This window comes from Sphingopyxis sp. CR5 (assembly GCF_059693785.1).
This window is the reverse complement of sequence record NZ_JCATIE010000005.1, coordinates 53,491-166,109: the sequence shown is the minus strand read 5'-3', so window position 1 is coordinate 166,109 and position 112,619 is coordinate 53,491. Positions and strand designations below refer to the sequence as shown.

The 112,619-nt window shown below is 65.7% G+C and carries 107 protein-coding genes and 2 tRNA genes (1 of these 109 running past the window's edge); 38 read left to right on the top strand and 71 right to left on the bottom strand.

Annotated elements, in window-relative coordinates; genetic code table 11:
• On the top strand, positions 1-346 hold the 3' portion of the coding sequence (locus AC58D2_RS09535) for a helix-hairpin-helix domain-containing protein (protein WP_497389661.1). Its footprint begins 230 nt before the window's first position; 346 of the gene's 576 nt are visible here — the last part of the coding sequence; its start codon lies off the left edge, out of view; the stop codon is at positions 344-346.
• Between the two features lie 190 nt (positions 347-536).
• On the opposite strand, the gene AC58D2_RS09530 is transcribed toward AC58D2_RS09535, so the two are convergent.
• Positions 537-1,862 (bottom strand): hemolysin family protein, encoded by a 1,326-nt coding sequence (locus tag AC58D2_RS09530; protein WP_497389659.1) that lies wholly within the window; start codon positions 1,860-1,862, stop codon positions 537-539.
• Between the two features lie 201 nt (positions 1,863-2,063).
• On the opposite strand from AC58D2_RS09530, the gene AC58D2_RS09525 reads away from it, so the two are divergent.
• Entirely contained in the window at positions 2,064-2,753 is a 690-nt protein-coding gene (locus AC58D2_RS09525; protein ID WP_497389657.1) for a YiaD family glycine zipper/OmpA-like lipoprotein, read from the top strand.
• Between the two features lie 728 nt (positions 2,754-3,481).
• On the opposite strand, the gene trhO is transcribed toward AC58D2_RS09525, so the two are convergent.
• From trhO to AC58D2_RS09510, 3 genes are all read right to left on the bottom strand, one after another.
• Positions 3,482-4,246: an oxygen-dependent tRNA uridine(34) hydroxylase TrhO gene (trhO, locus tag AC58D2_RS09520; RefSeq protein ID WP_497389655.1), complete on the bottom strand. Its 765-nt coding sequence runs from the start codon at positions 4,244-4,246 to the stop codon at positions 3,482-3,484.
• Positions 4,247-4,297: 51 nt separating this feature from the next.
• Positions 4,298-6,295 (bottom strand): GMC family oxidoreductase N-terminal domain-containing protein, encoded by a 1,998-nt coding sequence (locus tag AC58D2_RS09515; RefSeq protein ID WP_497389653.1) that lies wholly within the window; start codon positions 6,293-6,295, stop codon positions 4,298-4,300.
• 70 nt (positions 6,296-6,365) lie between these two features.
• Positions 6,366-6,782, bottom strand: a complete 417-nt coding sequence (locus tag AC58D2_RS09510) for a MerR family transcriptional regulator (protein WP_497389651.1) — start codon at positions 6,780-6,782, stop codon at positions 6,366-6,368.
• Positions 6,783-6,849: 67 nt separating this feature from the next.
• Here AC58D2_RS09510 and AC58D2_RS09505 point away from each other — a divergent pair, with 67 nt between their 5' ends.
• Positions 6,850-7,515 carry a cation efflux transmembrane domain-containing protein gene (locus AC58D2_RS09505; RefSeq protein WP_497389649.1) on the top strand — a complete coding sequence of 222 codons (666 nt, stop codon included), beginning with the start codon at positions 6,850-6,852 and terminating at the stop codon, positions 7,513-7,515.
• Positions 7,516-7,532: 17 nt separating this feature from the next.
• On the opposite strand, the gene AC58D2_RS09500 is transcribed toward AC58D2_RS09505, so the two are convergent.
• Positions 7,533-9,626, bottom strand: coding sequence for a malate synthase G (locus tag AC58D2_RS09500; protein ID WP_497389647.1), 2,094 nt, complete (start codon positions 9,624-9,626; stop codon positions 7,533-7,535).
• Positions 9,627-9,797: 171 nt separating this feature from the next.
• A complete protein-coding gene (locus AC58D2_RS09495) occupies positions 9,798-10,991 on the bottom strand; it encodes a GGDEF domain-containing protein (RefSeq protein WP_497389645.1) in 1,194 nt (397 codons plus the stop codon).
• 194 nt (positions 10,992-11,185) lie between these two features.
• Between AC58D2_RS09495 and AC58D2_RS09490 the strand changes: the two genes are divergently transcribed.
• The 5 genes from AC58D2_RS09490 (at position 11,186) to AC58D2_RS09470 (ending at position 15,881) form a co-directional block, all read left to right on the top strand.
• Positions 11,186-12,394: a hydrolase gene (locus AC58D2_RS09490; RefSeq protein WP_497389643.1), complete on the top strand. Its 1,209-nt coding sequence runs from the start codon at positions 11,186-11,188 to the stop codon at positions 12,392-12,394.
• Entirely contained in the window at positions 12,391-13,392 is a 1,002-nt protein-coding gene (locus tag AC58D2_RS09485) for an arginine N-succinyltransferase (RefSeq protein ID WP_497389641.1), read from the top strand. The genes AC58D2_RS09490 and AC58D2_RS09485 overlap by 4 nt, the downstream gene beginning before the upstream one ends.
• A gap of 1 nt (position 13,393) precedes the next feature.
• The gene (locus tag AC58D2_RS09480; RefSeq protein WP_497389639.1) at positions 13,394-14,644 is read left to right on the top strand and encodes an N-succinylarginine dihydrolase; all 1,251 of its coding nucleotides are present in this window, start codon (positions 13,394-13,396) and stop codon (positions 14,642-14,644) included.
• A 186-nt stretch (positions 14,645-14,830) separates the two neighbouring features.
• Complete coding sequence (locus AC58D2_RS09475; protein ID WP_497389637.1) at positions 14,831-15,079, top strand: hypothetical protein; 249 nt, start codon at positions 14,831-14,833, stop codon at positions 15,077-15,079.
• Positions 15,080-15,128: 49 nt separating this feature from the next.
• Positions 15,129-15,881, top strand: coding sequence for an alpha/beta fold hydrolase (locus tag AC58D2_RS09470; RefSeq protein WP_497389635.1), 753 nt, complete (start codon positions 15,129-15,131; stop codon positions 15,879-15,881).
• On the opposite strand, the gene AC58D2_RS09465 is transcribed toward AC58D2_RS09470, so the two are convergent.
• Positions 15,835-16,869: an alpha/beta fold hydrolase gene (locus tag AC58D2_RS09465; protein ID WP_497389633.1), complete on the bottom strand. Its 1,035-nt coding sequence runs from the start codon at positions 16,867-16,869 to the stop codon at positions 15,835-15,837. The genes AC58D2_RS09470 and AC58D2_RS09465 overlap by 47 nt on opposite strands.
• 50 nt (positions 16,870-16,919) lie before the next feature.
• Positions 16,920-18,308, bottom strand: a complete 1,389-nt coding sequence (locus tag AC58D2_RS09460; RefSeq protein WP_497389631.1) for a DEAD/DEAH box helicase — start codon at positions 18,306-18,308, stop codon at positions 16,920-16,922.
• A gap of 292 nt (positions 18,309-18,600) precedes the next feature.
• On the opposite strand from AC58D2_RS09460, the gene AC58D2_RS09455 reads away from it, so the two are divergent.
• Positions 18,601-20,070 (top strand): glycerol kinase, encoded by a 1,470-nt coding sequence (locus AC58D2_RS09455; RefSeq protein ID WP_497389629.1) that lies wholly within the window; start codon positions 18,601-18,603, stop codon positions 20,068-20,070.
• A gap of 22 nt (positions 20,071-20,092) precedes the next feature.
• Here the strand turns inward: AC58D2_RS09455 and rpmE are convergent, their stop codons facing one another.
• The 12 genes from rpmE to rpsB form a co-directional block, all read right to left on the bottom strand.
• Positions 20,093-20,320 carry a 50S ribosomal protein L31 gene (gene rpmE, locus AC58D2_RS09450; RefSeq protein WP_497389627.1) on the bottom strand — a complete coding sequence of 76 codons (228 nt, stop codon included), beginning with the start codon at positions 20,318-20,320 and terminating at the stop codon, positions 20,093-20,095.
• A 166-nt stretch (positions 20,321-20,486) separates the two neighbouring features.
• On the bottom strand, positions 20,487-20,966 hold the full coding sequence (gene fabZ / locus AC58D2_RS09445; protein WP_497389625.1) for a 3-hydroxyacyl-ACP dehydratase FabZ: 480 nt from the start codon (positions 20,964-20,966) through the stop codon (positions 20,487-20,489).
• Positions 20,967-20,970: 4 nt separating this feature from the next.
• Complete coding sequence (locus AC58D2_RS09440) at positions 20,971-21,657, bottom strand: OmpH family outer membrane protein (protein ID WP_497389623.1); 687 nt, start codon at positions 21,655-21,657, stop codon at positions 20,971-20,973.
• A complete protein-coding gene (bamA, locus tag AC58D2_RS09435) occupies positions 21,657-24,335 on the bottom strand; it encodes an outer membrane protein assembly factor BamA (RefSeq protein WP_497389959.1) in 2,679 nt (892 codons plus the stop codon). The genes AC58D2_RS09440 and bamA overlap by 1 nt, the downstream gene beginning before the upstream one ends.
• Positions 24,336-24,404: 69 nt before the next feature.
• On the bottom strand, positions 24,405-25,538 hold the full coding sequence (gene rseP / locus AC58D2_RS09430; protein ID WP_497389621.1) for an RIP metalloprotease RseP: 1,134 nt from the start codon (positions 25,536-25,538) through the stop codon (positions 24,405-24,407).
• On the bottom strand, positions 25,531-26,694 hold the full coding sequence (locus tag AC58D2_RS09425; RefSeq protein WP_497389619.1) for a 1-deoxy-D-xylulose-5-phosphate reductoisomerase: 1,164 nt from the start codon (positions 26,692-26,694) through the stop codon (positions 25,531-25,533). Before AC58D2_RS09425 ends, rseP begins: the two co-directional genes overlap by 8 nt.
• Position 26,695: 1 nt before the next feature.
• Positions 26,696-27,373 (bottom strand): phosphatidate cytidylyltransferase, encoded by a 678-nt coding sequence (locus tag AC58D2_RS09420; protein WP_497389617.1) that lies wholly within the window; start codon positions 27,371-27,373, stop codon positions 26,696-26,698.
• A 181-nt stretch (positions 27,374-27,554) separates the two neighbouring features.
• Complete coding sequence (gene uppS / locus AC58D2_RS09415; protein WP_497389615.1) at positions 27,555-28,244, bottom strand: polyprenyl diphosphate synthase; 690 nt, start codon at positions 28,242-28,244, stop codon at positions 27,555-27,557.
• A gap of 162 nt (positions 28,245-28,406) precedes the next feature.
• Positions 28,407-28,961 (bottom strand): ribosome recycling factor, encoded by a 555-nt coding sequence (gene frr, locus AC58D2_RS09410; protein WP_497389613.1) that lies wholly within the window; start codon positions 28,959-28,961, stop codon positions 28,407-28,409.
• A 14-nt stretch (positions 28,962-28,975) separates the two neighbouring features.
• A complete protein-coding gene (pyrH, locus tag AC58D2_RS09405) occupies positions 28,976-29,707 on the bottom strand; it encodes a UMP kinase (protein WP_497389612.1) in 732 nt (243 codons plus the stop codon).
• 113 nt (positions 29,708-29,820) lie between these two features.
• On the bottom strand, positions 29,821-30,747 hold the full coding sequence (tsf, locus tag AC58D2_RS09400; protein ID WP_497389610.1) for a translation elongation factor Ts: 927 nt from the start codon (positions 30,745-30,747) through the stop codon (positions 29,821-29,823).
• A 143-nt stretch (positions 30,748-30,890) separates the two neighbouring features.
• Positions 30,891-31,703, bottom strand: coding sequence for a 30S ribosomal protein S2 (gene rpsB, locus AC58D2_RS09395; protein ID WP_497389608.1), 813 nt, complete (start codon positions 31,701-31,703; stop codon positions 30,891-30,893).
• 318 nt (positions 31,704-32,021) lie between these two features.
• On the opposite strand from rpsB, the gene AC58D2_RS09390 reads away from it, so the two are divergent.
• Positions 32,022-32,282 carry a hypothetical protein gene (locus tag AC58D2_RS09390; RefSeq protein ID WP_497389606.1) on the top strand — a complete coding sequence of 87 codons (261 nt, stop codon included), beginning with the start codon at positions 32,022-32,024 and terminating at the stop codon, positions 32,280-32,282.
• Here AC58D2_RS09390 and AC58D2_RS09385 read toward each other — a convergent pair.
• Positions 32,245-33,039, bottom strand: coding sequence for a CDP-alcohol phosphatidyltransferase family protein (locus tag AC58D2_RS09385; protein WP_497389604.1), 795 nt, complete (start codon positions 33,037-33,039; stop codon positions 32,245-32,247). The two genes, AC58D2_RS09390 and AC58D2_RS09385, sit on opposite strands and share 38 nt — an antisense overlap.
• A gap of 1 nt (position 33,040) precedes the next feature.
• Positions 33,041-33,775: a phosphatidylserine decarboxylase gene (locus AC58D2_RS09380; RefSeq protein ID WP_497389602.1), complete on the bottom strand. Its 735-nt coding sequence runs from the start codon at positions 33,773-33,775 to the stop codon at positions 33,041-33,043.
• 159 nt (positions 33,776-33,934) lie between these two features.
• On the opposite strand from AC58D2_RS09380, the gene AC58D2_RS09375 reads away from it, so the two are divergent.
• Complete coding sequence (locus AC58D2_RS09375; protein WP_497389600.1) at positions 33,935-35,149, top strand: NADP-dependent isocitrate dehydrogenase; 1,215 nt, start codon at positions 33,935-33,937, stop codon at positions 35,147-35,149.
• A 104-nt stretch (positions 35,150-35,253) separates the two neighbouring features.
• On the top strand, positions 35,254-37,038 hold the full coding sequence (locus AC58D2_RS09370) for a cation:proton antiporter domain-containing protein (protein ID WP_497389598.1): 1,785 nt from the start codon (positions 35,254-35,256) through the stop codon (positions 37,036-37,038).
• Here the strand turns inward: AC58D2_RS09370 and AC58D2_RS09365 are convergent.
• Positions 37,035-39,983 carry a M16 family metallopeptidase gene (locus AC58D2_RS09365; protein WP_497389596.1) on the bottom strand — a complete coding sequence of 983 codons (2,949 nt, stop codon included), beginning with the start codon at positions 39,981-39,983 and terminating at the stop codon, positions 37,035-37,037. The genes AC58D2_RS09370 and AC58D2_RS09365 overlap by 4 nt on opposite strands.
• Before the next feature lie 87 nt (positions 39,984-40,070).
• Here AC58D2_RS09365 and AC58D2_RS09360 point away from each other — a divergent pair, with 87 nt between their 5' ends.
• Positions 40,071-40,919: a carbon-nitrogen hydrolase family protein gene (locus AC58D2_RS09360; RefSeq protein ID WP_497389594.1), complete on the top strand. Its 849-nt coding sequence runs from the start codon at positions 40,071-40,073 to the stop codon at positions 40,917-40,919.
• Positions 40,920-41,049: 130 nt separating this feature from the next.
• Here the strand turns inward: AC58D2_RS09360 and AC58D2_RS09355 are convergent, their stop codons facing one another.
• Entirely contained in the window at positions 41,050-41,289 is a 240-nt protein-coding gene (locus tag AC58D2_RS09355; RefSeq protein ID WP_497389592.1) for a hypothetical protein, read from the bottom strand.
• Positions 41,290-41,466: 177 nt separating this feature from the next.
• Entirely contained in the window at positions 41,467-42,264 is a 798-nt protein-coding gene (locus AC58D2_RS09350; RefSeq protein WP_497389590.1) for an NUDIX domain-containing protein, read from the bottom strand.
• A 106-nt stretch (positions 42,265-42,370) separates the two neighbouring features.
• Here AC58D2_RS09350 and AC58D2_RS09345 point away from each other — a divergent pair, with 106 nt between their 5' ends.
• Positions 42,371-42,991, top strand: a complete 621-nt coding sequence (locus tag AC58D2_RS09345) for a DUF4126 domain-containing protein (RefSeq protein WP_497389588.1) — start codon at positions 42,371-42,373, stop codon at positions 42,989-42,991.
• Here the strand turns inward: AC58D2_RS09345 and AC58D2_RS09340 are convergent.
• From AC58D2_RS09340 to AC58D2_RS09330, 3 genes are all read right to left on the bottom strand, one after another.
• On the bottom strand, positions 42,988-44,211 hold the full coding sequence (locus AC58D2_RS09340) for an NAD(P)/FAD-dependent oxidoreductase (protein WP_497389586.1): 1,224 nt from the start codon (positions 44,209-44,211) through the stop codon (positions 42,988-42,990). The genes AC58D2_RS09345 and AC58D2_RS09340 overlap by 4 nt on opposite strands.
• A 97-nt stretch (positions 44,212-44,308) precedes the next feature.
• Positions 44,309-45,031 (bottom strand): histidine utilization transcriptional repressor HutC, encoded by a 723-nt coding sequence (gene hutC / locus AC58D2_RS09335; protein WP_497389584.1) that lies wholly within the window; start codon positions 45,029-45,031, stop codon positions 44,309-44,311.
• Positions 45,028-46,404: a formimidoylglutamate deiminase gene (locus AC58D2_RS09330; RefSeq protein ID WP_497389582.1), complete on the bottom strand. Its 1,377-nt coding sequence runs from the start codon at positions 46,402-46,404 to the stop codon at positions 45,028-45,030. The genes hutC and AC58D2_RS09330 overlap by 4 nt, the downstream gene beginning before the upstream one ends.
• An 85-nt stretch (positions 46,405-46,489) precedes the next feature.
• Between AC58D2_RS09330 and hutI the strand changes: the two genes are divergently transcribed.
• From hutI to AC58D2_RS09300, 6 genes are all read left to right on the top strand, one after another.
• Complete coding sequence (gene hutI, locus AC58D2_RS09325) at positions 46,490-47,689, top strand: imidazolonepropionase (RefSeq protein ID WP_497389957.1); 1,200 nt, start codon at positions 46,490-46,492, stop codon at positions 47,687-47,689.
• The gene (gene hutH, locus AC58D2_RS09320; protein WP_497389580.1) at positions 47,686-49,215 is read left to right on the top strand and encodes a histidine ammonia-lyase; all 1,530 of its coding nucleotides are present in this window, start codon (positions 47,686-47,688) and stop codon (positions 49,213-49,215) included. Before hutI ends, hutH begins: the two co-directional genes overlap by 4 nt.
• Positions 49,215-50,018 carry an N-formylglutamate deformylase gene (gene hutG, locus AC58D2_RS09315; protein WP_497389578.1) on the top strand — a complete coding sequence of 268 codons (804 nt, stop codon included), beginning with the start codon at positions 49,215-49,217 and terminating at the stop codon, positions 50,016-50,018. The genes hutH and hutG overlap by 1 nt, the downstream gene beginning before the upstream one ends.
• On the top strand, positions 50,015-51,682 hold the full coding sequence (gene hutU / locus AC58D2_RS09310) for a urocanate hydratase (protein ID WP_497389576.1): 1,668 nt from the start codon (positions 50,015-50,017) through the stop codon (positions 51,680-51,682). The genes hutG and hutU overlap by 4 nt, the downstream gene beginning before the upstream one ends.
• 268 nt (positions 51,683-51,950) lie before the next feature.
• A complete protein-coding gene (locus AC58D2_RS09305; protein WP_497389574.1) occupies positions 51,951-54,347 on the top strand; it encodes a membrane-bound PQQ-dependent dehydrogenase, glucose/quinate/shikimate family in 2,397 nt (798 codons plus the stop codon).
• A gap of 18 nt (positions 54,348-54,365) precedes the next feature.
• Positions 54,366-55,331 carry a cation diffusion facilitator family transporter gene (locus tag AC58D2_RS09300; RefSeq protein WP_497389572.1) on the top strand — a complete coding sequence of 322 codons (966 nt, stop codon included), beginning with the start codon at positions 54,366-54,368 and terminating at the stop codon, positions 55,329-55,331.
• 71 nt (positions 55,332-55,402) lie between these two features.
• Here the strand turns inward: AC58D2_RS09300 and katG are convergent, their stop codons facing one another.
• On the bottom strand, positions 55,403-57,604 hold the full coding sequence (gene katG, locus AC58D2_RS09295; protein WP_497389570.1) for a catalase/peroxidase HPI: 2,202 nt from the start codon (positions 57,602-57,604) through the stop codon (positions 55,403-55,405).
• Positions 57,605-57,960: 356 nt separating this feature from the next.
• Here katG and AC58D2_RS09290 point away from each other — a divergent pair, with 356 nt between their 5' ends.
• The 4 genes from AC58D2_RS09290 (at position 57,961) to ptsP (ending at position 62,411) form a co-directional block, all read left to right on the top strand.
• Positions 57,961-58,113, top strand: a complete 153-nt coding sequence (locus AC58D2_RS09290; protein ID WP_497389568.1) for a hypothetical protein — start codon at positions 57,961-57,963, stop codon at positions 58,111-58,113.
• A 164-nt stretch (positions 58,114-58,277) separates the two neighbouring features.
• On the top strand, positions 58,278-59,282 hold the full coding sequence (locus AC58D2_RS09285; RefSeq protein ID WP_497389566.1) for an NAD(P)H-dependent flavin oxidoreductase: 1,005 nt from the start codon (positions 58,278-58,280) through the stop codon (positions 59,280-59,282).
• A gap of 33 nt (positions 59,283-59,315) precedes the next feature.
• A complete protein-coding gene (locus AC58D2_RS09280; protein ID WP_497389564.1) occupies positions 59,316-60,056 on the top strand; it encodes a hypothetical protein in 741 nt (246 codons plus the stop codon).
• A gap of 57 nt (positions 60,057-60,113) precedes the next feature.
• Positions 60,114-62,411: a phosphoenolpyruvate--protein phosphotransferase gene (ptsP, locus tag AC58D2_RS09275; RefSeq protein WP_497389562.1), complete on the top strand. Its 2,298-nt coding sequence runs from the start codon at positions 60,114-60,116 to the stop codon at positions 62,409-62,411.
• A 37-nt stretch (positions 62,412-62,448) separates the two neighbouring features.
• Here the strand turns inward: ptsP and AC58D2_RS09270 are convergent, their stop codons facing one another.
• The gene (locus AC58D2_RS09270) at positions 62,449-64,173 is read right to left on the bottom strand and encodes a hypothetical protein (RefSeq protein WP_497389560.1); all 1,725 of its coding nucleotides are present in this window, start codon (positions 64,171-64,173) and stop codon (positions 62,449-62,451) included.
• 130 nt (positions 64,174-64,303) lie between these two features.
• On the opposite strand from AC58D2_RS09270, the gene AC58D2_RS09265 reads away from it, so the two are divergent.
• Positions 64,304-64,714 carry a GFA family protein gene (locus tag AC58D2_RS09265; protein ID WP_497389558.1) on the top strand — a complete coding sequence of 137 codons (411 nt, stop codon included), beginning with the start codon at positions 64,304-64,306 and terminating at the stop codon, positions 64,712-64,714.
• A gap of 7 nt (positions 64,715-64,721) precedes the next feature.
• On the opposite strand, the gene AC58D2_RS09260 is transcribed toward AC58D2_RS09265, so the two are convergent.
• From AC58D2_RS09260 to AC58D2_RS09170, 19 genes are all read right to left on the bottom strand, one after another.
• A complete protein-coding gene (locus tag AC58D2_RS09260; protein ID WP_497389556.1) occupies positions 64,722-65,075 on the bottom strand; it encodes an MmcQ/YjbR family DNA-binding protein in 354 nt (117 codons plus the stop codon).
• The gene (locus AC58D2_RS09255) at positions 65,072-66,397 is read right to left on the bottom strand and encodes a replication-associated recombination protein A (RefSeq protein WP_497389554.1); all 1,326 of its coding nucleotides are present in this window, start codon (positions 66,395-66,397) and stop codon (positions 65,072-65,074) included. Before AC58D2_RS09255 ends, AC58D2_RS09260 begins: the two co-directional genes overlap by 4 nt.
• 4 nt (positions 66,398-66,401) lie before the next feature.
• A complete protein-coding gene (locus AC58D2_RS09250) occupies positions 66,402-67,556 on the bottom strand; it encodes a glycosyltransferase family 4 protein (RefSeq protein ID WP_497389552.1) in 1,155 nt (384 codons plus the stop codon).
• Positions 67,557-67,628: 72 nt separating this feature from the next.
• On the bottom strand, positions 67,629-68,570 hold the full coding sequence (locus AC58D2_RS09245) for a hemolysin family protein (RefSeq protein WP_497389550.1): 942 nt from the start codon (positions 68,568-68,570) through the stop codon (positions 67,629-67,631).
• Positions 68,571-68,591: 21 nt separating this feature from the next.
• Positions 68,592-69,098 carry an rRNA maturation RNase YbeY gene (gene ybeY, locus AC58D2_RS09240; RefSeq protein WP_497389548.1) on the bottom strand — a complete coding sequence of 169 codons (507 nt, stop codon included), beginning with the start codon at positions 69,096-69,098 and terminating at the stop codon, positions 68,592-68,594.
• A 150-nt stretch (positions 69,099-69,248) separates the two neighbouring features.
• Positions 69,249-71,303: a transglycosylase domain-containing protein gene (locus AC58D2_RS09235; protein WP_497389546.1), complete on the bottom strand. Its 2,055-nt coding sequence runs from the start codon at positions 71,301-71,303 to the stop codon at positions 69,249-69,251.
• A gap of 375 nt (positions 71,304-71,678) precedes the next feature.
• On the bottom strand, positions 71,679-72,446 hold the full coding sequence (gene map, locus AC58D2_RS09230) for a type I methionyl aminopeptidase (RefSeq protein ID WP_497389544.1): 768 nt from the start codon (positions 72,444-72,446) through the stop codon (positions 71,679-71,681).
• Position 72,447: 1 nt separating this feature from the next.
• Positions 72,448-72,651, bottom strand: coding sequence for a ParD-like family protein (locus AC58D2_RS09225; RefSeq protein WP_497389542.1), 204 nt, complete (start codon positions 72,649-72,651; stop codon positions 72,448-72,450).
• A gap of 81 nt (positions 72,652-72,732) precedes the next feature.
• Positions 72,733-73,599 carry a sigma-70 family RNA polymerase sigma factor gene (locus AC58D2_RS09220; protein WP_497389540.1) on the bottom strand — a complete coding sequence of 289 codons (867 nt, stop codon included), beginning with the start codon at positions 73,597-73,599 and terminating at the stop codon, positions 72,733-72,735.
• On the bottom strand, positions 73,599-74,057 hold the full coding sequence (locus tag AC58D2_RS09215; protein ID WP_497389538.1) for a carboxymuconolactone decarboxylase family protein: 459 nt from the start codon (positions 74,055-74,057) through the stop codon (positions 73,599-73,601). Before AC58D2_RS09215 ends, AC58D2_RS09220 begins: the two co-directional genes overlap by 1 nt.
• 146 nt (positions 74,058-74,203) lie before the next feature.
• Positions 74,204-75,211 carry a PhoH family protein gene (locus tag AC58D2_RS09210; RefSeq protein ID WP_497389536.1) on the bottom strand — a complete coding sequence of 336 codons (1,008 nt, stop codon included), beginning with the start codon at positions 75,209-75,211 and terminating at the stop codon, positions 74,204-74,206.
• A gap of 135 nt (positions 75,212-75,346) precedes the next feature.
• Positions 75,347-76,684: a tRNA (N6-isopentenyl adenosine(37)-C2)-methylthiotransferase MiaB gene (gene miaB / locus AC58D2_RS09205; RefSeq protein WP_497389534.1), complete on the bottom strand. Its 1,338-nt coding sequence runs from the start codon at positions 76,682-76,684 to the stop codon at positions 75,347-75,349.
• Between the two features lie 7 nt (positions 76,685-76,691).
• Complete coding sequence (locus tag AC58D2_RS09200) at positions 76,692-77,489, bottom strand: lysophospholipid acyltransferase family protein (RefSeq protein WP_497389532.1); 798 nt, start codon at positions 77,487-77,489, stop codon at positions 76,692-76,694.
• A complete protein-coding gene (locus AC58D2_RS09195) occupies positions 77,458-77,883 on the bottom strand; it encodes a Fur family transcriptional regulator (protein WP_089217320.1) in 426 nt (141 codons plus the stop codon). The genes AC58D2_RS09200 and AC58D2_RS09195 overlap by 32 nt, the downstream gene beginning before the upstream one ends.
• A 130-nt stretch (positions 77,884-78,013) precedes the next feature.
• The gene (locus AC58D2_RS09190) at positions 78,014-78,445 is read right to left on the bottom strand and encodes a Ros/MucR family transcriptional regulator (RefSeq protein ID WP_497389530.1); all 432 of its coding nucleotides are present in this window, start codon (positions 78,443-78,445) and stop codon (positions 78,014-78,016) included.
• Positions 78,446-78,551: 106 nt separating this feature from the next.
• Positions 78,552-79,034, bottom strand: a complete 483-nt coding sequence (locus AC58D2_RS09185) for a GNAT family N-acetyltransferase (protein WP_497389528.1) — start codon at positions 79,032-79,034, stop codon at positions 78,552-78,554.
• Positions 79,031-79,648: a tRNA (adenosine(37)-N6)-threonylcarbamoyltransferase complex dimerization subunit type 1 TsaB gene (gene tsaB / locus AC58D2_RS09180; RefSeq protein ID WP_497389526.1), complete on the bottom strand. Its 618-nt coding sequence runs from the start codon at positions 79,646-79,648 to the stop codon at positions 79,031-79,033. Before tsaB ends, AC58D2_RS09185 begins: the two co-directional genes overlap by 4 nt.
• Positions 79,649-79,667: 19 nt before the next feature.
• Positions 79,668-80,261 carry a malonic semialdehyde reductase gene (locus AC58D2_RS09175; protein WP_497389524.1) on the bottom strand — a complete coding sequence of 198 codons (594 nt, stop codon included), beginning with the start codon at positions 80,259-80,261 and terminating at the stop codon, positions 79,668-79,670.
• Between the two features lie 29 nt (positions 80,262-80,290).
• On the bottom strand, positions 80,291-80,866 hold the full coding sequence (locus AC58D2_RS09170; RefSeq protein WP_497389522.1) for a NifU family protein: 576 nt from the start codon (positions 80,864-80,866) through the stop codon (positions 80,291-80,293).
• A 328-nt stretch (positions 80,867-81,194) separates the two neighbouring features.
• On the opposite strand from AC58D2_RS09170, the gene AC58D2_RS09165 reads away from it, so the two are divergent.
• A complete protein-coding gene (locus AC58D2_RS09165; RefSeq protein WP_497389520.1) occupies positions 81,195-82,067 on the top strand; it encodes a hypothetical protein in 873 nt (290 codons plus the stop codon).
• Between the two features lie 21 nt (positions 82,068-82,088).
• Positions 82,089-82,164, top strand: a tRNA-Thr gene (locus tag AC58D2_RS09160).
• Between the two features lie 32 nt (positions 82,165-82,196).
• On the opposite strand, the gene AC58D2_RS09155 is transcribed toward AC58D2_RS09160, so the two are convergent.
• Positions 82,197-82,745 (bottom strand): type 1 glutamine amidotransferase domain-containing protein, encoded by a 549-nt coding sequence (locus tag AC58D2_RS09155; RefSeq protein ID WP_497389518.1) that lies wholly within the window; start codon positions 82,743-82,745, stop codon positions 82,197-82,199.
• 354 nt (positions 82,746-83,099) lie between these two features.
• Between AC58D2_RS09155 and AC58D2_RS09150 the strand changes: the two genes are divergently transcribed.
• Positions 83,100-83,175, top strand: a tRNA-Thr gene (locus AC58D2_RS09150).
• 431 nt (positions 83,176-83,606) lie between these two features.
• Positions 83,607-84,367 (top strand): IS5 family transposase gene (locus tag AC58D2_RS09145; protein ID WP_497389516.1). Its coding sequence is split into 2 segments (ribosomal slippage): positions 83,607-83,931 and positions 83,931-84,367, totalling 762 coding nucleotides; the frame shifts between segments, so codons are not numbered across the junction.
• Positions 84,368-84,428: 61 nt separating this feature from the next.
• Here the strand turns inward: AC58D2_RS09145 and AC58D2_RS09140 are convergent.
• Entirely contained in the window at positions 84,429-85,136 is a 708-nt protein-coding gene (locus AC58D2_RS09140; RefSeq protein ID WP_497389514.1) for a Crp/Fnr family transcriptional regulator, read from the bottom strand.
• Positions 85,137-85,478: 342 nt separating this feature from the next.
• Here AC58D2_RS09140 and AC58D2_RS09135 point away from each other — a divergent pair, with 342 nt between their 5' ends.
• From AC58D2_RS09135 to AC58D2_RS09125, 3 genes are read left to right on the top strand one after another with little or no spacing between them, the layout of a single operon-like run.
• Entirely contained in the window at positions 85,479-85,793 is a 315-nt protein-coding gene (locus AC58D2_RS09135) for a cupin domain-containing protein (protein WP_497389512.1), read from the top strand.
• A 28-nt stretch (positions 85,794-85,821) separates the two neighbouring features.
• The gene (locus tag AC58D2_RS09130; protein WP_497389510.1) at positions 85,822-88,077 is read left to right on the top strand and encodes a nitric-oxide reductase large subunit; all 2,256 of its coding nucleotides are present in this window, start codon (positions 85,822-85,824) and stop codon (positions 88,075-88,077) included.
• Entirely contained in the window at positions 88,074-89,267 is a 1,194-nt protein-coding gene (locus tag AC58D2_RS09125; RefSeq protein ID WP_497389508.1) for an NnrS family protein, read from the top strand. Before AC58D2_RS09130 ends, AC58D2_RS09125 begins: the two co-directional genes overlap by 4 nt.
• Positions 89,268-89,581: 314 nt before the next feature.
• Here the strand turns inward: AC58D2_RS09125 and AC58D2_RS09120 are convergent, their stop codons facing one another.
• From AC58D2_RS09120 to AC58D2_RS09110, 3 genes are all read right to left on the bottom strand, one after another.
• Entirely contained in the window at positions 89,582-89,761 is a 180-nt protein-coding gene (locus AC58D2_RS09120) for a hypothetical protein (RefSeq protein WP_497389506.1), read from the bottom strand.
• Between the two features lie 26 nt (positions 89,762-89,787).
• Entirely contained in the window at positions 89,788-90,234 is a 447-nt protein-coding gene (locus AC58D2_RS09115) for a Ros/MucR family transcriptional regulator (RefSeq protein ID WP_497389504.1), read from the bottom strand.
• A gap of 264 nt (positions 90,235-90,498) precedes the next feature.
• Entirely contained in the window at positions 90,499-90,873 is a 375-nt protein-coding gene (locus AC58D2_RS09110; protein ID WP_497389502.1) for a hypothetical protein, read from the bottom strand.
• A 117-nt stretch (positions 90,874-90,990) separates the two neighbouring features.
• Between AC58D2_RS09110 and AC58D2_RS09105 the strand changes: the two genes are divergently transcribed.
• Genes AC58D2_RS09105 through AC58D2_RS09095 form a run of 3 tightly spaced genes read left to right on the top strand, consistent with a single transcriptional unit; the run spans position 90,991 to position 94,389 of the window.
• Positions 90,991-92,559, top strand: coding sequence for a recombinase family protein (locus tag AC58D2_RS09105; RefSeq protein WP_497389500.1), 1,569 nt, complete (start codon positions 90,991-90,993; stop codon positions 92,557-92,559).
• A complete protein-coding gene (locus AC58D2_RS09100) occupies positions 92,559-93,458 on the top strand; it encodes a plasmid partitioning protein RepB C-terminal domain-containing protein (protein WP_497389498.1) in 900 nt (299 codons plus the stop codon). The genes AC58D2_RS09105 and AC58D2_RS09100 overlap by 1 nt, the downstream gene beginning before the upstream one ends.
• The gene (locus tag AC58D2_RS09095) at positions 93,445-94,389 is read left to right on the top strand and encodes a plasmid partitioning protein RepB C-terminal domain-containing protein (RefSeq protein ID WP_497389496.1); all 945 of its coding nucleotides are present in this window, start codon (positions 93,445-93,447) and stop codon (positions 94,387-94,389) included. The genes AC58D2_RS09100 and AC58D2_RS09095 overlap by 14 nt, the downstream gene beginning before the upstream one ends.
• A gap of 61 nt (positions 94,390-94,450) precedes the next feature.
• Here AC58D2_RS09095 and AC58D2_RS09090 read toward each other — a convergent pair whose 3' ends face one another.
• From AC58D2_RS09090 to AC58D2_RS09025, 14 genes are all read right to left on the bottom strand, one after another.
• A complete protein-coding gene (locus tag AC58D2_RS09090) occupies positions 94,451-94,708 on the bottom strand; it encodes a hypothetical protein (RefSeq protein WP_497389494.1) in 258 nt (85 codons plus the stop codon).
• The gene (locus AC58D2_RS09085; protein WP_497389492.1) at positions 94,705-94,932 is read right to left on the bottom strand and encodes a helix-turn-helix domain-containing protein; all 228 of its coding nucleotides are present in this window, start codon (positions 94,930-94,932) and stop codon (positions 94,705-94,707) included. The genes AC58D2_RS09090 and AC58D2_RS09085 overlap by 4 nt, the downstream gene beginning before the upstream one ends.
• A gap of 280 nt (positions 94,933-95,212) precedes the next feature.
• Positions 95,213-95,443: a DUF2274 domain-containing protein gene (locus AC58D2_RS09080; protein WP_497389490.1), complete on the bottom strand. Its 231-nt coding sequence runs from the start codon at positions 95,441-95,443 to the stop codon at positions 95,213-95,215.
• Positions 95,444-95,445: 2 nt separating this feature from the next.
• On the bottom strand, positions 95,446-96,666 hold the full coding sequence (locus tag AC58D2_RS09075) for a TraB/TrbI/VirB10 family type IV secretion system protein (RefSeq protein WP_497389488.1): 1,221 nt from the start codon (positions 96,664-96,666) through the stop codon (positions 95,446-95,448).
• Positions 96,663-97,481: a P-type conjugative transfer protein TrbG gene (gene trbG / locus AC58D2_RS09070; RefSeq protein ID WP_497389485.1), complete on the bottom strand. Its 819-nt coding sequence runs from the start codon at positions 97,479-97,481 to the stop codon at positions 96,663-96,665. Before trbG ends, AC58D2_RS09075 begins: the two co-directional genes overlap by 4 nt.
• The gene (gene trbF / locus AC58D2_RS09065) at positions 97,478-98,290 is read right to left on the bottom strand and encodes a conjugal transfer protein TrbF (protein WP_497389483.1); all 813 of its coding nucleotides are present in this window, start codon (positions 98,288-98,290) and stop codon (positions 97,478-97,480) included. Before trbF ends, trbG begins: the two co-directional genes overlap by 4 nt.
• A 3-nt stretch (positions 98,291-98,293) precedes the next feature.
• Positions 98,294-99,610, bottom strand: coding sequence for a P-type conjugative transfer protein TrbL (gene trbL / locus AC58D2_RS09060; protein WP_497389481.1), 1,317 nt, complete (start codon positions 99,608-99,610; stop codon positions 98,294-98,296).
• Between the two features lie 127 nt (positions 99,611-99,737).
• The gene (trbJ, locus tag AC58D2_RS09055; protein WP_497389479.1) at positions 99,738-100,487 is read right to left on the bottom strand and encodes a P-type conjugative transfer protein TrbJ; all 750 of its coding nucleotides are present in this window, start codon (positions 100,485-100,487) and stop codon (positions 99,738-99,740) included.
• On the bottom strand, positions 100,487-102,982 hold the full coding sequence (gene trbE / locus AC58D2_RS09050; protein ID WP_497389477.1) for a conjugal transfer protein TrbE: 2,496 nt from the start codon (positions 102,980-102,982) through the stop codon (positions 100,487-100,489). Before trbE ends, trbJ begins: the two co-directional genes overlap by 1 nt.
• A gap of 9 nt (positions 102,983-102,991) precedes the next feature.
• Positions 102,992-103,279 (bottom strand): VirB3 family type IV secretion system protein, encoded by a 288-nt coding sequence (locus AC58D2_RS09045; protein ID WP_497389475.1) that lies wholly within the window; start codon positions 103,277-103,279, stop codon positions 102,992-102,994.
• Entirely contained in the window at positions 103,276-103,644 is a 369-nt protein-coding gene (locus tag AC58D2_RS09040) for a TrbC/VirB2 family type IV secretion system protein (protein WP_497389473.1), read from the bottom strand. Before AC58D2_RS09040 ends, AC58D2_RS09045 begins: the two co-directional genes overlap by 4 nt.
• Position 103,645: 1 nt before the next feature.
• On the bottom strand, positions 103,646-104,611 hold the full coding sequence (gene trbB, locus AC58D2_RS09035) for a P-type conjugative transfer ATPase TrbB (RefSeq protein WP_497389471.1): 966 nt from the start codon (positions 104,609-104,611) through the stop codon (positions 103,646-103,648).
• A gap of 47 nt (positions 104,612-104,658) precedes the next feature.
• The gene (locus AC58D2_RS09030) at positions 104,659-105,063 is read right to left on the bottom strand and encodes a CopG family transcriptional regulator (RefSeq protein WP_497389469.1); all 405 of its coding nucleotides are present in this window, start codon (positions 105,061-105,063) and stop codon (positions 104,659-104,661) included.
• Positions 105,064-105,066: 3 nt separating this feature from the next.
• Positions 105,067-107,082, bottom strand: a complete 2,016-nt coding sequence (locus tag AC58D2_RS09025; RefSeq protein ID WP_497389467.1) for a conjugal transfer protein TraG — start codon at positions 107,080-107,082, stop codon at positions 105,067-105,069.
• 870 nt (positions 107,083-107,952) lie between these two features.
• On the opposite strand from AC58D2_RS09025, the gene AC58D2_RS09020 reads away from it, so the two are divergent.
• Positions 107,953-108,774 (top strand): Ivy family c-type lysozyme inhibitor, encoded by an 822-nt coding sequence (locus tag AC58D2_RS09020; RefSeq protein WP_497389465.1) that lies wholly within the window; start codon positions 107,953-107,955, stop codon positions 108,772-108,774.
• Positions 108,775-109,409: 635 nt separating this feature from the next.
• On the opposite strand, the gene groL is transcribed toward AC58D2_RS09020, so the two are convergent.
• The gene (gene groL / locus AC58D2_RS09015; protein WP_497389463.1) at positions 109,410-111,029 is read right to left on the bottom strand and encodes a chaperonin GroEL; all 1,620 of its coding nucleotides are present in this window, start codon (positions 111,027-111,029) and stop codon (positions 109,410-109,412) included.
• Between the two features lie 51 nt (positions 111,030-111,080).
• Positions 111,081-111,395, bottom strand: coding sequence for a co-chaperone GroES (gene groES / locus AC58D2_RS09010; protein WP_497389461.1), 315 nt, complete (start codon positions 111,393-111,395; stop codon positions 111,081-111,083).
• Positions 111,396-111,655: 260 nt separating this feature from the next.
• Between groES and AC58D2_RS09005 the strand changes: the two genes are divergently transcribed.
• Both AC58D2_RS09005 and AC58D2_RS09000 read left to right on the top strand, forming a co-directional pair.
• Positions 111,656-111,892, top strand: a complete 237-nt coding sequence (locus AC58D2_RS09005) for an RNA-binding protein (RefSeq protein WP_497389955.1) — start codon at positions 111,656-111,658, stop codon at positions 111,890-111,892.
• Positions 111,889-112,158: an usg protein gene (locus AC58D2_RS09000; protein WP_497389459.1), complete on the top strand. Its 270-nt coding sequence runs from the start codon at positions 111,889-111,891 to the stop codon at positions 112,156-112,158. The genes AC58D2_RS09005 and AC58D2_RS09000 overlap by 4 nt, the downstream gene beginning before the upstream one ends.
• Before the next feature lie 16 nt (positions 112,159-112,174).
• On the opposite strand, the gene AC58D2_RS08995 is transcribed toward AC58D2_RS09000, so the two are convergent.
• Entirely contained in the window at positions 112,175-112,585 is a 411-nt protein-coding gene (locus AC58D2_RS08995) for an NADH dehydrogenase ubiquinone Fe-S protein 4 (protein ID WP_497389457.1), read from the bottom strand.
• Positions 112,586-112,619: the final 34 nt, after the last annotated feature.

The window sequence follows — 112,619 nt, the reverse complement described above, 5'->3', positions numbered from 1 at the left end:
CGCGAACACGCCGCCGCCACCCACCCCGGCCGAGGCAGCGCCTCCGGCCCCCAGGCCCGCGCCCGAACCCGCCCCGCCCGCCTCCCCCGCGGCACCGGCCGACAATCTTCAGCTGCTCAAGGGCGTGGGGCCGAAACTTGCCAAGCTGCTGAACGATCTCGGCGTCAGCCGCTTCGAACAGATCGCCGGCTGGACCGATGCCGACATTGCGGCGATCGATCCCCAACTCGGCAATTTCGCCGGCCGGATCGTTCGCGACAATTGGGTCGATCAGGCGAGCTATCTCGCCCGCCGCGACAAGGCGGGGTTCGAGGCCAAATATGGGGCGCTCGGCGGCGAGCTCTGATCGCCTGGATAGTCCCGGTGCGGCATCGCGTCGTCATTGTGCGAAGCGCAGCGACGAAGCCATCTCCAGCGATCGTCGCACCGGACCCGCTCGCCGAGGGCTGCTTCGCTCCGGCCGGGATAACGGCCGGCCGGCTTTGCTCCGGGTGTGACGAAAGGCGGCCAATGCACCTTCGCCTAGGGTCAGGACCCTAGTCGCTTTCGGTCTCGCTCTCTGGCCGCCGGACTTCGCTGACCAGCAGCTTGTCGATCTTGCGGCCGTCCATGTCGACGATCTCAAAGCGCCAGCCGCGATCGGTGAAGCTCTCGCCTTCCTTGGGCAGATGCTTCAGGATTGCGAGCGCGTGGCCCGCCGCGGTCGCATAGTCGCGGTCGTCGCCCAGCTCGATCCCCAGCCGGTCGGCCATCTGGTCGGCGGGCATCGACCCGGCGATCAACAGGCTGCCGTCCTCGCGCTCCGTGACAAAGGGTTCGCTGCCGATATCCTGGTCGGAGGCGAATTCGCCCGCGATCGCGGACAACAGGTCGGCGGGGGTCACCAGCCCTTCGAAATGCCCATATTCGTCGTGGACGAACAGCATCGGCACCTCGGCGCCGCGCAGGGTTTCGAGCGCATCCATCGCGTCGATCTGGTCGTGCATCACCGCCGCGCGGCGCATCAACCGTTCCAGGTCGAGCGGCTCGCCGCGGAACAGCGCGGCGGCGATGTCGCGCGCCTGGACGACGCCGACGATGTCGTCGACCGAACCGCGCGCGACGGGAAGCCGCGTGTGGGGCGTTTCGAGCAGTTTCGCGCGCACCGCGTCGGCATCGGAGGCGATGTCGATCCAGTCGACGTCGGTTCGCGGCGTCATCACCTCGCGCACCGGGCGGTCGGCAAGCCGCACGACGCCCGAGATGATCGCGCGCTCGCTTTCCTCGATAACGCCGGATTTCGAGGCTTCGGCGACGATCAGGTGCAATTCTTCGGCGGTGACCCGGTCTTCCGATTCGCGGCTGAGGCCGAAGAGGCGAAAGACGAGCGCCGAACTCGCGTCGAGCAGCCAGACGAGCGGCGCGGCGATGCGCGACAGCCAGAGCATGGGCAGCGCCATCGTCGTCGCGATACGCTCCGGCGCGCGGAGTGCGAATTGCTTGGGAACCAGTTCGCCGGCGATCAGCGAGGCATAGGTGGTCAGTCCGATCACGACCGCAAAGCCCGCGGTGCGCGCGGTACCGGGGTCGAGGTCCAGCCAGGCCTGGAGCCGGTCGGCGACCGGCTGCCCCAGGCTGGCCCCCGAATAGGCGCCGGCAAGGATACCGATCAGCGTGATTCCGACCTGCACCGTCGACAGGAACCGTCCGGGATCGGCGGCCAGCTGGCGCGCGAGCGCGGCGCCGCGGCTGCCGCGCTTTTCGGCCGCCTGCAACCGCGGGCCACGCGCCGAAACGATCGCAAGTTCGGACATGGCGAACACGCCATTCAGCAGGATAAGGACCGCGATGATCGCGACGTCCGACCAGGGAAAGGGGGTCATGGGCGGCTCAGCGGGCGCGCGTGCGCCGGGCCCCTGCTAGGATCGGTCATCGCGCTCCTATAGGGCAAAGCCGCGGCGATGCACAATGGCCGGCGCTCAGCGGGCGTTCAGGAAGATTTTGGAACCAGATGCGCGGCCAGATGTTATCGCCATGGATGATGGCGCGCTGGACCAGCGCCATCGCAATAGGGAGCGACACGAATGAACAGCAGGACGATCAAGCTCACCACCATCGCCGCCATGGGCGCGCTCGCGCTCGGCGGCTGCGTCACCGACCCGGTGACCGGAGAGAAGAGGATTTCAAAGGCCGCGATCGGCGGCGTCGGCGGCGCCCTTGGCGGCTATCTGCTCGGCGACCTGATCGGCGGCAAGAACAGCCGGACCGAGGAAATCGTCGGCGCGGGCATCGGCGCGGTCGCCGGCGCGGGCGTCGGCTATTACATGGACCAGCAGGAAAAGAAGCTGCGCGAACGCACCGCAGGCACCGGCATCGACGTCGAGCGCCAGGGCGACCAGCTCGTGCTCAACATGCCCGGCGACGTCACCTTCGACACCAACAGCGCGGTGGTGAAAAGCCAGTTCCGCAGCGCGCTCGACAGCGTGGCGTCGACCCTCGGTGAATATCCGAGCACCTATATCGACATTTACGGCCACACCGATTCGACCGGCAGCGACAGTTATAACCAGGGCCTGTCCGAACGCCGCGCGGCGTCGGTCGCCGACTACCTCTCCAGTCGCGGCGTCCAGCGCGCCCGCATGGCGACGCTCGGCTACGGTGAATCGCAGCTCAAATGCGTCCCCGAAACGACCGAAACCGACCGCCAGTGCAACCGCCGCGTCGAAATCCGCATCGCGCCGGTGACTCAGTCGGACGTCGCCAACGCGCAATAACGTCCCCTCCCGTGGACAATGTCAGGGCGTCGCCGCAAGGCGGCGCCCTTTCCTTGTGGGCAACCAACCCGTTTACCAACGCGGCAGCTTTGGGGGTGGGACGCGGACTATCCGCTATCCGTCATCCCGGCAGGCCGAGATATCACCCTAACGGTTTTACGCACCGGCGAGATCCCGGCCTGCGCCGGGATGACGTTGGAGTAAGGGACCGCAACCGCTCGACCTCTGCCATCGTCGCGGGCCAGGTCCGCGTCGTCGTTTCAAAGTTCAGTAAAGTTCAGCCTTGTGCAGCCGCCGGCCGGGCGCGTTCGGCGACCACGCCGCGCCGGCTCCCGCCCGCATCGGTAAACCGGGCCGTGACCGCCTTTATCCACCGAATGAAAGAGCCGAAACGAAGGCTGACACAGGCGGACAATGTAGGACAGCATTTTTTTTGCGTCGGATGTCCGGATTGGGGTGGAGAGTGGATGGTCAAAATCCTCCCCACTTGTGGGGAGGTGGCAGCGCGGAGCGCTGACGGAGGGGGCTGGTGTCCTTCCGCGGCGCGTCAGGCCGACGGCCCCCTCCACCACCGCCTTCGGCGGCGGTCCCCCTCCCCGCAAGCGGGGAGGATTCGACGGCCGCAATCGGCCGTTTTGGGTCGTTCCGGGCAAATCGGCAGAGATCGTTCTGTTTGGGATGGCGAACGGTCATAAAGCCGCCTGCTCTTCAAGGGAGGAGGGAGGCTTTCAAGTCTCTCTCGACTCCGGCTCGCCGGGACCGCTGTCGTTCACCTCGCCGACCTCGACAAGGGCGTGCCCGACGCTGACCCGCTCGTCGAAAACGAAGCAGCTGCCGTGCCACCGGCTCTGTGCTTCGGGCACCTGTTCCAGATAGGCCAGGATGCCGCCCTTCAGGTGGACGACGTCGGCGACGCCTTCGCTCTTCAGAAAGGCGGTCGACTTTTCGCAGCGGATGCCGCCGGTACAGAACATCGCGATGCGCTTGCCCGCGAATTCGGCGGCATGGTCGCGCCACCAGCCCGGAAAATCGCCGAAGCTTCTGGTCTGCGGATTCACCGCGCCATCGAAGCTGCCATAGCCGACCTCGAAATCGTTGCGCGTTTCGATCACGACCGTATCGGGGTCGTCGATCACCGCGTTCCAGTCGGCGGGCGCAACATAGGCGCCGACCTCGCGCGCGGGGTCGATCCCCGGCACCTTCATCGTCACGATTTCCTTTTTCAGCCGGACCTTCATCCGCTGGAACGGCATTGCGGCGGCGGTCGAATATTTGACGTCCAGCTCGGCACAGCCCGGCAGCGCGCGAATATGGTCGATCGCCGCGGCCACGCCCGCCCTGCTGCCCGCGATCGTGCCGTTGATCCCCTCGCGCGCGAGCAACAGCGTGCCCTTCACCTCCTGCGCCCGGCAAAGCGCGAGCAGCGGCTCGCGGAGCGCGGCCGGCGTGTCGAACGGCGCAAAGCGATAGAGGGCGGCGACGGTGAAGGTCATCGCGGCGGCCTTTAGCCGCTTGCCCCGCCCAAAGTCGAGATGCCGGGCGCCCTACCGGAACGGATCGCCCCGACCCGTCGCATAGTGCGCCATAGCCATCGTCGTCCATTGGGCGTTGACGCGGATGCAGCTGGGAAAGACGCTCGCGTCGGTGACGAGGACGTTGGTCGTCCCGTGGACCCGGCAATCGGGATCGACGATGCCGTGCGCGGGGTTTTCGTTGATCGCATTGCCGCCGTGCGGATGGCTGCTCGACAAGGTGACGTCGTCGGCCTCGCCGATCGCATCCTCGAAAAAGGCGTCGATGTCCATGTCGGGGGTCACCACCTGCCCCCTCGCCAGCGCCGGATAGCATTCGAGCGCGCCGGCGGCGAAATGCACCTTGGTCAGCGTCGCCATCGCGCGGCGCAGCACCGGCAGGTCCTGGGCATCGTCCAGCCGGAATTTCAGCTTGCCGCCGTCGACATGCCCGCGCCGGTCGGCGGGGAACAGGATGCCGGCCGAATGGACGCGCCCGTATCGCTTCATCCGGTCCTGATGCGCGGCAAACCAGCCGGGCATCAGCGAGGCCATCGACATCGGCGGCTGGAAATGGCTTTCGAGCAGGAAATCGCCGCAGTCGACATAGCTCGACATCTGGTCCTCGTCCCACGCATCGCCGCCCACCCCGTCGGGCATCAGCGCGACCACCGGCGACGCGACGTTCAGCGACACCCGCTTGCCGGTCCCGTCGATGTCGCTGCGGTCGAGCAGCTTCGACGAAGCGATCGTCCCCGCCGCGACGATCACCCCGACGCGCGCGCGCACCAGCGTCTTCGATCCGTCGGGCAGTATCAGCCGGACCGCCTCGGCCTCGCGCCGGCCGTCGATCGCGGTCTGCCAGACGATCTTGTCGGCCTTCGTCCCCGCGATGATCCGCGCGCCGTGGTCGCGGCACGCGTCGGGCAAATAGGTCTGCGCCATTCCCAGCCGCCGGCCATAGGCGCAGCCCGAGTTGCAATAGCCGCAATAGGCACAGGCGGTCGGCGTGTTCGGCGGCCCGAAATTCTTGGCGAACCAGTGCGACACCGCGCGCTGGTCCTTCGGGTCGGGCGATCCCGCGGCATAGGCGACCCACCCGGTCATCAGGTGCGGGCCGTTGTGCCGCCCGCTGCGCGGCTCGATCTCGGCGATGCCGAGCCGCGCCTTCACCGCGTCATAGCTCGCGTGAAAGGCCGCGGCGTCGATCGGCGCCCCCATCGCGGCCCACCGCGCCAATATGTCGGGCGCGTCGGGATGGGTGCGCCCCGCCTCGTTGACGCGCAGGCAGATGCCGTTGTTGATCGTCGAAGACCCGCCGACGCAGCGCCCCTGGAACACGACGAAATCGCGATTGGTCGAGGTTTGCAGCGCGCCATGCTTGTAAAGCTGTGCGATCATGTCGAGTTCGTGATGGGTGATGCGCGGCGAGGGATAGAAGGGGCCCGCCTCGACGATCAGTACCTTATAGCCCTGCGCCGCGACATTATGCGCCGCAATCGCGCCGCCCGCCCCCGACCCGACGACGATCACGTCATATTCCTGTTCGAGCTCGGCGGCGCCGATCACGTGCGACGGATCGATCTCGCGCCCGTCGACCCGCGTAATCGGTATTTCGCCGGGGCCGCGCTGGCGGAATTTGGGCAGGGTAAAGCCGATCTGGGCATGGACCGGGTTCGCGGCATTGTCGTCCTGATCGCCGGGCTGCCAATGGCCGTAGTAGCAGGCATAGATGATCCCGCGCAGCCGCCCCATGTCCTGGAACAGGTCGAAGCTCGTATTCTGCAACCGGTCGCGGATGCGCTCGACACGCGTTTCGACACTGACCAGCGCGAACAGCGGGCCGAGCGCGACCTCGGTCAGGGTCAGCGACAGGCGGATCTCGTCGAGTTTGGTGCCGCCGACCTTCGCGAACAGGTCGCACACGTTGGCGACGACCTGATCCGCCGAAATCGCCATGTCGGCGCCGTGGAACAGCGCCTCGGTCAGCGCCTTCAGAAATTTGAGTTGCCCGAAATTGAACGGTGCCATCGCCCTGCCCCCTTTGCCAAGCGACCGATTTTTTCGCGACTGTCCGGATTTGCGGCGCCGAAGGCAAGCCCTAACTCGCGGACGCGCGCCCGTCCCCGGGGCTCAATGCTTCGATAATGCCGCAATCGGCAACCACGCCGCCACGGCACGAGCGGACGAGCGCGCCGAGTTCGCGGCGCAGGGCCTCCAGGTCGGCGATCTTGTCCTCGACCTCGCGCAGATGTTCCTGCGCCAGCGCATCGACCTTGGCGCAGTCGCGCTCACCGTCGCCGGCAAGCGCCAGCAGCGCGCGCACCTGATCGAGCGAAAAGCCCAGCGCGCGGGCGCGGCGGATGAACGACAGGCGATCGACCGAATCGCGGCCATAGACCCGGTAATTGCCTTCGGTGCGATCCGGCTTCGCGAGCAGCCCGATCCGCTCGTAATAGCGGATCGTTTCGACCTTCGTCCCCGTCGCCCTGCCCAGATTTCCGATCGTCCATGCCATGCTCTTGACCCTGTAGTCGCTACAGGGTCCATATAGGGCATCGCATCGCAGGAATCGAGGTGACGATATGGCAGGTGGATGTTGCGGCGCGCCAGAGGCGCCCGCCCCGAACGACAAGGCATGGCGGCGCGTGCTGTGGATCGCGCTGGCGATCAATGCGGGCATGTTCGCGGTAGAGATTGCCGCGGGCGTCTCTGCCAGGTCCGCCGCGCTTCAGGCCGACGCCCTCGATTTCCTGGGCGACAGCGCCAATTATGCGATCAGCCTGGGCGTCGCCGGCATGGCGCTGCACTGGCGGGCCCGCGCCGCGCTGTTCAAGGGGATTTCGCTGCTGCTGCTCGGCGCCTGGGTGCTGGTCAGTACCGTCTGGATGGCGGTAAGCCGCACGCTGCCCCATGCCGAAACGATGGGCGTCATCGGTACCCTGGCACTCGTTGCCAACGTCGTCTGCGCGGTGATGCTGTGGCGGCACCGCGAGGGCGACGCCAACCGCCGCTCGGTGTGGATCTGTTCGCGCAACGACGCCATCGGCAATATCGCGGTCGTCGCCGCCGCGCTCGGCGTGTTCGGCACCGGAACCGGCTGGCCCGACATCGTCGTCGCGGCGACGCTCGCGGCGCTGGGGATCAGCGGCGGGTGGCAGATCGTCCGCCACGCCCGCGCGGAACTGGCCGAAGAACGGCGGAATGACGACACGTGCGAAACCCCGGCCTGGGATTCGGGGCAAGCCTGACCGCGATCCGCCGCCGGTCAGGCCGCCTTTTTCGCCTGCCGATATTTGTGCAGCAGCGGTTCTGTATACCCCGACGGCTGCTCCACCCCTTCGAAGATCAGCGCGCGCGCCGCCTGCCAGGCGATGCCGTCGGGCGTCAGCGGTTCGTAAAGCGGATCGCCGGCATTTTGGGCATCGACCTTTTTCGCCATCCGCGCCAGCGCGGCGTCGACCTGATCGCCGGTGCACACGCCGTGGAGCAGCCAGTTGGCAAGCGCCTGGCTGGAAATCCGCAACGTCGCTCGGTCCTCCATCAATCCGACATCGTCGATGTCGGGCACCTTTGAGCAACCGACCCCCTGATCGATCCAGCGCACGACATAGCCCAATATGCCCTGGCAATTATTGTCGAGTTCACGCGTCACCTCGGCCTCGCTCCAGTTGCGCCCTTCGGCGACCGGGATGGTCAGCAGGCGCGACAGCGCGGGCACCGCCTCGCCCGCAATCTCCCGCTGCCGCGCGAACACATCGACCTGGTGATAGTGCAGCGCGTGCAGCGTCGCAGCGGTCGGCGACGGGACCCAGGCGGTGTTGGCGCCCGATTTCGGATGGCCGATCTTCGCCTCGAGCATCGCGCGCATCAGGTCGGGCATCGCCCACATCCCCTTGCCGATCTGCGCCTTGCCGGACAGGCCGCACGCCAGGCCGATGCGGACATTGCGATCCTCATAGGCGGCGATCCAGTCCGACGCCTTCATCTCGCCCTTGGGGATCATGGGGCCGGCGCGCATCGAGGTGTGGATCTCGTCGCCCGTGCGGTCGAGGAAGCCGGTGTTGATGAACACGATCCGGTCCTTCACCGCCTCGATGCACGCGGCCAGGTTCGCGCTGGTGCGCCGTTCCTCGTCCATCACCCCGACCTTGATCGTGTGACGCGCCAGGCCCAGCATATCCTCCACCGCATCGAACAACCGGTTCGTGAAGCCGCACTCCTCCGGCCCGTGCTGCTTGGGCTTGACGATATAGATGCTGCCCGCGCGGCTGTTCGTCAGGCTGCCGAGCCGCTTCAGGTCGTGGAGCGAACACAGGCTGGTGATCACCGCATCGCACAGTCCCTCGGGCGCCTCGCCGCCATCGCGCAGCCGGATCATCGGTGTCGTCATCAAATGGCCGACGTTGCGCACGAACATCACGCTGCGCCCGTGCAGCGTGAACGGCTCGCCGCCGGGCGAGGTCCATTCGCGGTCGACATCCATCCGGCGCGTGACCGTCCGGCCGCCCTTGTCGAAGCTCTCGACCAGATCGCCGCGCATCAGGCCGAGCCAGTTGGCATAGCCCAGCGTCTTGTCCTCGCCGTCGACCGCCGCGACGCTATCCTCCAGATCGATGATCGTCGTCAGCGCCGCTTCCAGGACGACGTCGGCAATGCCCGCGGGGTCGCTCGCGCCGATCGGGCTGTCCCTGTCGATCGCCAGTTCGATATGCAGGCCGTTATGGCGCAGCAGGATACCGCCCGGCTTGCTGCCCACCCATTGCGACGGGTCGGCGAGCACGGGCTCGCCGCCCTGCCAGTCGGCCCAGCTGCCCGATGCCAGCGGCACCGCCTCGTCGAGGAAGGCCTTGGCGCGGGCGATCACCGCCGCCCCGCGCTCAGGGTCATAGCCTCCGGCCTTCGCCGGCGGCGCGTCGAGCGCATCGGTGCCGTACAGGGCGTCGTAGAGGCTGCCCCAGCGCGCGTTGGCGGCGTTGAGGGCGAAGCGCGCGTTGAGCGCGGGCACGACGAGCTGCGGTCCGGCCATCGTCGCGATCTCGGGATCGACAGTCTCGGTACCGATCGCAAAGGGCGCGGGTTCGGGCACCAGATAGCCGATTTCGCGCAGAAAGGCTTCATAGGCATCGGCATCGTGCGGCCGCCCCGCCTGTGCCTCGTGCCAGGCATCGATCCGGGCCTGCAAATCCTGTCGCTTCGTCAGCAGCGCCGCATTTTCGGGTGCGAATTTGGCGAGCAGGCCGGCAAAATCCGACCAGAAACGATCGCTCTCGACTCCCGTCCCCGGAAGCGCCTTTTCCTCGATGAAGGCGACGAGACGCGAATCGACGGACAGGCCGTGGCGGTCGAGGAAATCAGTCATGCTATACCCTTTGGTCGGCGCGGATTGCGCGATGGGACCCGGGGAGGAAAGGGCCGCCGCCCTATGCCGCGAATGACCGGCGAAGGCAATGCCCTCCCTCGCCGGCCGTGGCGGTGCCGTTCGGGTTAGCCGTCCGCGCGAACGCCGACGCCGGGTTCGCGTCCCGAGGGTTCAGGCGGTGCCGCGCCTGGGTTGCGGCGACGGGCTCGGCGCCTCGCCAAGCGCGGTGCCGACCCGGTTGCGCCCGCCCGCCTTGGCCCGGTAAAGCGCGGCGTCGGCGCGGCGCGACAGGTCGAACATCGTGTCGCCGGCAATCTGCTGCGCGACCCCGAACGAGGCGGTGACCGTACGGTCGATGCCCAGCGACGCCAGCGGTGCGGCCGTGAGTGCCCGACGCACGGCTTCGGCGAAAAGGCGCCCCTCGGCCAGGTCGGCACCGGGCATCAGCACCGCGAATTCCTCGCCGCCCAGGCGGCTGACGATCGCGCCTTCGCGCGCCGAATTGCGCAGCAGCGCGGCGAAATGCGCGATGACATTGTCGCCCGCGGCGTGGCCGAAATCGTCGTTGATCGCCTTGAAATGATCGAGGTCGGCGGTGACGAGGACCAGCGGCGTATCGAACCGGTGCGCCTGCGCCAGCAGGGGTTCGGCATGGGCGTCGAAGCCGCGACGGTTTAGCGCGCCCGACAGCGCATCGGTTTCCGACCGCGCCATCATCTCGCTTGCCGTATCGCGCATCATCACCAGCAGCAGCACCAGCGCCAGCGCGACCAAGGTCACCGATCCGATGCTTTGCGAAATCGCGGCATAGGTCGTCGCCATATAGCCTTGCGGAGCCGAGGCGGTGCCGACGATCCAGATCACCAGCGGCCGGACAAGATAGAGGCATGCGGTCAGCACGGTCAGCGCGACGAGCAGCAGGTCGAGCGCCTGGCGACGCCGCGACCGCAGGATCGTCACCGCGATCAGCAAGTGCATCGCGAAATAGGGCAGCTGATACGCCAGGCTGCGCAGCGGCGAGGCATAGTCGAGCGAAAAAATGACCGGGATCGCCAGCACGCTCGCGGTGCCGATCGCCGCGATCGCGACCCACGGCGGCTCGATGCGATAATGCCGCGCAACGCCGATCAGGCAAAAGGTCTGGCCGAGCAGGAAGACCAGGAAGATGCCGATCGCCGCGGGGATCGGGTCCGCCTGTATCCGCAGCATGAACTCGAGCACCACGTTGACGATGCCCATCGCATAGCCAGAGGCCATCCAGCCCGCGCCGCGCGCGGTGCGGTTCGTCGCCGCGACGACGCCGAACGCCACCGCGAAAATGACGGCAATGAACAAATTGATGCCCAGGATGAAGGCTGCTGTCATCGACCCACTTTTGCTGCTTCGCGGCCGTCATGCGCCGCGAAAGCGAATGTCTGGTTAACATCTGGCGAATCGGGGGCTTCGCGCGACCCTGCGAATGCAGGCGTACTGGCGCAATACCAGTGACTTACCGTATCTTCGAGACAATATTCGGGGCGGGGGTGCAAAAAGGCCGACGCGCCCGCTATAGCCGTCCGATGACCAGCCTTACCGCCAGTGAAACCGCGGCGCTCGAGCGCGCGGCCGATGCGCCGATGCTCGCTCAGGTCGAAACATGGGCGGCGGTGAACAGCGGCACGGGCAACCTGCCCGGCCTCAAAACCGTCGCCGGCCTGCTCGCCGACGCCTATTCGGCGCTGCCCGGAGAGGTCCGCCTGGTTGCGCCCGATCCGGTCGAAAGCGTCGATGCGGCGGGCCATGTCCAGACCATCGAGCGCGGCGCGCATCTGCACCTCAGCGTTCGCCCCGAGGCCCCCGTGCAACTCCTGCTGACCGGCCATATGGACACGGTGTTCGCCGCCGATCATCCCTTTCAGTCGCTGCGCTGGCTCGAAGAGGGCGTGCTCAACGGCCCCGGAACCGCCGACATGAAGGGCGGACTCGCGGTGATCCTCGCGGCATTGTCGGCGCTCGAAGCCTCGCCTCTCGCGACGCGCGTCGGCTATGACGTGATGATCAACAGCGACGAGGAAACGGGCAGCCATGCCTCGGCGGGGCTGATCGCGCGGCTCGCAAAGGGCAAGGTCGCGGCGCTGACCTACGAACCCGCGCTCCCCGACGGCACGCTCGCGGGCGCGCGGCCGGGAAGCGGAAACTTTTCGGTGCTGATTCACGGTCGCTCGGCGCACGCCGGTCGCAACCCGGAGGAAGGGCGCAACGCGCTCGTCGCCGCCGCCGATCTCGCGCTGCGCCTGAATGGACTCAAGTCTTTGGATTTAAAAGTAAATCCTTCCAAAATCGACGGCGGCGGACCGAATAACGTCGTCCCCGACCAGGCGATCCTGCGCGTCAACATGCGCCCCGCAACGCCCGATGCCGCCGCCGCCGCCGAAGCGGCGCTACGCGACACTATCGCCAACATCGAACGCGACCACGACGTCCACTGCCACCTCCACGGCGGCTTCAACCGCCCGCCCAAACCGCTCGACGCGGCGGCGACGCGATTGTTCGAGCTGGTGCGCGATTGCGGCAGCGCCCTCGGCATCGACATCGCGTGGAAGGCGACCGGCGGGGTGTGCGACGGCAACAATATCGCGGCGTGCGGCGTACCCGTCGTCGATACGATGGGACCGCGCGGCGGCGCGATCCATTCGTCGGACGAATTTCTGATCACCGACAGCCTGCCCGAACGCGCGCGGCTGTCGGCGCTCACCCTTTTAAGACTAGCGGAACGGGGGACTGTGTGAGCTATGTGATCCGGGCGGCGAAGCCGGGCGATCTCCAGAGCATTTACGAAATGGCGAAGCTGACGGGAGGCGGCTTCACCAACCTGCCCCCCGACAAGAAGGCGCTGAGCGGCAAGCTCGAGCGCGCCGAGGCGAGCTTTGCGTCGGACAAGGAATATCCCGCCGACGAGCTGTATCTGATGGTGCTCGCCGACAGCGAAACGAACGAGGTGCGCGGCACCTGCCAGATTTTCGGGCAGGTCGGCCAGCGCTGGCCCTTCTATAGCTATCGCATCGGCACCGACAGCAAGCATAGCGAACAATTGGGGCGCACCTTTCACGCCCAGATCCTGATGCTCAGCAACGACCTGAACGGCGCGAGCGAGGTCGGCGGGCTCTTCCTCCACCCCGCGGCGCGCGCCGGCGGGCTGGGCCTGCTGCTCGCGCGCTCGCGCTATCTGTTCATCGCCCGCCACCGCGCGCGCTTTGCCGATCGCATTCTGGCCGAACTGCGCGGCGTGATCGACGAGGCGGGCGGCTCGCCCTTCTGGGACGGCGTCGCAGGCAAGTTCTTCGGCATGAGCTTTCAGGAAGCCGACCAGTTCAACGCGGTCCACGGCAACCAGTTCATCGCCGACCTGATGCCCAAGCATCCGGTCTATGTCGCGATGCTGCCCGACACGGCGCGCAGCGTCATCGGCGTTCCGCACCCCAGCGGCCGCGCAGCGATGCGGATGCTCGAAAACGAGGGCTTTGCCTTTGAAAACTATATCGACATCTTCGACGGCGGCCCGACGATGACCGCGCGCACCGACCAGGTCGCAAGCATTCGCGACGCGCAGCATTTCGAGTTGACGGGGATAGCCGACGGCGGCGACGACGCGTTGATCGCCACGGGCCGGCTCGACGGATTCCGATGCTGCTATGGCAAGGTGGGCGCGGACGGCACCATCGACGCAAAGAGCGCCGGGTTGCTGCACGTGACCGCCGGCGACGAGATCAGCTGGATCGGGCGCTGACATGCTCACCGAAATCAACTTCGACGGGATCATCGGCCCGACGCACAATTATGCGGGGCTGAGCCGCGGCAATATCGCCTCGTCGAGCCACGCGGGCGACGTGTCGCAGCCGCGCGCCGCGGCGCTTCAGGGCGTCGAGAAGATGCGCCACAATCTGGCGCTCGGCCTCGCCCAGGGTTTCTTCGTCCCGCTCGACCGGCCCGATGCGGCGTGGCTCGCTGCCCTTGGCACGACCCTCGAAGCCGCCGAGCCGCACCTGCGCGCGCAGGCCTGGTCGGCCTCGTCGATGTGGGCGGCCAATGCCGCAACCGTCTCACCCGCGCCCGACAGCAGCGACGGCACATGCCACCTGACCGTCGCGAACCTGATGACGATGCCGCACCGCAGCCACGAATGGCAGGGCACGCTCGCCCAGCTTCAGCTCGCTTTCGCCGATCCCGCCTTCGCCGTGCACGCCCCCGTTCCCGCCCCCTTCGGCGACGAGGGCGCGGCGAACCATATGCGGCTGTGCGCCGGGCACGATGCGCCGGGGGTCGAAATCTTCGTCTATGGGGTCGGCGGTGGGCGCTTCCCGGCGCGCCAGCATCTCGACGCGTCGAAGGCGATCGCGCGCCACCACCAGCTCGACCCGGCCAAGACGCTGTTCATCCGCCAGTCGGACACCGCGATCCAGGGCGGCGCCTTTCACAATGACGTCGTCGCGGTCGCGAACGAGCGCGTGCTCTTTACCCACGAAACCGCGTTCGAGGACCGCGAGGATGCGCACGCCCGGATCCGCGCCGCCTTCCCGGAGGTCGAGATCGTCGAGGTCCCCGCGAGCGCCGTCAGCCTGACCGACGCGATCAAATCCTATCTGTTCAACGCCCAGCTCGTCAGCCTGCCGGGCGATGGCGGCATGGGGCTCGTCGTACCGACCGAAGCGCGCGAGACGCCAAGCGTGTGGACGTGGCTCGAAACGCATGTCGCGGGCAACGGCCCGATCCGCCGCCTCCTTCCCGTCGACGTGCGCCAGTCGATGGCCAATGGCGGCGGCCCCGCCTGCCTGCGACTGCGCGTCGTTGCGGATCCCGCAAAAGTCGACCCGCGCTTCATCGCCGACGCCGCCAGGCTCGACACGATCGCCGATGTTATTGAAAAGCACTGGCCCGAAGCGATCGCGCCGGGCGATCTGGCATCGACCGCGCTCGTCGCCGACGTCCGGCGCGCGCGCGCGGCGTTGCTGGACGTGCTGGGGCTGAGCGACCTGGTTTGACGGCGGCTTTCGGCGGGGTGCGGGCCTTTACCCATCGCTGGACAGTCCGCTTCCCATCCCAAGGCCATCGCGCCGTATCGCACTCTCCTTCCCTTGCCTGTCGGATTAACTTACAGTTTACCATAAGCGCGAAACCGGGAGTCCCGGTTTTACGCCGCTGGCACGGCTCTTGCGGGATGTATGGCGATGCTAAAGAAAATCGGACGTCTCTTCGTCATCAAGACGCGCTTCGAAGCCTGCCTGATCATCTATGCACTCGCCGTCGGTGCAATGGCGCGCGGGACGGCCTATCTCCACGAATTTCCCGGTTTTGGCGGAAAATTGCTGCTTGTCGCGTGCAGCGGGTCGGTCTTTCTTGCCGGGGCGAAGATTTTCGACTGCCTGCGATATGAGCAGGCAAGGCGTGCGGAACAAGAATCCCGGGCCGCGACATAAGCGCGCCGCGGACTTTCGCCCGTCACGACTTTGTGCCAAGGCGCTCGCCATGGGCAGGATAGGCGGCAACCCCGACATCGGAATGGAACATGCCTATGGGCTGGCGCTGCGCATCGCACGCTGGCGTGTCGGGGCGGAGGGCACGCCCTTGCTGTTCCTGAACGGGATCGGCGCCGATATCGCCGCAGCCGCGCCGCTCCTCGCGCAGTTGCACGGGCGCGAGGTGTGGACGCTCGATATGCCCGGCGTCGGGGGATCGCCCGACGCGCTGATGCCCTATGGCGCGCCGACGATGGCCGCGATCGTCATGGACATCGCCGATCGCTTCGGCCAGCGCACCCTCGACATCGCGGGGTTCAGCTGGGGCGGCGCGCTCGCGCAGCAGGTCGCGGTGCAGTTTCGCGACCGCATCCGCCGCATGGTGTTGATGGCCACGACGCCCACGGTCAATGCGCCGGGTATCGGCTGGGCCGCGATGCTGGACGATGACATGCTGGCGAGCGGGCTCAGGCTGCCGACCGCCACCCCGCTCGGCCTTGCCTATCAGGCGACGGCCATGGCGGGCTGGACGAGCGCGGCGATGCTGCCGTCGCTCCGGAACCTGCCGACGCTGATCCTGACGGGCCGGCGCGACGGGGTCGTTCCCGCCGCGCACGGACAGGCGATCGCCGACCTGATCGACGGCGCGGTGCTCGAAACAATGCAGGGATCGCACCTCTTCCCCTTCACCCACGCGGCAAAGGTCGCGGCGCGGATTACGGCGTTTCTGGACCAGCCGGCGGCGAATCAGGCTGCGGCTTGAGGAAATCGGCGATCGCCGCGGCGGTCGCATCGGGCGCCTCCTCCATCGGCAAATGACCGACCCCGTCGAGCAGGACGACCTTTGAGCCGGCGATGCGTTCGTGGAAGGTCTGCGCCGCGCTGGGGTTGATCAGGCGATCCGCCTTGCCGAACAGAATCAGTGTCGGCGCCTCGATGTCGCCGATGCGGTCGGCCATCGCGGGTTCGCGGTCGAGCGTCGCGCGCAGCGCGGTCGCTTCGCGATTGCCCGGAAAGCGCAGTAGTTCCCAGTAACGGTCGATCATCGCGTCGTCGACGATCGCCTGATTGGCAACCGAACCGCGCAGCGATTTCTCGACCAGCCCGCGCGGCGTGATCTGGCCGGCGAGCCATCGCCCGAAGGGATATTTGAGCAAGCGGAAGCCGACGTTCGAGGGCGGCGGCGCTTCGCCTTTTCGCAGCGGCATGCCCGCGGCATCGAGGAGCAGCAGGGCATCGACGCGGTCGGGCTCGGCCAGCGCGTAGCGCCACGCGACCCAGCCCCCCATCGAATTGCCGCCAAGGATGAAATGATCCAGACCCAGCTTCGCAGCGACGACGTCGACTGCCGCGATCATGCCGCTCGCGCCATAATCCTTGTCGGGCGTGCCCCCCGTAAGCCCGTGGCCGGGCAGATCGAGCGTCACGATGCGATAGTCGCCGCTGAGCCGGTTCACCAGCGGTTCCCACGTCTGGAGACTGGCGTTCGAGCCATGAAGCAGGATCATCGCCGGACCGTCGGCCTTGCCCTGGTCGCGGTAGTGGATCCGCTGCCCCGCCGGTCCGGCAGCGAAGGCGGCGTCGGGACCGCCATATTTGGCAATCATCGCATCGCGATCGGTATCGGGTGTGCGCAGCAGCAGGAAGGCGACGAGGATCGCCAGCACGACCCCAAGCGGAATCAGAACCCGCTTGCGACGCAACAGCGGACGCCGCGGCGGCGGCGCTTCATATTCGTCATCGTCTATCATTGCGGTCTCCCCCCGACCCGGAGGAGACCCTAGCGTGCCGGGGGGCCGCGTCAACCGACGCGGGTCACCGCGCCCTTGTGGGCGCCAACCCCGCCGCGGCGCGGACGGAAGCGACGCTTGCGCTGCGGCTGACCACCCTCGTTCGTTCCCTCTCGGCGCGGGCCGCGATCGGCACGCGGCTGGCTGCCGTCGCGGTGACCGCCGCTCTTGCCGCGCAGCGCCTCGTCACGCTGACGCTGGGGATTGCGGCCCTTGCCGCCGGTGTTGCGCGGCGGATTGACCGGCTTGGGCAGGTTGCGGACCATCTCGCCAAAGCCGTCGGGTAGCTTGACCGGTTCGGCCTTGGTGCGGGTGACACGTTCGATGTCGCGCAGATAAGGACGTTCGTCGGGGGCGACGAAACTGATCGCGATGCCTTCCGCCCCGGCGCGCGCGGTGCGGCCGATACGGTGAACATATTGTTCCGGAACGTTCGGGATCTCGAAGTTGATCACGTGGCTGACCCCCGACACGTCGATGCCGCGCGCGGCAATATCGGTCGCAACGAGCAGCTTTACCTGTCCCGACCGAAACGCCTGGAGCGCGGTGGTCCGCTGTGCCTGGCTCTTGTTGCCGTGGATCGCAAAGGCATCGATGCCGGCACCCTTCAGGTGGCGGACGACCCGGTCGGCGCCGTGTTTGGTGCGCGTGAAGATCAGCGCCCGGTCGATATCCTCGATACGAAGGACATGGTGGAGCAGCGCCTGCTTTTCCTTCTGGTCGACGAAGGTCACCTGCTGGCGGATCTTTTCGGCGGTCGTCGCCTGCGGCGTGACCGAAACCGTGACGGGATCGTGCAGGAATTGCTGCGCAAGCGCCGCAATTTCCTTGGGCATCGTCGCCGAGAAAAAGAGATTCTGCCGCTGCCGGGGAAGCAGCTTCGCCACCCGGCGCAGCGAGTGGATGAAGCCCATGTCCATCATCTGATCGGCCTCGTCGAGAACGAAAATCTCGACGTCGTCGAGGCGAAGCGCACGCTGGTCGATCAGGTCGAGCAGGCGGCCCGGAGTTGCGACGAGGATGTCGACGCCCTGTCCAAGCTCGCGGATCTGCTTGTTGACGGGTACGCCGCCAAAAACGGTCATCACGCTGAATTTCGCGAAGCGGCCGTAATCGCGGCAGCTCTGCGCAATCTGTGCGGCCAGTTCGCGCGTCGGCGACAGCACCAGCATCCGGCAGCCGCGCGGGCTGCGCGGCTTCGGGTTATTCAGCATATAGTCGAGAGACGGCAGCGAAAAGGCCGCTGTCTTGCCGGTACCGGTCTGCGCGATGCCGCACAGGTCGCGGCCTTCCATAAGGACCGGAATCGCCTGTTGCTGGATCGGGGTCGGCTGGGTGTAGCGCTTGGCCGTCAGCGCACGCTCGATGTCGGCGTGGAGGCCAAAGTCTTTGAATTCCATCTGGTATAACTCACAAAAATCGTCGTGAACGCGGCCGCGGGGCGAACGCGCACGATGGGCGGGTTCGAAACGACCCGCGTGAAAGGGTGCCTCAAGGGACTTAGCGCAACCGGCTCGTCCGGCCCGTTTGCGGGCGGGAAAATCACGCTGCCGGTATCGCGCGGCTCCAAGCCGCCATGCTGCGCTGCACAATCATATGGCATGGCTTGCGCGCAATTGCAAGAATCTTGCGCGGTGCGGGATTGCCCCCCTTCCCCGTTCGTGCTTCGACGGAGCGGGAGAGGAGAGCGTCGTGGCCGAAAAGATCCTTGTTATCGACGAAGGCACAACATCGACCCGAACGATGCTGTTCGCGGCCGACGGCACTCCGCTGGGCAGCGCGCAACGCGAATTCCGGCAATATTATCCCGGACCGGGCCTGGTCGAACATGACGCCGCGGAAATCTGGGCGGCGACACTGGCCTGCACCCGGGCGATGGTCGACAAGGCCGGCGGCCCCGGGCAGGTTGCGTCGATCGGCATCACCAACCAGCGGGAAACCATTATATTCTGGGACCGAAACACGGGAGACCCGCTGGCCCCCGCGATCGTCTGGCAGGACCGCAGAACCGCAACCGAATGCCGCAGGCTGAAGGAAGCGGGCCACGAAGCCGCGGTACAGGAAAAAAGCGGCCTGCTGCTCGACCCCTATTTTTCGGGCACGAAGATCGGCTGGGCGCTCGAGAACTGGCCCCAGCTTCGCGATGCCGGCGACAGGCTGGCAGTGGGAACGATCGAATCCTACCTCGTCCACCGATTGACCGGCGGGGTCCATGTATCCGATGCCACGAACGCCTCGCGCACGCTGCTGATGGATATCGAACGCGGGGCGTGGGACGCGGGGCTGTGCGAGCTTTTGGATGTGCCGATGCGCCTCCTTCCCGAAATCGCGAGTTGTACCGAGCGTGTCGGGACGACCCACCCCGACCTGTTCGGGGCGCCGATCGCCATCGCGGGGATGGCGGGCGACCAGCAGGCGGCAACCATCGGGCAGGCCTGTCTTGACCCGGGACAGACCAAGGCGACCTTCGGCACCGGCGCCTTCATCCTGTCGGCAAGCGGCGCCAAGCGCGCGACATCCGCGAACCGCCTGCTCTCGACGATCCTTGTACAGGAAGGCGACAGGCGACTCTACGCGCTCGAGGGGTCCGTCTTTGTCGCGGGAAGCCTGATCAAATGGCTACGCGACGGGTTGGGCCTGCTGGCGAACGCCGGCGAGAGCGAGGGGTTGGCGCGGTCGGTCCCGGACAATGGCGGCGTCTATCTGGTGCCCGCGCTGTCGGGTCTCGGCGCACCGCACTGGCGGCCCGATGCGCTGGCCGCGCTGACGGGCCTCAGCTTTGCGAGCGGCAAGGCGCATGTCGCGCGCGCCGCGCTGGAAGCGCAGGCGTATCAGGCGCACGACCTGAAGGCCGCCTTTGCCGCCGACGGCGTGGACTGGGCCGAATTGCGCATCGACGGCGGCATGGCGGCAAATGACTGGATGGCACAGGATCTGGCAAACATGCTCGACCTGATCGTGGAGCGGCCCGATTTCGTCGAAAGCACGGCGCTCGGCGCGGCGATGCTCGCGGCGACTGGCGCCGGCTTTTATCCCGACCTTGCCGCCGCCGCCGCGGCCATGCGCGGGCGCACGACGCGCTTCACCCCGGCATTGGGCGCGCAGGAACGCAAAACGCGCCTTGCCGGCTGGCAAAGCGCGCTTGCGAACGTACTGGGATAGCTCCGTTTGCCGGAGCCAGCCTTCAACGCTTGAGGGTAAGGCCGCCGAAGCGCTTGTTGAACTTCGCGACCTGGCCACCCTGATCGAGCAGGCGCTGGTTGCCGCCGGTCCATGCCGGGTGCGCGGTGGGATCGATTTCGAGCGTCAGCGTGTCGCCTTCGCTACCCCAGGTCGAGCGCGTCTGATATTCGGTGCCATCGGTCATCTTGACCGTGATCATGTGATAGGCGGGGTGAATGTCTTTTTTCATCTCTGTAGCTCCTGTGCCGCTGGTTACCGACCAGCAGCGTGAGTCCGTGCGCCCCCGTCAAGGAGCCGCGAAGCGGCGGCCTTTAAGGGCCAATGACAAAAAATGCAACTCCCCTGCTTCGTCACCCCGGAGCAAGGTCGGGATGACGAAGGCGGAGCCATGACCTTCAGTCGGCCGGCGGGTCTGCAATCATCGCAGTGAACTGGCATTCGGTGGCAACCTGCCCGTCCAGCATCGCCCGTCCCTCGAACTTGCAGATGGTCCGCTTCGCCTGAAGGATGGTGACGTGGAGGTCGAGCAGATGTCCGGGTTCGACGGGCTTGCGAAATTTCACGCCGTCGATGCCCATGAAATAAACCAGCTTGCCCGTCCCTGCGAGGCCCAGCGATTCGATCGCCAGCACCCCGCCGGCCTGCGCCAGCGCCTCGACGATGAGGACGCCGGGCATGATCGGCCGGCCCGGAAAATGACCCTGAAAGAAGGGCTCGTTCATCGTCACTGCCTTGACCGCATGGATCGAGGTGTCCTTCACCATCGATTCCACCCGGTCGACGAGCAGCATCGGATAACGATGCGGCAGCAGGTCAAGGATCCGGCGGATGTCCACCGGTCCCAGGACCTCGCCTTTCCCATCTCCGTCCGTCATCGGACTAGCGCGTGGTAGGCTGGTTGCCGCTGGCGGGGGCCGGAGCGGCCGCGCCCTGCTGCGCCCGTGCCGCGTCCATCATCTGCTGGTTCTTTTCCTGGACCAGCTGGCCCGGCTTGTAACCGGCGGGCACCGCGGTCGACACGCTCGGCAGGATACGGTTGAGCTCGGCGACCACCGCGGCCGTGATATCGGCGTTGTTCTCGCGCGCCAGCACCGCGTCGGGCTGGAGCAACAGGTCGACTTTCTTGGTCGTCATCGCGGCCTTGATCGCCTCGTTCATGCGAACGCTGATCTGGTCCTCGACATAGGCGATCGCGAGATCGACGGGCTCGCCGATCTTGTTGAGTTCGGCGGCCGCCGACTGGCGCTTGTCCTGCACCGCCTTGGCCGCGGCCTGAAGAGCCGCTTGGTTCTGCGGGGTTTTCTTCGCCTCTTCGTTATATTTGGCGACGAGGACGTTCAGTTCGGCCTGGAGAGTCTGACCGCGGGTTTCCTGCTGGTCGATCTGGGCCTTGTAGGTCGTCTGGATCTGCTGCGACGCGGTCTTGAACGCGTTCGACTGCGCCGCGGCGGCGCGAACGTCGGCAACCGCGACCGCGCGCGCCTGGGCGGCAGCCGGAGCGGCGAACATGGGCGAGATCGACAGGCTGGCGACTGCCAGCGCCGAGGCAGTGAAAATTTTCTTCATCAGAATTGGGTTCCTACGTTGAATGAGAAGCGTTTGGTATCATCGCCCTCTTCTTTGCGAAGGGCGTAAGCGAAGTCGATCCGGAAGGGACCGAAGGGGGAGTTCCAGTTGACCCCGACGCCGACCGAGACGCGCGGCAGCCATGTGTCGCCGTAGAAGCGTTCCTCGAACGGCGCGAGCGCCGAATAGCCGGTCGGACAAACATTGTAGCTTCCGGTCGGCGTACCGTCCGAATTGGTCGCCTGGGTCGCGAACTGCGTCGTCCCCTCGGCCGAGTTGCGGCACAGATATTTGGTCAGGCCGTCCGACGGATCGCGGAAATCTGCGAGCGTCGTGAGCCGCGGCCGACGAACGCCGAACACCGACCCGACATCCATGAACACCGACGGACGCAGCCCCATTTCCTTGGCACCGGTGCCGAGCGGGATGTCGACCTCCAGCCGTCCCTTGTAATAGGCGCGGCCACCGAGCGCGTCGTCGATGAGCTGGCCGCGGTCGGTCGTCAGGTCGAGAACCGGGTTGGCCGGATCGGTCAGGTCGACGCCGGTATAACGGATCACGCGCGGGCCGATGCCGCGAATGTCGAACCCGCGCAGATCGGGTTCGCCGAGCTGGAACCTGTCGGTCAGGCGCACCTTGTCGCTCGTCGGCGTCGGCCGCCCGCCGAGCGGATAGATATAACCGCCTTCGAGATAGGCGTTCAGGATGAAGCGGCCGGTGAGCCGCATATGCTTGCTCGCGGTGGCACGCGTCCGCAGATATTTGACGCTGCCGCCCAGTCCCGCGAAATCCTGGCTGAGCGTGAACGACTGACCGCGCGTCGGCCGGATGCGATTGTCGCGGTCGTCATAGGCGAGCGTGAAGCCGACGAGCGAGGTAGTCCGCTTGCCGATCGCGTCGCACAAATAGCGACCGGCGATCAACGGGTCGCAATCGTCGCCGAAATAATAGAGGCTCTTGTCCAGCGTCACATCGTCGTAGTTCAGGCTGTAGCGCCCGAAAACCGACATATACTCGGTCAGCGGCACGCCCACATTGACCTGGAAACCGGTGGTCGTCTGCTCGAAGGTCGTTTGGCGATCATTGTTGATGAAGTTGAACGAGTTGAGATCGCGCCGATAGATGCTGCCGCCGAGCGAGATATTCCGGTCGAACAGATAGGGTTCGGTAAAGCCGAGTTCGACCGACTTGGAATAGCTCGAATAGTTGACCGAAGCCTGAAGCTGCTGCCCCAGGCCGCGGAAGTTGCGTTGGCGCACCGATGCCTGGACGAGGAAGCTTTCGATCGACGAGAAGCCTGCCGACAGCGACAGTTCGCCCGTCGGTTTTTCTTCCACATTGGTTTCGAGGATGATGCGATCGGGCGTGCTGCCTTCCTTGCGCTCGATCTCCAGATTATCCTGGAAATAGCCAAGGCTGTTGATGCGGTTCTCGGTGCGTTTGAGCGCAAAGCTGTTGAACGCATCGCCTTCGTTCAGGCGGAATTCCCTGCGCAAAACCTTGTCCTGCGTCAGCGTGTTGCCGTTGACGTCGATCCGCTCGACATAGGTACGCGGACTTTCGCCGACGTTGAACGTGATGTCCATCGTCCGGTCTTCGGCATTCCGATGGAACTCGGGATTGATGTCGGCAAAGGCATAGCCGAACAGCCCCGCGGTTTCGCTCAGGCTCTCGACCGTATCCTCGACCTGCTTGGCGTTATACCAGTCGCCGGTCTTCATCGGCAGCAGCCGCTGCATCGTCTCGGGCTTGAAATCGCGCAGACTGCTCTCGATCTTCACGTCGCCGAACTTGTAGCGTTCGCCCTCTTCGACGACATAGGTGATGATGAAGTCCTGCTTGTTGCTCGTCAGCTCGGCAACCGCCGAAATGACGCGGAAGTCGGCATAGCCGTTCTGCAGGTAGAAGAGGCGCAGCTTCTGCTGGTCGTAGGCAAGACGGTCGGGATCGTAGGTCGTGTTCGACGACAGGAACGACAGCAGGCCACCCGTCGTGCGGGTCGCCATCTCGTCCTTCAGGTCACCGTCGCTGAACTTCTCGTTGCCGATGATGTTGATCTGGCGAACCTTGGACTTTGGCCCTTCGGTGATTTCAAAGACGACATCGACGCGGTTCTGGTCGAGCTGGACCATCTTAGGATCGACGGTCGCGGCGAAGCGGCCCTGCCGCTTGTAGAGCTCGATGATGCGCGCGACATCGGCGCGCACCTTCGACCGGGTGAAGATCTGGCGCGGGGCGAGCTTGATCTCGGGCCGGATCTTGTCTTCCTTGAGCCGCTTGTTGCCTTCCAGAATGACGCGGTTGATCACCGGGTTCTCGACGACCTGGATCGTCAGCGCGCCGTCGTCGTCGGTTATCTGATAATCCTGGAACAACTCGGTCGAAGCGAGGTCCTTCAGCGCCTGGTCGAGCGTCGCGCGGTCATATTCCTGACCGACGCGCAGCCGCAGGTACGAGAGGATCGTCTGGGATTCGAGCCGCTGGTTCCCGGTCACGTTGATCGACTTGACCGTCGAGGCGGTCGGCACCGCCTCGGTCGTCGGAACGGGGACCGTAGGAACGGTCGGGGGCGGCGCGGCCTCCTGCGCAAGGGCAGGCCCCGCGAGCATCGTGCCCGCAAGGAGGAGCGCCGACAGCTGCACTCGCGCCGTAAATTTGTGTGAAACCACGCTGTTCATCCCGCAAAAATTCATTCCCAGCGCCCGAACCCCCGTAAGTCCGAGCGCGCTCTCCCTGCCCGAGTCCGGCTATCCAATCAAGCGGGCGATCCGGTCCCACAGGCCGAATGAGCCCAAATCGTTGAAAGTCACGACCAGCATCAACGTTACGACCGCCGCAAACCCGAATCGGAACGCCCATTCCTGGGCCTGTGGCGGCGCCGGACGCCGCCTGATCGCCTCATATCCATAGAAAAGCAAATGACCGCCATCGAGCATCGGCAATGGCAACAGGTTGATGAACCCCAGATTGATGGAGATCAGCGCGATGAGGAAGATCAGCGACGCCGGGCCCATCACCGCCGCTTCACCAGATATCCGTGCCATGTTGAGCGGGCCGCTGACATCCTTGATCGAGCGGCGACCGGTAACGATCTGCGCGAGCACTTCGCCCGTCTGCCGGACAATCTGCCCGGTCTGCTTGAGTCCGACGAGCGGCGCCTCCCAAAGCGGAACGCGCTCGAACACCGGCTTGCCGGCGGCAATGCCGATCACGCCGCGTTTGAAGACATTGCCGAAGCGGTCGCGTTCCTCGGCGAGGCGCGGCGTCAGGCGCAGCGTCTGCTCGGCACCGCCGCGTTCGACGACGACGTCCATCGCTTCCCCCGGGCGATGTGCGACCGCCATCGGAATATCCATGAAGACGTCCATCCCGCGCCCGTCGACCGAGACGATCCGGTCCCCCGGTTCGATCCCGGCGGCCGCGGCGGCGCTTCCCTCTATCACCGCGCCCGCGACCGGTGGCGTGTTCGGCGTCCCGCTGATCCATGCGAACCCGGCCAATATCAGGATCGCGAACAGGAAATTGGTGAGCGGGCCGGCGACGACGATCGCCGCACGCTTCCACACCGGCTGCGCGGGAAAGGTGTGCGAGCGTTCGGTGTCTGGCAGGCTTTGCCATTCGGCATCGGGCTGGCTGACCGCATCGCGGTCGCCGGCGAACTGGACATAGCCGCCCAGCGGCAGCCAGCCGATCTTCCATTCGGTACCGCGCTTGTCGGTCCAGCCGACGAGCTTGCGTCCGAAGCCGATCGAGAAGGCATCGGCCTTCACCCCGCACCAGCGGCCGACGATATAATGCCCATATTCGTGCACGAACACGAGCGGCCCCAGCACCACGATGAAGGCGAGGATAGTGAAGGGAATACCGGGAGCTTCAAGCATGTACGAGTTGGTCCACAAAAGTCTGCGCAGCCGCGCGCGATGCGGCATCGACACTGAATATGTCCTGAAGCGAAGCCGGTCGGGCCGGGGCCTCCGCATCGATTACCCGTCGTACCGTATCGACGATCGCAGGGAAGGCAATGCGCCCCGACAGGAAGGCGGCGACCGCGATCTCGTTCGCGGCATTGAGCTGGGCCGGACGCGCGCCACCCTCGGCGATCGCGGCGCGACAGAGCGCGGTCGCGGGGAAGCGCTCTTCGTCGGGGGCCTCGAAATCGAGCCGACCGACCGTCGCGAGATCGAGTGGGGCGCACGGCGTCGCCATGCGATGTGGCCAGGCGAGCGCGCTGGCGATCGGGATGCGCATATCGGGCGAACCGAGCTGCGCCAGTGTCGAGCAGTCGACGAACTCGACCATCGAATGGATCACCGACTGCGGATGGACAAGGATCTCGATACGGTCGAGCCCGACGGGGAACAGGTGATGCGCCTCGATCAACTCGAGCCCCTTGTTCATCATCGTCGCCGAATCGACACTGATCTTGGCACCCATCGACCAGTTGGGATGTGCGACCGCCTGCGCCGGCGTAACATGCGCCATTTCGCTTGCGCTCATCGTCCGGAAGGGGCCGCCGCTCGCGGTCAGGACGATGCGCCGCACATCGTCGATGCGTCCCCCCATCAGGCATTGGAAAATCGCATTATGTTCGGAATCGACGGGCAGGATCGTCGCACCGGAGGTACGCGCCGCAGCGGTCATCAATTCACCCGCCGATACCAACGACTCCTTGTTCGCCAGAGCGACATCGTGCCCCGCTGCGAGGGCCGCCATAGTCGGGGCGAGCCCCGCGCAGCCGACGATCGCGGCCATCACGAGGTCGGTGGGGCGCTGTGCCGCCTCGACCAGCGCCTCGGCGCCGGCCGCAGCTTCGATCCCCGTGCCGGCCAGGGCGTCGGCGAGGTCGCCGTGCCGTGCGGCATCGGCGATCACCGCCACGTCGGGATGAAATTCGCGCGCAAGCCTCGCTAGCTCGCCCACGTCGCTGTTCGCAGTCAGGACAGCCACCCGCCACCCCGTGCCGTCGCGTCGGACAAGGTCGAGCGTCGAGCGCCCGACCGAACCCGTGGCACCGAAAAGCGAAAGGCGCCGCGTCATGTCAGCCGGCCGCCCGCACCGCCAGCTGGCCGATTGCCGCGAGCGCCCCGAGCAACAGCGCGACGGGCAACAGCCCGTCCACGCGATCGAAAACGCCGCCATGCCCCGGGATCAGCTTGCCAGAATCCTTGACGCCCGCGCGCCGCTTCATCCAGCTTTCGCCCAAATCGCCGAGCTGCGCGAGCAGTCCCATGAACAGGCCGATCCACAGCGGAACGCCGACGATATCGGCGCGATCGCCGATCGTCGCGCTCGCGATCAGGGCCGCGATCATCCCGCCGATCAATCCCGACCAGGTTTTCGAAGGGCTGATACTGGGGGCCAGGCGTGTGCCGCCGAAGGCACGGCCGGCGAAATAGGCGCCGATGTCGGTCGCCCAGACCATGCCGAAGACCCACAGCGCCGCGGTCATTCCAAGGCGGTCGCGAATGAACCACAGCCCTGCGACCGCGCCGAGCACAAGGATCGGGCCGAGGATGTGGAGCGCGGTCTTGGCGCCGCCGCCGAGCGTCATCGCCTTCACAAGCTGGAACCATTCGACGAGGACGAGCGCCCCGCCGACAAGCAGCAGCAGGCCGAAGGCGATGCCGCCGAACCACAGCGCGGCGCCCGCGATCGCGAACAGGATGATCGCCGAGGCGAGCCGCACCCAGAGATCCGATTTCGCTGCTGTCGTCATTGTCCGGGCTCTTTTCTTGAGCCCCTCCCCTTCAGGGGAGAGGCCGGGGGTGGGGGTTCGCGGCCTTGCGCCTGGCCGATGGCCCCCACCCCGCTGCGACTAGGGAACACGTTCGCAAGTCTCGCTGCCCCTCCCCTGAAGGAGAGGGGCTGAAAGGGGGACGAACCGGCACGCAAGACCATCACAATCCTCCGAATCGGCGTTCGCGCCGTGCAAAATGATCGAGCGCCGCTCGAAGGTCGGCAGGGGTGAAATCGGGCCACAAACGGTCGGTAAAGTAAAGCTCGGCATAGGCCGCCTGCCACAGCAGGAAGTTCGACAGCCGCACCTCGCCCGAGGTGCGGATAAGCAGGTCGAGCGGCGGCAGGTCCGCCGTGTCGAGATGCGTCTCGATCGCTTCGACGGTGATCCCGCCCGGCTCGGCGGCGGCGGCGCGCGCGGCGCGAACCAGCTCGTCCTGCGAACCGTAGTTCAGCGCGACCGCCAGCGTCGTGCGCTTGTTCCCGGCGGTCCGCTCGAGCGCGCCCTCGATCAGATCGACGACATCGGGCGCCAACGCCCGCCAGTTGCCGATGATCCTCAACCGGACGTCGTTCGCGGCGAATTCGTCGAGGTCGCTGATGATGAAGCGTTTCATCAGCCCCATCAGGTCGTTGACCTCTTCTTCGGGACGCTTCCAGTTTTCCGACGAAAAGGCGTAAAGCGTCAGCGCCTCGATGCCGAGATCGCCGGCGGCACGGACGATCGTGCGAACCGCCTCTACCCCGGCGCGGTGACCGGCGACGCGCGGCAGCCGGCGCTTCTTCGCCCAGCGGCCGTTGCCGTCCATGATGATCGCGACATGGCGCGCGCCGTGATCGGGGGTGGTCATCAATCCTCCCCGCTTGGGGGGAGGTGGCAGCGCGAAGCGCTGACGGAGGGGGGGTGCAGCATCAAGCGAAGCTCAAGGCTGTGACCCCCCTCCACCATGCTTCGCATGGTCCCCCTCCCCGTGCCGGGGAGGATCGCAATGACCTCTACGACGCTCATCGACTTAGCCCAGGATTTCCTTTTCCTTGGCATTGGCGGCTTCGTCGATGTCGCCGATCACCGAATCGGTGAGCTTCTGCACCTCGGTCTCGGCGCGCTTGCGTTCGTCCTCGCTGATTTCCTTCTTGTTTTCGTCCTGCTTGAGCGCGTCCATACCGTCGCGGCGGACGTTGCGGACGGCGATGCGTGCCTTCTCCGCATATTGACCGGCCAGCTTCGACAGTTCCTTGCGACGTTCCTGCGTCATTTCGGGTATTGGCAGGCGCAACATCTGGCCATCGACGATCGGATTGAGCCCGAGCCCGGCGGCACGGATCGCCTTGTCGACCGGCCCGACATTCGATTTGTCCCAGACCTGTACCGACAACATGCGCGGTTCCGGGGCGCTGATCGACGCGACCTGATTGAGCGGCATGTGGGCGCCATAAACCTCGACCGTCACCGGATCGAGCAGCGCGGAATTGGCGCGGCCCGTCCGCAAACCGGCAAGATCATGCTTCAGCGATTCGAGCGCGCCATTCATTCGGCGCTCGAGGTCGGCTTTATCATATTTCGCCATCTGTCTTTCCTCTCTCAGGCATTTCGGGGGGCGTCGCCAACGATGGTCGCAACCCCATCGCCCGCCAGGACGCGCGCAAGATTGCCGGGTTCGCGAATGTTGAACACGACGATCGGAATATTGTTGTCGCGGCACAGCGCCACCGCGCTGGCATCCATCACCTTCAAATTGTCGGCCAGGACGCGATCGTAACCCAGGCTGTCATAGCGGACCGCATTTGGATCCTGCTTGGGATCGGCATTATAGACGCCGTCGACGCTGGTCCCCTTGAACAGCGCGTCGCACTTCATTTCGGCGGCGCGCAGCGCGGCGCCGCTGTCGGTGGTGAAATAGGGCGCGCCCACGCCCGCGGCAAAGATGACCACCCGTCCCTTTTCCATATGGCGTTCGGCGCGGCGACGGATCACGGGTTCGCACACCTTGTCCATCTCGATTGCCGACTGGACACGCGTCTGGACGCCGAGTTGCTCCAGCGCGTTCTGCATCGCGAGCGCGTTCATCACCGTCGCGAGCATACCCATATAATCGGCCTGCGCGCGATCCATGCCCTTCGCCGCCCCTGCCATGCCGCGGAAAATGTTGCCGCCACCGATGACGAGGCAGATTTCCAGGCCGCGGTCCTTCGCCGCCTTCACTTCGGCCGCCATGCTGGCGACGGTTTCGGGGTCGATCCCGAAGGGGCTGGAACCCATCAGCGCCTCACCCGACAATTTGAGCAAGATGCGTTTCAGGCCGGGCAATGCCATGATGCGGGGAACCTTTATTCTCAAGTCGATAAACGAATGGCGCGCACCCTAGTCAGAGTGCGCGCCATTGCCAAGCGGACTGCCGCGCGTGGGCGCGACAATCCACGATCGTCTTAGCGGCCGGCGGCAGCGGCGACTTCGGCCGCGAAGTCGCTTTCTTCCTTCTCGATGCCTTCGCCGAGCTGGAAGCGGACGAAGCCCTTGAGCGTGATCGCCGCACCGACGTCCTTGCCGGCGGCGGCGACGACCTCGGCGACCGGGGTCTTGCCGTCGATCACGAAGGGCTGCGAGAGCAGCGCATTTTCCTTGCGGAACTTGGCGATTGCGCCGTCGACCATCTTCGAGACGATGTCGGCGGGCTTGCCCGACTGGGCGGCCTTTTCCTCGGCGATCGCGCGTTCGCGCGCGACCAGTTCGGCGTCGAGATCGTCACCGTTGAGCGCGAGCGGGTTCGCGGCCGCAACGTGCATGGCAAGCTGCTTGCCGAGGGGTTCGAGGACATCGGCGCCCGCGCCCGATTCGAGCGCAACGAGCACGCCGATCTTGCCGAGGCCCGGCGCGACGGCATTGTGGACATAGCCGGTGACGACGCCCGATTCGACGGTGACGACTTCCGAACGGCGCAGCGACTGGTTTTCACCGATCGTCGCGATGTTGTTGGTCAGCTTTTCGGCAACGGTGCCGCCCGACGGATAGGCAGCGGCGCCCAGCGCGTCGATGTCCGTGATCGCATTCGCGAGCGCGACCTCGGTCACGTCGCGGACGAAGTCCTGGAACTGTTCGTTCTTGGCGACGAAGTCGGTTTCGCTGTTGACCTCCACCACCGCGCCGCGGGTGCCGTCGGTCGACACGCCGACCAGGCCCTCGGCGGCGACGCGGCCGGCCTTCTTCGCGGCGGCGGCAAGGCCCTTGGTACGCAGCCAGTCGATCGACGCCTCGATGTCGCCGTCGTTCTCCGCAAGCGCCTTCTTGCAGTCCATCATGCCCGCACCGGTGCGTTCGCGCAGTTCCTTGACGAGAGCGGCCGTAATCTCAGCCATGGGTCATTCCTTTCCATAGGGGCGGTTCGCAGTTTCGAACCGCTGCTGCGCCGCGCACATGGCGGCGCGATAGGTCAAAACGATGACCGGGACGGCACCCGCTTCGCAGCGGGGCGCCGTCCCGTCATTGCAGCCGGTCGGCCTCAGGCGTCGCGCTGGGCTTCGGCTTCGGCGGCCGCTTCGGCGGGCACCTGTTCGTCTTCGGTGGCGACGGCGGGCTCGGCGACCGGCTCGACGGCCGCGCCCAGATCCTCGCCGGCGTCGGCGCGCGCTTGCTGGCCGCCGCGGGTCGCCGCCTGGGCGACCGCTTCGCAATAGAGGCGGATCGCGCGCGCGGCGTCGTCATTCGCGGGGACCGGGAAGGCGATGCCGTCGGGCGAAACGTTCGAATCGAGGATCGCGACGACGGGGATGCCAAGAACGTTGGCTTCCTTGATCGCCAGCTCTTCCTTGTTCGCATCGATCACGAACATCACGTCGGGGATGCCGCCCATGTCGCGGATGCCGCCGAGGCTGAGTTCCAGCTTGTCGCGTTCGCGCGTCTTGTTCAGCACTTCCTTCTTGGTCAGGCCCGAGGTGTCCCCCGAAAGCTGTTCCTCGAGCGACTTGAGGCGCTTGATCGAGTTCGAGATCGTCTTCCAGTTGGTGAGCATGCCGCCCAGCCAGCGATGGTTGACGAAATGCTGGCCCGACGCACGAGCCGCATCGGCGATCGGTCCCTGCGCCTGGCGCTTGGTGCCGACGAACAGCACCTTGCCGCCGGCGGCCGAGGTCGACGAAATGAAGTCGAGCGCGCGCGCGAAGAGCGGCACGGTCTGCGACAGGTCGAGGATGTGGATGCCGTTGCGCGCGCCGAAGATATACGGCTTCATGCGCGGGTTCCAACGGTGGGTCTGATGGCCGAAGTGCGCGCCGGCCTCGATAAGATTCTGCATCGTGACGACAGGAGCCGCCATAGTCTTTCTCCTTCCGGTTAGTCCTCTGAAAGGCAAGAACCGAGCTATCCTCAAAGGACGATCCCGGCACCGGTATGTGCGCCTTCCATGTGGAATGGGCGGGCCGTTAACGCCCGAGGCCAGCAAATGCAAGGGGTAAAGCTTTTCCGCAGACAGCGGTTCGATGCATTTCACCGAACGCCCGATCTCAACTTACCGCTAAAAACCATCGTTCTGTCGCATGAATGTTGAGAACAAAAAGTGAACATGGAACAAAGAACATAGCAAAAACGTCGTTCCGGCGACGGTTTCGCACAAAGCCGTCGAAAGGACAAGATAATGGTTCAGGTCGCCGCCGCTCTCCTCTTTACCCTTGCCGCCGGGCTTGGCCTGATGGTGGTCGTCGCCATGCTCCGCAGCAATGGCGAAGCGATCCTGTCGGCGCTGGTCGGCGAGGGCGCGTTCCCAATGACGGCAGGGCCCAGCCCCTCGCCCGCTCCGCAAGTCGTCGATGTCCGTCGGGTCGGCCGGCACCGCAGTGCGCCGCGCCCCGGTCGCGTCGCTAGCGATCGGCGCCCGCTGCTGAACCGCGCCGCTTGACCTTCGCATAGCTGGCGATGCCGAAAGGCAGCAGCCCGACATAGACGACGCAGACGGCGAGCAGGGTGTGCCACGGCGCCGTCACCAGTGCGGCGCCGAGCAGCCCGACGCCGGCGAGCGCGAACAGCCGCCACGATCGCCGCAGCCGGATCGACGACCAGCTGTAGGTCGGAATCGCCGAAATCATCAGCATCGCGATGGCGAGGGCCCAGGGCATTACGACATACCATTCGCGAAACAGCGCGCTGCCCGTCGTCAGCCACAGATAGACGGGAACGAAAGCGAGCCCCGCCCCGGCGGGTGCCGGAATTCCCGTCATGAAGCCGGCCGACTTGTGCGGCTGGACATCGACATCGAGGCGCGAATTGAAGCGCGCGAGGCGCAAGGCGCAGCAGACGGCAAGCGCAAGGGCCGCTGTCCAGCCGAACTTGGGCGCGTCGGCGAGCGACCAGAGGAAGAGGATCATTGCCGGTGCGACACCGAAGGCGATGACGTCGGAAAGCGAATCGAGCTCTGCGCCGAACTTGCTTTGCGCCCGCAACAGCCGCGCGATCCGTCCGTCCATTCCGTCGAGGACACCGGCGAAGATGATCGCTGCCAGCGCCTTTTCCCATTCGCCCCCGATCGCGAAGCGCACGCCGGTCAGCCCGAAACACAGCGCAAGCGCGGTAATCGCATTGGGAACAAATGCACGCAACGGAATGCTGCCAATGCGGCGTCCCGGATCGCGGGGAATGGTCTCGCCCGGCTCGGCCATCCTATTGCCCGACGCCGTCGATCGTGTCGCTCGTCCCGATACGCGCCACGATCGTCTCGCCGGCCAGCGTGCGCTGACCAAGCAGGACCTGTGGCGCCGTACCCGCGGGCAGATAGACATCGACGCGGCTGCCAAAGCGGATCAACCCGACACGCTGTCCCGTTTCGACCTGGCTTCCCATACTCACGAACGGCATGATGCGCCGCGCGACGAGACCCGCGATCTGGGTAAAGCCGATCCGCAGGCCGTCGGCGCGCTCGACGACGAAATGCTGGCGCTCATTGTCCTCGCTCGCCTTGTCGAGATCGGCGTTCAGAAACTTGCCGGGAATATAGGCAAGCTTGCGCAGCGTCCCCGCCATCGGCGTACGATTGATATGAACGTCGAAGACGCTCATGAAAATGGAGACGCGCAGCATCGGCGCGTCGCCAAGGCCGTCGGGGCCAGCGATTTCAGGCGGCGGCGGGACTTCCGCAATCTGCGTGACCAGGCCGTCGGCCGGCGCGATCACCAGGTCCGCGCCCACCGGCGTGATCCGCACCGGGTCGCGAAAGAAGGCGCCCACCCAGATAGTGAGACCCAGCATCAGCCAACCGACGATTTCCCAGCCGAGCAGCCAGAAGCACAGGGTGATAATCGCTGCGATCAGCAGGAATTTGCGCCCCTCGGGATGGATCGAGGGCCAGCGCCATTTGATGCCGCCGCCAGGGCGGTTGGAGGAAATCGTCGTGGACATGTCGGTCTTCTACGGTGGACACCCGATACTGACAACGGAAATAGGCGGGTGCCAGACCAACCCGGCGCGCGGCGTGCGGTTCCGTCAGGAGAGTTGATCAATCGGGCGGCATTGCCTAAGGCCCGCTCAACTCAACTCCCCGCAGGAAAAGGCACGCACATGGGCAAGATCAAGGTAGTGAACCCGGTCGTCGAACTCGACGGCGACGAAATGACCCGGATCATCTGGCAATGGATCCGCGAACGCCTGATCCTTCCCTATCTCGACATCGACCTTCACTATTACGACCTCGGCATCGAGGAGCGCGATCGCACCGACGACAAGATCACCGTCGACGCGGCCAATGCGATCAAGAAGCACGGCGTTGGCGTCAAATGCGCCACGATCACGCCCGACGAAGCCCGCGTCGAGGAGTTCGGCCTGAAGAAGATGTGGAAGTCGCCGAACGGCACGATCCGCAACATCCTGGGCGGCGTCGTCTTCCGCGAACCGATCGTGATCAAGAACGTCCCGCGCCTCGTCCCCGGCTGGACCGACCCGATCGTCGTCGGCCGCCATGCCTTCGGCGACCAGTATCGCGCGACCGACTATCGGGTCCCCGGCCCCGGCAAGCTGCGCCTGGTGTTCGAGGGCGAGGACGGCACGATCATCGACGAGGAAGTCTTTCAATTCCCTTCCTCCGGCGTCGCGATGGCGATGTACAACCTCGACGATTCCATCCGCGATTTCGCGCGCGCCAGCATGAACTATGGCCTTGCGCGCGGCTGGCCCGTATATCTGTCGACCAAGAACACGATCATGAAAGCCTATGACGGCCGCTTCAAGGATCTGTTCGAAGAGGTCTATCAGAACGAGTTCAAGGCGAAGTTCGAGGAAGCGGGCATCACCTATGAGCACCGCCTGATCGACGACATGGTCGCCTCGGCGCTCAAATGGTCGGGCAAGTTCGTGTGGGCCTGCAAGAATTACGACGGCGACGTCCAGTCGGACACCGTGGCCCAGGGCTTTGGTTCGCTCGGCCTGATGACCAGCGTGCTGATGACCCCCGACGGCCAGACCGTGGAATCCGAAGCCGCGCACGGCACCGTCACCCGCCACTATCGCATGCACCAGCAAGGCAAGGCGACGTCGACCAACCCGATCGCGTCGATCTTCGCCTGGACAGGCGGACTGAAGCATCGCGGCAAGCTGGACGGCACGCCCGAAGTCACCAAGTTTGCCGAAGACCTGGAGCGGGTGTGCATCGAGACCGTCGAGAGCGGCAAGATGACCAAGGATCTCGCGCTGCTGATCGGTCCCGACCAGAATTGGCTTACGACCGAAGGCTTTTTCGAGGCGATCGTCGAAAATCTCGAAAAGAAAATGGGCGCCTGACGCGAAAGGCGGCATCCCCTTGCGGGGTGCCGCCGCCTTCCAAGCAAGTGATTTAGTTGACAAAGGTGGTAGCCAAGCGCGAACCGCCTGCCTAAGACCGCTTCATGGCCCTTGAAGCGGAAACATCGAGCCTCGGCAACGCGCTGGTCGTGCTGGGTGCGGCGGGAATCGTCATTCCCGCCTTTGCGCGCTTTCGGATCACCCCGGTCATCGGCTTCATCCTCGTGGGCTTGCTCGTCGGTCCCTCCGGGCTTGGGGCGCTCGCCGCCGATTACCCCTGGCTCAAGCACGTCACGATCCGGTCGGCCGAAGACATCGCGCTTTTCGGCGAATTCGGGATCATCCTGCTTCTCTTTTCCATCGGGCTCGAGCTGTCGTTCCGCCGCCTGTGGCAATTGCGCAAGCTCGTCTTCGGCGTCGGCGCCGCCGAACTGCTGTTCAGCGGGCTGATCCTCGGTGGCGTGCTGCTGATGATCGGCACGCTGACCCCTCCGGCGGCGTTCGGCCTGGGCGTCGCACTCGCACTTTCGTCTACGGCGCTCGTTCTGCCGATCGCGGGCACCAAGTCCGCGGTCGGCCGCGCGTCGTTTTCGATGTTGCTGTTCGAGGATCTGGCGATCGTCCCGATCATCTTCATCCTTGGCGCCTTTGCCCCGAATGCCGGGGGCGGCAATGCCGAGCTGCTGCTCACCACCCTGTGGCAGGGCGCGGTCGTCGTCGCGGCGCTTGCCATCGGCGGCTGGTTCCTGTTGCCGCGCATCTTCGCGCAGGCCGCGCGGGCGAAAGACCCCGAACTGTTCCTCGCCGCCAGTCTGCTCGTCGTCATCGTCGCCGCGCTCGCAACCGCGACCGTCGGCCTGTCGCCGATCGTAGGCGCGCTACTCGCCGGATTGATGATCGCGGAAACCGAATATCATGGCGAGGTCGAGGCGATCACCGCACCGTTCAAGGGCCTGGCGCTCGGCGTGTTCCTGATCAGCGTCGGTATGGGGCTCAACCTTGCGACGATTGCGCGCAACTGGCCGATGCTCGTGGTCGCGGTCGTCGCGGTCGTGCTTGTCAAGGCGGTCGTCACCGCGCTGCTGCTGCGTTTTTCAGGTGCGCGCCGCGGGACCGCGGCCGAAGTCGGCCTGCTGATGGCCAGCCCGTCCGAGACCACGTTGATCGTTCTGGCGACCGCGTTCCAGGCGCAGCTCATCAGCCGTGCCACGGCCGAATTCTGGCAGCTCGTCACGGCAATCGGCCTGACGATCACGCCGCTGCTGGCGCGCGCCGGCCACGACATCGCACGGCGGATCGAGATGAAGAGCGGCGACCGCGAAGCCGAGGAAGAGCCGACCGGACGCACCGTCGTCGTCGGTTTCGGGCGGGTCGGGCGCACGGTCGCCGAACTGCTCCGCGAGCATGCACGCCCCTATGTCGCGATCGACGCCGATATCGACACCGTCGCTGCGGCGCGGCGCGACGGCTTTGCAGTGCGCTTTGCCGACGTTGCGCGCGCCGGCAGTCTCGACCGACTTGGCCTCGAACATGCCGAAGCGATCGTGCTGACAATGGACGATCCGGTGCAACAGCTTCGCATGACTCGCAAGCTGCGGCAGAAATATCCGGAGCTGCCGATCATCAGCCGCGCGCGCGATGCCGACCACGCCGGCGCGCTCTACAAGGCGGGAGCAACCGACGCGGTCCCCGAAACGCTCGAAAGCTCGCTGCAACTCGCGGAAGCGGTACTGATCGACCTCGGCGTCGCAATGGGCCCGGTGATCGCCTCGATCCACGATGTCCGCGCCAAGATGCGCCACGACATCATGTCGAAGGGCGAACTCGACCGCGAACCGCGGCTTCAGAAACTGCGCCCCGCGCCAACCCCTGCCACCGACGAAGCCTAGCGCCCGCCCCCAGCAGCGGGCACGCCGACGTCCGGTGCCCCGCCGCCCAGCGACGATGCTTCGGCCAGGGTCATGCCCTTCGGCAGGATCGCGAGCGACCATTCGCGGTCGGCCTTCAAATATTTGGCCGCCAGGCGCTGGATGTCGGCGGCGGTGACCGCTGCGATATCGTCCTGGATCGACAGGGCAGCGGTCGCCACGCGCGGGTCGCGGGTCGCACCCTCGAGCAGGTACATCCAATAGACATTGCCGGTCGATGCCCGCGCGACCTGTTCGCGGATGGGTCCCGCGTTGCGCGCCAGTTCGTCGGCGGTCACGGGTCGCGCGGCGAGGTCGGCCGCGATGTCTTTCGCGATCGCATAGAATCGATCGATGTCCTTGGGCGCCAGCAGGCTGCCGGCAAGCAAGTAGCCGCCGCTGCCGTCGAACCCGCTCGGCCAGTGGCTATCGACCGATGGCCCATAGCTGGCTCCATCCTCCGCCCGCAGGCGATCGAACAGGCGGTCGTTGAAGATCGCCGCCAGCACCTCGAGCGCATGCTGGTCGCGCGGCGCGCCAAGGCCGCCGCTGGTCGGCCACGCGATCATCGCCGCAGCCTGCCCTTTTTCGCCGCTGTGATAGGCCAAACGGGGGGTGGCGTTATGCTTTGCAAAGGTGACCGTCTGACCGCTCGGCGGTTCGATGGGCGCGCGCGGCGGCAGCGCGCCAAGCGTGTCGGCCAGGATTTTGCGATAATCGACCGTCGAAAGGTCGCCGAAAATCTGGACTTCTATCGGCCCGCTGGCAAGCCGCGGCGCCCAGAAGCTCTTGAAGGCGGCGGGGGTCAGCGCCTCGATTGCGGCCCGGTCGGGCGCCGCCCAGCGCGCGTCGTCATTCGTGAGCCAGCCCTGCAACTGGCGATCTATGACCGCATTGGGCGTCGCGTCGTTGAGGTCGTAGCCGGTCAGGAACCCCACGCGCAGGCGCTCGACCGGCGCCGCGTCCCAGCGCGGAAAGGCGAGCTTGCCCGCGATCAGTTTCATCTGGTCGGCAAGGTCGGCGGGTTTGCTCTCGGCCGAGAGTTCGAAGGCATCGTCGTCGATGTCGAAATTGAGCTGGATCTGGCGACCGTTGGTCAGCTGATCGATCGCATTCTGACCCCACGGGCCGATCCCGCTCGCGATCAGGGCATAGTCGCCGGTCCACAACAGGTTCGGCGCATTGGCCGCCACGCTGCGATAGCCGCTGCCGAACCGCACATTGACGCGCACCTTGCCCGGCTCCACGCGGTTATCCGACACCAATGCGGTGACGCCGTTCGCGAATTCGATCCGTTGGGCGCGCAAGCCCGGAACCGCGGCCTGGGCGACGATCGTGCCCGGCGTCCCGAGACTGGGCAGCTGTCCGAAATCGGCTTTGACGGCCTGGAGCCGATCGTCCTTGATCGTGGCCGGACGCGCGAGCGCGGCGAGCAGCGCATCGTCGCCCCCCGGGACGGGTTTCGGTGTCGTCAGCACGAGGCGGGTGACCGGGCCGGTAAAAATCGCTCGGCTGACGTCGAGCATCACCTGCGGCGTCGCGGACGCGCGGATCGCCTTGAACATATCGACCTGCCCCTGCGGGCTGGTCACCGTTTCGCCGATGTCGACCGCGCGAACCAGATCGTCGGCCAGCCGCGCGCCGGGCTCGTTCCGAGCGTTCTCGAGTTCCTTTTGCAGGAAGGCCTCGATTTCGTTGGCCTCGCGGTCGATGTCCGCCTGCGACGGCGGGGTTTCGATCGCGTCCGCGATCACGCCGCGGACATCGGCCAGCGCCGCCTTCCAATCGCTAAGTGGTACGATCTGCGCCATCGTGATGTCGGCGCTGCGGCTGAGATATTCCTGATCGACGGTCGCCACCAGATAGCTGCCGCCGCTGCGCGCGCGATTCTCCAGCCGCCGGTTGACGAGCGCCATGGCGAGAAACTCGAGATAGAGCCGCCGCGTGTTTTCGACCGTGTCGATGCGCTTCTTCCACGGTCGAATCGTCGCCAAGGTCAGCGACAGCGGCTGGTTCGCCTCGACGATTTCCTTCGCGACGGCGGCTTTCGGGTCGGGCTTTCCGAAATCGGGTTGGGTGGGTTTCGGTCCCTCGCCCTTCCAATCGCCGTAATATTTCCCGATCAGCCTGATGAATTCGTCGGGATCGCCATCGCCGACGATGACCACAACCGCCCGGTCCGGCCGATACCAGCGATCGTGAAACGCCTGCATCGCACCGGCGCTTGCCGCGGCGAGCGATTCGGGGGTTCCGATCGGCGAGCGATCGCCAAGCAGTTGGCCGGCGAACAGGTGCGCCGTGGTCGCATCGGCTATGCGCTTTTGCGGCCCGTCATTCTCGCGCAATTCGGACAGGACGACCCCGCGCTCGGCATCGACCGCCGCCGCCGAAATGCGCGGTTCGCGCACCATCCCGGCAAGCAGCTTCATGCTTTCGTCCAGGTTGGCGGGCGTCACGCTGGGTAGGTCGAGCTGGTACACGGTCTGGGTCGGGGTCGTTTGCGCATTCGAATCGCTACCGAACGTCACCCCGAACCGCTGCCATATCCGTTTCGCTTCGCCATCGGGAATATGCTCGGAACCACGAAAAGTGAGATGCTCGAGCAGGTGGGCGAACCCGCGTTCCTTTTCGGTTTCGAACATCGAGCCGACGTCCATTCTGACACGGATCGACACCTGACCCGGCGGAACCTGATTGTTTCGGACGGCGTAACGCAGACCGTTGGGCAAGACGCCAAAGCGCCATGCCGTGTCGCGCGGAATATCGCTGCCCGCATAGAGCCAGCTGTCGTTCTTGGCCTGCGCCGCGACCGAGGCATCTTGCGCGGCGGCGGGCAATGACGGCATCAACGCCAGGACAGCGACGGCACAGAAGGAGAGGAGCGAAGGGCCGAGGCCAATGGGCTTCGACAGGGGGAGATAGCGCATCAGGGCATCTTATCGCGATCGAACCTTGCTGGCCACTGAACTATCGGCTCGCTTGCGCTTGCGCGGCGACCGGCCTACCCCAAAGCCATGCCTGCCGTCTCCCCCGTCGTCGCGATCGTCCAGATGACCAGCGGCATCGACCCCGGCGCCAATCTCGCGGCCATGGATGCCGCCCTCGCCGAAGCCGCCGCGGCCGGAGCCGTCATGGCGTTTTTCCCCGAAATGTCTGTGCTCCTCGACCGCGACCGCACCCGCTCGGCGCCGCATATCGTGCGCGAAGCGGACAGTCCCTGGCTGGTAGGGTTGCAGGACATGAGCCGGCGTCACGGCCTGTGGGTCCACGCGGGATCGATGCCGCTGCTCTCCGACGACGGCGCCCGCAGGGTGAATCGCAGCCTCGTCATTGGGTCCGATGGCAGCATCCATGCGCGCTACGACAAGATCCACATGTTCGATGTTACCCTGCCCTCTGGCGAAAGCTGGCGCGAATCGGCCGCGTTCGAAGGCGGCCGTGCCCCCGTGGTCGTCGACACCCCCGTCGGTCGATTGGGGCTGAGCATCTGTTACGATCTCCGATTTCCGGAACTCTACCGCGTTCTGGTCGAAGAGGGGGCGACGATCCTGGCGGTGCCGGCGGCGTTCACCGTTTCGACCGGTGAAGCCCATTGGCATGTGCTTCTTCGCGCGCGCGCAATCGAAACCGCATGTTTCGTTATCGCAGCCGCGCAAGGGGGAGACCATGCCGACGGCCGCGCGACCTATGGCCACAGCCTTGCCGTCGACCCGTGGGGCACCGTGCTGGCGGACTTGCCCGTTTCCAAAGCGCACAAGCCATTCGCCCTCGCACTCGTAGCGATCGAGCAAAACGCCGTCGACAGCGCCCGGCAGGCGATTCCGCTCGCGACTTCGCGCTCGAACCGCGACCTCGATCTTTGAGTCCGGCCGAGCTGCGAGAGCGGCAACGACTTCCACTCTAATGTGGAACGCGCTCCATCATGCACACGAACAAAGGGCCCCGGACGATTGCGTCCGGAGCCCTTTGCTCTAACTCGAAACCGAGCGCGGCTTAGGCCGGGCTGGTCGGGGTGTCGTCGTTGTTGTCCGACGCGATGATGATGCCGCCAATGATAGCAGCAGCAGCCAGAACGGCGATGATCCAGCTCGAACCTTCGAGGCTGTTCTTGCTCGAGGCGGTCGAGGTCGCGCGAGCGCCGTCAACAGCAGGAGCCGCGGAAGCCGCAACCGGCGCCGCAATCATCGAGGTTGCGGCGAGAGAGACCGCAGCTTTGGTGAGCAGATTCATCATTTTCTCCATCCACTGGAACTTTAGATATTCTCGAATCGCACCGGAGAATCGTTGTCCCGGCCCGCTTCAGCAATTCTGTCTTACGGATAGCGACCGGCAATTGCAACGCCTTTTGTCCCCGAAAAACATTGGGACAACTCCACTTAACGCAAAAAGGGGGCGATCCGGGGGTCCGCCTTAGCCGCGCCGGACACGCTCGAACGGCTCGCTCGTCACGGGATATCCCAGATGCGGGGGGATGCACAGATGCGTTGAGCCCCCGCGCTCTTCTATCCACGGTGTTACCAGTTCGACCGGGAACGCTGCGGCGTGGGCAGAAAAAACCGTGAAATCGTCCGCCTGGGCGATGCGCTCGAGATTGCGGCGCGTGGGAAAGATGATCGACACCTCCCCGCGGTCCGCCATTGCCAGGGTTTCTTTCGCGCTCGCCCAGAAAATATGGCTGTGTTCCGCAACCTCGACCGTCAGTTCATGGCGGTGCGGTGGGGCTTCCACCGCGAAAAACCGCGTATCGAACGTCCGCGCCTCTTTGAAGTTCGGACACCAGCGGGCAAAGGGCACGAGCGAATCGAGCGCCAGCCGCTCGCCCCGCTGCTCCAGAATTTCGGAAAGAAGAGTGTCGGCGAGCAACGCGCGGCGCACCGCGTCCACCTGGTCTTCGGCCAAGTCAGGCCATCCGACGGCCAGTCCGGTTTCCTCCAGCGTCTCGCGCAGCGCCGCGACCCGTGCCGCCGCTTCGGCGTCGTCGGCGGCAAACCCGTGGCGCGCCGCGACACAATAGTCGTCTGGGTCTATCCGCCCGCCGGGAAAGACGACGGCTCCGGCGGCGAACGCCATCGTCTTCGCCCGCTTGACCATCAATATCTCGTCGGCACCGCCGCTCTCCGCAGATCGCATGATCACCAGCGTCGCGGCCGGGATCGCGCCTTCGGGCAACGCCGTCGCGCCTGTCTCCTGCGAATTATTATCCGTCATGAGAAGGTCGATACCCAGAGAAGGCAGGGTTGTCATCAGGCCATTGCGAGCCGGGACGATGGCGTGCAGGATAGCCCCGCAAGCAACCGGTCGGGAGAGGACTGTCGTGAGCATCATCGAAATCCTCGGGGTGGCGGGCAGCCTGAGCCTCCTGGCGGGGTGGCGCCTCTATCTGACGATCTTCGCCGCCGGCGTCGCGATGACGTTCCACTGGCTGCCGCTTCCCGAACATTTGCAGGCGTTGCAGATTCTGGCCAATCCCTGGGTATTGGGAGTCGCGGCCATAGGGACGGCCGCCGAATTTCTCGCCGACAAGGTCGCCTGGATCGATTCGGCCTGGGATACCGTTCACGGCGTCATCCGGCCGCTCGGCGGCGCGCTGCTCGCGTTGGCGCTCGTCGATTCGTCGGATCCGGCGTGGCAAGTCGTCGCCTTCCTGCTCGGCGGAGGCGGCGCCCTGCTGAGCCATGGGGCCAAGGCCACGACCCGGGCGGTGGTGAACATCAGCCCCGAACCGTATAGCAATGCCGTGGTGTCGACCGGCGAGGATGTCGCGACCGGCGGGCTGCTGGCGCTCGCCATCGCCTTCCCGCCGCTCGCCATCGGCATCGCAATCCTGCTCGCCGTCGCGGCGGTGGTGGTGATCGTCGCGCTGAGGCGTTTGCTCCGCAACGTCAAGGCGACGCTGAAGCGCGCGTTCGACGGAGCCCCGCCGCCCGTCGCCTAGCCGGGCAACAGCGCCTTGAGCGGCGTGGCCGTGTCGGCGAGCTGTTCCGGCGTGGCGGTCACGCCCGCTGTGACGATCATTCGGCCCTGCACATAATCCTTGGTCGCATTGACGCAGTCGAGCGCGATGACCTTGCCGGCCTTGAGGTACACGACAGAGAAGCTGCGCGTAGCGGGGGCGCCGCGCAGGACTGCCTGGTCGTGGCCGGTCGAAAGCCCCGCGGTCTGGAGTTTCAGATCATACTGGTTCGACCAGAACCAAGGGATCGCATGATAGGGTGCCTCGGCGCCGCAAATGCCCTTCGCCACGACATTGGCCTGGTCATTGGCATTCTGGACCGACTCCAGACGGATACACGCGCCCTCGGCAAAGGCGTTCTCGTGCGCGGCGCAATCGCCGATCGCATAGATGTCGGGCAGGCTCGTCTTGCAATAGCCATCGACGAGCACGCCGTTGCCGCCTTCGGCCCCCGCCGCGATCAGCGGCTCGACCGCGGGGACGATGCCGATGCCGACGATCACCAGGTCGGCAGGGATCACCTCGCCATCTGCAAGCCGGACGCCGGTCACTTGATCGCTGCCTTCGATCGCCGCAACCGACACGCCGAGGCGGACGTCGACGCCATGCTCGCGATGCTCCTTTTCATAGAAGCGCGACAGAACCTCGCCCGCGACGCGCGCGAGCACGCGGTCGAGCGCCTCGAGGAGCACGACCTTTTTCCCCGCCTTGCTCAGCACCGCCGCGGCCTCGAGGCCGATATAGCCGCCGCCGATCACGACGATCTGTTTCGCCGTCTCGGCAGCGGCCTTCATCGCGTCGGCGTCGGCGCGGGTGCGAACCCCCTGCACGCCCGGCAGGTCGCCGCCCGGAATCGGCAGCATCCGCGGACGCCCGCCGGTCGCCCAGACCAGCTTGCCATAGCCGATCGTCTCGCCGCCATCGGTGGTGACCGTGTGAGCGGCCGAGTCGACCGCAACGACGCGCTTGCCGAGCAGCATGGTCACGTCGCGCTCGTCCCAATATCTGGCGGGGCGCAGCTGGATGCGCTCGAATTCCTTCTCGCCGGCGAAATATTCCTTCGACAGCGGCGGGCGCTCATAGGGCAGTTCGGGTTCGTCGCCGACGATCGCGATGCTGCCCTCGAACTTCTGCGTGCGCAGCATGATCGCGACCTGCGCCCCGCCATGCCCCCCGCCGACAATCACCACATCGAAATGCATGAAAACCCGCCTCCCGCTGCTACCATTCGGTTCGGCAGCGCCCCTGACATGCCGCGTCGACACATACAAGGCGGACCCGCGAAAAGCCGCGCCGCCCTCAAGCCCCCGCCTTGGTGCGCGCTGCACCGAAGCGGGCGATCAGGTCATAGGCCGAGCCCGGAAAATGCTGGCGCACCAGCGTGATCCCCTCGTCGCCGCGCCATGTCCGCCGCTCGATGAACAGGCACGCGGCGCCGCTTTCGATTTCAAGCCGCATCGCGACCGTCCGGTCGGCGGGGACAGCGGATATCCGCGTCTCCGCTTCGGTCCAGGGTACATGGGCGAGCAGCCACGCGCCCGGCGAAGCGTTGGCGAAATCCTCCAGCGCGATTTCGGGCACCGACCCCAGGCTGACGAGGCGCGTTTCGCTGGCGAGCGGCCTATCGTCGGCGAAATGCACACCGTCCAGGACGAGCAGTTCGCCGCGCCCAGCCAGCTGCATTTCTTCGGGCCTCGCCGGATCGGCAGCGCGCATTTTCCGGTCGATCAACGCGAAACGATAGCGCTGGTCGCGCTCCGTGACCTCCTGTTCCAGGTCGGGAATGTCGAGCATCATCGAATGCACGCGCGGGCGCGCGACGAACGATCCCGCACGCTTGCGCCGTTCGATCAACCCCGCCGCCGCGAGCGCCGACAGCGCCTTGCTGACCGTCATCCGCGCGCAGCCATAGTCGCGCATCAACGCCTGCTCGGTGGGCAGGCGCGCGCCGGGGCGCAGCGTGCCCGACAGGATCGCCGCCTCCATCTCGCTGCGGATGCGCTCGTGCAGCGGCAGCGTCATGCGAAGAGCCTGCCGAGCGCGCGGCGATAATCGGCCGCAATCGCGTCGCGCGCGACATGGCGGCCGCCGCGCACGACTTCGACGCCGCGCCGCCAGACGCGGTCGATCGCTCCGCGTCCCGCCGCAAAGAGCAGCGAGTCGGCGAGCCACGGCCCCGACCGGCCAAAGAGCGAAGCATGGCTCTCGTCGAGGCTGACGATGTCGGCGGCGTGCCCGACCGCGAGCCCCGCCTCGACCCCGAGCGCCTGTGCCCCGCCCGCAAGCGCCGCGTCGAACAGATCCTGGCCGGTCGAGCGCTCGGCCCCCGCGGCGAGGATGTTGCGCGCGCGGCCTGCGAGCCGCTGGCCATATTCCAGCCAGCGCAATTCTTCGGTCATATCGATCAGCACGTTCGAATCGGAGCCGACGCCGAAGCGTCCACCCGCCTCGCGCCAGGCGGGCATCGGGAAGATCCCGTCGCCGAGATTGGCCTCGGTCACCGGACACAGCCCCGCGACCGCGCCGCTCGCCGCGAGCGCCGCGGTTTCCTCGGCGGTCATGTGGGTCGCGTGGACGAGGCACCAGCGCGCATCGACCTCGGCGTGGGCGAGCAGCCATTCGACCGGCCGCTGCCCGCTCCAGGCGAGACAATCCTCCACCTCCTTCACCTGTTCGGCGATATGGATGTGGATCGGCGCCGCGCCGGCGAGGTCGAGCAGCGCGGCAAGTTCGGCGCCCGTCACCGCGCGCAGGCTGTGCGGCGCGATGCCGACCACCGCGTCGGGCAACTCCGCCGCCGCTGCCCGCGCGGCGTCGAGCAGGCGCGCGAAGCCGTCGATATCGTGCAGGAAACGCCGCTGCGCCGTGCTCGCTTCGGCGCCGCCGAAACCGCCATGCGCATAAAAAACCGGCAAATGGGTGAGCGCAATTCCCGTCTCGTCCGCCGCGGCGACGATCGCGCGGCTCATCGCCGCAGGGTCCGAATAGACGGTACCCGCCGGGTCGTGGTGCAGGTAATGAAACTCGCCGACGCGGGTGAAGCCGCTTTCGAGCATCTCGGCATAGGCAAGCGCCGCGATCGCGCGCAGCCCGTCGGGATCGATAGCATCGACGAAGCGATACATCGTCTCGCGCCACGTCCAGAAACTGTCGTCGCCCGGCCCGCGCACTTCGGCGAGCCCCGCCATTCCCCGCTGAAACGCATGGCTGTGGAGGTTTGGCATCCCCGGCAGCGCAATCGCGTGCCGCTCGTCGCCCGGCAGGGCCTCGGCGCCCTGCACGATCGTCGTCACCAGCCCGCCCGCAATCCCGATACGGACATTCTCCTCCCACCCGCCGGGCAGCAATGCGCGGCGGAAATGCAGGGTGTGGGCAGCGGGAGCGCGATCGGTCATCGGCGGCCTTTCAGGATGCGGCAATTATGTCTATACATTATTGCCGATCGATGCAATGAGTCGGGCGAAGGGAGATTCGCGCGTGATGCGGTGCGACACAATATGGCGCAAGGCACGGCTCGCGACGATGATCGCCGACGATCCGGGGATCGTCGAGGCGGGACTGATCGCCGCGAAAGACGGCCGGATCGTTTATGCGGGCGCCGAGGTCGACGCGCCCGCGCTCGACGCCGCCGAGATCGTCGATTGCGAGGGACGCTGGATCACGCCGGGCCTGATCGACTGCCACACCCACCTGATCCACGCCGGCAATCGCGCCCGCGAATTCGAACTGCGGCTCGAGGGCGCGTCCTATGAGGAGATCGCGCGCGCCGGGGGCGGCATCGTATCGACGATGAAGGCGACGCGTGCCGCGAGCGAGGACGAACTCGTCGCCTCCGCCCTCCCGCGCCTCGACGCGCTGATCGCCGAGGGCGTCACCACGGTCGAGATCAAGTCGGGCTATGGCCTCGATACCGACAGCGAAATCCGCATGCTTCGCGCCGCCCGGCGGCTGGGAGAGGTGCGCGATGTGCGCGTCGCGACGACCTTCCTCGGCGCCCATGCGCTGCCGCCCGAATATGCGGGCGACGCCGACGCCTATATCGCGCATGTCGCGGACGCCATGCTGCCTGAGGTCGCGCAGGCCGGCCTCGCCGACGCAGTCGACGCCTTTTGCGAAGGCATCGGCTTCAGCGCCGCACAAACCGAACGCGTCTTCGAAGCCGCGAAGCGCGCCGGCCTGCCGGTCAAACTCCACGCCGAACAGCTTTCGAACCAGCACGGCGCCGCGCTCGCGGCACGCTATGGTGCGCTGTCCGCCGACCATCTCGAATATCTGGACGCCGACGGGATCGCCGCGATGGCGGCGGCGGGGACCGTCGCGACATTGCTACCCGGCGCTTATTATTTCACGCGCGAAACACGGCTGCCGCCGATCGCCGCACTCCGCGCGGCCGGGGTGCCGATCGCACTCGCGACCGACTGCAACCCCGGCACCTCGCCGCTGACCTCGATCCTGCTCGTGATGAACATGGGCGCGACGCTGTTTCGCCTGACCGTCGCCGAATGCCTGCTCGGCGTGACCCGCCATGCCGCCGCTGCACTCGGACTTTCTGGCAGTATCGGCACGCTCGAAGCCGGCAAGGCGTGCGACCTTGCGATCTGGGACATCGAGCAGCCCGCCGATCTCGTCTATCGCATGGGGCTGAACCCGCTCCATGCCCGCATCCGGAGTGGTCGATGACCGACATGATCCTGAACCCCGGCGCCGTTTCGCTCGGCGACTGGCGCGCCATCTATCGCGGCGCGGCGCCGCGGCTCGCCCCCGCCTGCGCGCCGCGCATCGCCGATAGTGCCGAAGCGGTGCAGCGTATCCTTGCCAAGGGCGCGCCGGTCTATGGCATCAACACCGGCTTCGGGAAGCTCGCGAGCGTGCGCATCGGCGATGCCGACCTCGCGACGCTCCAGCGCAACATCGTGCTCAGCCATGCCGCCGGCACCGGCGAGCCCTCGCCTGTTCCCGTCGTCCGGCTGATGATGGCGCTCAAGCTCGCGAGCCTCGCGCAAGGCGCGTCGGGCGTCCGCCCCGAAACCGTCGCGCTGCTGGAAGCGATGCTGGCGAAAGGCCTGACCCCGGTCGTCCCTTCGCAAGGTTCGGTCGGCGCGAGCGGCGACCTGGCGCCGCTGTCGCACATGGCGGCGGCGATGATCGGGGTCGGCGAAATCGACCTTGCGGGCGAGCGCCTGACCGCCGCCGACGCGCTGAGCCGCGCCGGGCTCGCCCCGCTCGAGCTCGCGGCGAAGGAAGGGCTCGCGCTCCTCAACGGCACGCAATTTTCGGCCGCCAACGCGCTAGCGGCGTTGTTCGAGACCGAGACCCTTTTCACCGCCGCGCTCGTCACCGGCGCGCTGTCGACCGAGGCCGCCAAGGGCTCCGACACGCCCTTCGACGCGCGCATTCACGAGTTGCGCCGCCACCGCGGTCAGATCGAGGTCGCGGCGGCGCTGCGCGGCCTGATGGCGGGATCGGAAATCCGCGCCTCGCACCGCGACGACGACCCGCGCGTGCAGGATCCCTATTGCCTGCGCTGCCAGCCGCAGGTGATGGGCGCCGCGCTCGACCTGCTCCGCCAGGCCGCGACGACGCTCGAGATCGAGGCGAACGGGGTTTCGGACAATCCGCTGATCTTCGCGGGCGCCGACGAGGCGCTGTCGGGCGGCAATTTCCACGCCGAGCCCGTCGCCTTCGCGGCCGACATGATCGCGCTCGCGATCTGCGAGATCGGTTCGATCGCCGAGCGCCGGATCGCAATGCTTGTCGATCCTGCGCTGTCGGGCCTTCCCGCCTTCCTCACGCCGCAGCCGGGGCTCAACTCGGGCTTCATGATCCCGCAGGTCACCGCCGCGGCGCTGGTCAGCGAGAACAAGCAGCGCGCCTATCCCGCGAGCGTGGACTCGATCCCGACCTCGGCGAACCAGGAGGACCATGTGTCGATGGCGGCGCACGGCGCACGGCGCCTGCTCGCGATGGCGGAAAATGCCAGCGCGGTGATCGGGATCGAACTGCTCGCCGCGGCACAGGGCTGCGACTTCCACGCCGGCCTGACCTCGTCCGCGGCGCTCGAAGCGGTGCGCGGCCTGCTGCGCGCCGAGGTGCCGATGCTCGACCACGACCGCCATTTCCACCCCGACATGGATGCCGCGAACGCGCTCGTGCGGCGCGGCGCGGTGACCGAAGCGGCGGGACTGGCGCTGCCGGGGATCGCTTGATGGACTGGCTGCGCATCCACCGCGGCGACGCACCTTTGATCGTCGCCTTCCCGCACGGCGGCACCGGGCTCGCCGCGCGCAAGGATGCCTTCGTCTCGGCATGGCGCGCGCGGTTCGACACCGACTGGTGGATCGAAGACCTTTATGGCTTCGTGCGCGACATCGGGGCGACGACGATCGCCACCGACATCTCGCGCAGCGTCATCGACATGAACCGCGACCCGTCGGGCGCCTCGCTCTATCCGGGGCAGGCGACGACCGAACTGTGCCCGACGACGACCTTCGATGGCGACCCGCTCTATATCGAAGGCATTCCGAGCGCGGGCGAAATCGAACAGCGCCGCCGCGCCTTTCATACCCCCTATCATGCCGCGCTCGCCGCCGAGATCGAGCGGCTGCGCGCGCAGCACGGCCGCGTCGCCCTCTATGACGCCCATTCGATCCGCAGCCGCGTGCCGCGCCTTTTCGACGGCGAATTGCCGCAATTCAACATCGGCACCGACGGCGGCGCGACCTGCGCCCCCGAGCTGGAAGCCGCGGTCGCCACGGTCTGCGCCGCAAGCGGGCACAGCCAGGTCGTCAACGGCCGCTTTCGTGGCGGCTGGACGACGCGCCACTATGGCCGCCCCGAAAGCGGCGTCCACGCGATCCAGATGGAGCTCGCGATGCGCGGCTATATGGCCGAGCCCGCGACACTCGACGAACGAAGCTGGCCCAGCCCACTCGACCCGACCCCCGCGATCGCCTCCGTGCTGCAACAGGTGATCGCCGCCGCGCTCGACTTTGCGAAAGGAAACCCATGACCCGCCTCGACAACAGCCGCGTCATCAAGGCGCCGACCGGCAGCGAACTGAACGCGAAAAGCTGGCTGACCGAGGCGCCGCTGCGGATGCTGATGAACAACCTTCATCCCGACGTCGCCGAGCGGCCCGAGGAGCTGGTCGTCTATGGCGGCATCGGCCGCGCCGCCCGCGACTGGGAAAGCTATGACAAGATCGTCGAGGCGCTGAAGCGGCTCGAGGGCGACCAGACCCTGCTCGTCCAGTCGGGCAAGCCTGTCGGCGTCTTTCGCACCCACGCCGATGCGCCGCGCGTTCTGATCGCGAACAGCAACCTCGTCCCCCATTGGGCGAATTGGGAGCATTTCGCCGAACTCGATAAGCGCGGGCTCGCGATGTACGGTCAGATGACCGCCGGCTCGTGGATCTACATCGGCACGCAGGGCATCGTGCAGGGCACCTACGAAACCTTCGTCGAGATGGGGCGCCAGCACTATGGCGGCGACCTCGCGGGCAAATGGCTGCTCACCGCAGGCCTCGGCGGTATGGGCGGCGCGCAGCCGCTCGCGGCGGTCATGGCGGGTGCCTCGTGCCTCGCGATCGAATGCCAGCCGAGCCGTATCGAGATGCGCCTGCGCACCGGCTATCTCGACAAGGCCGCGCAGTCGATCGAAGAAGCGATGGCGATCATCGAGCAAAGCTGCGCCGACAGGACACCGGTGTCGGTCGGCCTGCTCGGTAACGCCGCCGAAATACTGCCCGAACTCTACGCCCGCGGCATCCGCCCCGACCTGCTCACCGACCAGACGAGTGCGCACGATCCGGTGAACGGCTATCTGCCGGTCGGCTGGAGCGTCGCCGAATGGGTGGAGAAGCGCGAAAGCGATCCCCCGGCCGTCGCGAAGGCGGCAAAGGCCTCGATGGCGGTGCATGTTCGCGCGATGCTCGATTTTCAGGCCGCGGGCGTCCCGACCACCGACTATGGCAATAATATCCGCCAGGTCGCAAAGGACGAAGGCGTCGAAAATGCGTTCGATTTCCCGGGCTTCGTCCCCGCCTATATCCGGCCGCTCTTCTGCCGCGGCATCGGCCCCTTTCGCTGGGCGGCGCTGTCGGGCGATCCCGACGATATCTATCGCACCGATGCGAAAGTGAAGGAACTGCTGCCCGACAATGCGCATCTCCACCGCTGGCTCGACATGGCACGCGAAAAGATCAAGTTTCAGGGACTGCCGGCGCGCATCTGCTGGGTCGGGCTCGGCGACCGCCACCGGCTCGGCATGGCGTTCAACGACATGGTTGCATCGGGCGAGCTCAAGGCACCGGTCGTGATCGGCCGCGACCATCTCGATTCGGGCTCGGTCGCTTCGCCCAACCGCGAGACCGAAGCGATGCGCGATGGCAGCGATGCGGTCAGCGACTGGCCACTGCTCAACGCGCTCCTCAACACCGCGAGCGGTGCGACCTGGGTGTCGCTGCACCACGGCGGTGGGGTCGGCATGGGCTATTCACAGCACAGCGGCATGGTGATCGTCGCCGACGGCACCGACGAAGCGGCGAAGCGGCTCGAGCGCGTGCTGTGGAACGACCCCGCGACGGGGGTGATGCGCCACGCCGACGCCGGTTACAAGATCGCGATCGACTGTGCGCGCGAAAAGGGCCTCGACCTCCCCGCACTTCTCGGGTGAGCGAATGGCGCCAGCCGCTACCGGCTGATCTCTGCCCGTGCGCTCCCGCGAAGGCGGGAGCCCATCTCCTGCCGGTGCCGGCTCGAACCGGTCGGAGATGGGTCCCCGCCTACGCGGGGACACACCATTTTTCGCAGACGGCTCACTCAAAAGGCGATCCGCCTCCATGCGGGTAGGTCACCATCCGACCCCAGATCGGAACGTTTCGGCGGCGCGGCGCATTAGGGAGGTGCAATCCTCCCCTAGTCCCAGCATCAAGGAGCCGGCGATGACCCGCTTCCGCCAGATTTTTCCCGCTCCCCCCGTCGCACTGACCGTCGGGGCGATCGTCGCGCTGATCGCGATCATTCTGCTTGTCGGGGGAATATGGCTCGCGGCGCTCGGCGGGTCCGCCTATTATCTCGTGACGGGTGCCGCGATGCTCGCGGCGGGCCTGTTGCTGATGCGCGGCCGCATGCTCGGCGCATGGATTTACGTCGCGGTCGTCTTTTTCACCCTGCTTTGGGCCTTTTGGGAGGTCGGCGGGAACGGCTGGGCGCTTGTCCCGCGCGTGATCGCACCGGCCATATTGCTGATTGCCGTTCTCTTCGCGATGGCGGCGCTGTCGCTGCGACCGCGGCGCTGGCGCTTTGCGCTCGGCGGTAGCGCGCTCATCATCCTGTTCATCGCCATCGGCGGCGCGACGCTTGGCTGGCTCAACGCCCCGCGCCCGCTGTCGCCTTTGCCTGCGAACCGCATGGCGATGGCCGACCCGGCGCTAATGCAGGCTGGCACCGACTGGCCCGCCTATGGCGGCACCGAAAGCGCGCGCCGCTATTCGCCGCTCGGCCAGATCACGCCGGCCAATGTCGGCAAGCTGAAACGCGCGTGGATGATCCACACCGGCGATCTGCCCTCGGCGGCGGCCAAGGGCACCTATGGCGCCGAAAATACCCCGCTCAAGATCGGCAACAGCCTCTACGTCTGCACGCCCAAGAATATCGTGATCGCGCTCGATCCGGCGACCGGGAAGCAACGGTGGCGGTTCGATCCGAAAGTGCCGGACGACGCGATCCCCTATACCGCGGCATGTCGCGGTGTGAGTTACTATGCCGTCCCCGGCGCCGCCGCAGACCAGGCGTGCGCGCGGCGCATCATTTTCGGAACGCTCGACGCGCGGCTCTTCGCGATCGATGCCTCCACTGGGCGCCCGTGCGACGATTTCGGCGCCAACGGTCAGGTCGATACCAAGATCGGTATGGGCAACACGCCTCCGGGCTATGTCTCGATCAACTCGCCGCCGACGATCGTGCGCGGCGTTGTCGTCACCGGGCATCAGGTTCTCGACGGACAGGACCGCTGGGCCCCTTCGGGCGTGATCCGCGGCTTCGACGCGGTCACCGGCAAGCTCAAATGGGCGTGGGACATGATGCATCCCGACTGGAACGGCTATCCGCCCGCCGGCCAGACCTGGGCGCGGGGTACACCGAATATGTGGACCATCGCATCGGGCGACGAAGCCCTTGGCCTCGTCTACCTGCCTATGGGCAATTCGGCCGCGGATTATTATTCGGGGCTGCGTCGCCCGCCGGAAAACGAATATGCGACCTCGCTCGTGGCCCTCGACGTGACGACGGGCAAGCCGCGCTGGCATTTCCAGGCGGTGAAGAAGGATGTGTGGGATTACGACTTCGGCGCGCAGGCGACGCTGGTCGACTACCCATCCGCATCCGGCGACATCCCGGCGATCGTGCTGCCGTCGAAACAGGGCGACATCTATGTTCTCGATCGACGCACGGGCAAGCCGCTGACCCCCGTCGGGACCATCAAGGCCCCCGGAGGCGGCGTCGAACCGTCCGAACGGGCGACGACGCAGATCGTGTCGCTGTGGCATACGCTCCGCAAGCCCGACCTTACCGAAAAGGATATGTGGGGCATGTCGCCGATCGACCAGATGATCTGCCGCATCCAGTTCAGGAAAGCGAGCTACAAGGGCTTTTATACCCCACCCGAAAGCATGCGGCGCTCGATTGAATATCCCGGCTATAATGGCGGCACCGATTGGGGCGGCATCGCGGTCGATCCGGTGCGCGGAGTGATCGTCGCCAATTACAACGACATGCCCAATTATGTCCGCCTCGTCCCGCGCAAGAAGGCGAACGAGATGGGGTGGGCGCCGCGCGATCAGGCGCGCGGCAATATCGGCGGCGCCGAGGGCGCGGGCGATCCGCAGGCGCATACCCCCTATGCGATCGACGTCAACGCCGGCTGGCGCCTGCCCTTCACCGGCATGCTCTGCAAGCAGCCCCCCTATGGCGGCATCCGCGCGATCGATATCGCGACCGGCAAGACGATCTGGGACCGCCCGCTCGGCACCGCGCGCACCAACGGCCCGTTCGGCATCCCGTCCATGCTGCCCGTGACGATCGGCACGCCGAACAATGGCGGCGCGGTCGTCACCGCGAGCGGTCTGGTCTTCATCGCCGCCGCGACCGACAATCTGATCCGCGCGATCGATCTCAAGACCGGGAAGACGGTGTGGTCGGACGTGCTGCCCGCTGGCGGACAGGCGACGCCGATGACCTATGAAGCGAACGGCAAGCAATATCTCGTCATCTATGCCGGGGGGCATCATTTCATGGAAACGCCGGTCGGCGACGAAGTGGTCGCCTATGCCTTGCCCTGACCGAGCGGGCTGCGGTGCGTGAGCAGCCACGGGGCCTTTCGGCACATCAAGGCGAACGTCGTGCTATATGGCGCGCTGTTCGCCAATCTCGGTATCGCGGTGGCGAAGTTCGTCGCCGCCGCGATCAGCGGATCTTCTTCCATGCTGTCGGAGGGCGTCCACTCGCTTGTCGATAGCGGCAACCAGATGTTGCTTCTCTATGGGCAGGGGCAGGCAAAGCGTCCGCCCGATGCCTATCACCCGTTCGGATATGGCCGCGAACTCTATTTCTGGGCGTTCGTCGTCGCGATTCTGATCTTTGCCGTGGGCGCGGGCGTTTCGCTCTATGAAGGCTGGGTGCATATCGCGCGTCCCGAGCCGCTGCGCGATCCGACGATCAACTATATCGTCCTTGCGATTGCCTTTGCGCTCGAGGGCGCGTCGTGGACGATCGCCGTCCGCGAATTCGGCGCGCGGCGCGGCCGGGCGAGTTGGTGGCAGGCGGTGCGGCGCTCGAAAGACCCCGCGAGCTTCATCGTGCTGTTCGAAGACAGCGCGGCGCTGCTCGGCCTGATCATCGCTGCGGCCGGCGTCTGGTGGAGCCATGCGTCGGGAGACGCGCGCATCGACGGATTTGCATCCGTTGCGATCGGTCTGATCCTTGCGGCGGTGGCGATCCTGCTCGCGCGCGAAGCCAAGGGCCTGTTGATCGGCGAAAGCGCCGACCCCGACCTGATCGATGCCATCTGGCGTATCGTCGACAGCCATGACGAAATCACCGCGGTCAACCATGTCCGTACGGTGCATACGGCGCCGGATTCGGTGTTCGTTGCGATCAGTGCCGACTTCGAGGACGGGCTGACGATGGGCGACGGGGAGCGGTTGATCGAGACGATCGAGGCCGAAATGAAAGCCGCATCGCCCGATATCGGGTCGATCTATATCCGGCCCGAAAAGCGCAGCGACGCCGTCGTCACGCCGCGGCCGTTCGAACGATCGCCCTGAAAAAATGACCCGCCCCCGGGCCCATGTCCCCGGGGGCGGGCCGCGACCCTCGGCCTGCGGCGCGAAGCCGGTCAGGCGAGGTCGAACCGGTCGGCGTCCATCACCTTGGTCCAGGCCTTGACGAAATCCTTGACGAACTTCTCTTCATGGCCGGTTTCGGCATAGACCTCGGCCACCGCGCGCAGTTCGGCGTTGGACCCGAACACGAGGTCGGCGCGGGTCGCGCGCCAGGTCTCGCCGCCGCTCTTGCGATCGGTCGCGACATATTCCTGATCGTCCGAACCCTCGACCGCCTTCCAGACATTGGTCATGTCGAGCAGGTTGACGAAGAAGTCGTTGGTGAGCTGGCCCGACCGCCTGGTGAAATGGCCATGCCCGCGTTCGCCGTGATTGGCGCCGAGCACGCGCAGCCCGCCGACCAGCACCGTCATCTCGGGCACCGAGAGGCCGAGCAGCGAAGCGCGGTCGAGCATCATTTCCTCAATCTTCACCGCCAGCTTCTTCTTGCCGACATAGTTGCGGAACGCGTCGGCCTCCGGCTCCATGACCGCGAAGCTGTCGGCATCGGTCTGCTCCGCTGTCGCATCGCCCCGGCCGCCGGTGAACGGCACCGCGACGTTGAAGCCCGCATCCTTGATCGCCTTTTCCAGACCCACGACGCCGCCGAGGACAATGGCATCGGCCATCGACATCGAACCGCGCAACCCGTCGAGCGTGTCGAGGACCTTTGCGAGCATCGCGGGTTCGTTGACGTCCCAGTCCTTCTGCGGCGCGAGACGGACGCGCGCGCCGTTGGCCCCGCCGCGGAAATCGGACTTGCGGAAGGTGCTGGCCGACGCCCAGGCAGTCTTGATCAACTGGCTGACGGTCAGGCCGCTCGCCGCGATCTTGTCCTTTACCGCCTTGACCTCGGCATCCGATGGCATCGTGCCGGCGGGGATCGGGTCCTGCCAGATCAGATCTTCGGCGGGCACTTCGGGGCCGAGGTAGCGGACCTTCGGCCCCATGTCGCGATGCGTCAGCTTGAACCAGGCCCGCGCGAAGGCGTCGCGAAACGCGGCGTGATCTTCGCGGAACCTCTCGCTGATCTTGCGATAGTCGGGGTCGCGCTTCAACGCCATGTCGGCGGTGGTCATCATCGTGGGCACCTTTTTCGAGGAGTCCCACGCCGCCGGCGCCATATCTTCCTCTTTCTGGTCGATCGGCTGCCACTGGTTCGCGCCGGCCGGCGACTTCACCAGTTCATAGTCGTAGTCGAACAGCAGCCGGAAATAATTGTCGGTCCATTTGTCGGGGGTGTTGGTCCAGGCGCCTTCGATGCCGCTGGTGACGGCATGTTCGCCGATGCCGCCATGCTCTTCGCCGCTGACCCAGCCGAAGCCCTGCGCCGCGAGATCGCCGCCGGCGGGTGCCGCGCCGAGCGTCGAGGCATCACCATTGCCGTGCGCCTTGCCGAACGTATGGCCGCCCGCAGTCAACGCCACGGTCTCCTCGTCGTTCATCGCCATGCGCGCGAAGGTTTCCTTCATGTCGCGCGCCATGCCCTCATCGTCGTGGGGGTTGCCCTGAGGCCCTTCGGGATTGACGTAGATCAGGCCCATCTGGATCGCGGCGAGCGGACCTTCCATGACTTCGAAGCCATGCGTCGGGTCGATGCGCGTCTGGACGCCTTCGTTGACCCATTTGTCCTCGCTGCCCCAATAGATGTCGCGTTCGGGCTCGTAGACGTCGACACGGCCCCCGCCGAAGCCGAACACCGGCCCGCCCATGCTTTCGATCGCGACATTGCCGGTCAGGATGAACAGGTCGGCCCAGCTGATCTTGTTGCCATATTTCTGCTTGATCGGCCAAAGCAGCCGCCGCGCCTTGTCGAGATTGCCATTGTCGGGCCAGCTGTCGAGGGGGGCGAAACGCTGTTGCCCGCTGTTGGCGCCGCCGCGACCGTCGGCGGTGCGATAGGTGCCTGCGGCGTGCCAGGCCATGCGGATGAAGAAGGGACCATAGTGACCATAGTCGGCCGGCCACCACGGCTGGCTGTCGGTCATCAACGCGGTCAGGTCGTCCTTCAGTGCCTGATAATCGAGCGACTTGAATGCCTTTGCATAGTCGAAGTCGTCGCCCATCGGGTTCGACGATCCATTGGGGTTGAGGATTTCGGTGGCGAGCATCTCCGGCCACCAGTCCTTGTTGGTCCGGCCAAGCAGCGCGCGGACGCCGCCGGGCTGGTGCATCGGGCATCCCTTTTCGGGGTCGATGGGGGTCGGGTCGTTCATGCAGTCTCTCCTCTCTTCGGTCTGGCTTATGGGGTGATGCGCAAGGATGACCGGCGCATGACGCGCCGGCGGAGGCGAGCCTCGCCGGACGGCGTCTGCGACAGGGGCGATCGTGAGTCGATGGCATCCATCCTTTCGATCCAACGCATGCAGGATAGGCCCGATCCCTCGGTTCCAAAAAACCGAATAAGATGGATTGAGTGATTGACGCGGCCGATTAGTCGTCCCTCCATCGGGCGACCGCCGCGCCGCCGCCACGCCCCGCCGCAGCGGGGGAACATGCAGGGTGCGGACCGGGTTCTGCCAAGTGCCGCGGACATAATGGCATGGCTGCGGCGTTTTGCAGGAGACGGATAATGGCCAATCAGAATCAGCAAGGCCAAAAACCCCAGCAGGCGGATCGTGATCGCGACAGCCAGCAACAGCAGCAGGGCGGCCAGAACCGCCAGCCGGGCGAACAGCCCCGCCGCGATCAGCAGCAGGATCGCGACCAGAACCAGCAGCGCTGATCAGGCTGCATGAAAAAAGGGGCCGCCCCGCGCCGGGACGGCCCTTTTTTTCGCCCCCGAGCCCCGGCCTTTTCCAGTCCGGCCGCAGGCTGATCCCCGGATAGTTTTCGCCGCTTGTCGCGAGCGGATTGCGCATGTCGTCTTGTGCTGGCAAAGGCGCATCGATGAGCAAATTACATGATCTGATGGCGCGTGGGACCGAACTGCTGGGCAGCGACCACGCGATATTGTGCGGGGCGATGAGCTGGGTTTCGGAGCGTAACCTGGTCAGCGCAATCAGCAACGCCGGTGGCTTCGGCGTCATCGCCTGCGGCGCGATGACACCCGACCTGCTCGATGCCGAGATCGCGGCGACCAAGGCGCTGGCCAGGCGCAATTTCGGCGTCAACCTGATCACCATGCACCCGCAGCTGTTCGACCTGATCGACGTGTGCACGAAACATGGCGTCGGGCATGTCGTGCTCGCCGGCGGCCTGCCGCCGAAGGGCAGCCTGGAAGCGATCAAGGCGTCGGGGGCGAAGGTCATCTGTTTCGCGCCCACGCTGGCGCTGGCGAAGAAATTGATGCGATCGGGCGTCGACGCGCTGGTCATCGAGGGGATGGAGGCCGGCGGCCATATCGGCCCGGTGTCGACGAGCGTGCTGGCGCAGGAAATCCTGCCCGCACTGTCGCATGAATTGCCGATATTCGTCGCCGGCGGCATTGGTCGCGGCGAGGCGATCGCGGGATATCTGGAAATGGGCGCGTCGGGCGTGCAGCTCGGCACACGGTTCGTGTGCGCGAAAGAGAGCATCGCACACCCCAATTTCAAAAAGGCGTTCATTCGCGCTTCGGCGCGCGATGCCATCGCCAGCGTCCAGATCGACGTCCGCCTGCCGGTCATTCCGGTCCGCGCGCTGAAGAATGCGGGGACCGAGGCCTTTACCGTCAAGCAGCGGGAGGTCGCAGGTCGCCTCGATGCCGGCGACGTCGACATGGCCGAAGCGCAGTTGCAGATCGAACATTATTGGGCCGGCGCGCTGCGCCGCGCGGTGATCGACGGGGACGTCGAAAACGGGTCGTTAATGGCAGGGCAATCGGTCGGCATGGTATCGGGCGAGGAAAGTGCCGCTGAAATCGTCGCATCGTTGGTGCAACAGGCCGAAGCGGCCTTGAACAATCGGGGTTGACGTCGCATGACCGTTGCGGCTGGGGAGAGCATCATGAATTTGTCCCGTAAGATCATCGCCGTGGCGTTGCTCGCGAGCGTCGCCGCCTGCGCGCCGAAGCCGGTGGCGCCGCCTCCGCCGCCGCCCGAGCCGGTCGCGGTCGTGATTCCGCCCCGCCCCACGCCGCCCAACTATGCGTCGCTGACCCAGATCCTGCCGCAACGCGGCTTCGACGGTCATTTTCAGACGGTGAACAGCAACATCAGCGGCGACCGCGCCTTCTGGCAACTCAGGATCGCGCTCAACGTCGCGGCGATCGGATGCCGCGGGGTCGAGGAACCGACGCTCGTCGCCGCCTATAACAACATCATCAAGACGCATTCCAAGCCGATCAAGTCGACCGAAAAGACCGTGATTTCGCAGCTGGGGAAGGAGAATGGAACGAACGGAATCGCGGCGCGCGACAAATTGTCGACGCAGCTGTTCAACTATTTCGCTCAGCCGCCCGCCCAGCGCGACTTCTGCGCGCGCGCGAACGAGGTGGCGCAGCTGGTATCCTCGACTCCCTCGGCGCAGGTCGTCGAACAGGCGCCGGCCAACCTGGCCAAGCTCGACCAGCCTTTCCTCGATTTCTATGAGGCCTATGCAAAATATCAGACCGATGTCGCGGCCTGGGACGCGCAATATGCGCCCGCGCCGTCGGTGCTGATGCCGCCGTCGGCCGCGCCCGCCGGACCCGTCGATCCGGCCGCGACGACGACCGCCAACGCAACCCCGCCGGTCAGCGGCAGCTAGGACAGACCGCGCGCGGGCGATAGCGCTCCGCCCCGGCTTCTGTTAGCAGAGTCGGCGATGACGAACGCACCGCCACCGCCGACCTCCGCCGCCCAGTCGGCGCGCACGATCCTGACCCGGCTGCACGAGGTGATGGCGTCGCGCACCAACGCGCAGGGCAAGCTGAACCAGGTGGTCGGGATCATCGGCGAGAGCCTCGACAGCGAGGTCTGCTCGATCTACCTGCTGCGCGACGGCGCGCTGGAGCTTTATGCGACGCGAGGGCTGAAGCAGGAGGCCGTCCACGTCACCCGGCTGGCGCTCGGCGAGGGGCTCGTCGGCACGATCGCGCAGCAGATCGAAACGCTGAACCTCGACGAGGCCGCCGCACACCCCGACTTTTCCTATCGCCCCGAAACCGGCGAGGAGCTGTTTCACAGCTTTGCCGGCGTCCCGATCATCCGGCGCGAGCAGGCGGTCGGCGTCCTCTGCGTCCAGCACGCCGACCCGCGCCGGTATGAAGAGATCGAGATCGAAGCGTTGCAGACCGTCGCGATGGTGCTGTCGGAAGTGATCGCCAACGCCGACCTGATCGACACCGCGGCGCGCGCGCATGCCGCCGAAGCCGATCAGACGTCGCAGCGCCTGGCGGGACAGAAGCTGGTCGACGGGATGGGTCAGGGCGTCGCCGTCTATCACCAGCCGCGCGTCACGATCGAACATACGATGGCCGACGATGTCGAGGCCGAACGCCACCGCGTCTATGCCGCGTTCGACAAGATGCGCGAGCAGATCGACCGCATGACGAGCCAGGCCGAGTTCGGGGTCGGCGGCGAGCATGAAGAGGTGCTCGAAACCTACAAGATGTTCGCCTATGACGAAGGCTGGTCGCGGCGCATCAACGAAGCCATCGACAGCGGGCTGACCGCGGAAGCGGCGATCGAGCGCGTCCAGCAGCGCACGCGGATGCGCATGCGCCAGATCGACGATCCGCTGCTGCGCGACCGGATGCACGATCTGGAGGATTTGTCGAACCGGCTGATCCGCATCGTTTCGGGGCAGATGGGCACCGCGGCGCAAATGGGTTTGCGGCAGGATTCGATCCTGATCGCGCGCAATCTGGGGCCCGCCGAACTGCTTGAATACGACCGCCGCCGGCTGAAGGGCGTGGTGCTCGAGGAAGGATCGTTGACCGCGCACGTCATCATCGTGGCGCGCGCGATGGGCGTGCCGGTGCTCGGCCGCGTCCGCGACGTCCGCACCTCGATCCGCGAAGGCGACCTGTTGCTGCTCGACGCCAGCGCCGGCGCGCTACACGTGCGTCCGACCCCCGCGGTGCAGGAAGCGTTCGACGCCAAGCTGGAACTCTCCCAAAAGCGGCGCGCCAGCCTGGCCGCGTTGCGCGATCTGCCCGCGGTCACCAAGGACGGCGTGCCGATCGAGCTGATGATCAATGCCGGCCTGCGCGAGGACGTCGCGGCGCTCGACCTGACCGGAGCGCGCGGGATCGGCCTGTTCCGTACCGAATTCCAGTTCCTCGTGTCGGCGACGCTGCCCCAGCGCGAACGGCAGCAGCGGCTTTATCGCGATGTCCTCGACGCGGCCGGCGACCGCCCGGTAATCTTTCGCACGGTCGATATCGGGGGCGACAAGGCGCTCCCCTATATGAACGTCGATGAAGAAATGCTGGAAGAGAATCCGGCGATGGGCTGGCGCGCGCTGCGCCTCGCGCTCGAGCGCGAAGGGCTGCTCAAGGTGCAGGCGCGCGCGCTGATCGAAGCCTCGGCGGGGCGGACGCTGAACGTCATGTTCCCGATGGTGTCCGAACCGTGGGAATATGAAGCGGCACGCGACCTGTTCGTCGGCCAGCGCGCCTGGCTCGCGAGCCGCGGCAAGAAGCTGCCCGCCGCGATCCGCTATGGCGCGATGCTCGAAGTGCCGGGGCTGATCGAGACGCTCGACCTGATGCTGCCCCACCTCGACTTCCTGTCGATCGGGACCAACGATTTGACGCAGTTCCTGTTCGCGGCCGACCGCGCACACCCCCGCCTCGCCGAACGCTACGACTGGCTGTCGCCGACGGTGATGCGCTATATCGCGCGCGCCGTCGGAATGGTGTCGGGTACCAAGGTCGCGCTTGGCGTCTGCGGCGAAATGGGCGGCCGGCCGCTCGAGGCTATGGCGTTGCTGGGCGTCGGAATCGAGCGGCTGTCGATCACCCCCGCGGGGGTGGGGCCGGTCAAGGCGATGATCCGCTCGCTCGACCTCGGCGCCCTGCGCGCAGCCATGCCGGCGATCCTCGCCCGCCCGTCAGCCGACCCGCGCGGCCAGTATCGCACCTGGGCGGAAACGCACGGGGTCGACCTGGGGGATTGAGCGGATCTGGCGGTCGTGTTCATACGAACCGGCGATGTCAGTATCGCTCGACATAGCATCCCAGCCTGTACAGGCTTGTCGCAAGGTCCAGATTGTCGCTTTCGAGCGATGCGGACGGAGACGTTCCGAAATAGGTGGCCGCCGGACGCAGAATCTTCGTCCCGATCAAGGCGACGGTCGGCCGCGACGAGCATAGTTGCGCCTGAAGTGCGGGATCGATGGCCTCGCGGAGCAGGCGGACCGGGCGATTTTCCAGATAGGGGTCGTTTCGGACGAAATCGCCGGAAAAGGGAACATCCTTTGCACCGATCACGACATAGTCCGCGGCGATCGAACCGATCCTATGCGACACGGCGGCATAGGGAGCGTAGAAGCCATGGGCCATCCACGCCTGTATCGGAACGAGGATGAGGCAACTCGCCGCGGTCGTTCGTAACAGCAGGGAGCGCCAGCGGCCCATGTCCTGGCCGAGCGACACCCACCCATAGACCGCAAGCAAGATCAGATTGCCGATAAGGCCATGGAGATAGCGATACCCCAGCCCATGACCCTGATAGGGCTGGAAGGCAATCCGCACCGCCAGCGTCAACACGATGCCGCCGAGCAGAGCCGCTGCCAGCCTGTCGCGGCGAGCGACCCGCACGCCGAGGGCGACCAACGGCAGGAGCAGAAGATGCTGCCACGCCGCCATGCGCAGCAGATTCTCGATCATATTGGGGAGGCGCAACCCTTCGACCTTGGCCCAATTGCCGATGATGCGGCTGAGGATGTCGACGTGCGCGGCGTCGGGCGGGAGCGGTCCGCCGACCACCCAGGTCGCACTCCAATAGGCCCATAGCTGCCAGAAAATGCCGATGGCCGCGTAGCCGAAGGCATAATAGCCGGCCCGAAGCCAGTTTCTTTCGAGCAGCAACAGGAACAGGATCGGCGCCGCAAACAGCGGGTGATAGTGGATCTGGTGAAGGCCCACGGCAACGAACCCGATCGCCAACGCGCCCGCGTCGCCCCACCAGGACCGCCTGAGGAACAGCCACAGCCAGCACAGGTTAAGTGCAAGGTGCGCGGGCATCGCATATGCCGTCATGCCGTTGAGCCAGATCTGGCCAGCCCCCGTGTAGAGCAGCAGGGCCACCACCGGGGCTTCGCGGTTGTCGGGCCATATCCGCCGCGCACACGCCCACAGCGCCAGCGCAGCTATCAAGATCATCAGCGGCCCCGTCAGCGATGGGACGCCCGTGATACCGATCAGGGCCCTTAAAGCCGCGTGACTTGGGAGGTAGGAGGATATCCAGGCCTCGCGATGTCCCGTATTGTACATGAACATCGTGTTGAGCGCGTGGCTGTGATCTTGCCATTGCGGCGGCAATGGCGCAGCGAAATGTCCGCTCGCCAGAATTGCGGCGTCGAAGTTCGCAAACCGTTCGTCCAGGCTTAGATCATATCCCGACATGATCGCGTGATGGCCCACGAACGCCACCAGAGCCATGATGCCGCCGACGGCCGGCGCAAAGCGCCAATCAGCGGTCAGCATCCGCCTGCGGTCCGGCAGAGTGCGGAGGCAGGCGAGCATCAGTATCGCGCCAACAATCAGTAGCCACTGGTCCTGTCGTCTAAGATAGAAGAGGCCGAGGTTGGACGTCGATATCGACGCGGCGGCCAGGACCGCGAGCCCCGCCAGCAACAGCGCATAGAGCGACAAGCGCGAAAACACCGACGCGCGGGCGTCCGGTTCGGCGAAATCGGTTGTCGCGATACGGTCCATGTCCGACGCCTATTGCCCGATCATGCTTTATTTTGCGTTAAGTTTGATATTTCCCCTTCTGCGAAATATCGCTTGTCTGCACGAACTGTTCATCATATGTTCCGCCCTCTCAATTGAAAGGGCCAAGTCGATGACAGACGCATCCCCCCGCGCAGCCGGACAATGCCATTGCGGCGCGATCCACTATTCGATGCCGGTTGCGGTCGAGCATCATGCGCTGTGCCATTGCAGCGATTGCCGCCGCCACGCCGGGGCACCGCTCGTCGGCTGGGGCCTTGTCAGCCAAGAGACGCTGGAGGTGAAGGGAACGCCGAAGGTCTATGCCTCGTCCGAGCACGGCCGGCGCCATTTCTGCGGCGATTGCGGCACCGGGCTGTTCTATACCAACGACCAGATATTCCCGGGCCAGATCGACGTGCAGACCGCGACACTCGACGATCCCGACCTGATTCCGGTCCAGGTGCAGATCCAGACCGCCGAACGCATCGGATGGATGCAAGGGCTGGACGACCTGCCGAGCTTCGAACGCTACCCGGGTTAGCGCGGGTTCAGGGCCGCGGGACGAAGGCGGCGCGCTGCGACTTTTTGGCGCGATCCCACCAAGCCCGGCGAATGACGTCGGCGATGCGGACGGGATCGGCGGCGCCATAGCGGACCAGCACCCCCGGCCAGCCTTCATAGTGCGGCGTCTGCCAGAATGTCGCCGGATCGGTTTCGAGAAGCACGTCCTTTTCGCCGTGCGGCGTTCCGACATGAAAGCTGCCCGCCTCGCGCCCCGGCGACACGAACGCCCTGCCGTTCACCTTTGGGCATGGCGTGCCGTAAAAAGGTGCCATTTCGACATCGGGCAGCGCGCAGGCGAACGCGACGACATCGTCCCACGCGTCGAACCGCGGCATCATTCGCCCCCCTCGCCCCCGTGCCGCCGCGCATCCCACCACGCGAGCCGTTCGGCGATGCGCTTTTCGAAGCCGCGATCGACAGGACGATAGAAGGTCGCGGGCGCCATCGCGTCGGGCCAGTAATTGTCGCCCGAGAAGCCGTCGGGGGCGTCGTGGTCGTAACTGTAACCCTGCCCATAGCCGAGATCCTTCATCAGCCTGGTCGGCGCGTTGAGGATATTCTGCGGCGGGGCCAGCGACCCGGTTTCGCGCGCCGCCGTCCACGCCGCCTTCTGCGCGGCGTAGGCGGCATTGGATTTGGGCGCGGTCGCGCAATAGAGGCACGCCTGCACGATGGCGAGTTCGCCCTCGGGCGACCCCAGAAACTGATAGGCGTCCTTTGCCGCAAGGCACTGAACGAGCGCCTGCGGATCGGCGAGCCCGATGTCCTCGCTGGCGAAACGGGTGATCCGGCGCAGCACGTAAAGCGGTTCCTCGCCCGCCACGAGCATCCGGGCAAGCCAGTAGAGCGATGCCTGGGCATCGGAGCCGCGCATCGCCTTGTGCAGCGCCGAAATCAGGTTGTAGTGGCCGTCGCGATCCTTGTCGTAGACCGGCATGCGGCGATGGAGGAAGGCTGCCAGTTCGGACGCATCGAGCGGCGCCTCGATCGCTGCGGCGAACAATGTCTCGACCTGGTTGAGCAGAAAGCGGCCATCGCCATCGGCGCTGGCGACCAGCGCCGTGCGCGCATCGGCGGTGACCGGCAGCGCGCGGCCGACCTCGGCTTCGGCGCGCGCGACCAGCGTTTCGAGAGCTGTTTCGTCGAGGCGGTGCAGCACGAGCACCTGCGCGCGGCTGAGCAGCGCGGCGTTCAACGCAAAGCTGGGATTCTCCGTCGTCGCGCCGACGAGCACCACCGTGCCGCGCTCGACGAAAGGCAGGAAACCATCCTGCTGGGCGCGATTGAACCGATGGATCTCGTCGACGAAGAGCAGGGTCCGCTTTCCTGCCGCCGCCATCTTCTCGGCATCGGCAAAGGCCTTCTTGAGATCGGCAACCCCCGAAAAGACGGCCGACAGCGGCGCGAACCGCATCCCCACCGCCTCGGCAAGCAGGCGCGCGATCGTCGTCTTGCCCGTGCCTGGAGGCCCCCAGAGAATGATCGAGGCCAGTTGCCCCGCGGCGACCATGCGGCCGATCGTCCCGTCGGCACCGGTCAGATGATCCTGTCCGACGACCTCCGTAAGCGTCTTTGGACGCAATCGTTCGGCGAGCGGCACCGCGCCGGTCGGGGCGGCATCGGGCTGCACCGGAGCATCGCTGCCGAACAGGTCCGCCATCGGATCAGCCGACGCGCCGCTTCTGGCGGATCAGGCGCAAATAGGTGTCGGCAACCGACTGGTTGATCGCGTCCCATTGATAGGCGCCGCTCTCCTGCTCCGCCGCCGCGCCGTGCGCGGCGCGCAACGACGCGTCGCGGCAATAGCGTTCGAGATCGTCGGCGAAGAGGCCGATCGCGCCCGGCGCGACGAGATAACCCGTCTGGCCATGCTTGACGATGCTGGCGCTCCCCGTCGCCCGCGCCGCGACGACGGGCAGCCCGCACGCCATCGCCTCCAGCGTCACGTTGCCGAAGGTTTCGGTGACCGACGGATTGAAGAAGAGATCGCAGGACGCCAGCGCATGGGCGAGGTCCGCGCCCCCCTGAAAGCCGACGAACCTGGCGCGCGGCAGTCGCGATTCGAACCAGTCGCCGGCCGGCCCCTCGCCGATCACCACCACCTCGTGCGGGACTCCGCGGCGTCGCAACACGTCGATGGCGTCGGCGAACACATCGAGTCCCTTTTCCATCACCAGCCGCCCCAAAAAGGCGATCACGGGGGTTTCGTCGTCGATGTCGAGAGCGCGCCGCCACGCCATGTCGCGTCGGCCGGAGTGAAAAATATCGCGCTCGACGCCGCGGGTCCAGATGCCGATGTCGTAATTCATGCGTTGTTCGCGCAGCACCTGCGCAAAACTTTCCGACGGGGCGATCAGGGCGTCGCAGCGGCGATAAAGCCGCCGCAACCAGGCCACGCACAGCGGTTCGAGGAACGAAAGATTATAGTAGCGGAAATAGGTTTCGAAGCGCGTGTGGACCGAACAGGCGACGGGCACGTGCCGCCTTCGCGCCCACGCCGCCGCTTGCCGCGAAACGCGGTCGGGGCTGGAGATGTGCAGGATATTCGGAGCGAATTGCACGATATCGTCCCGGACCCGCGACGAGAAGGACAGCGGAATCCGATATTCGCTGCGACCGGGAATGGGCATCGAGGGCACGCTGACGAGGTCGCCGGTGGGTTCGAAATCGGGATCGTCGATCGTCGGCGAATAGACGCGCACCGCCGCACCCTGCCGCAGCAGATACCCGACGAGCCGATTGAGCGCCTTGTTCGCGCCATCGACCGTCATGTTATAGTTGCCGCTGAACAGCGCGATGCGCAGATCGGAAATGTCCATTTCCCCGGCGCTAGTCCCATCGCGCGGCAAAGGCAATCGGGGGGTGTTCGCGGCGCGCGCGGCGCGGGTGCGTCAGAATTCCTCGCCGCGATCCGCCGGCGCTTCGAGATCGGCCTCCACCGGCGGATGCAGGAGGAGATGGTGGACGCGCTTTTCGTCGGCCTCGGTCACTTCGATGCGCCAGCCGCTGGGGTGAAACAATATCTCCCCCACCTCCGGCACATGGTTGGCCAGCACCGCCGCCAGTCCGCCGAGCGTGTCGACGTCTTCCTCGACGTCGGCGAGCCGCGGATCGATCGCCTCGCCGATATCGTCGAGTTCGGCGCGCGCATCGGCCTCCCAGCAGCCGTCGTCGCGGAGCGAGAAGAGCAGGACCGGTTCGTCGTCATGCTCGTCCTCGATTTCGCCGACGATCTCCTCGACCAGATCCTCGATCGTCACCAGCCCCTCGGTTCCCGAATATTCGTCGATCACGATCGCAAGGTGGGTGCGCTGCGCGCGCATGTCGGCGAGCAGATCGAGCACCCCCATCGATTGGGGCACGTAGAGCGGCTGGCGGATGAGATCGAGCAAGGGCGGCGGATCGCGACCTTCGGCCAGCACCGCGAACACGTCCTTGACGTGGATCATGCCCACGACCTCGTCCAGATTTTCGCGATAGACCGGCAGGCGGCTGTGTCCCGCCTCTGCAAAGATCGCGACGATCTCCTCGAACCGTGCGCTTTCGTCGATTGCGACGATATCGGCGCGCGGGACCGCGACGTCGTCGACCGTCTGTTCGCCGAAGTGCAGCAGATTGCGCAGCATCTTGCGTTCGATGGGCGACAGGTCGCCGACGATGCTGCGCCCCCGGCGCTCGTCGCCGTCCTCCTCGGCCTCGTCGATCGCATCCTCGATCTGTTCGCGCAGGCTCGGCTCGCCATTGCCGCCGAACAACAATGTCTTGAGGCCGGCCAGCAGGCCGGACCTACTGTCCTCTTCCGATCGGTTCGAAGACCCCTGGTCGTCGGGCATGATGACGTGCGCGTCCTTTCGTTAATCCTCGTCCGCATATGGATTGGCGATGCCCAGCGATGCAAGCGCTTTCACCTCCAGCGCTTCCATCGCGCCTGCCGAGACATCGTCCATATGGTCGTAGCCGACGAGGTGGAGAGCACCGTGGACGATCAGGTGCGTTGCGTGGGCGTCGAGCGACACCCCTTTCTCTTCGGCCTCGCGCGCGCAGGTTTCGCGCGCCAGCACGATGTCGCCAAGCAGGATTTCGCCATCGTCGCTGTTGTCGAGGCTTTCGAGCAGGTCGCGTTGCACCTGCGGAAAGGACAACACATTGGTCGGCTTGTCCTTGCCCCGGAAATCGCGGTTGAGCGCGTGGACGTCGTCATCGTCGGTCAGCCGGACCGATACTTCGACCAGCGGCGCGGCGTCGGCGAGCGCGGCGAAGGGGGTGAGCGCAAGGGCCGCAGCGACCGCTTCGGCGGCGCGGGCATCCCAGTCGAAGCCGTCGGGCCAGCGCGAAGCCTGGTGGGTTTCGACGCTCAGCATGGGCGGTGCCTTTGAAGGAAAGGGACGGAAATCTGCGCGACGTCGCTCGGGAATTGCGCGCAGGAAGCCGGGTCGGGAAAGGCCTGTGTCATGCGCGGGACGCTACCGCGCCGGGGCAGAGTAGGACAGCGGAAATTGCGAAACGGCGCGCTACGGCTGCGCGGGTTGCGCGGTTTCGGGCACCGGGCGGACTTCGGGCGGAGGCCCGGCCGCCCGGTCGCCGAGCGGCAGGCGCAGGTCGATCGGAGTGCCGTTGATTTCGGTTCGCACCACCGCCTCGCCGTCCTGTACCCCGACGGTCGTCTTGTCGCCGACGGGGATGTCGCCGATGTCGGGGACGTCGAGCGGCTGCACCGGTCCTTCGGGATCGGCCGCCGGCTCGGTCCGCTTCGGTGCACTCTTCTGCCCCAGCGCCTGCGTCATGAAGTCGCGCCATATGCGCGCGGGGACGCCACCGCCCGATACGCCCTTCAGCGGCGAATTGTCGTCGTTGCCGACCCACACCCCGACGACCAGCCCGCCGGCATAGCCGACGAACAGCGCGTCGCGATTGTCCTGGCTCGTCCCGGTCTTGCCGTAATTGGGCACGCTGAGCATCGCGGCGCGGCCGGTGCCGCTGTTGACCGCAGCGCGCAGCATCTGTTCCATGTCGCCGTGGACGCGCGACGAAAAGCTGTCGGGCCCCGAAAAGACGCGCGCGAACCAGCCGGCTTCCTCGGCTTCGAAGGCGCGCGGCTCGACCGGGTAGCTGTCGGCCGCGACCGCGGCATAGGCCGATGTGAGCTCGAGGAGCGACATGCTCGACGTGCCGAGTGCGAGGCTCGAATCGCCCCTGGCGAGCGGAGACGTCACGCCGAGCTGGCGGGCCATCGCGATCACCTTGTCGTCGCCGACCTGCTGGAACAGCCGCACCGCGGCGACATTGCTCGACGTCGCAAACGCGCGCTCGAGCGTGATCGTCGGCGAATAATGGCCGCCCGAATTCCTGGGCTGATAGCTGCCCGTGTCGATCGGGCGGTTGTCGATCGTGTCGTCCGGGTCCCAGCCGGCGCGCAGCGCGGCGAGATAGACGAACAGCTTGAAGGTCGAACCGGGCTGGCGCCGCGCCTGCGTCGCGCGGTTGAAGGGACTATCCGCATAATCCTTGCCGCCGATCATCGCGACGACCTCTCCGTTCGGGCGCATCGCGACCAGAGCGACCTGTGCCTTGCCGAGCGGTGCGCGCAGGGCGGCTCGCCGCGCCGCGGCCTGGAGCCGCGAATCGAGCGTCGTGCGGATCGTCTGGCGCGCATAGCCGACGTCGCTGAGCTTGCGGGCCTCGGGCAGCGCCCAGTCGGCAAAATAGGTCCCGGTCGGCAGGTCGGCGCGCGATCGTTCGTCGATTTTCGGCGCGCGCAGGCTCTTCGCCTGCTGCGCGGTGATATAGCCCTCCTCCGCCATCGCGCCGAGCACCAGGCGCATGCGCTTTGCCGCGAGGTCGGGGTTGCGCGTCGGGGCGAGGCGCGAGGGCGCCTTTACCAGCCCCGCGAGCATCGCCGCCTGCGCGGGGGTCAGTTTTTCGGGCTGGCGGTTGAAATAATGGAGCGAAGCGGCGCGCAGGCCATAGCTGTTGTCGCCGAAATAGGCGTTCGACAGATAGCGTTCGAGGATCTCGTCCTTGGTCAGCCACGCCTCGAGCCAGAAGGCGATCAGCGCCTCGCGCGCCTTACGCCCGAGCGTGCGCTTCGGCGACAGGAAGGTGAATTTGGCGAGCTGCTGGGTAATCGTGCTGCCGCCCTCGGTGCGGCCCGAGGTGATATTGGTCCACAGCGCACGGCCGATGCTGCGCGGGTCGATCCCCCAATGGCTGTAAAAGCGGCGATCCTCGATCGCGAGGAATGCGCCGGTAACATGCTTCGGCAGCCTGGCGACCGCGACCGGCTTTTCGACGATCGCCCCGGTACGCGCGATCGGCGTGCCGTCGGAGGCGAGCAAGGTGATCTCCGGCGGCGCGATCGGTTCGAGCGATTTCGACAGCGGCGCGGTGATCGCAAGCCAGGCGACGAGCAGCAGGAACAGGAGAAAAAACGCCGCAAAGCCCCGCCCGACCCAGCGCAGCCGCTTGCGCCAGCGGGGCTCGGGCCGCGGCGCATCCGCCGGAACCAGCGGCACTTCCTCGGCCGGTGGCGGCGGGGTGGTAAAGAGCGGATGGTTCGACGCGTGCATGCCTTGCGCCGTATTACACCGCCAATACAGGGGAGGCAAATGGCTTGATCGAACGCGATCGGCGGGACGGCAAGAGGAAGATGTCCGGGATCGACCGAAAGCGACCCTTCCCTTCCTCGTCACCCCGGACTTGATCCGGGGTCCATGACTTCGGCGCTGCTATGGATCCCGGATCAAGTCCGGGATGACGAATGCCTGTGCACGAGCGGTTGTGGTCCCTTGCCAACGTCATCCCGGCGAAGGCCGGGATCTCACCCTGACGGATTTACGCACCGGCGAGATCCCGGCCTGCGCCGGGATGACGAATAGGCAACGCCCGCTTCCCACCCCAAAACCGACATGCGCGTGCTGCAATCCCCGGTCTCCGCCGGTCCTCTATGCGGACGGCGATTCGTCCTGGCGGAGCGTCAGCACCTCGACCCCTCCCGCCGTCACGGCGACCGTGTGTTCGAACTGCGCGGAGAGCTTGCGATCGCCGGTGACGACGGTCCAGCCGTCGCGCTCTGTCGTGACCTTGCGCGTCCCCTGATTGAGCATCGGTTCGATGGTGAAAACCATGCCTTCGCGCAGCATCATCCCCCGGCCGGGCCGGCCGAAGTTCAGGACCTGCGGTTCTTCATGCATCTCGCGCCCGATGCCATGACCGCAGAAATCGCGCACCACCGAATAGCCGTTGCGCTTTGCGTGGCGTTCGATCGCGAAGCCGATGTCGCCGAGGCAGGCGCCGGGGCGCACCTGTCCGATGCCCTTCCACATCGCCTCGCGCGCGACGCGGACCAGCCGCCGTGCGGCGGGAGCCACGTCGCCGACGAGATAGGTTTTGCTCGAATCGGCGATGAAGCCGTTCTTTTCGAGCGTGATGTCGAGATTGACGATATCGCCGTCGCGAAGGATCGCCGCGGCATCGGGGACGCCGTGACACACGACATGGTTGATCGAGCAGTTCAGGACATATTGGAAACCATATTGCCCCTTGCTCGCCGGACGCGCGGCGAGATCGTCGGTAATGAAGCGTTCGACACGATCGTTGATCTCCATCGTCGACCGTCCGGCGAGATCGATGCCGTCGAGCATCCCGAACACCGACGCGAGCAGCCTGCCCGACACGCGCATCAGCGCGAGTTCGTCGGGGGTCTTGACCATATCAGGCGAGCGTCAGGTCGGTCGAGAGCTGGGCCGCGGCGAGCTGGCTCTTGACGATATCGTTGAACGACAGCGTCGGATTGGCCTCGGCGAGCATGCCGATCTTCATCCAATATTCGGCCTGCGCGTTGATCGAGCGGCACATGATCGTGCTGGTGCGGCGCGCCTCTTCGTGCAGGTCGTCGTCGATTTTTACAAGTCCCATCGCATATATCCCGTATATGAATGATATACGACTCATATACCGACAACATGGCGAGATCAATCGCCCTGTGCCGCGGCGCGTTCAATGCAGGTGACGCAGCTTGTCGGGGTTGCGCACGACGTAGATGGCGACGATCCGGTCTCCCTCGATGTCGAGCGCGGTCGTCTGGACCTCGCCGTCCGCCTCTCGCGTCACGAAGCCCGGCAGGCCGTTGATGATGCCGGTATGGAGCAAGGTCGACCCATATTTTCCGAACAGCACCGCCAGGCTGCGGTGGACCTTCATCACCGTATCGAACCCGAGCACCGGGACGACCGCCGCAGGGCGCTTGCCGCCGCCATCGGCCCACATGCCGACATCCGCGGCGAGCAGCGCGCCGAGTGCGCTCATGTCGCCGCTGCGCGATGCGGCGAAGAAGGCGTCGGCGATTTCGAGTCCCCGCGCCTTTTCGAGCGCATAGCGCGGGCGCGCTTCGCGGACGTGGGCGCGGGCGCGCGACGCGAGTTGGCGCGCCGCCGCGGCGTCGCGGCCGATCGTCGCCGCGACCTCTTCGAAGCCGGCGCCGAAGACGTCGTGGAGCAGGAAGGCCGCGCGTTCGAGCGGCGACAGCCGTTCGAGCGCGAGCATCAGCGGGAGCGTCACATCGTCCTCGGCCTCGTCCTCGACCAGCGGCTCCGGAAGCCAGGGCCCGACGTAGGTTTCGCGCCGGTGCCGCGCCGATTTCAGCTGGTCGAGGCAGAGCCGCGTCACGGTACGGCGCAGCCACGCCTCGGGCACCTCGACCGCATCGCGATCGGCACCGAGCCAGCGGATGAAGGCATCCTGCACGACATCCTCGGCATCCGCGACCGAACCGAGCATGCGGTAGGCGACGCGGACGAGCAGCGGACGCAGCGGATCGAAGCTCGCCGCCGCGTCCACCGCGCCGTTGGTGCCCGGTGGCGTCATCACGCCGCCTTGGCCGGCGCGCCGCCTTCGTACCACAGGCCGAAGCCGACCGCGATGCGGTTCCAGCCGTTGATGATGTTGATCATCAGCGTGAGCTTCACCTGTTCCTCCGAGGTGAATTGAGCCTCCAGCGCGTCCTTTGCCTGCGCATGTGTGTGACCCTGCGACAGGCCCGTCAAGGCATCGGTCCACGCGAGCGCGGCACGCTCGCGCGCCGAATAGCACGGCGCATCGCGCCACGCGGCAAGCAGGTAGATACGTCGCTCGGTCTCGCCGGCCGCGCGCGCTTCGGCGGTGTGCATGTTGATGCAATTGGCGCAGCCGTTGACGATCGACGCGCGGATCTTGACCAGTTCGACCAGGCTCTTTTCGAGGCTGTCCTGCACCGCCAGCGAGGTCGCCATCCACTGCTTCATCAGATGCGGGGCGGCGGCGAAGGGATCGGTTACCTGGGTCATGTCTGTACTCCTTGGCTTGGGTTGCACCGACATGACGAGATGCGACCCTGCGAATGTGACATGACTGCGGAAAAATTTCGCAGGGACAAAATTAATTTTTGAAAAACCAGGGAAATTTATGGACGCCGTTTATCGGTGCGCGACGATCAGGCGCCCGGCCCCTCATAGGCTTCGACGATCCGCCCGACGACGGGATGGCGAACCACGTCGGCGCTGGTGAAGCGGCTGACGCTGATCCCCTCGACCCCCTCGAGCCGCGCAACCGCGTCGGCAAGGCCCGAGGTTGCGGGCGCCGGAAGGTCGACCTGCTTTGGGTCGCCGCAGATCACCATGCGGCTGTTCATGCCGAAGCGGGTCAGGAACATCTTCATCTGCGGGATCGTCGTGTTCTGCGCTTCGTCGAGGATGATGAACGCGTCGGCAAGCGTGCGGCCGCGCATGAAGGCGAGCGGTGCGATCTCGATCTCGCCGCTCGCGATGCGCCGCTCGACCTGTTCCGCGGGCAAGCAGTCGTGCAACGCATCGTAGAGCGGGCGAAGATAGGGATCGACCTTCTCCTTCATGTCGCCGGGCAGGAAGCCCAGCTTCTCGCCCGCCTCGACCGCGGGACGCGAAAGGATCAGGCGCTGGACGCTGCCGGTAATCAGCTGCGCGACCGCCTGCGCCACCGCCAGATAGGTCTTGCCGGTCCCCGCGGGGCCGAGCGCGAAAATCACGTCGTCGCGCGCGAGCGCCTGCATATAGGGCACCTGCGACGGGGCGCGCGGAACGATCGTTTTCTTGCGCGTACGGATCATCACCGCGGGAGTCTCGCTCGCCTCGTGCCGGATGATGCCGTCGAGCGTCGGCTGCGCCGACATGGCGATCACCGCATCGACCAGCCCCGCGTCGACCTCTTCGCCGCGTTCGATCCGGTTATAAAGGTCGGTGAGCACGTCGCGCGCCCGCGCCGCCGCCTCTGCCTCGCCCTCGATCTGCACCCGGTTGCCACGCGCCGAGATATAGACGCCGAGCCGGTTTTCGATCGCGACGAGGTTGCGGTCGAATTCGCCGAATAGAATACCCAAAAGCTGCGTCCGTTCGAACTCGGCCGTCAATCGAACGCGGTCGCCGGGTTCGGCGGGTGCGGCGGCGGCGAGAGGGCGTTTGGACACGTGGGCAGGACTCCTAGCTTGAATAGCTGACTGTGTACTCCCGCGAAGGCGGGAGTCCATCACCGATGCTTTCGAAACGCGGCGGAAGGAGGTGGGTCCCCGCCTTCGCGGGGACACACGAACCTCCAGCCAGCATCACGCAACCGCTTCCAGCAGCGGTTCGGCGCCGAGGCTGTTCGGCCCCGCCGAGGTGACGCGCACATCGACCATGTCGCCGATCGCGAGCCCGGGCGCGGTGACATGCACCGACTGAAGCCACGGCGACTTGCCGATCAGCTGGCCCGCGTGCTTTCCCTTGCGCTCGAGCAGCAGGCGCGTCGTGCGGCCGACGGTCGCTTCGTTGAACGCCTGTTGCTGGGCATTGAGCAAGGCCTGAAGCCGCTGGAGCCGGTCGTTCATCACCGCTTCGGCAACCTGGCCCTCCATCGTCGCGGCCGGCGTGCCGGGACGCCGCGAATATTTGAAGCTGTACGCCATCGCATATTTCGTCGCACGGACGATATCGAGCGTCGCTTCGAAATCGGCGTCGGTCTCGCCGGGAAAGCCGACGATGAAATCGCCCGAGATCGCGATGTCGGGGCGCGCCGCGCGGACACGCTCGATCACGCGCAGATAGCTGTCGACGCTATGGCTCCGGTTCATCGCCGCAAGGATGCGGTCGCTGCCCGCCTGCACCGGCAGGTGGAGGAAGGGCATCAGCTTGTCGACCTCGCCATGCGCGGCGATCAGCCCGTCGGTCATGTCGTTGGGGTGGCTGGTGGTATAGCGGATGCGTTCGAGCCCATCCTCTTTTGCCAGTTCGCGGATCAGCCCGTCGAGCCCGATCGCACGCCCCGTGTCGTCTTCGCCATCCCACGCGTTGACGTTCTGGCCCAGCAACGTGATCTCGCGCACCCCGCCCGCGACGAGCGCGCGCGTTTCGGCGACCAGGTCGGCGAAGGGCCGGCTGATTTCGGCACCGCGCGTGTAGGGGACGACGCAATAGGTGCAGAATTTGTCGCAGCCTTCCTGCACCGTCAGGAACGCGGTCGGGCGCTGGCCGCCGGCGCGCGTCGGCAGCGCACCGAACTTGCTTTCGGCCGGCATGTCGAGGTCGACCGCCTTCTCGCCCCGCTCGGCGCGCGCGATCAGGTCGGGCAGGCGGTGATAGGCCTGCGGCCCGACGACGACATCGACGCTCGGCGCGCGGCGCGCAATCTCTGCCCCTTCGGCCTGCGCGACGCATCCCGCGACCGCGATCGTCGGCGTACTGCCGTCTTCGCGCCTCAGTCGGCCGATGTCCGAATAGACTTTTTCCGCTGCCTTTTCGCGGATGTGGCAAGTGTTGAGCACGACGAGGTCGGCATCGGCCCCGTCGGCAGCAGGGGTATAGCCTTGCGCGCCCAGCATCTCCGCCATGCGCTCGCCGTCATAGACGTTCATCTGGCAGCCGAAGGATTTGACGTGAAATGTTTTCGCAGAGTCGGAGGTCATCGGCGCGCTATAGGCGATGCGCGTGACCGACGGAAGGGCGGCCCGTCGCGCCATGCGCAGCGGCGATCGCGCTGCGTGCGGCTTCGCTGATCGCCTTGCGATCATGCGTCACATCGTGCGGCAGCGGATCGAGATAATGGATCGTCAGCACGATCGGCCGCTTGCGAGCGATCAGGCGTTTGAAATTATCGAGCCCCGATTCGGGATCCTGCCAGGCGATGTCGGTCGCATCCGCCCCGTAATCGAGAAACACGGGCTGGACGCGCACCCCCGGCGGCGGCGGCGTGACGGCGGCGAAGAGCGCGGCGCGAAACGGCAACAGCCCGTCGCCCGGGCCCGTCGTCCCTTCGGGAAACAGCGTCACCGGCTGGCCGCGCTTGAGCGCGCCGCGCAGACTGTTCGCCTGGTTGTGGATATCGCGCTTCGCCTCGCGCTCGACATAGACGGTGTTATTCTGGTCGGCGAGCCAGCCGACGAGCGGCACCGTCTCGATATCGGCGCGCGACACGAACGCCGACCGGGCAGCGCCGCCCAGCGCCAATATGTCGAGCCAGCTCATATGATTGGCGGCGAACAGCACGTTGCGCTTGAGCCGCGTTCCCCGGGTGCGAATGCGAAGCCCGGCAAGCCAGCCCGCCGCGTTCAGAAACGCCATGACCATCGGCGACGGCCGCCCGGCCGCACGATAGCAAAGATGCGGGACGATCAGGAACAGCAGCACCAGCACCATCAAGGTGAGGCGCAACAGCGACCGCCAGGTGACCGGGACGCGCTCAGTCGCGCTTGCGATCGAGGGAGACACCATAAAGTTCCATGCGATGGTCGACGAGACGATAGCCGAGCCGTTCGGCGATTACCTTTTGCAAGGCCTCGAGCTCGGGGTCGACGAATTCGACGACCTTTCCGGTCTCGACGTCGATCAGATGATCGTGATGCGCCTCGGGCGCGGCTTCGTATCGCGAGCGGCCGTCGCCGAAATCGTGGCGGTCGAGAATGCCCGCCTCTTCGAACAGGCGCACGGTGCGATAGACGGTCGCGATCGAAATGCCGCTGTCGATCGCCGACGCGCGCTCGTACAGGGTCTCGACGTCGGGGTGATCCTCGGAATCGGAAATGACGCGCGCGATGATGCGGCGCTGTTCGGTTATCCGCAGGCCCTTTTCATGGCACAGGGCTTCAAGATCGATCGTTCCGGACATGCGGGCCTTTCCTGCTGAAACGCAGTCGTGTCTTTATCTGTATCGACTGTATAAGGAGGGCGCGCGGATAGAACAAGGGCGGCCCCGTGCCGGCGCCGCCCCGTTTTCCTTGTCGTAAACACCTTTGCGATCAGGCCTTCTTGCGCTTGCGGCCGCCGCCCCGGCCCTTGGTACCGAGGCCGATCTCCTTCGCGAGCGCGCGGCGCCTTTCGGCATAGTTGGGCGCGACCATCGGATAGTCGGCGGGCAGGCCCCATTTGGCGCGATAGTCGTCGGGGGTCATGCCATAATGCGTCATCAGGTGTCGGCGCAGCATCTTGAGCTTCTTGCCGTCCTCGAGGCACACGATGTGATCGGGCTTCACCGAAGAGCGGATCGAAACCGCCGGGACGGGCTTTTCTTCCTCGACCGGCTGATTGCCAAGCGCCGAGAGCGCGCCATGGACATTATTGATCAATATCGCCAGATCGGAAATGGCGACGCTGTTATTGCTGACATGGGCGGCGACGATATCGGCCGTCAGAGTAACAAGCATTTCATTGGTTTCGGACTGTTCGGACATCCGTGAAGTTCCTTATCGATATGACCCAGAAGAGAAGACAAGAAATATTAGGCCTATTTCTTTCCTGTCCTTCAATGATGCCATTTTGGCAGCAAAATCGCAATGATTATCGGGTCTGCTCACCAGCTGCGTCGCGGCGCATCGTAACGGCATCGCGGACGATACCGTCCTTGCCGCGATAATAGTCGGGCCTGCGCCCGCATTGAATGAAACCGGCGCTTCGATAGAGGTGAATGGCGTCGTTATCGGCCCGCATTTCGAGGAAATAATCGCTCGCACCTTCCTGTGCCGCCCACGCCTGCCAATCGTCGAGCAGGCGGTGCCCGATCCCGTGCCCGCGCCATTCGGGGTCGACGGCCAGCAACAGCAATTCGCTTTCCGGCCCCGCGATCCGGGCCGCCGAAAAGCCGCACGGCGTGTCGCCCGCGCGCGCGAGACAAACGCGCGCGGTGGGTAGCGCAAAAAGGGTGAGCAATTGCGCCATGCTCCATGCCTCGCCAAAGGCCGGGTCGAACGCGGCCTCCATCACCTGCATCACCGCACCGGCATCGCCGATGCGCGCGCGGTCGAGACGAACGGGCGCGCTCATGGCGCCGCCATCGGTTTGGCATCGGGCGCCCGGCCATATATGGGACTGGGATCGTCGAACAGCGCGGCCGGGGGCAATCCGGCGAAGTTCCGCGCATCGGGGAGTATCGCCAGCGCGCGGCCGCTTCCCCGCTGTGCGACGAATGCCTCGGCACGATTGCCGACGACCAGCCTGTCATCGGCCGCGATCGCGGCTTCCGGGAGCAGCGAGCGCACCGCGCCGCGCGGTGCCAAGCGGGCGTCGAACGGCTGGACGAACCATTGACCGTGCCCACCCTCCATCGCAACAAGGCCGCCGAGGGCGTCGGCAAACTCGGCCGCCGCCCCTGCGGCAACCAGGGCCAGCGTCGAAAATCCCCGCACCGGCACGCCCCAGCCGAGTGCCAGCGCCCGCGCCGCGGCAACCCCGATGCGAACCCCCGCAAAACTGCCAGGACCGCAACCCACCGCGATACTGTCCGCGCGGCCGCCGCCCGCGAGTTCGGCAATCAACGGCACCAGTCGTTCGGCATGGCCGCGGCCGATGACGGCGTGCCGATGATCGGCGAGCGCATCGCCATCGAACAACGCCACTGAACAGGCTTCGCTCGCCGAATCGATGACCAGGGTTCGCATGGACAGGCGCGCGCCAGGCTCAGTCGATGCGGTTGAAGCGATCGAAGTCGGGACGCGGGCTGCGATCGAAGATGCTCGCCGGATCGCCATAGCCGAGCGTCGAGATGAAATTGCTCTTCACATGCGGCGTGTCGGCGAAAAACGCCTTGTCGACGGCCGCATTGTCGAACCCCGACATCGGCCCCGTATCGAGGCCGAGCGCGCGCGCGGCGAGGATGAAATAGGCCCCTTGCAGGCTCGAGTTGCGAAAGGCCGTCGTCTCCGCGAGCGGCGCATTGCCGGCGAACCAGCTTCGCGCATCGGTGTGCGGGAAGAGTTCGGGCAGATGTTCAAAGAATTCGGCATCCATCGCGACGATCGCGGTTACCGGCGCCTTCACGATCTTTTCGCCGTTCGCCGGCATCGCCAGTGCGGCAAGCTTTTGCTTCGCTGCGTCCGAAACGCACCAGACGATGCGGGCCGGCAGGCTGTTCGCGCTGGTCGGGCCGTATTTCATCAGGTCCCAGATCGCGTGGAGCTGCCCCTCGCTCACCGGCTTGTCGAGATAGCCGTTATAGGTGCGCGCGGTACGAAAAAGCTGGTCGAGGGCGCTGTCGGAAAGCGGCTCGCTCATCGGGCAATCTCCTGGTGCTGATGCGGGGATCAGACGGCGTGGACCGCCGTCACTTCGGGAACATAATGTTTGAGCAGCGCCTCGATACCGTTCTTCAGCGTCGCGGTCGACGACGGGCAGCCGGCGCAGGCGCCCTGCATCTTCAGATAGACATTGCCCTTGTCGAATCCGCGATAGACGATGTCGCCGCCGTCGTTTGCGACCGCCGGGCGGACGCGGGTTTCGATGAGGTCCTTGATCTGGTCGACGATATCGGCATCGGCAGGGTCGTCGGCGAAGCCGCCCTCCTCCTCGGCCGGCACCGCAAAGCCCGCCCGCGCGGGGTGGAACAGCGGCATGTCGGCCAGGAAATGATCCATCACGATGCCGAGCACATCGGGTTTCGCATCGGCCCATTCGGCTCCGGGGGCGATCGTCACCGAAACGAAGTCGCGGCCGAAAAAGACGCCGGTGACGTCGCCGAGGGTGAAGAGCGCGGTCGCGAGCGGCGAGGCTTCGGCCTCTTCGGGGCTCGCGAAGTCGCGGGTGCCCGTCTCCATCACCGCCCGGCCGGGCAGGAATTTGAGCGTCGCGGGATTGGGCGTCGATTCGGTTTCGATCAGCATGGGGTGCATGTGGGACGCAATGCCGCTTTGTGCAAGCCGTGCCGCCGCGCTAGGGTCAGGACCCGTTAATCGTACGATCGAGGTTTGAAGCGATTTTGTTCAGTGCGAGGCGGAAAGGCGAAGGAATATGTCGATATTTCGAGTCTTTCCAACGACGCAATGGACAAAATCGGTCAAATCCCGAAGGGACGCCGAAATGGCTTCGATCTCGGGCCCGCGCGGCCTTGCGGGTAGCGATGCTACCCGCTGCGCCCGCCCGAACCCGATATCTTCGCCATTTCGACGCCTCGACCGTGCAATTAAGGGGCCCTGACCCTAGACAAGCCGAATGCGCCGCTTCACCCATTTCGCCGCCCTCGACTGGTCGGGCGCCCGCGGCGAACGCCAGCGTGGCATCGCGCTTGCGGTGGCGCGGGGATCGGAACCGCCCGCGCTCGTGCGTCCGGGCCACATCTGGTCGCGGGACGAGATCGCGGACTGGCTGGAAGACGTCGCCGCATCGGGCGCCGATATGCTGATCGGGTTCGATTTTTCGGCCGCATTCGCCTTCGCCGACCGCGGCGCCTATTTTCCCGCCTGGGCCGACAGCCCCGGCGACATCCGCTCCCTGTGGGCGCTTGTCGAGCATCTCGCCCGGGGCGACCCGCACCTCGAGGCCCGCTCCTTCCTGGCGCACCCCGAGGCACGGCGCCATTTTCGCCACGCGGCAGGCGATGTCGGCGACCTCTTCGAGCCCGGTGTCGGCCGTCTGCGCCGCGTCGAGCGGCATCAACGTGCCACCCGGCAAGCGGCAAGCGTCAGCAATTTCAACCTCGTGGGCGCGGCACAGGTGGGCAAGGCCAGCCTTTCGGGGATGCGCCTGCTGCATCGCCTGGACGGCCGCATTCCGCTATGGCCGGTCGACCCGGTGCCCGCGAGCGGCCCCCTGCTCGTGGAAATCTATACCAGCCTGGCCGCGCGTGCCGCGGGCCTGCCACCGGGACGCAGCAAGATCCGCGACGGTGCGGCACTCGATGGAGCGCTGGCGCGGCTCGGCGCGGCTCCGGCCGGCTTCACCGGACCGATCAGCGATCACGCCAGCGATGCCTTGCTGACCTCAGCGTGGTTGCGCGCTGTCGCACATGAAGCCGCATTATGGTCGCCCTCGCCCCTCGACGCGGCGACGCGCGTCACCGAAGGCTGGACCTTTGGCATCATTTGACGCAAAGGGCGCGGACGCGGCGCCGGCTTAGCTCAGTTGGTAGAGCAACCGCCTTGTAAGCGGTAGGTCGTCGGTTCGAGTCCGACAGCCGGCACCAGCCGACGCGCCCGATCCCGACGAAGCGCAAGTCTATCCGCGCGTCAGCGCCGTAACGATCGCATCGCAGAAATCGGGCAGATCGTCGGGGCAGCGACTGGTGATCAGATTGCCATCGACCACGACCGCCGCGTCGGCCACGTCGGCCCCGGCGTTGGCGACATCGGTGCGGATCGATTTGTAACCGGTCAACTTGCGCCCTTTGGCGAGGCCCGCCTCGACGAGCAGCCAGGGCGCGTGGCAAATCGCCGCAACCGGCTTGCCGGCCGCGGCGAAATCGCGGACCAGATCGACGGCTCGTTCCTCGACGCGAAGCAGATCGGGATTGATCTGCCCACCCGGCAGGACCAGCGCATCGTAATCGGGTACCGCGACATCCTCGATCGTGCAATCTACGCCGACCTTCTGCCCCCAGTCATCCTTGTCCCAGCCGCGGATCGATCCGGCTTCCAGCGACGCAACCTCGACCCGGGCGCCGGCCGCCGCGAGCCGATCGAGCGGCACTTCGAGCTCGGACTGTTCGAACCCGTCGGTCGCCATGATCAGGATGCGGCGGTCGTGAAGGGGCTTTTGGTCGGTCATGGGGCGTTCCTTTTTCTGTTCACGACGACAATGCATCGCAGGGCCGATCGTTGCCATGCCCTATGCCTTCACCGATGAGGACCGACGCAGGCCGAGACCATCGCGCGTCATCGCCGTCAGATAACGAAAACCTCTGGCCGACCCATTCGCGACGGACCGGACAACCGACCAGGTCCGTCTCCGCACGCGCGTGCCCCGCTTAAGGCCCGTCGCGAGAGTATGTGAGTTGAACCGGCGCGCTGGAGCAAAATCCGCCATACGGCTACGCTCGAAGGCCGCCGATATGCTCGGAATCAGATTCTGCGCGAGGATGCTTGTCTTCCCCCCGGCACGCTGGTAGAGGCGCCCCTCATTGCCGCTTTAGCTCAGTTGGTAGAGCACATCATTCGTAATGATGGGGCCACAGGTTCGAGTCCTGTAAGCGGCACCATGACCCCGTAATTCAATGAGTTAAGCCTCGGTCCGAGGCAGCAGATGGCCAACGGGCTTGCCTCCTTGCCGGTTGGCCTGCCCAAGGCCCGCTCTTCGGCCCAAGCGAGCGGATCATAGCACCGCAAGGGACATGGGCCTAACTCCTGCGACCAGGCCTTGGTCCGCGCGGAGTCATCTCAGCCGTTTTGTCGATGGTTCCAGGATGTCAAGAGAAGGGTAAATGGTGCCAGAAGAGGACTCGAAAAGAGGACCTATAACATTGAAATATAATACTATATTTTGATATCTATCACTGGATACCTTAACCGATACCTTAGGACTTTTTGCTGGCGAGGTTCGAGTCCCTCAATTGAATCCGGACCCTAGGGTCAGGACCCATTGATTTGATGTGACGGCTGTGATTCAGGCTCGCGTTGAGGAGCCTGAAGGATGAGTGATTTGTATTGGCTGACGGACGAGCAGATGGCTCGGCTTCAGCCCTATTTTCCGAAGAGCCACGGCCGCAAGCGGGTTGATGACCGGCGGGTTTTGAGCGGCATCATCTTCGTCAACCGCAATGGGCTGAGGTGGCGGGATGCGCCGAGAGAGTATGGCCCGGCAAAGACGCTCTACAATCGCTGGAAGCGGTGGAGCGACAAGGGCATCTTTGTCCGCATGATGGAAGGCCTGGCGACACCTCAGGCTCCCGAGCGCAAGACGATCATGATCGACGCGACCTATCTCAAGGCTCACCGCACGGCGTCCAGCCTTGGGGTAAAAAAGGGGGTCCGGGACGCCTGATCGGCCGCACGAAGGGTGGTATGAACACCAAGCTTCATGCCGTAACCGATGCAAATGGCCGCCCGATCAGCTTCTTCATGACCGCCGGGCAGGTCAGCGATTACACGGGCGCGGCCGCTTTGCTCGACAGTTTGCCCAAAGCGCAATGGATGCTCGCCGACCGGGGCTATGACGCCGACTGGTTCCGCGACGCCTTGCAGGAAAAGGGCATCACCCCCTGCATCCCGGGCCGGAAAATACGGAACAAAACCGTCAAATACGGCAAGCGCCGCTACAAACGCCGCAACCGCATCGAGATCATGTTCGGTCGCCTCAAAGACTGGCGGCGCGTCGCCACACGCTACGATCGGTGCCCGAAGGCCTTCTTCTCCGCCGTCGCCCTCGCCGCCACCATCATCTTCTGGCTCTGATCAATGAGTCCTGACCCTAAAACCGACGTTCCGGATTTTCATTTGCCCAAATCTGACTCTTTCAGCGATCCGGCGTCTCCGCGATCTGGGCGATCTCTTCAGGGGATGAAATGACCAACTGACGTTTTCGGCTGAAAAGCAGGCCCCGGCGCTCCCAGTCCGCCACTATCCGACTGGCGGTGTGGAGCGTAGTACCGGCGATGTCGGCGATGTCTTTGCGCCGGAGCGGAAATCCGATGCGGATACCCGTCTCGGTCGCCTCGCCCGCCTGCTCGACCAGCCGCAACAATGTTCGTGCGATACGACGATCTGCGCTCTGTGTGGCCAGTTCGCGCAGTCTTTCCTGCGCTTCGCCGATGCGCTTGCCGAGGATTGCGACCATGTTGATCGCGATGGCTGAATGCCGCCGCATCAGTGCCAGCAGATCGGCGGGATCCCAGCTGATCTCGACCGAATCGACCATCGCGGTCGCGTCGGCCGGATAGAGCCTGTCGGTCACGATCGGGACGCATCCGAAAATCTCGTTCGGTCCGATGAGGCGGATCAATATCTCTTCGCCATCGCTTCCAGCCTGGGTGATGCGAACGCAGCCCGACAACAGAGCGTGTGCGCGGCCCGCCTGCTCACCCTGCGCGAAAATGACTGTGTCCCGGGCTATGTGCTGCATGCGAGCCATGGCGGCGGCCTCTTTCAGCAGGTCGAATGGCAAGTCCGTCATCAGTGCGATGCCGGCGATCGCATCCGCGTCGGGGGAGGAAGTGGTGGCCACGATCCGATTCTAGGCTGGAGTTTGTTCCAGCGCAAATCATGCGGCGTCTTATTTGGTTATCCTGATGACTATGGAGGCGCCCTTCGATGAGCGCGTGACGAGGGGATAGGCGATGTTCTGTCCGGAATGCGGAGAAGTGATCGGATCGGGCCCGCTCGACTTGCGGCGCGCCGAGTGCGCTCGACGCCGTAGCGTTTTCGGAGCTGTCGGTCGGTGGATAGGCACAATGGTCGGCAGGCTGACCTTCGCAGGCTCCTGGCGCCGTGCCAGCAGACGGCGCAGAACCGGGGACGCTTAAACGTGGCGATCCATCACAGCCGATCCGGTGAGATTTCGTGTCTGGTGTCTATCGACGATCCGGCAACGCGGACCGTGGCGCTGGCTCGCACATCCTCCTTCGAGGCGATCCATCTCGTGATGCGCGCGGGCGGATCGATTCCGTCGCATCACGTGGCAGGCACCATCACGCTTTACTGTGTTGCGGGCCAGGTGCGGTTTTCCGGCGGCTCGCTTCCCGAACTATGGACCGGAGACTGGCTGTTTCTTGATCCCGGGACACCGCATGCACTGGAGGCGGTGACCGACTCATCGCTCTTGCTGACCATATTGTTCGATGGGGCTGGCGACGAAAAGGCGGCGCCTGCGCGGAGCGCCTGACAGAGGTTTTTGCAACGAGGGGGCTGCAATGGGCGAATATCGCAAGCTTTGGTGGACGTTGATCGCGGTGCTGACCGTGACCTTCGCGATTCTGAGTGTGTCGGGCGTCGAGGTCTACCGCAAGGCGCCGCCGATCCCGGCCAAGGTCGTCACGGCCTCTGGCGAAGTTCTGATGACGCGCGAAGACATATTGAACGGTCAGACCGCCTGGCAGAGCACGGGCGGAATGCAACTGGGTTCGATCTGGGGGCATGGCGCCTATCAGGCGCCCGACTGGTCCGCCGACTGGCTGCACCGCGAACTGGTGGCATGGCTCGAACTGGCGGCGGCGGAAAGCTACGGCAAAGCGTTCGATGCGCTCGAGGTCGAACAGAAGGCGGCGCTGACGCATCGGTTGAAGCAGGAGTATCGCAGTAACAGCCATGACGAGGCGACGGGCGTCGTCACGGTGTCCGAGCGGCGCGCACGCGCCATTGCGCAAACCGCTGATCATTATGACCGCCTTTACGGCAGCGATCCCGCGCTGCGGACGATGCGCGACAATTATGCGATGAAGGACGACACGCTGCCCGATCCCGCCAGGCGGGCCGTGCTGGCCAACTTCTTCTTCTGGACGGCCTGGGCGGCCTCGACCGAAAGGCCGGGCACGGTTGCGACCTATACCAACAACTGGCCGCCCGAACCGCTGATCGGCAATCAGCCGACGCCGGAGAATATCCTCTGGTCGCTGGCCTGCGTCGTCATCCTGATCGCCGGCATCGGCGCGCTGATCTGGGGCTGGGCGTTCCTGCGCCGCCACGACGATACCCCGCTCGTGCCTGCGAACAAGGATCCGCTGACGCTCGCGGCACTGACACCGTCACAGCGGTCGCTCGGCAAATATCTGTTCGTGGTGCTGGCGCTGTTCATCTTCCAGGTGTTCCTCGGCGGCTTCACCGCCCACTATACGATCGAGGGACAGAGTTTTTACGGCATCGATGTCTCGCAGTGGTTTCCTTATGCGCTCACGCGAACCTGGCACGTGCAGAGCGCGGTGCTGTGGATCGCGACCGCGTTTCTCGCCACCGGCCTGTTCGTGGCGCCCGTCATCAACGGCGGCGACCCCAAATATCAGAAGCTGGGCGTCGACATATTGTTCTGGGCGCTGATCCTGGTGGTCGCCGGGTCGTTCATCGGCAATTATCTCGCCATCGCGCAGATGATGCCCACCAAGCTTGGTTTCTGGCTGGGGCATCAGGGCTATGAATATCTCGATCTCGGCCGGGTGTGGCAGATCGCGTTGTTCGCCGGTCTGCTTTTCTGGCTGGTGCTGATGCTGCGCGGCATATTGCCGACGCTGCGCAACGGCGAAGGCGACAAGAGCATGCTCGCGCTGCTGACCGTCGCGACCGTCGCCATCGGCCTCTTCTATGGCGCGGGCCTGTTCTATGGCGAGCGCACGCACATCACGATCATGGAATATTGGCGCTGGTGGGTGGTCCATCTGTGGGTGGAGGGCATCTTCGAGGTCTTCGCGACCGTCGCGCTCGCCTTCATCTTCACCTCGATGGGGCTGGTGTCGAAGCGGATCGCAACGGCCGCCTGCCTGGCGTCGGCATCGCTCTTCATGGTCGGCGGCGTGCCCGGTACGTTCCACCACCTCTATTTTTCGGGCACCACCACTCCGATCATGGCGGTCGGCGCGGCGTTCAGCGCGCTCGAGGTCGTGCCGCTGATCGTGCTGGGTTACGAGGCATGGGAGCATTGGAGCCTGCGGGACCGTGCGCCTTGGATGCGCGCGATGCGCTGGCCGCTGATGTGTTTCGTGGCGGTCGCTTTCTGGAACATGCTCGGCGCCGGGGTCTTCGGCTTCATGATCAACACGCCGGTCGCGCTCTTCTATCTCCAGGGACTCAACACGACCGCGGTTCATGCCCATGCCGCGCTGTTCGGGGTCTACGGCTTTCTCTCGCTGGGCTTTGTGCTGATGGTACTGCGCTATATCCGGCCCGAGATCGCGTTCAACGAACGGCTCATGCGGACCGGCTTCTGGGGACTGAACGCGGGGCTGGTGCTGATGATCTTCACCAGCCTGCTCCCCATCGGCTTGTTCCAGTTCGAGGCGAGCGTGACGACCGGCATGTGGTATGCGCGCAGCGACGAATTCTTGCAGCAGGATTTCCTCGAAACGCTGCGCTGGGTCCGCACCTTCGGCGATGTCGTGTTCATCGGGGGTGCGATCGCGGTGGCATGGCAGGTCGTGATCCTCGGGCTGTGGCGAAAGGGAGCGCGGGCTGCGTCATGACGGTGGCCGCGAAGCAAGCAGCAGCGGAAACGCACCCTCCGCTCTGGCTTCAGGGCGGCTACCGCCTGCTGTTCGGCGCCGGCGCGCTATGGGCGGTCGTCGTCGTCATCCTGTGGGTCGGCGCGCTGGGTGGCCGCTGGACGCTGCCGACCGCGATGGAACCGCTCGCATGGCACCAGCATGAAATGCTGTTCGGCTATCTCGGCGCAGTGATCGGGGGTTTCCTCAGTGCCGCCATCCCCAACTGGACGGGGCGTCCCACTGTGACGGGATGGCGAGTCGCGGCGGTGGCCGCCCTGTGGTTCGCGGCACGGCTGGCAATTCTCTTTTCGGGGATCGTGCCGCAACCCGTCGGCGCGCTGCTCGATCTGGCCTATCTGCTGCTGCTTCTCGCCTATGCGGCGCGCGAGATTGTCGTATCGGGTAACCGCAACAAGCCGATCCTGATCATTCTCCTCCTGTTTGCCCTCGCCTGCGCGACCGATCATGCGGCGATGATGGGACGGCTGGCGGACCCGGCGCTGGGGATGCGGATGGGCTTTGCCCTCGTCCTGCTGCTGATCTCGCTCATCGGCGGCCGCATCACGCCGGCTTTCACGCGCAACTGGATGATGCGGCAGGGACGGACCGAGGGCCTGCCGGTGATGCCGGGCCGGTTCGACATGGTGGCGATCGGGCTGACCGCGCTTGCGCTGACGACATGGATCGTCGATCCGGCAGGCCGCATCGCGGCGGGTCTGCTGGTGCTGGCGGGTGGCCTCCAGCTGATCCGCCTGACGCGCTGGGCGGGATTGAAGGCGGCGAGCGATCCGCTCGTTTTCGTGCTGCACCTTTCCTACGCCTGGCTCCCGGTCGGCCTGATCATGCTCGGAAACGCCGTCTTCCATCCGTTTGTTCCGGTGTCGAGCGCGTTGCATGCCCTCGGCGCTGGCGCGATGGGCGCCATGACGCTGGCCGTCATGACCCGGGCGACACGAGGGCATACCGGGCGGCCGCTGGAGGCCGATCGGGCGACCGTCGCAATCTATTTGCTGGTCCATATCGGCGCGCTGCTGCGCGTGATCGCGCCGTGGTTGCCGTTCGACCATATGTCGGCCGTCGCTGTCGCCGGCGGCCTCTGGGGCGCGGCTTTCCTGCTGTTCCTGCTCGTCTATGGTCCCATGGCCTTTCGGCCCGCGACCGGACGCTGACAGGCCTCGTCCATCCCGTATCGGGTTTCCCTGAAAGAGGCTTTGGCGTTGCTCACGCTTCGCCGATCAGCGCCATGATCTCCGCACCGAGGCGCAGATCCGGGACATGACCGAAATATTGCGCCCGGTGGCCGGTGGCGGTGTTCATGATTGTCGCGGTGATACCCATGGTGCGCCGGTAGCGAGTGGTCGCTGATTCTGTCCAGCATATTGCCGACAAAAAGTTGCCTCGACCGCGCACCTCAACAATCGGAGCCGCGACACCCGCTGCCGATGGTCGCGACGAGAATGACATGCTGCCGTCACCACGCCGTTCAATCGAGCCGCGCCTCGCCCTCCGTGGCTGCGGCATCGCGCTGCGTGGACGACGACACATCGGCGCCGAAGTTAACTGCGCCTGCCTCGACATCCGGAAGTTTGTCGCGCTCGTCTCCCGGCGAACAGGCAGCGACAAGAGCTGACAGCAACGCTGCCATTGCAAATTTCAGCTTCATGGACGTACCCCCTGCCCGTCGACTTTTCAGCCCTGTTTGGGCTTCGCCTTCGCGCGTGCAGCGGGCTTGCGGCCGCCGCCGCGGCCCTTGGTGCCAAGACCGATCTGCTTGGCAAGTTCCCGGCGCTTCTCGGCATAGTTGGGCGCGGTCATCGGATAGTCTTTCGGCAGGTTCCATTTCGCGCGATAATCTTCGGGCGTCATGCCATAGTGCGTCATCAAATGACGGCGCAGCATCTTGAGCTTTTTGCCGTCTTCGAGGCACACGATATAGTCGGGTTTCACCGACGACCGAACCGATACGGCGGGCTGCTGCGGTTCGGGTTCGGGTTCCGCGCCGGACGCAAGACCGGCGAGCGCTTCGTGCACCGAGCGGATGACGAGCGGGATATCCGATATGGCGACGCTGTTATTGCTGACGTGCGCCGCGACAATATCGGCGGTCAGCGTGACCAGCATTTCGGTATCTTCCATGCGCGTTTTCCTTCGAGGGCTAACTACTTCGGTCTCCTCTAGCGCGACTATTCCTTCAAAACAAATGGCGAAAGACTGCCCAGCAGGATTAATCGCGCCGCGCTATTCGGGCGGCAGTCGTCCCGCCGCGCGGCGAAGCTGATCGAGCCGCTCCGAACAGATCGTGTGCACGACGCGACCGAGTTCTTCGACGCGATCCCCGAGCCAGCGCAATTCCTCGTCGGTAATACGGCAAAGCGGAGAATCCGAACTTGCAGTGTACAGTTAATACCGATCCGTCGTCAGGCTCGATGCATCGGGGAACAGCTTGTCGAGAAACGCCAGTGTTTCAATGAGGCGTCCACGCAGCGCAGACACCTCGAGCGCGATCAGGGTATCCCGCCGACCGGACGCGATAAGAAGCCTTCTCAGCACCTCATCGGAATGACGGATCAATCCCAAAAGGTGAATTGCGCGCGGCGCATGCGTCCCGGCAAGCCAGTGCTTGACGCTTCTTTCGCTGGCGCCCGTCCAACGCATGGCAATCTTCACGGCCTGATGCGTAGGCCCTAAGCCCTCCATCAGCGCCTCCGCCATTATCGCAGCGAAAGCCAATTCGTCCTTATCCTGGTGCAGGTTCCTGCCCGTTTTCGGCAACATGTTGCTGCTCCTTCAAGTCTATACTCGCCGTAGCTCCTCGCCATCGACTCGAAGAATACGCACTGCGACTGGTCGAGGTTGGCTCAATTCCGACGGCCCGATACGGAGTTGACGACAATGCCGAGCTGGCAAACGCATGTTGATCCAGAACGAGGCAAGTCCCCGGTCATTCGCGCTGCGGAATATGTCCGCATGTCCACGGATCACCAGAAATACTCGACGGAAAACCAGGCCGACGCGATCCGCCACTACGCCGCCGCCCGCGGGATCGAGATCGTCAAAACCTATGCCGACGAAGGAAAGAGCGGCCTCAAAATCCACGGTCGCGATGCGCTCAAACGGCTCATCGAGGACGTCCAGGCGGGAGCAACCGATTTCACCATGGTGCTCGTCTACGACGTCAGTCGCTGGGGGCGGTTCCAGGACGCCGATGAGAGCGCCTATTATGAATATATATGTCGGCGCGCCGGGATCAGCGTCGAATATTGTGCCGAACAATTCGACAATGACGGCAGCCCCATTGCCACGATCGTCAAGGGCGTCAAACGCGCGATGGCGGGTGAATATAGCCGCGAGTTGTCAGCGAAGGTTTTTGCCGGCCAGGGCCGCCTCATCGAGAAGGGATTTCGCCAGGGCGGACCCGCCGGCTTTGGCTTACGTCGAACCCTGGTCGATGAACATGGAACCGAAAAAGGCCTGCTCAACCGCGGCGAGCATAAGAGCATTCAGACCGATCGCGTCATCCTGACGCCGGGTCCGAGCGAGGAAGTTTCGATCGTTCGCGAAGTATACCAGGCGTTCGTCCACCATGGACGCGCCGAGCATCAAATTGCCGAGGACCTCAATCGTCGCGGGATCAAGACCGATCTTGGGCGCCCCTGGACTCGGGGAACCGTCCACCAGCTCCTGATCAACGAAAAATATGTGGGCGACAATGTCTGGAACCGCCAGTCATTCAAGCTCAAGCAAAAGCGCGTCCGGAACGATCCCGACACATGGATTCGGGCGCCCGGCGTGTTCCGCGCCATTGTCGAGCGAGATATCTTCGAGGCCGCGCGTACGATTATCAACGCGCGTTCGTTCCGCCTGTCCGACGCGCAAATGCTCGCCGAGCTTCGGGGCCTGTACGAACGCCGAGGACTGCTCTCGGGGTTGATCATTGACGAAAGCGAAGCACTGCCGTCGAGCAGCGCCTACAGCTTGCGCTTTGGAAGCCTGCTACGCGCTTATAGCCTCGTTGGGTTCAGACCCGACCGGGACTATCGCTACATCGAGATCAACCGGTCGTTGCGCCGGCTGCACCCCGCTGTTCTGCACGAGGTGCTCGAAGGGATGCGTTCCATGGGAAGCGATGTCCACGAAGACGACGCGTCCGATCAAGTTACGATCAACGGCGAATTCAGCCTCTCGGTGGTGATCGTGCGCTGTGACCCCACTCCCACGGGGCTACTCCGCTGGAAGCTGCGCTTCGATACCTCCTTGTCGCCCGATATCACGGTCGTGGTGCGAATGGACCAGTTCAACCAGGTCCCGCTGGATTATTATCTGTTTCCGCACCTTGACCTCGCCGGCGAGCGTTTACGCCTTGCGGAAGACAATGGCCTGAACCTCGACGCTTACCGGTTCGAGAGTCTCGATTATTTCTACGAAATCGCCGCGCCGGTCCGATTTGCGATGGCAGCCTGATGAGCGCCGTGACGCCTCGGCACATCGAGATGGTTCCCATTGCGCGGATCACCGTCCTAAATCCGAGGGCGCGCAACAAGCGGCAGCACCGCGAGATTGCCAACAACATCGAGGCCATCGGGCTCAAACGGCCGATCACCGTCAGTCGCCGCTCAGGCCCCGGCGGTCCTCGCTATGACCTTGTTTGTGGCGAGGGGCGCCTCGAGGCCTTCCAGATGCTGGGGCAGACGGAAATCCCCGCGGTCGTGATCGAAGCGTCCGAAAGCGAATGTCTCGTGATGAGCCTCGTGGAGAATATCGCGCGGCGTATTCATCGCCCCATCGACATCATGAAGGAGATCGGTGCACTCCATGAGCGCGGCGACAGTGACCAGGACATCAGCCGGAAGATCGGCGTTAGCCAGTCGTGGGTTGGTCTCGTCCTGACGCTGCTCGACCGGGGCGAGGAACGATTGCTTGCCGCTGTCGAGACCGGGCTCCTTCCGGTGAGCCTCGCGGTCGAAATTTCGCGCGCGGAAAGCGACGAAGCGCAAAACCTGCTCCTCGATGCCTATGAGTCCGGAAAATTGCGCGGGAAGAAGCTGGCGGCCGCGCGCCGCCTCCTCGATATGCGCCTCAGAAGCGGACATAAGGGAATGCACCCGGGGCGGCTCGGGCGACGATGCAACAACCGCAAACTCACGGCTGCGGACCTCATGGACATCTACCAGCGCGAAGCTGAAAAGCAGCGCCTCTTGGTGAAGAAGTCCGATTTCGCACAGACCCGGCTCCTGTTTGTCGTCGAGGCGATCAAGGACCTGCTCGCCGACGAGGGATTTACGACCTTGCTGCGCGCCGAAGGACTGGAGCAAATCCCGCGAGCACTCGAACTTCGGATGAGCGGCAATGTCATCAACTGAGTGGCCCGACGTTTCAGAACCAGGCGCTGACGGACAAGTTCGCGTCGCGTTCGAGCGCGACTATATTACCGTCGATATGTCGTCGATCGTGCCTCTAAAGCTACTTCGCGACGGTATTTGCGAGAGCAAGAAATATGCCCAGGTTGTCAGTTCCATCAAGGCCATTGGTCTCGTCGAGGCGCCGGTGGTGATCCCGGCTCCGGGGAATTGCGGCCAATATTACCTGCTCGACGGCCACTTGAGGATCGAGATCCTGAAGCAGCTCTCCGTTAAATCGGTCGAATGCCTAATTGCGACCGACGAGGATACCTACACCTATAACAAGCGCGTCAATCGTCTGCCCCCCGTCCAGGAACACCGCATGATTGTCCGGGCGATCGAGCGCGGCGTCTCGCCGGCGCAGATCGCCGATGCGCTTGGTCTCGAAGTCCGAACGATCAGGCGGCGGTCGCGGCTCCTCGATGGGATCAGTCCCGATGCCGCCGAAATGCTGAAAGACACTAACTGTCCGGCCGTGGTTTTTGACCTACTTCGTCGAATGTCGGCGTTGCGCCAGGTCGAGGCAGCGGACCTGATGATCGGTCAGAATAATTTTACCGCGATGTTTGCCAGGGCGCTGCTTGCGGCGACTCCCGACGATCAGCTTGCCAAGCCTCTCAAGAACCGGAATGGTGGAGCGGGTAGCCCCAATGCTCAACAACTGGCACGCATGGAGCGCGAACTCGCTGTCCTGCAAACGCGGATAAAATCGGTCGAGGACAGTTATGGGATCGACAACCTCCACCTGACACTCGCGCGCGGTTATATTGCTAAGCTCCTCGGCAACGCGGGCGTCGTTCGCTGGCTATCGCACAACCGCCAAGAATATCTGGCGGAATTTCAGCGCATCGCCGAGATCGACACGATCGCTGCCGGTCTCGAAGTGGCGTAATTGACGGGGACCCGGACCCGAAAGCGCGGGGACCGCGGGAGACGCCGCACGCTGGGGCGGATCAATCGCGGAGATGGGAACGGCGGCGAACCCGCAGCAAGCCCATCGAGGCCGGACGCCATAATCCGGCTGGAGGGGCATGGCGTGTCGAGGCGTCGGCACGCCATGCCATCTCTCCGCTGAGGCGGTTCACATCGAACCGGATATCGCGAAACTCCAACGCCAGGCCGCGTCGCCAGGCCGGCCACTTTCGAGCAAATTTCGCAACCAAGCGCGTGCGCAACGGCGGCACGGCCTTCTCGATGATCGCAAAGTTCAACTTTTCTCGAAGAGGCGCTTCAGGCTCGCATAGAGAATGAACGTCGATCGGCCGATCTTGACAGTGTCGATGGCCCCCGCCGCGATCAGCTCATAGAGGGTCGAGCGCGGAATGCCGGTGAGCCTTATCGCGTCAGCAACGCGCACGCTGAGTGGCTCGACCGGTAAGGCCGCATGTGCTGCAAACGGCTCGGCAACAGGTCGTTCGCGCTCCCCGAAGCTCATCCCTCGCTTCGCCCGGGCAAACAGGCAGGAAGAGCAAGGCTCGCGAACTTGGCTTGCGGGAACCAGCCTTCGGCATCGGTTTGCCGCCTCGCGAGAACGTGCGACGGCAGCACCTCGTCAAACGTCCCACCCCGCCGGAACGAGATCCGTGCGCCATGTTCGGGGGCATAGCGGACCCCCTCGGTCCGCGAGGCGCAGGCCGTCGCCATCGGCCTCCGCCCGGCGCGGCCGACGGCGTCGATATCGCGGCGCGTAACGGTGCGGGAAGCGGAGCCTATCATCATCCCCCCTTCCCGCTCCGCTCGCGGCGCAGCCGCTGGAACGCGCGATCATTGTCGAGAAAGGCTGCCAGCATCGCGGGAATCAGCTCGGCGACGGGCTCTTCGCGGCCATATTGCTCGCGATAGAAGGCGGCATATTCGCCGATGCGCGCGTGGAGGTCGGGCATGAGGCTGATCGTGAGCTTGACCGGCGTTCGATCGGGCAGTTGCTTGAGGCTGATACCCGCCATCGTCACTCTCCTCGCGCCCGCCAGGGCCGCAGAACGATATCGCTGTGAACGACGACGCGCAGCGGCCAGCCGGGCCGCACGCGCAAGGTCGGCGGGATCCCTAGACTGCGCGCGACGAGCTGGTCGCCCGCCCGCGCGCCGCCCTGCTGCGCGGATTCGCGCAGCGCACGGACAAAATCGCTTTCGCTGCCGCCGAAGCTCAGCTCGCTGCCGACGCCGAGGAGCGTCGAGAGGACGACGCCCTTCAGAAGCTGCCAGCCATGCCGGTCGACGCGGTCGGCGAGACCGGCATAGCCTTGCGCATCGGTCGCCGGCACATTGTCGATGCGGATCGACGAGCCGTCGGGACGAATGATCCGCTGCCACACGACGAGCGCACGGCTCTGCCCGAACGCGATGTCGCTATCGTAGCGGCCGATCAGCCGCGAGCCTTGCGGAATGAGCAGCGACTGCCCGGAGACGCTGTCATAGACATTCTCGGTCACCTGCGCGGTGACCAGCCCCGGCAGGTCGGAGTTGAGGCCGGTGACCAGGCTCGCGGCGATGATGCTGCCCGCCTGCAAGGTCCAGGGCGAAACGGGTTCGGTCAAAGCGTGCGGGTTGGTGTCGGCGCCGTCATTGGCGCGCCCGACCAGCGCCGCCTTGTGCGACTGCCCTTTGGCTTCGGACGCCGCCACTGCCGGCAGTAGCGGCGAAACCTCGGGCGGCGTCGCAACCGATACTGTCGCGGTCGGCGCACTCTCCTTATCGCCGGCCGTTCGCAGCATGACGCCCGATTCGCGCGCCGCGCGGGCTTCGGTGGCAAGGCGCTGGCGATCGGCCTCGGCCTTCTGCGCTGCGCGTCGCGGCGCCTCGTCAGCTGGAGCCTCGGACGCCATTCCCATCTGGCGCTGATGTTCGAGAATCGGTCTTCCAAGGTCGCCGGGGAGCGGCGGCCCGAGCCGCGGAATATCGCCGTAGCTCGTCGGAGCCCCCGCGAGCGCGTCGGGCGGCGCCTTTGCGCCGACCGGCTTGTCGTCGCTCGCCGCCACGAGGGAGAGCGACGCGGGTTTGAGCGCCAGCCACGCGGCCCCGACAATCGCGATCGAACCGGCGGCGGCGATGGCGACGACCGCGCCGCGGCGGAAGCGGGTCACGCGGCCCGGCGCTGCCCGCAGCACGAGCGTCTCGGGGTCGGCCTTGGCGGGCGGGGCGCCGGCAGGCGGTTGCGCCGGATCGGTCATTGGCCTTTCCTCCGCTGCGGCTGGGCGCTCGCGATCCGCACGACCCGCTGCTTCTTGCCGCCGAGGCGCAGTTCGGCGGCGCCGAACAGCCGATCGACGACATAATAGCGGCCCGCGACGCGGTAGTTGACGAGCTCGGCTTCGCCGTCGTCGCCGATGACGAACAAGGGCGGCGCCTCGCCCACCGTGATCGACGGAGGAAACTCGATGAAGGTCTGCCGCCCGTCATCGAATGCGCGCAAGGGACGCCACGCCGGCTTGTCGCCCGAGATCGCGTAGTTGAAATTCAGGCGCTCGACGGCGAGACTCGACGCGATCGGACGCGCCGCCGCGGCGGCAGCCTCCTTGCGCTGCAGCGCGATCAGCTCGTCGTGCGGATAGCGCCATTGGAGTGCCGCCATCGCGCCGCTCGCGCGGCTCTCGAGTTCGAGACGATAGACGCGGCGGTCGGTCGCGATGACGAGATTGGTGCGAAGGCCCGCCGCGAACGGCTTCACCAGGATGTGGGTGCGCTTGCCCTCGCCGCTCCCGCTCGTCGTGTCGCCAACGGTCCAGCGTAGCGTGTCACCGGCGGCGACCGACGTCACCGCCTCGCCAGGCTGCAAGGCGATATCGGTCACGCGCTCGGGCGCCGCGTAGAGCCGATAGAGCGCGCCCTCGGCGTAAGGATAGACCTGCACCGCATCGACATAGCCCGCGCGCGACGGCTCGCGCAGCGCGGCCTTGTTTGCCGCTGCCACGGCCCCGGTGGGCTGGGCCGCGGCGGGAAGGACAAGCGACAGCGCGCTCGCCGACAGGAAAAGGACACGGATCATGGCTGGCTCCTTTCGAGCGGATCGAGGGGTTCGGACGAGGGTCGATCGGCACCGACCGGCGAGCCGCGCGGCAGAATCTCGCGCGGCGACGGCATCGCCTGCTCCGTCGGCGCACGCTCGGCGGGCGACTCAATCTCGCGGCTCCAGTCGATCGCATCGATGTAAAGCCCGAGCGGGTTCTTGCGCAGCACATCGGCCGACCGCGGCGGCTGCACCTTGACGGTGAGCATCGCGGTCCAGCGCGACGTCCCGGCAAGGCTGCCGCGCTCATAGGCCTGCTCGGTCCACTTGACCTGGAAGCTGCGCTCCGACGCGCGCACCACGCTCGTCACCTGCACCGACACGGTGCGGCGGCCGACCTCGGCGAACGGATTGGACGCGCGGGCATATTCGCCGAGGAAGAGCGCCGCGCGCGGCGTCGCGAAATCATAGGCCGACAGCCAATGCTCGCGCATCAACACCGGGTCGAGCGAGCGGGAACGGACATTCTTGATGAACTTGCCGAGGTGCCACGAGATCTGCGCGTCACTCGCCCGATAGTCGGCCGCCGCGGGAGCGACGCTGCGCGCTTCGCCGAGCCGGTCGACCTCGACGACATAGGGAATGACGCGGCTCTGCATCGACTGCCAGGCGAGCGCCGACGACAGGCCGATCGCCAGGAACAGCCCGCCGAACGCCATCAAACGCCAGTTGCGTGCCTGGACGCGCGCCGATCCGATCCGCTCGTCCCATAGCTGGCCGGCGCGCTGGTAGGGCGTCTCGGGTTCGCCCGTCCGCCCAAAGCGCTGCACCGCACGTTTGAATTTCATGACTCAGTCCCTTTCCTTGATATCAGGGTTGGCGCCAGCGCCGCCCTTGTCGCCACCCTGAATGGCGTGGATCGCCATCTGGCGGCGATGCCGGCTCGCTTGCGCGCCCTGGAGTTTCTGCGCCCATGCCGGCGGCGCGCTGTCGCCGCCGCTGGCGCTGCCAACCGGCGAACTGGACGCGCTCGCTGCGCCGCCGCTTCCGCCCGCGGCCCAAGCCGCCTGCTGCCCGCGCGCAGCGGCGGCGCGGAGCCCGAACGCATTCTTCATCTTGTCCGTCGCAGCGCCTTTCGCGGCGTTCGCCATGCCGCCGATGCCGGCGCCGACGCTTGCGCGGCCCGACGTTTCCTGGCCGAGCTTGTAGGCGGTCGATGCCGCGCTCCCCATCGACGTGCCGTCGCGCAGCGCGCCGAGACCGGCGCCCGCTACGCCCCGCGCCGTGGCGACCGCGCCCGCGCCGCCCATCGCGAGACCGCCCGCAGCGAGCGCGGTGGTCGTCACCGCCGAGCCCGCGCCGAGCTGCGGCGCCCCCGCGACCAACCCGGAAGCAATGCCGGGGCCAAAGATCGCGAGCCCGAACAGCGCGAGGCTCGCGAGCATCAGCGACACCGCCTGCTCGATCGACACCTCGTCGCCGGCGATCGCGCCGGTGAAGTCGGCGAAATAATTGGAGCCAATGCCGACGATGACCGCGAGCACCATGACCTTGATCCCCGACGAAACGACATTGCCGAGCACGCGCTCGGCGAGGAACGAGGTGCGGTTCCACAGCGCGAAGGGCACCAGCACGAAACCGGCGAGCGCGGTCAGCTTGAACTCGAGGATGGTGATGAAGAGCTGGATCGCGAGAATAAAAAACGACGCGATGACGATGAACCACGCGATCACCAGCACCGCGATCTCGACGAAATTGTCGAAGAAGTCGATCGGCCCGACGAGCTCCTTCGCCTGTTCGAGCAGCGGCCACGCCGCCTCGAAGCCCGTCCCCGCAAGCCGTCCCGGCATGAGCAGGTCCTGGGGGCCGATCGCGCTGCCGCCCGCGGTCAACCCGAGCCCGGCGAACGAGCGGAAGACGATGTCGGCGAGGAGCGGAAAACTGTTCAGGATCAGCGCGAAGGCGCCGACATAGAGAATCTTCTTGAGGAACTTGCCGATGACATCCTGCTCGCCGCCGAGCGCCCAGAACAGCCCGGCGAGCGTGATGTCGATGCCGATCAGGATCGTCGTCAGGAAGCCGACGTCGCCGCCGAGCAGCCCGAAGCCGCTGTCGATATAGGCGATGAACGCCTGCATGAACTGGTCGATGACATTGAGATCCTGCACGGCAATCACACCCCTGGAAACACAAGAAGAGGTGCCGCGGGACCGGTCCCCGAGAGGGGAAAGCGGATCCGGTCCCGCGGCGGGCGGGCGCCAGGCCGGGGAGCAAGCGGCGCGACGCCGCCCAGGCTCATTGGCGCGGCGTGTAGGCCTTGCCGTCGCCGAGGAAGCGCGTCGTCCGCGCGCGCGCTTCGAGCGCGCTCTGCCCGCGCCGCGCAGCTTCGAGCGATTCCTTGCGGAACTGCGCCGCCATCAGCGCCTGGAGCTGGAACTGCTGCTTGGTCGCGAGCGCCAGCAGCTGGTTCGTCGCCTGCTGCGCGGCGAGCGAGCCTTCGGCGCCCTGACTTTTTGCGACGATCTCGCTGAGCGCCGCCGTGTCATCGCGGACATTTTCGACGATCCCGCTCTGCACCTTCATCGTCTGCCGGAACGCCGTCATCGCGGCGTCGAGCCGCTGCTTGGCCGCCGCGATCCGTTCGTCGTGCGTCATCGCCGAAGCGAAATCGTCGGGGAAAAGCTGGCGGTAACGCGCGTCGAGCTGATCGACGCGAAAGTCGATCCCCTGCGCCTCTCCCATCAGACGGTCGATCTCGCCGAGCTTTTCGCGGAGCCGATCGATCTGCGGGAAGTCGATGCGCGAAAGGTTCTTCGCTTGCCCCGCGAGCATTTGCGCCTCGTTCTGGAGCGAGCGGATCTGGTTATTGACCTGGCTCAGCGTCCGCGCCGCGATGAGCAGGTTCTGCGAATAATTGCTCGGGTCGAACACGCTGATTTGCGCCGATGCGGGTGCGCCGGGCAGGACGACCGCGAAGGCAAGCGCGCCGAGCGTGCCGAGACCGAGCAGGCCGGTGACGACGTGGTGACGGAGGGGAAGTGGCATCAAAAATCTCCTTCTTGGGGGGCTTGGGGGGATGGAAAATCGGCGAGGAGGTCGGCCGCCCAGTCGAGGCCGGCGCCATTGAGAAAGGCGCGCGCGAACGCCGCGGGGTCGCGCGCGCCGACACCAAGCCGGTCGAGCTTCGCTTCGATGGCGTCGATGCGCTTCTGCGTTTCGGGGTCGGACGCGCCGCAAAGCGCGAGCGCGATCGGTCCAAGCCCCAGCTCGAACAGCCGGTTGCCACGCGCCGATTGCAGATAATATTGCCGCTTGGGGACCGCGCGGCTGACGAGCTCGATCTGCCGCGCGTTGAGCCCGAAGCGCCGATAGGCGGCCGCGCCCTGCGGCTCGATCGCCCGGTCGTTGGGGAGCAATATCCGTTGCGGGCAGCTTTCGATGATCGCCGGCGCAATCGAGGACTCGGCGATGTCGGCGAGGCTCTGCGTCGCGAAGACCACGGCGACATTGCGCTTGCGCAGCACCTTCAGCCATTCGCGGATGCGCGCAGCGAACAGCGGGTGATCGAGGAACACCCACGCCTCGTCGAGAATGAGCAGGGTCGGACGCCCGGTGAACCGCGCTTCGAGACGGTGGAACAGATAGGAGAGTAACGGCGCGACGACACCCCCCTGCCCCATCAGCGCCTCGGTTTCGAAGCATTGCATATCGGCGACGCGCAAATCATCTTCGGCGGCGTCTAGCAGTCGACCGAAGGGGCCTTCGAGCGTGTAAGGCGCGAGCGCCGCGCGCAGCGGCGCCGATTGCAAGAGCAGCGACAGGCCGGTGAGCGTGCGCTCTTCGACCGGGGCGGTAGCGAGGCTGGTCAGCGCCGACCATAGTGCTTCCTTCACGTGCGGATCGACCGACACTTTCTCATGCGCGAGCAAGGCGCCGATCCACTCCGCCGCCCACGCGCGTTCGTCGGCACGGTCGATCTGCCGCAGGGGCTGGAAAGCGATCGCGGGGCCACCCTCTCCGGCTTGACCGCCGTCATCGCCGCCGAGCCCGAGCGCGTGATGCGCGCCGCCCATCGCAAGCACCGCGGCGCGCGCCGAATATCCCTTGTCGAAAATATAGACCTGGGCATCCGCGTAGCGGCGGAACTGCAAGGCCAGCAAGGCGAGGAGCACCGACTTGCCGGCGCCGGTCGGTCCGACAATGAGCATATGCCCGACGTCGCCGACATGGGTGCTGAGCCGGAACGGAGTCGACCCACTGGTCTCGGCATAAAGCAGGGGCGGCCCACCGAGATGCTTGTTTGCTGCCGGCCCCGCCCAGACGCTCGACAGCGGCACCAGGTGCGCGAGATTGAGCGTATGGACGATCGGCTGGCGAACGTTCGCATAGACATGGCCCGGCAGGCTCGACAGCCACGCCTCGACCGCGTTGATGCTCTCGCGGATGCAGGTGAAGCCGAGCCCGTTGACGATGCGCTCGACGGCGCGGACCTTCTCTTCGACGCGGGCCCGGTCAGCATCGGTGACGGTGATCGTCGTCGTCAGATAACCGAAAGCAAGCATGTCGGCGCCGAGCGCCTGCAGCGCGAGATCGGCATCGACCACCTTGTTGTCGGCGTCGCTGTCGAGCAGCTGCGCCGGCTGGTCGTAGAGGACTTCGCGCAGCATCGCGGTCACCGACTTGCGCTTGTTGAACCATTGGCGGCGGAGCTTGGTGAGCGCCCTCGTCGCCTCCTGCTTGTCGAGCGCTATGAAGCGCGTGACCCAACGATAGGAAAAGTCTTCATGATTGAGCGCGTCGAGGATGCCGGGTCGGCTGACATTCGGGAAACCCAATATCGTCAGCGTGCGGAGCTGCTGGTCCCCGAGCATCGGTTCGAGCCCGCCCGCGAGCGGCGTGTCGGCGAGGAGGCCGTCGAGATACATCGGTGTCTCGGGCACCGCGACGGCATGGCGGCGCGTCGAGACCGTACCGTGGAGATATGTCAGCGTCTCGCCGTCACCCAGCGCGCGCACCTCGGGCATGAACCCCGCGAACAGGTCGAGCGCGCGATCGGTCGCGGCGACGAATCCGGCGAGCGCCTGGCGCCAGTCGCGCCCCCTGGCCGCGCCGCTGCGCTCGACGAGCAAGCGGCCCGCCCTATCGGCCTGGTCGGGCGGCGGCAGGAAGGTGAGCGTTAAATAGTAGACGCTCTCGAAATGTGCGCCCGCGCTCTCGAAGGCGGCGCGGCGTTCCTGCTCGACGAGCCATGACGCCGCGTCGGGAAAGGCGCTCTCGGGATAGGCGAGCGCCTCGCGGCGCTCGGCCTCGAAATGCAAAGCCCAGCCCGATCCGAAGCGCTTGAGGACATTATTCGCGCGCGCGCAGGCGGCAACGAGTTCGGCCTCGGTCGCGCTCTCAAGGTCAGGCCCGCGAAAGCGCAAGGTGCGCTGGAAACTGCCGTCCTTGTTCAGGACGACGCCGGGCGCGATCAGCGCCGCCCATGGCAGGTGGTCGGCGAGCCGGTCGGCGCGACTGCGATATTCGCCCAGGTTAAACATGACGATGCTTCAACATGAAAGATGTCCCCGCTGCCGGAGGTGGCGCGCGAGAACGGGCGCAAAATCGGGGTCGCGCTTCGCAGCAAACACCGCGAGCGTGTGGCCGAACGCCCACATTGCGAGGCCAGCGACCCATTGCTGCAAACCGACGCCGAGCGCCGCCGCGACGGTGCCGTTGACGATCGCGATCGCGCGCGGCGCGCCGCCGAGCAGGATCGGTTCGGCGAGCGCGCGGTGCATCGGCGCCTCGAACCCCGCGACATGACCGTTCTCGACTGGATGGTCGGCGCCGCTCATGCGATGAGCGCCCCGCCGCCGAAGGAGAAGAAGGAGAGGAAGAAGCTCGACGCGGCGAAGGCGATCGAGAGGCCGAAGATGATCTGGATGAGCCGCCGGAACCCGCCCGCGGTCTCGCCGAACGCCAGCGTCAGCCCGGTGACGATGATGATGATCACCGCGACGATCTTCGCCACCGGCCCCTGGACCGATTCGAGAACCTGTTGAAGCGGTTCTTCCCACGGCATCCCCGAGCCGGCGGCGTGGGCGGCACCGGCAAGGCCAAGAACAAGGCCAAGATTGATGCTGACGGCGGCCAGCCGCCGCAGGTCGGGCGCGCGGGCGCGGGCCTTTGCTATCAATGGTGCGAGGGCGCGAACTTGCATGTCATTCTCCTTCAAGAGCGTTGGGATCGGTGAGGTCGCGGACGGCGTAGCCGCCCTGCGCGTCGAGCCCGGCGACGCGCGCTATGGTCTCGACGCGGCGCGCGAGGCCGCGCCCTGAAATGAAGACGATCACGTCGATCGCCTCGGCGATCAGCCGGCGCGGCACGGTGACGACGCTTTCCTGCACCAGCTGTTCGAGGCGGTAGAGCGCCGCGCCCGCGCTGTTCGCGTGGACGGTCGCGATGCCGCCGGGGTGGCCGGTGTTCCAGGCCTTCAGCATGTCGAGCGCCTCGCGGCCGCGCACTTCGCCGACGATGATGCGATCGGGGCGAAGGCGGAGCGTCGAGCGCACGAGGTCGGCCATCGTCACCGCGCCGGCGCCGGTCGTGCCAGCGGTGCGCGTGCGAAGCGCAACGACATCGCTTGCCGCGCATTGCAACTCGCGCGTGTCCTCGATGATGATCACCCGCTCGTCGAGACCCGCCATTTCGGCGAGCAGCGCGTTGGCGAGCGTCGTCTTGCCCGACGAGGTGCCGCCCGCGACGAGAATGTTCCGCCGCTCGACCACTGCCATCGACAGCAGCCGCGCTGTCTCGGCGGGCATGATGCCGTCCTTCACATAGTCGAGCAGCGTATAGATGCGCGCCGCGGGCTTGCGGATCGAGAAACAGGGCGCGAGGCTGACCGGCGGGAGCACGCCCTCGAACCGCTCGCCTGCCCCTTGCCCATGCGGCGGCAGCTCGGCGGAAATGATCGGCGCCGCGGCATGCGCCTCGGTTCGCGCATGGCTCGCGACGAGCCGGATGATGCGTTCGACCTGCGCCGGGTCATAGCGTGTGCCGGTGTCGATACGGCCGTCGCCGAGGCGGTCGAGCCGCAGCACGCCGTCGGGGTTCACCATGATCTCGATGACCGCGGGATCGGCCAGCGCCGCGGCGATGCTCGGCCCCATCGCGGTGCGCAGCATCGCCCGTCGGCGCCCGGACGAGAGCGTGGCTGGCGAAAGCGCGTCGTTCATGACTGCACCACGCCGCTGGTGTCGGGACCAAGCGTTCGCTTGCCGGCTGCGAGCTGGCGGCCGAGCTGCGCGATAAAGCGCTCGAAGCGTGCGTTGCCCACCGCGAGCGCAGCGGCGTCGGCCTCGGGCAGCGGCGCGGTAACGGTGAGCTGGTAGCGCACGAACAGCGCGAGCGCCTCGATCACCACCTCGATGTCGCGCCGCCCCGCCGCGACCTCGCGCGAGATGCGATCGAGCCGCACCTTGAGGAGGTCGTCGATCTCCTTGCTCGCGCGGCGCGCCAGCCAGTCGCGCAGCGCCGCGTTGACGATGCGCGACTTGTTGCCGCCGCGCCGGATAACCAGCGCATCGAGGGCATCGCCGAGGTCGCGGTCGATATAGAGATTTTGCCGGATCTTCATCGCCTATAGTCCCGGCAAGAGATCTTGGGTTTGCGACTGGTTGAGCGCGTGCCCGCGCACCAGCGACGCGCGGACGCGGTCCATGACGCGCTTGTCGGCGGCGGCGTCGGGATCGTCGCGTTCGAGGTCGGGGAGTTCGAGCTGTTTCGCCGGCTCGCTTTTCACCCTACCTTCGTCGAGCGCGGGATGCCGCTGCTGCTGGAGTCCGCCGTCATCGTCCGCCTCGGGCTCGTTGCCTTGGCTAAGACGATCGTCGGGCGCGCGGACCAGCCCGCTCCAATCGTCGGCGCGCGGCGCCGGGCGATCTTCATAGTCGCCATCCGAAAGCGCGGGCGGCGGCGCGAGGCGCGCGCGGAAATTGGCATCGTCGTAGTAGCGAAGCTTCTTCGCGCGGATCGGCGCGACCCCCGATACCAGCACCAGCTCGTCGTCAGGTGGCAGCTGCATGACCTCGCCCTGCGTCAGCAGTGGGCGAGCGGTCTCCTGGCGGCTTACCATGACGTGCGCGAGCCAGGGCGCGAGGCGATGACCGGCATAGTTGCGCATCGCGCGCTGTTCGGTGGCGACGCCGAGCGCATCGGAGACTCGGCGCGCCGTACGCTCGTCGTTCGTGGCGAAGGCGATGCGGACGTGGCAGTTGTCGAGGATCGAATTATGCTCGCCATAGGCTTTCTCGACCTGGTTGAGGCTCTGCGCGACGAGAAAGGCGCGCACGCCGTAGCCCGCCATGAACGCGAGGCTCGTCTCGAAGAAGTCGAGGCGCCCGAGCGCGGGGAACTCGTCGAGCATCATCAGGAGCTGGTGGCGGCGCACCGCCGAGCGATGATCGTCGAGCTTCTCGGTGAGTCGGCGCCCCACTTGGTTGAGCAGGAGCCGCACCAGCGGCTTCGTCCGCGAGATGTCCGACGGCGGGATGACGAGATAGAGCGACACGGGATGATCGCCCTCGACGAGGTCGGCGATGCGCCAGTCGCAGCGCGACGTAACCTCGGCAACGGTGGGGTCGCGATAGAGACCAAGGAACGACATCGCGGTGGACAGCACACCGCTGCGCTCGTTCTCCGACTTGTTCAGGAGCTCGCGCGCGGCCGAGGCGACGACGGGATGGACTCGCGGTGCCTCCGCTGTGCCGAGATGATTGGTCGTCATCATCCGGCGCAGCGTGGTGACGAACGGGCGCTGCGGGTCGGACAGGAAGGTCGCGACCCGCGCGAGGGTCTTTTCTTCCTCGGCGTAAAGGACGTGGAGAATTGCGCCGACGAGCAGCGAGTGCGACGTTTTCTCCCAGTGGTTCCGGCGTTCGAGCGCGCCCTCGGGATCGACGAGGATGTCCGCGATGTTCTGGACGTCGCGAACCTCGTGCCTGCCGCGGCGCACCTCCAGCAGGGGGTTGTACCTGGCGGATGCCGGATCGGTCGGATTGAAGAGGAGCGCGTGGGAGAAGCGCGAACGCCACCCGGCGGTAAGCTCCCAGTTCTCGCCCTTGATGTCGTGGATGATCGCCGAACCAGTCCAGCTCAGCAGGGTCGGGACGACGAGGCCGACACCCTTGCCCGACCGTGTCGGCGCGAACGCCATGACATGTTCGGGGCCATCGTGGCGAAGGTAGCGGCCATGCTTGCGCCCAAGGAATATGCCTGCGTCGCCGAAGAGGCCGTTGCGTTCGATCTCGCGAATGGTTGCCCACCGCGCCGAGCCATAGGTAGTGACGTGACGCGACTGCCGGGCGCGCCACAGCGACCCCGCGATGGCCGCCGCGCAGCCGAGGAAGCCGCTGCTGCCTGCGAGCATTCCGGCCCTGTCGAATATTTCGGGCGCATAGGCTTCGTAATGATACCACCATGGGAAAATCGACCACGGCCGATAGACCGGCGTATCGCCAGCCATGAACCAGGCTGGCCCGAGCTGTGCTTGATAGCCAAGCTGCGCGGCACACCACTGCGTCGATGCCCATACCCCCGCGAATACGATCGCGAAGACAGTGAGGATCTGTCCGACGAGGAGCTTCGTGGGGGTCAAGGCATTCTCCCGGCGAGGCAAGGGGTCGCCTCGACGCCCCACGTTGGTCCGGAAGGAGAAAATCACATATGACGGTCACGACGCGCGACGACGCGAGTTGGCGCAAGCCGCGCATCTCGAGCATCAGATCAATCGGGGCGCGCGACAGGTCGGTTTATCGAGGCGCAATAGGCTCGACCCGGGTCGCCGTCTGTTTTTGCGTCCGATTTCGGAAGTCTTAGCGGTCAAGTTCCGGTCCCCAAAAGCTGCCTTTGGCGAACGGCATCTTCTGCGCGAGGCAATCAAGCGCGTCGCCTCATGGGTCTGCGAGGGATCGCGAAAAAATCGAGGCCGCCGTCGCACGCCATGTGATAGGCCTCGGCGGGGGTGCCGATCCCATGGCTGCACGATGTGTGCGCGTGGAGATTGCCGAAACGGATATCAGCCAGCTAGGCCGGGGCGGAAACCTGGCTGAACCCTGCCGAGACGATAGCTGCCGCGAAAAAATGTCCCGTCGACGTCATCCCCCTTTGGCAGCCGCTATCATCATTCGTCGGTGAGGGTCGAAAAAAGATTGATTCAATTTGGGGAGGGCAAGGGCGCGGCGCGCGTGCCCGCGCGTTCCGGACCGCTGCCTTACCGCCGATCCCCTGTCATGCGCCGAAGCGTGAGCCTGACGGCCGTGTCGTGGGCGCCATGGACGTTTTGCCGCAAGCAAAAAACGCGCAAGGGACTGGCCGTTCCATTCGCGTTCATCTTGTGTCAGGCAAGAATTCCGGATGAGATGTAGGCGGGGGCATGGTCATGAATTGGGGAGAATTGCACGGTCGGCGAAAGTTCTTCTGGATGTTCGCTCTTGCGGCAGCTTCATCCATGTCGGCCGGTCAGCTTGTGCCAGCAAGCGCCCAACAGGCATCGGCTAGGGCAACGCCGCTCGAATGGTCCAATTTACCCGCGCTGGTGGGCCGCTATCCTGGCAGCTATTCCAGCGCCAATATCGACCTCTTCGAAAAAGGTGCCATTGCCGGGGCGCTGATAGGTATGCTGGGCGCGAAGATGGCAGTGCTCGAGGCGAACCTGGCCACGGTTGGCCCGCTCGAACGCCATGGGAACCTCTATTATATTTCGGGGAACGCGCCGCATCGCGGCGGCGAGGACCAGGCCTATGTGCTGATCGACCCGGCCAGGCGCGTGGTCCAGGTCGGGCTATGGGAAAGGGGCAAGCTCACGGTCTATGCGCCCGCGGGCGGCCGCTTGCCCGAACCGCCGGCGATTCGCACGATGCTGGCGAACAGCCCGGGCGAGGGCGCCAATGCGGCGCCGGGTACGCCATGGAAATTATTGCCGGTCGATGGTCGTGCACCGGTGGCCTATGTGGAAGCCGCGGCATCCCCAAGCATCAAGTCGTTCACGGTCTATTGCGAAAAGGGCCGTCCCTATATCGCGATGTTGCTCGTCAAGCCGCGCGCGGCCCCGCACATCACGCTGACCTGGAATTTTGCGGGACGGATTGTCAACATTCCGGTTCAGCGCGCCAATAATGCGGGCACCTATTGGGTCGGCGGCATTGCCGGGACGCCTTTGATGCAGCACTTCATGGTGCAAAAGGACATGGCCTATTTACGTCTCGACGGCCGCCTAGAAGGCGAGGCATCACTTGCTAACGCCCCCGCCGTACTCCGCCAAGCCATGCGCCACTGTGTCAGGCTTTAATACCCGCGTCGGCTTGCCCGCCTGAAAAAGTGCGGACGCCCAGCAAATGCTACCCTCGGAAACGAAGATCGAGGTCGCCCGGCTGCCTTTCAGCCCACGATCGAACGCGACCTCCAATTTAGACACTCGTGCTCGGCTTGAACTGACGAGATGGGGTGGACGGCCCCTGCACCGAGGCAAGTGCGCAATGATGCGGCTGTGGATCGCATATCTAGGACAACGCCCTATTGAAAGGACGAGAACATTGCCAAAGCAGTTGCTGCGTTTTCGATATTGGATCGGCGCCAGCGCTTACCGCCGCACTGGCAGCAATGTCTCCGGTTCACAATTTCGCGCCAAAACCTGCCTGACCTTAAACGGCCACAATGACACGAACCCTTGCGCCCCAGATCCGCAAGGACGGCGTCCCGGAATTGTATCTCCTGTTCGTTGCCGCGATCGCGTGCCCAACGAGCCTGCCGCGCGACGCGAAGCGTGGCTTCCTTTCCGTGCCGCGATTCCATCTGCGCCGAAGAGACCCTAACGCTCTGACCAGAATAAAGCATTGCCGATCTCCGCTATTTTCCTGCCGGTCATCGCCAGGATGGGGGCGGCGCCAGGATGGGGGCGGCGGAGCCCCGCCGCCCCCTTTGTCGTCAGAAGTCCATCGCCGGCATCGGTGCGGCCTTCTCCTCCTTCGGCAGCTCGGCAACGAGAGCTTCGGTGGTGATGAGCAGCGATGCGACCGATGCCGCATCCTGCAGCGCGGTGCGCACGACCTTGGCGGGGTCGATCACGCCGGCTTTCACCAGATCCTCATATTCGCCGGTGGCGGCGTTGAAGCCCCAGTTATAATCGTCGCTCTCGAGCAGTTTGCCGACGATCCACGCACCGTCCTCGCCCGCATTGTCGGCGATCTGGCGCGCAGGCGCGCGCAGCGCGCGGCGGACGATGTCGATGCCCGACTGCTGGTCGTCGTTCGCGGCCTTCAGGCCTTCGAGCGCCTTGAGCGCGCGGAGCAGTGCAATGCCGCCGCCGGGAAGAATGCCTTCCTCGACCGCTGCGCGCGTCGCATGGAGCGCGTCGTCGACGCGGTCCTTGCGCTCCTTGACCTCGACTTCGGTCGCGCCGCCGACGCGGATCACCGCAACGCCGCCCGCAAGCTTGGCGAGCCGCTCCTGGAGCTTCTCGCGATCATAGTCGCTCGTCGTGGTCTCGATCTGCTGGCGGATCTGCGCGATGCGTGCGTCGATGTCGCCCTTCGCGCCGACGCCGTCGACGATCGTCGTATTATCCTTGTCGATGACGACCTTCTTGGCGCGCCCGAGCATGTTGACGGTAACATTCTCGAGCTTGATGCCCAGATCCTCGCTGACGACATTGCCGCCGGTGAGGACCGCGATATCCTCGAGCATCGCCTTGCGGCGGTCGCCGAAACCCGGCGCCTTGACCGCCGCGACCTTGAGGCCGCCGCGCAGGCGGTTGACGACGAGGGTAGCCAGCGCCTCGCCCTCGACATCCTCGGCGATGATGAGGAGCGGCTTGCCCGATTGGACAACGCTCTCGAGCAGCGGGAGTATCGCCTGGAGGTTCGAGAGCTTCTTCTCGTGGATCAGGATGTACGGATCGTCGAGCTCGACCTTCAGCTTCTCGGCATTGGTGATGAAATAGGGGCTAAGGTAGCCGCGGTCGAACTGCATGCCCTCGACCGTCTCGAGCTCGGTCGCGAGGCTCTTCGCCTCCTCGACGGTGATCACGCCCTCATTGCCGACCTTCTCCATCGCCTCGGCGAGGATGCGGCCGACTTCTTCGTCGCCATTGGCTGAGATGGTCGCGACCTGCGCGATCTCGCTATTGGCGCCGACCTTCTTGGCATGGGCTTCGAGATCCTTGACCACTGCGCTCACGGCGAGGTCGATCCCGCGCTTGACGTCCATCGGGTTCATGCCCGCGGCGACCGCCTTGGCGCCTTCACGAACGATCGTCTGCGCGAGTACGGTTGCGGTGGTCGTGCCGTCGCCGGCTTGATCGTTCTGCTTGTTCGCGACCTCGCGCAGCATCTGCGCGCCCATATTCTCGAACTTGTCGGCGAGTTCGATTTCCTTGGCGACCGTCACGCCGTCCTTGGTGATGCGCGGTGCGCCGAAGCTTTTCTCGATCACCACGTTGCGACCTTTCGGCCCCAGCGTAACCTTCACTGCATTCGCAAGCGTATCCACGCCGCGCAGCATGCGATCACGCGCGTCCGACGCAAATTTCACTTCCTTGGCAGCCATTTTCGATACCTCCTTTTCAGATTCCTTTCAGGTTGCTGGAACGGTGCGGCGTCAGGCCGCTTTCTTGAGTGCCTCGGCTTGCTCGATCACACCGAGAATGTCGCTCTCCTTCATGATGAGCAGCTCCTGGCCATCGATGCGGACCTCGGTGCCCGACCATTTGCCGAACAGGATGCGGTCGCCGGCCTTGACGTCGAGCGGGATGACCGTGCCGTCCTCGGCGCGGGCGCCCGGGCCGACGGCGACGACTTCGCCTTCCTGCGGCTTTTCCTTGGCGGTGTCGGGAATGATGATGCCGCCCGAGGTCTTCTCCTCGGCTTCGATGCGGCGGACGACCACACGGTCGTGCAAGGGACGGAAATGCATGCATAACCTCCATGTTGCATAACGATATGATACGAGCCGCCCGCCTCCCGGACAGGCGGCGTGGATGAGCTAGGAAAGCGAATTTTTCGGTTCAAGAGGGCGGCGAAAATTTTTTGGCACTCTATGCTGTGAAGTGCCAGAGGAAGACGCTGTCGGCTATGGCGAGACCTCTTGACGCGACTCGTTTCCGTTCCAAAATGGCGATGCGGCGGATCGCCGCATGCGATGAAAAAGGAGCGACTCAGGAAGGAGGCACGATCATGTCGCAGCCATTTTCCCGTTTTCTTCATCCCTTCGATATTGCGCGCCACCCTAGCCTCGAACCCGAGGTCAAGCGCGCCCTGTTGGCAAGATGGGCCTCGGACCGCGCCGCGGTTCGGGACAAGCCCGCCCTCCGCAAGCTGCCTGGCGCGCAACGCGCGGTCCCGGTCGACGATGTGCTGGCAGCGCTGCGGACGCTCGATCAGGGCGGCGGGGAGCACCGCGCTGCCTTATGAGCGATCCCGCGCTGGCCCGACAATTGCAAGGCTATGGCTTGACCACGGCCGAGATCCATTATTACCGGCCCGATCATCCGTCGCTGCTGCAACTGTTCGTCTGGCAGGAATATGATCTCGCGCCCGACTTCCCGGTGCTGTTCGACTTCCTCGATCATTGGCGGCGCGAGGTCGAGGCCGCGCTCCACTCGGTCCGGATCGCGCACGAGCGGCTGATCCGTCCCGCGGAATGGCGCGCGGCGGACGACGTCCTCTCGATCCAGTGAGCGGCGCGGCGGCGCGCTACGAGACGCGCCGCGTGCCGTCGTCATTTTCTGCCGCGCATTGCTCCAGCAGCGGATATCGCCCGCAGCAAAGCGCATGCGGTCCGCTCGGCCAGCAGCATAACGGCGTGGTCGCGACCCGCGGGAACATCGGTACGCGCGGCGGCCCGGGTGGCGCAAAGCGGCACTCGAAAGATATGCCGGCCCGCCGGCAATAGGCTTCCGCCGCCTCCCGGTTGGCGAAACGCAATTCGATCGTGCCCAGCGGATCGCCGCCACCGGTCCAGCCGGTCAGCGGATCGGCAGACGGTCCCCATCGCGGGGCAAAGCGCACGCGCCAGCGGTCGCGATGCGCACGGCCCGATGTGACCGGGCTCGGGGGCACGGGTTCCACGATCGCAATCGCGTCGTCGGGCCAGGCGCCGAACATTGCACGCCGCCCCGCATGATTGTCGTTGGCGACA

Coding starts and splice junctions, on each gene's coding strand:
- AC58D2_RS09530 (WP_497389659.1), bottom strand. CDS start 1,862: ATGACCCCCTTTCCCTGGTCGGACGTCGCGATCATCGCGGTCCTTATC.
- AC58D2_RS09525 (WP_497389657.1), top strand. CDS start 2,064: ATGAACAGCAGGACGATCAAGCTCACCACCATCGCCGCCATGGGCGCG.
- trhO (WP_497389655.1), bottom strand. CDS start 4,246: ATGACCTTCACCGTCGCCGCCCTCTATCGCTTTGCGCCGTTCGACACG.
- AC58D2_RS09515 (WP_497389653.1), bottom strand. CDS start 6,295: ATGGCACCGTTCAATTTCGGGCAACTCAAATTTCTGAAGGCGCTGACC.
- AC58D2_RS09510 (WP_497389651.1), bottom strand. CDS start 6,782: ATGGCATGGACGATCGGAAATCTGGGCAGGGCGACGGGGACGAAGGTC.
- AC58D2_RS09505 (WP_497389649.1), top strand. CDS start 6,850: ATGGCAGGTGGATGTTGCGGCGCGCCAGAGGCGCCCGCCCCGAACGAC.
- AC58D2_RS09500 (WP_497389647.1), bottom strand. CDS start 9,626: ATGACTGATTTCCTCGACCGCCACGGCCTGTCCGTCGATTCGCGTCTC.
- AC58D2_RS09495 (WP_497389645.1), bottom strand. CDS start 10,991: ATGACAGCAGCCTTCATCCTGGGCATCAATTTGTTCATTGCCGTCATT.
- AC58D2_RS09490 (WP_497389643.1), top strand. CDS start 11,186: ATGACCAGCCTTACCGCCAGTGAAACCGCGGCGCTCGAGCGCGCGGCC.
- AC58D2_RS09480 (WP_497389639.1), top strand. CDS start 13,394: ATGCTCACCGAAATCAACTTCGACGGGATCATCGGCCCGACGCACAAT.
- AC58D2_RS09475 (WP_497389637.1), top strand. CDS start 14,831: ATGCTAAAGAAAATCGGACGTCTCTTCGTCATCAAGACGCGCTTCGAA.
- AC58D2_RS09470 (WP_497389635.1), top strand. CDS start 15,129: ATGGGCAGGATAGGCGGCAACCCCGACATCGGAATGGAACATGCCTAT.
- AC58D2_RS09465 (WP_497389633.1), bottom strand. CDS start 16,869: ATGATAGACGATGACGAATATGAAGCGCCGCCGCCGCGGCGTCCGCTG.
- AC58D2_RS09460 (WP_497389631.1), bottom strand. CDS start 18,308: ATGGAATTCAAAGACTTTGGCCTCCACGCCGACATCGAGCGTGCGCTG.
- rpmE (WP_497389627.1), bottom strand. CDS start 20,320: ATGAAAAAAGACATTCACCCCGCCTATCACATGATCACGGTCAAGATG.
- fabZ (WP_497389625.1), bottom strand. CDS start 20,966: ATGACGGACGGAGATGGGAAAGGCGAGGTCCTGGGACCGGTGGACATC.
- AC58D2_RS09440 (WP_497389623.1), bottom strand. CDS start 21,657: ATGAAGAAAATTTTCACTGCCTCGGCGCTGGCAGTCGCCAGCCTGTCG.
- bamA (WP_497389959.1), bottom strand. CDS start 24,335: ATGAACAGCGTGGTTTCACACAAATTTACGGCGCGAGTGCAGCTGTCG.
- rseP (WP_497389621.1), bottom strand. CDS start 25,538: ATGCTTGAAGCTCCCGGTATTCCCTTCACTATCCTCGCCTTCATCGTG.
- AC58D2_RS09425 (WP_497389619.1), bottom strand. CDS start 26,694: ATGACGCGGCGCCTTTCGCTTTTCGGTGCCACGGGTTCGGTCGGGCGC.
- AC58D2_RS09420 (WP_497389617.1), bottom strand. CDS start 27,373: ATGACGACAGCAGCGAAATCGGATCTCTGGGTGCGGCTCGCCTCGGCG.
- uppS (WP_497389615.1), bottom strand. CDS start 28,244: ATGACCACCCCCGATCACGGCGCGCGCCATGTCGCGATCATCATGGAC.
- frr (WP_497389613.1), bottom strand. CDS start 28,961: ATGGCGAAATATGATAAAGCCGACCTCGAGCGCCGAATGAATGGCGCG.
- pyrH (WP_497389612.1), bottom strand. CDS start 29,707: ATGGCATTGCCCGGCCTGAAACGCATCTTGCTCAAATTGTCGGGTGAG.
- tsf (WP_497389610.1), bottom strand. CDS start 30,747: ATGGCTGAGATTACGGCCGCTCTCGTCAAGGAACTGCGCGAACGCACC.
- rpsB (WP_497389608.1), bottom strand. CDS start 31,703: ATGGCGGCTCCTGTCGTCACGATGCAGAATCTTATCGAGGCCGGCGCG.
- AC58D2_RS09390 (WP_497389606.1), top strand. CDS start 32,022: ATGGTTCAGGTCGCCGCCGCTCTCCTCTTTACCCTTGCCGCCGGGCTT.
- AC58D2_RS09385 (WP_497389604.1), bottom strand. CDS start 33,039: ATGGCCGAGCCGGGCGAGACCATTCCCCGCGATCCGGGACGCCGCATT.
- AC58D2_RS09380 (WP_497389602.1), bottom strand. CDS start 33,775: ATGTCCACGACGATTTCCTCCAACCGCCCTGGCGGCGGCATCAAATGG.
- AC58D2_RS09375 (WP_497389600.1), top strand. CDS start 33,935: ATGGGCAAGATCAAGGTAGTGAACCCGGTCGTCGAACTCGACGGCGAC.
- AC58D2_RS09370 (WP_497389598.1), top strand. CDS start 35,254: ATGGCCCTTGAAGCGGAAACATCGAGCCTCGGCAACGCGCTGGTCGTG.
- AC58D2_RS09365 (WP_497389596.1), bottom strand. CDS start 39,983: ATGCGCTATCTCCCCCTGTCGAAGCCCATTGGCCTCGGCCCTTCGCTC.
- AC58D2_RS09360 (WP_497389594.1), top strand. CDS start 40,071: ATGCCTGCCGTCTCCCCCGTCGTCGCGATCGTCCAGATGACCAGCGGC.
- AC58D2_RS09355 (WP_497389592.1), bottom strand. CDS start 41,289: ATGATGAATCTGCTCACCAAAGCTGCGGTCTCTCTCGCCGCAACCTCG.
- AC58D2_RS09350 (WP_497389590.1), bottom strand. CDS start 42,264: ATGACGGATAATAATTCGCAGGAGACAGGCGCGACGGCGTTGCCCGAA.
- AC58D2_RS09340 (WP_497389586.1), bottom strand. CDS start 44,211: ATGCATTTCGATGTGGTGATTGTCGGCGGGGGGCATGGCGGGGCGCAG.
- hutC (WP_497389584.1), bottom strand. CDS start 45,031: ATGACGCTGCCGCTGCACGAGCGCATCCGCAGCGAGATGGAGGCGGCG.
- AC58D2_RS09330 (WP_497389582.1), bottom strand. CDS start 46,404: ATGACCGATCGCGCTCCCGCTGCCCACACCCTGCATTTCCGCCGCGCA.
- hutI (WP_497389957.1), top strand. CDS start 46,490: ATGCGGTGCGACACAATATGGCGCAAGGCACGGCTCGCGACGATGATC.
- hutH (WP_497389580.1), top strand. CDS start 47,686: ATGACCGACATGATCCTGAACCCCGGCGCCGTTTCGCTCGGCGACTGG.
- hutG (WP_497389578.1), top strand. CDS start 49,215: ATGGACTGGCTGCGCATCCACCGCGGCGACGCACCTTTGATCGTCGCC.
- hutU (WP_497389576.1), top strand. CDS start 50,015: ATGACCCGCCTCGACAACAGCCGCGTCATCAAGGCGCCGACCGGCAGC.
- AC58D2_RS09305 (WP_497389574.1), top strand. CDS start 51,951: ATGACCCGCTTCCGCCAGATTTTTCCCGCTCCCCCCGTCGCACTGACC.
- katG (WP_497389570.1), bottom strand. CDS start 57,604: ATGAACGACCCGACCCCCATCGACCCCGAAAAGGGATGCCCGATGCAC.
- AC58D2_RS09290 (WP_497389568.1), top strand. CDS start 57,961: ATGGCCAATCAGAATCAGCAAGGCCAAAAACCCCAGCAGGCGGATCGT.
- AC58D2_RS09285 (WP_497389566.1), top strand. CDS start 58,278: ATGAGCAAATTACATGATCTGATGGCGCGTGGGACCGAACTGCTGGGC.
- AC58D2_RS09280 (WP_497389564.1), top strand. CDS start 59,316: ATGAATTTGTCCCGTAAGATCATCGCCGTGGCGTTGCTCGCGAGCGTC.
- ptsP (WP_497389562.1), top strand. CDS start 60,114: ATGACGAACGCACCGCCACCGCCGACCTCCGCCGCCCAGTCGGCGCGC.
- AC58D2_RS09270 (WP_497389560.1), bottom strand. CDS start 64,173: ATGGACCGTATCGCGACAACCGATTTCGCCGAACCGGACGCCCGCGCG.
- AC58D2_RS09265 (WP_497389558.1), top strand. CDS start 64,304: ATGACAGACGCATCCCCCCGCGCAGCCGGACAATGCCATTGCGGCGCG.
- AC58D2_RS09260 (WP_497389556.1), bottom strand. CDS start 65,075: ATGATGCCGCGGTTCGACGCGTGGGACGATGTCGTCGCGTTCGCCTGC.
- AC58D2_RS09255 (WP_497389554.1), bottom strand. CDS start 66,397: ATGGCGGACCTGTTCGGCAGCGATGCTCCGGTGCAGCCCGATGCCGCC.
- AC58D2_RS09250 (WP_497389552.1), bottom strand. CDS start 67,556: ATGGACATTTCCGATCTGCGCATCGCGCTGTTCAGCGGCAACTATAAC.
- AC58D2_RS09245 (WP_497389550.1), bottom strand. CDS start 68,570: ATGCCCGACGACCAGGGGTCTTCGAACCGATCGGAAGAGGACAGTAGG.
- ybeY (WP_497389548.1), bottom strand. CDS start 69,098: ATGCTGAGCGTCGAAACCCACCAGGCTTCGCGCTGGCCCGACGGCTTC.
- AC58D2_RS09235 (WP_497389546.1), bottom strand. CDS start 71,303: ATGCACGCGTCGAACCATCCGCTCTTTACCACCCCGCCGCCACCGGCC.
- map (WP_497389544.1), bottom strand. CDS start 72,446: ATGGTCAAGACCCCCGACGAACTCGCGCTGATGCGCGTGTCGGGCAGG.
- AC58D2_RS09225 (WP_497389542.1), bottom strand. CDS start 72,651: ATGGGACTTGTAAAAATCGACGACGACCTGCACGAAGAGGCGCGCCGC.
- AC58D2_RS09220 (WP_497389540.1), bottom strand. CDS start 73,599: ATGACGCCACCGGGCACCAACGGCGCGGTGGACGCGGCGGCGAGCTTC.
- AC58D2_RS09215 (WP_497389538.1), bottom strand. CDS start 74,057: ATGACCCAGGTAACCGATCCCTTCGCCGCCGCCCCGCATCTGATGAAG.
- miaB (WP_497389534.1), bottom strand. CDS start 76,684: ATGACCTCCGACTCTGCGAAAACATTTCACGTCAAATCCTTCGGCTGC.
- AC58D2_RS09200 (WP_497389532.1), bottom strand. CDS start 77,489: ATGGTGTCTCCCTCGATCGCAAGCGCGACTGAGCGCGTCCCGGTCACC.
- AC58D2_RS09195 (WP_089217320.1), bottom strand. CDS start 77,883: ATGTCCGGAACGATCGATCTTGAAGCCCTGTGCCATGAAAAGGGCCTG.
- AC58D2_RS09190 (WP_497389530.1), bottom strand. CDS start 78,445: ATGTCCGAACAGTCCGAAACCAATGAAATGCTTGTTACTCTGACGGCC.
- AC58D2_RS09185 (WP_497389528.1), bottom strand. CDS start 79,034: ATGAGCGCGCCCGTTCGTCTCGACCGCGCGCGCATCGGCGATGCCGGT.
- tsaB (WP_497389526.1), bottom strand. CDS start 79,648: ATGCGAACCCTGGTCATCGATTCGGCGAGCGAAGCCTGTTCAGTGGCG.
- AC58D2_RS09175 (WP_497389524.1), bottom strand. CDS start 80,261: ATGAGCGAGCCGCTTTCCGACAGCGCCCTCGACCAGCTTTTTCGTACC.
- AC58D2_RS09170 (WP_497389522.1), bottom strand. CDS start 80,866: ATGCTGATCGAAACCGAATCGACGCCCAATCCCGCGACGCTCAAATTC.
- AC58D2_RS09165 (WP_497389520.1), top strand. CDS start 81,195: ATGCGCCGCTTCACCCATTTCGCCGCCCTCGACTGGTCGGGCGCCCGC.
- AC58D2_RS09155 (WP_497389518.1), bottom strand. CDS start 82,745: ATGACCGACCAAAAGCCCCTTCACGACCGCCGCATCCTGATCATGGCG.
- AC58D2_RS09130 (WP_497389510.1), top strand. CDS start 85,822: ATGGGCGAATATCGCAAGCTTTGGTGGACGTTGATCGCGGTGCTGACC.
- AC58D2_RS09125 (WP_497389508.1), top strand. CDS start 88,074: ATGACGGTGGCCGCGAAGCAAGCAGCAGCGGAAACGCACCCTCCGCTC.
- AC58D2_RS09120 (WP_497389506.1), bottom strand. CDS start 89,761: ATGAAGCTGAAATTTGCAATGGCAGCGTTGCTGTCAGCTCTTGTCGCT.
- AC58D2_RS09115 (WP_497389504.1), bottom strand. CDS start 90,234: ATGGAAGATACCGAAATGCTGGTCACGCTGACCGCCGATATTGTCGCG.
- AC58D2_RS09110 (WP_497389502.1), bottom strand. CDS start 90,873: ATGTTGCCGAAAACGGGCAGGAACCTGCACCAGGATAAGGACGAATTG.
- AC58D2_RS09105 (WP_497389500.1), top strand. CDS start 90,991: ATGCCGAGCTGGCAAACGCATGTTGATCCAGAACGAGGCAAGTCCCCG.
- AC58D2_RS09100 (WP_497389498.1), top strand. CDS start 92,559: ATGAGCGCCGTGACGCCTCGGCACATCGAGATGGTTCCCATTGCGCGG.
- AC58D2_RS09095 (WP_497389496.1), top strand. CDS start 93,445: ATGTCATCAACTGAGTGGCCCGACGTTTCAGAACCAGGCGCTGACGGA.
- AC58D2_RS09085 (WP_497389492.1), bottom strand. CDS start 94,932: ATGAGCTTCGGGGAGCGCGAACGACCTGTTGCCGAGCCGTTTGCAGCA.
- AC58D2_RS09080 (WP_497389490.1), bottom strand. CDS start 95,443: ATGGCGGGTATCAGCCTCAAGCAACTGCCCGATCGAACGCCGGTCAAG.
- AC58D2_RS09075 (WP_497389488.1), bottom strand. CDS start 96,666: ATGACCGATCCGGCGCAACCGCCTGCCGGCGCCCCGCCCGCCAAGGCC.
- trbG (WP_497389485.1), bottom strand. CDS start 97,481: ATGATCCGTGTCCTTTTCCTGTCGGCGAGCGCGCTGTCGCTTGTCCTT.
- trbF (WP_497389483.1), bottom strand. CDS start 98,290: ATGAAATTCAAACGTGCGGTGCAGCGCTTTGGGCGGACGGGCGAACCC.
- trbJ (WP_497389479.1), bottom strand. CDS start 100,487: ATGCCACTTCCCCTCCGTCACCACGTCGTCACCGGCCTGCTCGGTCTC.
- trbE (WP_497389477.1), bottom strand. CDS start 102,982: ATGTTTAACCTGGGCGAATATCGCAGTCGCGCCGACCGGCTCGCCGAC.
- AC58D2_RS09045 (WP_497389475.1), bottom strand. CDS start 103,279: ATGAGCGGCGCCGACCATCCAGTCGAGAACGGTCATGTCGCGGGGTTC.
- AC58D2_RS09040 (WP_497389473.1), bottom strand. CDS start 103,644: ATGCAAGTTCGCGCCCTCGCACCATTGATAGCAAAGGCCCGCGCCCGC.
- trbB (WP_497389471.1), bottom strand. CDS start 104,611: ATGCTGCGCACCGCGATGGGGCCGAGCATCGCCGCGGCGCTGGCCGAT.
- AC58D2_RS09030 (WP_497389469.1), bottom strand. CDS start 105,063: ATGAAGATCCGGCAAAATCTCTATATCGACCGCGACCTCGGCGATGCC.
- groL (WP_497389463.1), bottom strand. CDS start 111,029: ATGGCTGCCAAGGAAGTGAAATTTGCGTCGGACGCGCGTGATCGCATG.
- groES (WP_497389461.1), bottom strand. CDS start 111,395: ATGCATTTCCGTCCCTTGCACGACCGTGTGGTCGTCCGCCGCATCGAA.
- AC58D2_RS09005 (WP_497389955.1), top strand. CDS start 111,656: ATGTCGCAGCCATTTTCCCGTTTTCTTCATCCCTTCGATATTGCGCGC.
- AC58D2_RS09000 (WP_497389459.1), top strand. CDS start 111,889: ATGAGCGATCCCGCGCTGGCCCGACAATTGCAAGGCTATGGCTTGACC.
- AC58D2_RS08995 (WP_497389457.1), bottom strand. CDS start 112,585: ATGTTCGGCGCCTGGCCCGACGACGCGATTGCGATCGTGGAACCCGTG.